Genomic DNA, 89,840 nt, shown 5'->3' on the forward strand with positions numbered 1-89,840 from the left:
CATCGAGGCCTTCAACCCGGAGAAGATCTTCTTCGTCCAGGTTGCCGATGCGCCCAAACTCTCCATGGATGTGCTGTCCTGGAGCCGGCATTACCGGGTGTTCCCGGGCGAGGGCCAGTTCGAGCTGGCCAAGTTCATGGGCCACGTGGTCCGGGCCGGCTACAGCGGCCCGGTGTCCCTTGAGATCTTCAACGACGTCTTCCGCCAGTCGGACGTGGAGCGCACGGCCGTTGATGCCATGCGCTCGCTCATCTGGCTGGAGGAGCAGAGCGCCAAGTGGCTGGACGCGAACGCCCCGGCTCTGGCAGCCGCCGGTGCCGCGGGCAACGGTGCCGCCGGCCCCAAGGCCTCCGCCCGCCGTCGTTATCCCATGGAACTGGCCACACTGCCGCAGGTTGCCGAGCCGGCGGGGTACAACTTCGCCGAGGTCAGGGCCGCTGATTCCAAGGTCCTGGAGACGGTCCTGGGACAGCTGGGTTTCGAGTTCAACGGCCGGCACCGCACCAAGGATGTGCAGCTCTGGACCATGGGGCACGCGCGGGTGATCATCAACGAGCAGGCTGCCACGCATGCCGAGCCGGCCATCGCCGCTTTGGGGTTCGACGTCGAGTCTCCCGTGATTGCCGCAGCCCGGGCCCAGCAGCTGAAGGCCCCGGCGGTCCCGCGGAAGAGCCAGGCCAACGAGGAGATTTTCCAGGGCTTCGCGGCCCCGGATTCCACGGAGATCTTCCTGTGCCAGGGCAGCCCCGACGGCACCGCGGCCTGGACAAGGGAGTTTGGCGAAGGCCTCGAGGTGCCGGCAGCCGGCGCCACCGCCGTGATTGACCACGTCAACCTGGCCCAGCCCTGGCAGCACTTTGACGAAGCCGTCCTGTTCTACACCAGCGCCCTGGCCCTCGAGCCGCAGCCCTTCGCCGAGGTGCCCAGCCCCACCGGCCTGGTCCGCTCGCAGGTGATGCTCACGGCGGACCGCTCGGTGCGGCTGGTGCTGAACCTCGCCCCGCTGATGCAGCAGGACGGCGCGTCCGGAGCGGGGTCAGCCACCGGGACGGGTGCGCGCAGGACGTACCAGGAACACATCGCCTTTGCCGTGGACGACCTGGTGGCCACCGCCTGGGACTGCAAGGCCCGCGGCCTGGAGTTCCTGCAGATTCCGGCCAACTACTACGAGGACCTGGACGCCCGCTTCGGACTGGCCCCGGACTTCCTGGCCACGCTGCAGGAGCTGAACCTCCTCTACGATCGCGACGCCGACGGCGAGTTCCTGCACTTCTACACCGCCACCGTGGGCAGCGTGTTCTTCGAGATGGTGGAACGCCGCGGGGCCTACGACGGCTACGGCGCCCCCAACGCGCCCGTGCGGCACGCGGTGCAGTACGACCACCTGCAGCAACGCAGCCCCATGCTCTTACCCTGACCCGTCCAAGAGCACTGCCCGCACCAACGAACCGAAACGAGAAAGGAGCCAGCCGTGTTGCCAGAAACCAATGGCGAGCTTGAGACGGACGAGTTTGTATCCGCTGCTGAACCGAAGGCCGGGCACGCCCCCCTTGACGCAGCCGTGAAGACCCAGCAGGATCTCAGCGCCGAGATCAACGCCATCGGGGAGGCTTACGCCCAGGCACTGAAGGGCGGCGCCCCGGCGGAAATCCAGCCGCGCCTGGACTACCCGCCGTACCGCAGCAGCATCCTGCGGCACCCCACCAAGGACCTGCACCACGCCGACCCCGAGACCATCGAGCTGTACTCGCCGGCGTTCGGCCACCAGGACGTGCACGCCCTGGAAGCGGACCTGACTATCCAGCACAACGGCGAGCCGCAGGGCGAGCGGATCATTGTTGCCGGGCGTGTGCTCGACGGCGACGGCCGGCCCGTCGCGGGCCAGTTGGTGGAGATCTGGCAGGCCAACGCTGCCGGCCGCTACATCCACAAGCGCGACCAGCACCCGGCCCCGCTGGACCCCAACTTCACCGGCGTCGGCCGCTGCATCACCGGCCCCGACGGCTCCTACCGGTTCACCACCATCAAGCCCGGCGCCTACCCCTGGAAGAACCACCTGAACGCGTGGCGCCCGGCGCACATCCACTTCTCCCTGTTCGGGACCGAATTCACCCAGCGCATCATCACCCAGATGTACTTCCCCGGTGACCAGCTCTTCCCGCTGGATCCGATCTACCAGACCATCGTGGACCAGGATGCCCGGGACCGGCTCGTAGCGGACTACAACCACGACCTCACCCAGCCGGAGTGGGCGCTCGGCTACAACTGGGACATCATCCTGACCGGTCCCAAACGGACCTGGACCGAGAACGAAGCCCTTGGTACTGCAGGCGACCAGAGCGAATAGGCAGAGGACAGGCACATGAGTAACCAGACCAAGCTCACCCCCACGCCCGGCCAGACCGTTGGCCCGTTCTTCGGCTACGCCCTGCCGTACGCAAAGGACCGTGAACTGCTGGCCCCGGGAACACCGGGCTCCATCCGCCTGCAGGGCACCGTCTACGACGGCTCCGGCGCCACGGTCCCGGACGCCATCCTGGAAATCTGGCAGGCGGATTCCGAAGGCAAAGTGGTGGACCGGACCGGCTCGCTGGTCCGTGACGGCTATACGTTCACCGGATTCGGCCGGAGCTCCGTAGGCAACAGCGGTGTCTTCACCTTCACCACCGTCGACCCCGGACCCACCGAGGAAGGCTCGGCACCGTTCATCGCCGTGGCCATCTTCGCCCGCGGCCTGACCAACCGGTTGTTCAGCCGGATCTACCTCCCGGAAAATGAGGAGGCGCTGGCCAAGGACCCGCTGCTTTCCTCGCTGGATCCGGAACGCCGCAAGACGCTGATCGCACGCCGCGACGCCGACGGCGGACTCACCTGGGACGTCCGGCTGCAGGGCGAGGGCGAAACAGTCTTCCTGGACTTCCAGTGACGGCTGCCGCCCTGGCCAGTTACGGAGGCACCGATGGCGACGCCGGCCTGCTGAGTCCCGTGTCGGCGTCGCCTTTGGTGCGGGCGCTGACAGGGGACCGTGCCGTGCTGGCGGCGATTCTCGCCGTCGAGTCGGGCTGGGCTGCGGTGCTCGAAGCGGCGGACCTGGCGCCGGCCGGTTCCGCCGCTATCGTGGCCTCCGCCGCCGAGGCGGGCCGTTACGACGTGGCGGACATCGCGCTCCGTGCCCAGGGCGGCGGCAATCCCGTGATCCCGCTCCTCGCCGATCTGCGGAAGCAGGTTTCGGCGCTGGATGCGGCGGGCATCGGCGCCGGTAAGGCTATCCACACGTCCCTGACCAGCCAGGATGTGCTGGACACTGCCCTCATGCTGCTCGCCCGCAACACCGTTGACGCGCTGCTCGCGGACCTGAAATGTACGACGGCGGCGCTCGCCGCCTTGGCGGAGAAGCATGCGGACACGTTGGGCGTGGGCAGGAGCTTGACCCAGCATTCCCTGCCCTTCACCTTCGGGCTTCGGGCCGCGCAGTGGTTCCACGGTGTGGCTGCGGCTGGACGGCAGCTGGAACGCACGGAATTCCCGGTGCAGTTCGGTGGCGCAGCCGGAACGCTGGCCGCCGGAACCGTGCTGACAGCGGGTGCGGACAAAACCCCCTTTGACCTCTCTGACGCGCTGGCCGCGCAGCTGGGGCTGGCCGCAGCGCCGGCGCCATGGCACACCAACCGCTTGGCCGTAACCTCCCTGGGCAATGCGCTGGCCGCAGTGCTCGATGCCGCGGGCAAGGTCGCCGCCGACGTCCTGTTCCTGAGCCGTCCCGAGGTGGCCGAACTTGCCGAACCGCGGGCCGCCGGGCGCGGGGTCTCTTCTGCCATGCCGCAGAAACAGAACCCGGTGCTGTCAGTCCTGCTCCGCAGCGCTGCCCTCCAGGGGCCGCAACTGGTGGCCCAGCTGCACCTGGCCGCGGCCAACTTCAACGACGAACGCCCCGACGGCGCCTGGCACACGGAATGGCCGGCCCTCCGCCAGCTCCTGCAACTGGCCCTCGGCGCAGCCGGGCACCTGAGGGAGCTCGCCGAAGGCCTGCAGGTCTTCCCGGACGCCATGCGCCGCAACCTGGACCTCGCCGGCCCGCTGCTGCTGGCCGAAGGCGTGGGCGCCGTCGTGGCCCCGCTGCTCGAGGCCAAGGACGGCCGCTCCGGCAAGGAGCAGCTCCAGGCGGTAGTGGACCGGACACTGCAGGCGCCTGCCGCCGAGCAGGCCGCCACCTACCGCCAACGGCTGCGCGAAGCCGTCCCGGCGGACCGGCTGTCCGATGCTCAGCTGGACGAACTGCTGGACCCGGCCAATTATCTCGGCCAGGCGGGCGGGATTGGCCGGCGCATCCTGGCCGCCTATCCGGACTATGCCGGGCCGGCCAAACCCTTTTCAGACTCCGGGTCACCTGCGCACCCCAACCCCAACCCCAACGCGAACGGAGCCAACCGTGGCTAATCCAACCCTGAAGGCAGTCCTGCTTTCGCCCCAGCGCCCCCTGGGCGAACGTCCCCTCCTGGTGGTGGGGCCCTCGCTGGGCACGTCCTCGATCCTGTGGACCGCAACGGCGTCCTTGCTGGGCACCGACTATGACGTCGTAGCCTGGGACCTGCCCGGCCACGGCGTTTCGCCGGCAGCCACCGAACCGTTCGACGTCGCCGCGCTGGCGGACTCCGTGGTGGACCTGGTGGATTCGATCGCTCCCGGCGAGGCCTTCCACTACGCCGGGGTTTCGCTTGGCGGGGCCACCGGCCTGCAGCTCGGCATCAAGCACGGCGAACGCCTCAAGAGCCTCTCGGTCCAGTGCAGCGGCGCGAAGATCGGCACTCCCGAGGGCTGGCTGGAACGCGCCGAGAAAGTGCGCAGCCAGGGCACCCCCGTGGTGATCCAGGGCTCGGCCGAGCGCTGGTTCGCTCCCGGCTTCATGGACCGCGAGCCCGAGTTGAGCAGCCGCCTCCTGCACTCGCTCCGCGATGCCGACCGTTTCAGCTACGCCTACTGCTGTGAAGCGCTGGCAGCCTTTGACGTCCGCGCGGAACTAGGCAGCATTTCCGTCCCCACGCAGGCCGTGGCGGGTGCGGCCGACACTGTTGTGCCGCCGTCGTTCGCTGAAGAAATCGTTGCCGGCATTACCGCCGGCGGCGGCACCGCGAATGCTGTGACGCTGGAGGGAGTGGCGCACCTGGCCCCGGCCGAGGCGCCCGCCCACGTGGCTGAACTGCTGCGGAACCTGATCTCCTGGAGCGAATCCCGGGGAGCCGGCAAATGACCGGGGCGGAAGTGTCAGGTACCGAATCGTCAGGCTCGGAACCCTCAGGCGCGGAGCGCCATGGCGTGGTCCAGCCCGGTGCCACCAGCAAGGAGATATACGACGGCGGCATGGTGGTCCGCCGCGAAGTGCTGGGTGACGCGCACGTGGACCGGGCCACCGCCAACATGGACGCCTTCACCGAGGACTTCCAGGACATGATCACGCGGATCGCGTGGGGCGGCATCTGGACCCGTCCAGGCATCTCCCGGCAGATGCGTTCCGCGGTGACCATCACCGCCATGGTGGCGCACGGGCACTGGGAAGAGCTGGCCATGCACATCCGTGCGGCCCTCACCAACGGCCTGAGCCGGGACGAAATCAAGGAGATCCTGCTGCAGACGGCCATCTACTGCGGCGTTCCGTCGGCGAATACGGCTTTCAAGACAGCGCAACAGGTATTCCATGAAATGGACAATGCCGTCATCGATACAGAAAGAAACGGGCAGTAACAATGAATCAGGCTTTTGTGTACGACGCCGTGCGCACCCCGTTCGGTAAGTTCGGTTCGGGTTTGGCGGGGGTCCGTCCGGATGACCTCGCCGCGCATGTGATCAGGGAGTCCGTGAAGCGGGCGCCGGGTTTGGATCCGGAGCGGATTGATGAGGTGGTGTTCGGGAACGCGAACGGTGCCGGTGAGGAGAACCGGAACATCGCCCGGATGGGCACCCTGCTCGCGGGCCTTCCGGTGTCGATTCCGGGCACGAGCGTTAACCGGTTGTGCGGTTCTTCTTTGGATGCGGCGATCATCGCCTCGCGGCAGATCAACGCCGGGGATGCCGAGCTGATGCTGGTGGGCGGGGCGGAGTCGATGTCCCGTGCCCCGTGGGTGCTGCCGAAGACGGAGAAGCCGTACCCGGCAGGGGATCTGACCCTGGCCTCCACCACTTTGGGTTGGCGGCTGGTGAACAAGGCGATGCCGGCGGAGTGGACCATCTCCCTGGGCGAGGCCACCGAGCGGCTCCGCGAGAAGTACGGGGTGACCCGGGAGCAGCAGGACGGGTTCGCCGCGAACTCCCACAACCTTGCCGCGGCCGCCTGGGATGAAGGCTTCTATGACAACCTCGTGACCCCGGTCCCGGGAACTGACCTGGTCCGGGATGAGGGCATCCGTGCCGGGTCCTCGGCGGAGAAACTCGGCGGGTTGAAGACGGTTTTCCGGGCCGAGAACGGCACCGTCACCGCGGGGAACGCCTCCCCGCTCTCCGACGGCGCGTCCGCGGCGTGGATCGGTTCCGAGAACGCGGCCGGGATCCTGGGCCTGGAGCCGCTGGCCCGGATCGCGGGCCGGGGCGCGCACGCCAATGATCCTCAGTTCTTCGGCTACGCCCCGGTGGAGGCCGCGAACAAGGCCCTCGCGAAGGCGGGCATCGGCTGGGACCAGGTGGGCGCCGTCGAACTTAATGAGGCGTTCGCCGCGCAGTCCCTGGCCTGCATCAACGCCTGGGGTATCGACCCGGCCATCGTGAACCGGCACGGCGGCGCGATCGCGATGGGCCACCCCCTCGGCGCGTCCGGCACCCGGATCCTGGGCACCCTCGCCCGGTCCCTGCAGGCCTCCGGGGAGCGCTGGGGCGTCGCCGCGATCTGCATCGGCGTCGGCCAGGGCCTCGCCGTCGTGCTTGAAAACGTCACCGCCGCCCCGGCGGCAGAACCAGTGAAGGGCTGAGCAATGCTGACATTTTTAGACTCCGTCAACGAGGCCGTCGCCGGCATCAAGGACGGCTCCACCGTGATGATCGGCGGGTTCGGCAACGCGGGCCAGCCGTTCGAACTGATTGACGCCCTGATGGACTGCGGCGCCAAGGACCTGACCGTGGTGAACAACAACGCAGGCCAGGGCGATCAGGGCCTCGCGCTCCTGATCAAGGAAGGCCGGGTGAAGAAGATGATCTGTTCCTTCCCGCGGCAGTCCGACTCCTGGCACTTCGACGCCAAGTACAAGGCCGGTGAGATTGAGCTGGAGCTCGTTCCGCAGGGCAACCTGGCCGAGCGGATCCGTGCCGCGGGCGCGGGCATCGGCGGGTTCTTTACCCCCACCGGGTATGGCACCATGCTGGCCGAGGGCAAGGAAACCCGGGTCATCGACGGCCGCGGCCAGGTGTTCGAGACGCCGATCCACGCCGACGTCGCGCTGATCAAGGCGCTGAAGGCTGACGGCGTGGGTAACCTCGTCTACCGCAAGACCGCCCGGAACTTCGGCCCCATCATGGCCGCCGCCGCGAAACACACGGTGGTCCAGGTGTCCGAGATCGTCCCCACCGGGGGACTGGACCCGGAAAACGTTGTTACCCCCGGAATCTACGTCAACAGCATCGTGAAGGTGGCCTGAGATGAGCGCACAAACCAACAGCCAAGCCAGCATCCAGACCTCCGACAAGCCCCTGGGCCGGGACGAACTCGCGGAACTGGTGGCGCGGGACATCGCCCCGGGTTCGTTCGTGAACCTCGGCATCGGCCAGCCCACCCTGGTGTCCAACTACCTGAAGCCGGAGCAGAACATCACGCTCCACACGGAGAACGGCATGCTGGGCATGGGCCCGGAAGCCAAGGGGGACCAGATTGACGGAGACCTCATCAACGCCGGCAAGATTCCCGTCACCGAACTCCCGGGTGCGTCCTACTTCCACCACGCCGACTCGTTCGCGATCATGCGCGGCGGCCACCTGGACATCTGCGTGCTCGGTGCGTTCCAGGTCTCGGCCACGGGCGACCTCGCCAACTGGCACACCGGCGCCCCGGATGCCATCCCCGCCGTGGGCGGCGCCATGGACCTGGCCACCGGCGCCAAGGACGTGTTCGTGATGATGACGCTCCTGACCCGCGAAGGAGCCTCCAAGATCGTGGAAACCTGCACCTATCCGCTCACCGGCGTGGGCTGCGTGACCCGTGTCTACACGGACAAGGCGGTGTTCCTGACGGGCCCGGACGGCGTGACCGTCCGTGAGACGTTCGGCTGCACTTTGGAGGAACTCCAGGAACTGGTCCCGGTGCCGCTCAAGGCAGCGGCTTAGGCCCGTTGTAGGACCGCTTTACGCTCGTCCGCAGTGCCGGGGGACGTAGAGCGGGCCCCGCAAGCGGCGTCTTCTTGCCCAACCCGCCCACTTTAGGATTGGTAACCATGACCAACTCTGGGATCAACGCCGGCCAGGACGTACTGCCCGCTCCGCAGGCGAGCGACCTGTACGTGCAGTCGCTGGCGCGCGGGCTGGCCGTGATCCGCGCGTTCGACACCGAACACCCGGTCATGACCCTCACCGAAGTGGCGGCCCGGACAGGCCTGACCAGGGCAACGGCGCGGCGTTTCCTGCACACGCTCGTTGAGCTCGGCTACGTGCGCACGGACGGCAAAACGTTCGCCCTCACGGCCATGGTCCTGCAGCTGGGGTATGCCTACCTCTCTGGGCTCTCCCTGCCGCAGCTGGCCATGCCGCACCTGGAGGAACTCTCCCTGAAGCTGGGGGAGTCGACATCCGCTGCTGTGCTGGACGGCACGGACATCGCCTACATCGCCCGGGTCACCACCCGCCGCATCATGAATGTGGGGATCACGGTGGGCACGCGCTTCCCGGCGTATGCCACGTCCATGGGCAGGGTCCTGCTCGCGGCCCTGCCGCCGGCCGGTCTCAAGGCCTACCTGGCGGCGGCCGAGATCAAACCGGTGACCCCGCGGGGGCTGGGCAGTGTGCCTGAGCTGTTGGCCGTGCTGGAGACCGTCAGGGCCCAGGGCTGGTGCCTGGTGGACCAGGAGCTGGAACTGGGGCTGATGTCCGTTGCCGCCCCCGTGTACGACGGGCCGACCGAAGTGGTGGCCGCCGTGAACGTTTCGCTGCAGGCCCAGTCCGTCGCCGCCCAGCCGGACCGGGACGCCTACCTCGCCTCCGTGGCGGAGGAGATTGTGGCGACGGCAAAGCTGATTTCCGCGGACCTGACCGCCCGGGGCTAGCAACCACGTCCCGCACGGGGCAATTCTCCGGGAACTGCTGCCACTTTGCGCGGGCTGGCCATAGACTCTAGCCAACTACGTCCGTGAGGGGAGTTGGCCGGTGAAACTGGGCATACCGCGGGAATGCCATGATGGTGAGCTGCGGGTGGCGGCCACACCGGAAACGGCCAGGCAGCTGGCGGGACTGGGCCTGGAGGTCATCATCGAGGCCACGGCCGGGGCGTCGGCCGACTACCCGGACCAGGACTACGTCGAGGCCGGTGCCCGGCTGGTCCGGGCCCTTGACCTTCCGGAACTGGACGTCCTCGCCCACGTCCGCCCGCTGGAACCTGCGACGGCGAAGGCCCTGAAAAGGGGCGCCGTCACCGTGGGCCTGGCCTCGCCGTCGTCCGAGCTGCCCACCGTCCAGGCCCTTGCCGAAGCAGGGGTCACGTCCTTCGCCCTTGAGCTTGTGCCCCGCATCTCCCGCGCGCAGTCCATGGATGCCCTCAGCTCCCAGGCCCTGGTGGCCGGCTACCGCTGCGTCCTGGAGGCGGCCATCCGGCTGCCAAGGTTCTTCCCGCTGTTCATGACCGCCGCCGGCACGGTTCCGCCGGCCCGTGTGCTGGTGCTCGGGGCGGGAGTCGCCGGGCTCCAGGCCATCGGCACCGCGAAACGGCTGGGTGCCCGCGTCTCCGCCAACGACATCCGGCCGGCGTCCGCGGATGAGGTCGCCTCGATGGGCGGTACCTTCATCAAGCTCGACCTCGAAACCGCCGAAGCGTCCGGCGGCTACGCCCGCGAGCTCAGTGCCGACCGTGGCGCCCTGCAGCGTGAGCTCCTCGCCCCGCACGTGGCCCAGTCCGACGTCCTGATCACGACGGCGGCCGTCCCCGGCAGGCGCGCCCCCCTCCTTGTCTCCCGCCAGATGGTGCAGGGCATGCGCCCCGGTTCGGTCGTCGTCGACCTCGCCGCGGAGTCCGGCGGCAACGTGGAAGGCTCCGTTCCCGGCGAGGACATCCTGGTCCCCACCGCCGACGGCCACGGCCACGTCACCCTCGTGGGGCTGAAGGACGCACCGTCCGCGCTGGCGTCGGACGCGTCCCGCCTCTATGCCAAGAACGTGGCCAACCTGCTGGCCCTGATGATCCGGGACGGGGTTGTTGCACCCGATTTCGACGACGACGTGGTGGCCGGTGCGTGCCTCACCCACGACGGTGCGGTGCGGCACCTGCCCACGGCGGAAGCACTCGCGGCGCTCATCCCGCCCCCGCCCGACCACGCACCCCATGTGCAGGACAGGGGGGAACACTGATGGACGGCATGAGCCTGCTGACGGTCACCGTGCTCGCGGTGTTTGTGGGTTTCGAAGTGGTCTCCAAAGTCTCCAGCACCCTGCACACTCCGCTGATGTCCGGGGCAAACGCCATTCACGGCATCATCCTGGTGGGTGCCATCATCGTGGCCGGCCAGGCGGCCGATCCCTGGGTCCTCGCGGTGGCGCTGCTCGCAGTTGTCCTGGCAACCGCGAACCTGGTGGGCGGCTTTGTGGTCACGGACCGGATGCTGCACATGTTCCATGCCCGCAAGGAGCTTGCAGGGTCCAGGGAGCTGCCCGCGAAAGGCGAGGGGAAATGACCCTCCTCGATCCCGTCTGGACCTCGCTGCTCTACCTCGCCGCCGCCGTGTTCTTCATCCTGGCACTGCGCGGTCTCAGTTCGCCGCGCACGGCCCGGCGAGGCAACCTGATCGGCGCTTTCGGTGCGCTCCTCGCTGTTGTCACCGTATTCCTCTCCGCGAGGCTGGACAACATCCCCTGGATCATTGGCGCCATCGCTGTGGGCACCGCCGTCGCCGCACCCGTGGCCCGGCGAGTCAAGATGACCCAGATGCCCCAGCTGGTGGCCCTCTTCAACGGTGTGGGCGGCGGCGCCGCCGCGCTGGTGGCGCTGCTGGAACTCAGCCACACCGGCGACCCCTGGGTGCGGCTGGCCATCGTCTTCACCCTCCTGGTGGGGGCAGTTTCATTCGCCGGCTCGGGCGTGACCTTCGCCAAACTCCAGGAACTGATGACCACCCGGCCGGTCGTTTTTCCCGGGCTCCCGGTGGCCATGGCGGCAGTGCTGCTTGCCGCCGTCGGCACCGGCGTCGCCGTCGTCCTCACCGGCTCCCTGCCGCTTGCCGTCCTGCTCATGGTGCTGGGACTCGCGGCCGGGGCACTGCTGGTGCTTCCCGTGGGCGGCGCGGACGTGCCCATCGTCATCTCGCTGCTGAACGCGTTCACCGGCCTTGCAGTCGCGGCGTCCGGCGTGGTGCTGGGCAACGTCCTCCTGGTGGTGGCCGGCACCCTGGTGGGTGCCTCCGGTACCATCCTGACCCGGGCGATGGCCGCGGCGATGGGCCGCAGCGTCGCCGGCATCCTGTTCGGCGCCTTCAAGGGAGGTTCGACGGCGGGATCCACCGCCGTGAGCGAACGCCCCGTCAGGTCCTCCAGCGCGGAGGACGTGGCCGTGCTCCTGGGGTATGCACAGCGGGTGATCATCGTGCCCGGCTACGGCCTGGCCGTGGCCCAGGGACAGCACACCGCGGCCGAACTGGCTTTGGCACTGGAAGCCCGCGGCATCGAGGTGGACTTCGCCATCCATCCCGTGGCCGGCCGCATGCCCGGCCACATGAACGTGCTCCTGGCAGAGGCCAACGTGCCATACGAATCGCTCAAGGAAATGGGCGAGATCAACTCCGAGTTCCGGACCGCGGACGTGGTTCTGGTGGTGGGAGCCAACGATGTGGTGAACCCGGCAGCCAAAACCTCCTCCGGCTCACCCATCTACGGCATGCCCATCCTCGAAGTGGCCGAGGCCCGCCAGGTGATCTTCCTGAAGCGCTCCATGCGGCCCGGGTTCGCCGGGATCGAGAACGACCTCCTGTATGAGCCGCAGACCTCCCTGCTCTTTGGCGACGCCAAGGATTCCCTGGCCAAGGTGCTCGGCGCGGTTAAGTCCCTCTAGCCAAGTACGCTTTCCTTTAGGCCCACCTCCACGTCAGCGAAGGACACCATGTCAGATACGAGCTCCACTACCCTCAAGCGCGCAGCCGTCATCATCAACCCCGCCAAGCCGGTGGAGATGGACGTGCGCGGCCTGATGACCAAGCACTCCGAGAACAACGGCTGGGGCGAGCCCATCTGGCTGGAGACCACCAAGGATGATCCCGGGGTCGGCCAGGCGAAGGAGGCACTCGAGCAGGGCGCCAGCATCGTCATTGCTGCCGGCGGGGACGGGACTGTGCGGTGCGTCGCTGAGGTGCTTGCCGGCACCGGCATCCCCATGGGGCTGCTGCCGCTGGGCACGGGAAACCTGCTGGCCCGCAACCTGGGCATGGACGTCACGGATATCGAAGGCGCCATGGTGGGTGCCCTGACCGGCTGGGAGCGCAAAATCGACGTCGTCCGCGCGGTCCGGAACGACCCTGACAAGGAACAGGTCTTCCTGGTCATGGCGGGCGTGGGATATGACGCCACCATCATGGCCGACACCAACGAGGACCTCAAGGACAAGGTGGGCTGGCTGGCCTACGTGGACGCCGGCATCAGGAACCTGCCCGGAAAGCCCGTGAAGGCAACCATCATTGTTGACGGCAAGGACGTGGTCCACCGCGGAGTCCGCAGCGTGATGGTGGGAAACTGCGGCAAGGTCCAGGGCAACCTGGAGATCTTCCCCGACGCCAAGGTGGACGACGGCCTCCTGGATGTGGTGGTCCTCGCCCCGAAGGGAAAGCTGGGCTGGTTCTCAGTGATCGCCGGCATGATCGGCAAGGGCAAGGGCCCGGACACCTCCGTTGAATACTTCCAGGGCAAATCCGTGGAGATCACGCTGGAGCACAACGACGATTACCAGCTCGACGGCGACCATGAGGGCGACGGCAAACACGTGGTCATGACCATGGATCCCGAGGCCCTGACCATCCGGATGGCGGCCAACTAGCTTCACTGAGCAGCGGCTGCCGGTCGGTGGGCGAGGATTTCGGCGAGCTCCGCCAGCCGGTGGGCGCGGGCTGATTCAGCGGGTGTGAATGGCTCGCCGGGGCGGGCGAAGGTGATGGGCCCGTGCCATGCGGTGGGGATCTTCAGGCGGGTGCCGGCGTCGTGCTTTTCCAGGACGGCCTCTGCCGGGGTGAGGATCCGCGCGCGGAGCAGTTCGGCCACCGCCAGCGGCAGTTCGTCCGGGGCGCCGGCGATCCGGGCCGCGAGGCTCAGCGCCTTGGTCTGCCCGTCGGCCATGGCAAGCGCCGTGGTGGGCCAGACCTGGGAACGCGAGCCGCCGCCGTCGCGCAGTGCCTCCAGCAGCTGGCGTTCACTGAGGCTCCCCGGAGCCGAGAGCACAAACTCGTCCAGGACCCCGCCGGGCACGGGATGGACGTGGATGCTCAGGATATTGGTGTCCAGGCGGGCCAAAGCCTGGGTGACTTTGTGCAGGGAGCCGGGCGTGTCCTGCATGACCGTGCGGGCCCGCCAGAGGGCAGGTGCGGTGCTCAGTTTCCTGCGGAGTTTAAGCGCGGGCGCATGCAGCCAGCCACGCAGGATCCGCGCGGCGGAGGGTTCCGCCACCCAGATCACCAGCGCGGTTGCCGTGAGCGTGAGGACCAGGACTTTCGCCACGTAGGGCAGGTGCGTTTCCACCACCAGGGCGTGGACCAGCAGCTCGATCGGCAGCATCACCGCAACATTGGCGAGGGTCAGGCGGGCCTTGGTGGGTTCGGGCATGAGGCCGCAGACTTCGCAGCTCAGGTCGGCGGCAGGGTTCATGGCAGCAGGCTTCTTATCCCCGGAGTCCTTCATGTCCTTAGAGTCACAGGGCGGTGTTTCGGGGGTGTTGCCCTGCCGTTCCGATTGTGCGAAAGGTCCGGGACATAGGATCAACAGGTGAAGTTCCTCGCTGAAATGTTCAGCATTGCCCCCGGCAACAAGGACCACCATCCCGCCCTGCGCTGTGCCGTGGGAGTGTTTGTGCCCCTGATCACCCTGGTGCTGCTGGGCCGGCTGGATCTGGCCATCTTCGCGTCGTTCGGCGCGTTCACCGGAATCTACGGGCGCGGCGAACCCCATGGCACCCGCTTTGTGCTGCAGCTCCGGGCCGGTCTGCTGATGCTCCTGGTCATGTTCCTGGCAGCCCTCGCGGCCCGGTTGGGCGGCGCCTGGGGGCTGGACCCGATGGCTGCCACCTGGTTCCTGGTCCTGACCACGACGCTGGTGGCCGGCGGCTGCTCCCTGGTGATTTCCCTGCTGCGTCTCCGGCCGGGCGGCTCGCTGTTCCATATCTTCGCGTTCGCAGCCATCGCCTCCATCCCCAACCAGCCACCCCTGGGGGAGGGATTGCTGGTTGCCGTGCTCACCACTGTCCTCTCCCTGGTGATTGGCTTCTCAGCACGGGTCCTGCCCGGCCACCGCACACCCTGGGTACGGCCGCCGCATATCCGGCGCACGCCTGGCGAAAGGCGCGCCGCCTGGCTGGAAGGCCTCGGCTACCTCGTCGCTGCGGGTGTGGCAGGCTCCCTGGCCACCCTCGCGGGCCAGTGGCTGGGATTCGGACACAACTACTGGGCCATGGTGGCCGCCGTGGTGCCGCTGGTGGGGCACACCACGCGACACCGTATCCGCCGCGGCGTCCAGAGGATCATCGGAACGGTGCTGGGCCTGGCGGTCCTCGCCGCTATCCTCCTGCTCGGCCTGGAACCGTGGCAGACGGTGCTGGTGATGGCGCTGTGCCAGTTCGGTGCAGAGATGTTTATCATCCGGCAGTACCTGCTGGCGCAGGTCTTCATCACGCCCCTGGCCCTCATCTCCACGCTGCTGGTGGTGCCGGCCTCGCCCGCCATCCTGCTCCGGGACCGGATCATTGAGACGGTGATCGGCGCCGCCGTGGGTGTTGGCGTCGTGCTGGCTCCTGCGGCCTGGCGGCGGCTGCGCGGGCTGTAGTCTGGAAACAGCTCCAACCATTGAACGGAAGAGGTTGCCATGGCCAATTCGACGTCCGGTGATTCAGTGGTGGACCGGGTGGTCCGGGTCATCTCCGCCTTCCCCGAGGGCGTGAGCAGCCTCCAGCTCTCCGAGCTCGCCGCACGCTCCGGGCTGCCGCTCACCAGCGCCCACCGCATAGTGCGGCAGCTCTCAGCCCATGGGCTGCTCGAAACGGGCGACGGCGGGAACGTCCGGCTCGGCCTCCGGCTCTGGGAGCTGGTGAACCGCAATTCGCCCACTCTCGCCCTGCGGCAGGCTGCCCTTCCCTTTATGGAGGACATCCAGCAGGTCCTCAACCAGAATGTGAACCTGGCGGTCCTTGATGGCTGGGAAGCGCTGTTTGTGGAGCGGCTGTCCCGCCGCGGGTCCGTTGCCAACCGGGCGAAAGTGGCCGGCCGGATGCCGGTCCACGTGTCCTCGGCAGGGCTGGCGCTGATGGCGTACCAGGAGAAACCGCTGCAGGCGGACTACCTCAAGCAGTTCACTGATCCGGCCGGAAAGCTCACCTCCGAAGAAGCCAGGCTGCTCCTGGCCGAGACCGCCCACCAGGGCTTCGCGCAGCTGGCCGGGGTCGTGGATCCGGACACCTGGGGCATTGCCGTCCCCGTTCTGGACGCAAGGCAGCGCGCAGTGGCGGCGCTCGGCGTCGTCGTTCCTTTACAGGAGATGCGCCTCCAGGCGCTGGTTCCCGCCCTCCAAACGGCCGCCCGCGGCATCGCCCGGCAGCTGACTGACTGAACAACCTTTCCTTCCATTCAACGGAAGAGCCCTATGGGGTGAGGGGGCTGGCGGCGGACACTGTTAGCAGACGCACCCACCGACTCCTGCCCGGCAGGAGTCCCGCAACGAAGCGAGACGAGTCATGGCACCACGCAAGGTCATCACCACCCAAGTCGCCATCATGGGCGCCGGCCCGGCAGGGCTGATGCTTTCCCACCTGCTGGCAAAGTCGGGCATCGAGTCCACCGTGATCGAGGTCCGCAGCCACAAGGCAATTTCTGAAACTGTCCGCGCGGGAATCCTTGAGCACGGCACCGTGAACATGCTGGTGGAAAGCGGCGCTTCCGAGCGGGTGCTCCGCGACGGCGACCGGCACGACGGCATCGAACTGCGCTTCAACGGCGAAAGCCACCGCATCGACTTCAAGGAACTCGTAGGGGAGTCCGTGTGGCTCTACCCCCAGACTGACGTCTTCCTGGACCTCGCCGCAAGGCGGAAGGCCGACGGCGGGGACGTCCGTTACAGCGTCACCGACACCACGGTGCACGATCTGGAGGGCAAGCCGAAGGTCTGGTTTACGGACGAGGACGGTGTGGAGTTCGAGATCCAGGCCGACTTCCTGGTTGGCGCCGACGGCTCCCGCAGCCACTGCCGCTTCCAGATCCCGGAGGCGCACCGCAAGTGGTACTTCCACGAGTACCCGTTCGCCTGGTTTGGGATCCTGGCCGAGGCTCCCCGCAGTTCGGACGAGTTGATCTACGCCAACTCGGACAACGGATTCGCACTCATCAGCCAGCGCACCGAAACCGTGCAGCGCATGTACTTCCAGTGCGACCCGAAGGAGAACGTGGCCGAATGGGATGATGACCGGATCTGGGCCGAATTCCGCAGCAGGGTCAACGGCAACGGGTTCGAGCTCAAGGAAGGCCCGGTCATCGACAAGATGGTCCTGCCCTTCCGCAGCTTTGTGCACACGCCCATGCGGTACGGGAACCTGTTCCTTGCCGGTGACGCTGCCCACACGGTGCCGCCCACGGGTGCGAAAGGCCTGAACCTGGCCATCCATGACGTCAAGGTCCTGTTCGAAGGACTGGATTCGTTCTACGGCAACGGTTCCACGGCACTGCTGGACTCCTTCAGTGACCGCGCCCTGGAGCGGGTCTGGAAGGCCCAGCAGTTCTCCTACTGGATGACCACCATGCTGCACACCCCCACCGACGCGGACGACTTCTCCCGCGCCCGCCAGCTCGGGGAACTGAACTCCGTGGTCTCATCGAAGCACGGCATGGCCTACCTGGCTGAGGCATACACGGGCTGGCCCGGAGCGCAGTAGCCGGTTGCTGCCCCAGATGCGCCAGGGCCACATGGGTTTTAAGGTCCCAAGAGCCGCCGGATCGCGTTGGCCACTGCCGCCTGGTCCGGCTGCTCGGCGCGTCTGGCAGTCAGCTGGTGGAGCAGCAGGCCGTCCCCGTAGTCGGACACATCGCGTGCCCGCGCGCCCGCGTCCGGGATGCCCAGTCCTGTGAGGGTCTGCTCCAGGCCGCCCACCAGCCGGTAGTGTCCCGCCGTCACGGCCTCGGGCCGGTCCAGTGAGAGGGCCAGGCGGGCTCGCGTGAGGGGAGCGTGCTGCTGGAGGAGCGCCATCACCAGGGCGGCAAGCTGTTCGGCGATTTCCCCGGTGTCCCGTGGTGGGCCGGTGGGGCCGACGCGCTGCAGCAGTTCGACATCCAGCTGCTCGAGCCGGTCCAGGACGGCCTCCACCAGGGATGCCCGGTTCCGGTAGTAATTCGACGTGGTCCCCTCGGGAAGCTCGGCCGCGGCGTCCACGGAGCGGTGGGTCAGGCCCTTCATTCCTTTGTCCGCCACGACGGATAATGCGGCATCAATGAGTTGCGTCCGGCGGTCAGGCATATGCCAAGTCTAGTTGGGATCTTCCATTTCACTACAAAAGTAGTAAACTTCCTCCCATGGAATCGATCTCGATTATCGGCGGCGGTATCGCCGGCCTGGCCCTCGCAGCCTGCCTGGATGCTAACCGCTTCGAAGTGACTGTCATCGAGAAGCGGCCGGAACTGCCGGTTGTTGGAACGGTGCTGGCCATGTGGCCCAGTGCGCAGCGGGCGCTGGAAACGGTGGGTATCCTCGAGGACGTCAGGCGGTGCAGCCCGGCTGTCCGGAGCGGGGCCCTCAGAAATTCCGCTGGAGCTCCCTGGATCAGTATCGACGGCGCGGACGCGGTGGCGGTCTCCCGCGTGGACCTTTTGCGCCTGCTTGACGCGGCGGTCCCGGACTCAGTCCGCCGGATCACCGGGCGGGTGGACACGGCTCCGTCCGGAGCAGATCTGGTGGTCGGTGCGGATGGCGTGCACAGCGCAGTCCGGCAAAGCGTTTGGGGCGCACAGACCGGCGCCAGGCTCACGCCCTATCTCGCAGTGCGCGGTGTCGTCCCGGTACCCGTCAACCCTGACCAAGTGGGAGAGTACTGGGGCCGCGGGGACCTGTTCGGCATCGGTCCCATCGCTACCGGGACCCTGTGGTTCGCAAGCTACCGTTCCGGCCTTGGGCCCACCGGCATCGACGTCGCGTCAACGCTTGAGGAGGTCAGGCGGCACTTCTCAGGGCACGGGCCGGTTATCCGCCAAGTCCTCGCCGGGGCCACTCCCGAACTCTCGCTGGCCCAGCGGATCTGGACAACTCCTCTGCTGCGGTCCTACGTCCGTGGCAACACCGTCCTGATCGGCGACGCCGCTCATGCCATGACGCCCAACCTCGGCCGCGGCGCCTGTGAATCGCTGGTGGACGCAGTCACGTTGGCCGGCCTGCTCAATACCCGGCCCCGCGCAGAGGCGTTCCGCACCTACGACCGCTCGCGCCGGCTCCGCACCCAGGGCATACGCCTGGCATCTTCGGCGATGGGGCGGGTGGCCCTCGCCGAGACTGCCCAGCCGCTGCGGGACCGGCTCCTCGACCTGGCCCGACGGCGGCAGGCGCGCACCGCCGTCGGAAGCGGCTCTGGCAGGTAGTCAGCGCGCCGGACTCAGCGTACCGGCGCCGCCGGCTCCTTGCCGCCCGGAACTTCCGCCAGTACCGTGCCCGGAGCGGGTGACGCCGCCACTGCCACGCCGGGCCGCTTTCCCGAGGTCCCGCGGCGGCTGGACCGGCCGTAGACCAGATACATGGTGACGCCGGTGATCACCATCAGCAGCACGGTGTACACAAAGGTGTTGGCTACGCCCTGGACCCCTTCAGCGCCGTCGGTATTGGCCTTGATCACCAGGCCCAGCGGCTGGACCAGGGGGTGCGCCAGGAAAATGGCGGTGTCGTAGTCATCCAGCATGCTGTTGAAGTTCAGCGCCGTGATGGCGGCGGCAGCCGGCAGGACCAGCGGCAGCAGGATGCGGCGGAAGACGTACAGGGTCTTGGCGCCCATGATGGCCGCAGCCTCCTCAAGGGAGGAGTTGACCGAGGCGAAAGACGCTTTGAGCATCCGCAGTGTGAAGGGAATTTTGACCGTCACGAAGGCAATCAGCAGAATCACCGTGGTCCCCGTGAGGACTGCCCCGCCCACCAGCGGATTCGGATGGTCGTAGCTGAGGATCAGGCCCAGTGCCAGCAGCGCTGACGGCAAAACCCAGGGGATATGCAGCAGGTACTCGAACACCGTGCTCACCCAGTTCTTGTACTTCTGCAGCAGGCGGGCCACAAAGAGGAGCCCGCCCACCGCGATGACCGCAGCCAGCGCGCTGTAGACGACGCTGACGATGAACGGCCGCAGGCCCGAGGGCTGGGTCAGGACGTGGACGTAGTTGTCCAGCGTCAGGCTGCCGAACGAGATCTGTCCGGTCTGGATGGCGGCGCCGTCGGCGAACGAATAGAGCACAATCAGGACCACAGGAAGGGTGTAGATCGCAAAGAGCAGGTAGGCCAGGATATGGACGGTGGCGTTCGCTGCCGGGTTGGTAATCTGCTGCTTCTGCAGTGCGGAGGAGACCTTGGACACGGAGAAGTAGGTGCCGCCTTTCTCCAGCCTGGACATCACGGCAAGCATCAGGATGGTGGCCACGCCCAGGATGACGGCCAGCAGGGCGGCCAGGTCCCGTGATGTGGGGCTGTTGGTGAACGTCAGGATCATCGGGGTGATGGTCTGGAACTCCCGCCCGCCCAGCACTTGGGGAGCACTCAGGGCGCCCAGGCCGGTCAGGAAGGACAGGATAGTGACGGCGAAGAGGGTGGGTTTGAGCATCGGCAGCACAATTCGGCGCAGGATGGTCCACGTTGAGGCGCCCAGGTTTTTGGCCGCCTCGATGGTCTGGTAGTCAACGCCCTTGAGCGCATTGGCCACGAACAGCATGTGGTTGGTGGTGGTGGCGAACGTCATCACCACCAGGACGGCAAAGAACCCCGAGAACCAGGCCGGATCCATCCCGGGAAAGACCTTCACCAGGAGCGAGGTGACGATTCCCTTGTCCCCGTAGATGAATTTGTAGCCGGCAGCCAGCACAATGCCGCCGTAGATGAAGGTCGAGGCATAGCCCAGGAACAGAATTCTCGATCCGCGGATTTTGAAGTAATGCGTGATCAGCACAATGAAGATGCCCACCACGTTGACGGTGATGGACAGTGCCACGGCGAGGAGGAAGCTGTTGCCCAGGGACTTCATGGCCCGGTCCGAGGACAGCAGTTTTTCCGCTGCGCGGCCGGAGAAATTGCCGTCCGGAAAGAACGTGACCATCAGGACGTTCAGGTTGGGCCACACCAAAAAGGCGGCGATGAACCACGTGAGGATCACGCCCACGATCAGTACGAACGGGGAGCGGAGCATGCCCTTGGTGGAGGAAGGCGCGCTCATGGCAGGGCCACTGGCTCGGCCTGCCTGTCCAGGGCCAGCCCGGTATCCCGGTCATACTGCAGGATGTGGTTGGGCTGGACATACACGGTGGTGTCCGCACCGGGCTCCGGCTGCACACCGCCATCCTCTTTGACGAGCAGCCGGATCTCCGCCCCGTGGCTGCGGACCACATAGCGGCTGTGGAGGCCGTGGTAGGTACGTGAGACAACCTGACCGGAGAGCCCGACGGCGGCGCCGCCTTCCGCGGGCGGGGTCAGGGAGGCTTTTTCCACACGGAGGTAAGAGTTGGCCCCCGTGCTGAGATCCTCACCGGAGGCCCTGTTCACCTCCGCCACAAACTCGGGGGTGAGCGCGGAACTGTCGCCGATGAAGTTGCAGACAAACTCCGTGGCCGCATTGTCGTAGATATCCTGCGGTGTCCCTATCTGCTCCACCACTCCCTTGTTGAAGACAGCCACCCGGTCACTCATGGCCAGGGCCTCATCCTGGTCGTGGGTGACATAGACCGTGGTGATTCCGAACTCGCTCTGCAGGTCCTTGAGCTGTTGCCGCAACTGGTGCCGGAGCTTCGCATCAAGGTTGGACAGCGGCTCATCCAGCAGCAGGATCTTCGGCTTGAGCACCAGGGCGCGGGCCACGGCCACGCGCTGCTGCTGGCCACCCGAAAGCTCAGCCACGTTCTTGCCCAGCTGTTCGTCGCTGAGTTCCACCCGGTGCGCTATATCGCGCACCAGGCGGTCGCTCTCGGCTGACTTTTCCTTCCGGACCCGCAGGCCGAACGCGATGTTTTCCCACACACTCATGCTGGGGAACAGGGCATAGTTCTGGAACACCATGCCCACCTGGCGTTTGTCGCTGGGCAGCTTCGTCACGTTTTTTCCGTCCACGTGGACTGTTCCCTTGGAGGGCTCAATGAACCCTGCCAAGGTTCGCAGTGCCGTGGTCTTGCCACACCCGCTCGGGCCGAGCAAGGTGAAGAACTCCCCGGGCTTGACGTGCAGGTCGAGGTTGGGAATGGCAATGAAATCACCAAAGGAAACTTCGATGTTGTCCAAGCGGATCATGGCGGAACCTGTCTGGGTGGGACTGAAAGAACGGGACGGGGGAGCAGCTACGGCATGTACTCGAGTTCGATTTTCTCCACCCATGAGCCCATGTTTTCCTGGACGAAGTCCCAATCGATGTCCTGCTGCTTGAGGTCGGCGAAGAAGTCCAGCACCTCAGGGTTGGCCTGTTCAGCCGCGACCTTGTTGACCGGCATCGAGTTGAACTTCTTGGCGAACGCGCCCTGGACCTCGGCGCTGCCGTACCAGTCGATGAACTTCTGGGCTTCTTCCTTCTTGTCGGTTCCCTTGACCAGGGCAATCTGTTCCACGGCGAGCGGAACTCCGACCGACGGCATGACGGTCTCCACATTGACCTTGAAGGTCTTCTCACGTTCGGTGATGATCGAGGACGGCATCTGGCCCATGTCCACCTCGCCGGAAGCGATGCGCGCAAAGAGGTCCGTCTTGGGTACGGCGGGGCTGCCGTGCTGGAAGTACTGCTCTACCTGCTTCCAGCCTTCATCAGAGATCCCCAGGTCACCGGAGTCATCCTTGTAGCGGGTAAGAATGCTGGCGAACACCAGCTGTGCGGTGGCGGTACCCATGCCGGTGACGCGCTCGTAGCGGTCCTTGAACCCATCCTTGGTCCAGAGGTCCGTCCAGTCCTTCGGAGCGGCATCGGTCTTGATCTTGTCCGAGTTGTAGCCGAGGAGAATAGCCTGTTTGACCAGCGGCCAGTAGGCCTCGCCGTCGCCAAGCTCCGGGTCCACGTCTCCCGCCCAGGCCGGCTTGTACGGCTCCAGCGCACCTTCGGCCTTGATCTGGGCGAAGTACATGTTGTTCAGTCCGAAAGCGATGTCGGCGATGGGGTTGTTCTTCTCGGCGATCAGCTTATTGGTGGCATCCGCCCCGCCTGCGCCCACCACCTCTACTTTGAAGCCCGCCTTCGTTGCCTCGGCAGTCAGCCATTCGCCACGGCCTTCGCCATTGGAGTTGGTGTAGATGACGAGGGTTTCCCCGGATGCACCGGCGGGCGCGGACGAAGCATCACCGGACGTGGCCGGGGTAGGGGATCCACCCCCGCAACCGGCAAGCAGGGTAGCGGCGACGACGGCGGCGGCCAAGGTGTGGAATTTTCGCACGATCAGGACTCATTTCTGGACTGGAGCGGACCGGAGCATTGTTCGGCAAGCCTATAGCTGGGCGCGTCGAATAGATGCGTCTATTGCTATCGATTTGATAAACAGCCGGGCTGATCAGTCTGGTGCGAGCACTGAAACGTTCAGCGTGCGGGAGGTGAACGGGCGGCAAACACGCGCCGACCGCCGTCGGGCCCTCAGTCCTGGTCGAGGGTTTCCGTCAGGTGGTGCGTCGGGATCCGGTCCCGGTCATAAGTAATCTCGGTATAGCCGTGGGGTTCCGGCTTGCCCGCCGGATTGAGGTTCACAAACACGATCTCCTCGATCGTCAGGATGCTCTGCCGGGTGATCATGTTGCGTACCTCGGCCCGCATGGTCAGTGACGTGCGGCCGAAGCGGGTGGCGGTCAGGCCCATTTCGATGAGGTCGCCCTGGACGGCTGAGCTCACGAAGTTGATTTCGGAGATGTACTTGGTGACAGCCCGGCCGTTTCCGAGCTGGAGAATCGCGTAGATCGCAGCCTCTTCATCGATCCACTTCAGCAGGCTTCCGCCAAACAGGGTGCCGTTGGCGTTGAGGTCCTCGGGGCGTACCCACTTGCGGGTGCGGAAGGTGATGTCAGCGGATTCCATAGGGCGAGGTTAGTCGACGGCGAGGCGGGGTGCGCAGTGGCGGGGGCAGTGTGACGGCGCAGCCTCCTCCGGCTCAGGCCATGGCGGTGTGCGCTGCGCTGTGGGAATCGATCGCCTTGGCATAGCAGTACGAGTGCGCCACCCCGATGTAGGCACCGAAGTTGGGGACGGGTTCGAAGCCGGAGTTCTGGTAGAAATTGCGGCCATCCGGCTGCGCCGAGCCGGCCTCCGCCTTGACCCGGGTGATGCCCTGTTTGTAGGCCTCGGCCTCGAGCGCCGCCAGGATGGAGCTCGCCACCCCCGAACCCCGGGTGTAGGGGAGCACGTAGAGCCGTTTGATCTCCGCAGTGACGCCGTCGAGGAGCCTGAGGCCGCCGCACCCGACCGGCTGGCCGGAGGCTTTGTCGTACGCCACCAGGAACACTGCGCAATCGGCGCCCGACGGCGGGGTCCCCGGTTCGTGGTCCGGCGTACCAAAGCGGGCATCAAGTTCGGCCTGCTGGGCCCTGCGCAGATCAGCACCCACTGGGTTGGACCACGTGACTGATCTGATGCTGAGACGGGGATTGGTCTGCATGACTGCCTCGATTCCGGGCGAACTCGATTGTGGCGAAGGGCTATGCCTATCAAGCCTAGGAGGACACCGTTAACGCTGTGTTTCCTTGGAGTAAGCAAACTGATAACCCCGCACTGCGCGCCTGCGGCGACTTTGCATGGAAGCCTAGATATAAGACGGGCTAGTGTTATGGCATGGCTTCCATCGACAATGAAGGTTCTGGGTACTGGTACGGGCCGGACGGCCAGTTGGACTACAGCGCAGCCGTGTTGAAGTCGCTGAGGGACTACCGCGCCGCCGAGACGGCGCTCCGGCGCTCTACCCGGGACTCCATGGGGATGGGTGAAACGGACATCCTTGCCCTCCGCTACCTCCTTCGCGTTCAGGCGTCCGGCAAAAGCGCGGCACCGAAGGACCTGAGCCGGTTTCTGGGCATCACCAGCGCCTCCACCACCTCCCTGATCGACCGCCTGGTGGAGAGCGGGCATGTGCGGCGGGAGCCCCACCCTACGGACCGCCGTTCTGTAGTGGTAGTTCCGACTGTCGAGTCGGACAACGAAGTCAGATTGACCCTGGGAGGGATGCATCGCCGAATGATGGCGGTGGCCGAGGGGCTTTCGGCGGAGGACGCCCGCGTGGTGGTGGACTTCCTGCGGCGGATGGCAGAGGCGCTGGAAGGGGAGCGGCGGAACCGGCTGGACGAAAGTATCTCGCCGGACTAGTTAGTCGGACTACATATATGTATGCTTACGATTGTTCAGTCCGTTGAGATGGAGTCGTGAGTCCTTTGGTCACTTTTGCACCGTGTTCTGAGATTGACATGCTGTTCGACGAACTACACGTTCCAGGGCACGGCAGCGCGCCGCTTCATTGCAGCGAACCGATGGAACTGGTTACCCCGGCCCTCGGCGATGAGGCTGCCGGCTACTCGTTCGATCCCGCCGAGGCTCCCGTCCAGCTGCCGCCGGTATGGCGCTGCGGTTGTGGGTTTCAACTTGACGCCTGGATCCCGCCTGCATCATCCGGCGGCGTTGATGCCGGCATGACCGGCGCCGTCATGCACCCGGGCCAGTGAGGGTTTCCGCCGGCACGGCCCCGGACACGGAGCGATTCCAGCTGCGGGAACGCCTGGGCCGGGGCTCCCTGGCCATTGTTTTTCGGGCCATTGACCTTGCGGAAAACCGTGAGGTGGCCGTGAAAGTCGCCGCAGAGCATGGCCGGAAGGCCCAGGAACGCATCCACAACGAAGCCCGGGTTCTTTCCGCCCTGACGCATCCCTCCGTCATCAGTTTCCTCGCCGAAGGCATTATGCCGGCCGGCGGACCCCTTGCCCACCGGCCGTTTCTGGTGGAAGAACTGGCCCTCGGTACCAGCCTCCTGGAGCTGACCCGGGCCGCTCCGCGCGGCTCATCGGAAGTGGCGCCCTGGGCACTGGGCATGTTCGAGGCGTTGAACCACATCCACACCAACTCCCTGGTGCACTGCGATATCAAGCCGGCAAACCTGATGCTCAGTGGCCTCCGGAGAAGCCCGGTACGCATCATCGACTTCGGCGTGGCCTCACGCGTCGGGACCGCCCCCGAAGCCGGCATTTCCTCGGGCACCGTTCACTACATGAGCCCGGAACAGGCTGCCGGCGGTGCTGCGCAGCCGGCGTGGGATATTTACGCCATGGGCCTGGTCCTTCTTGAACTGATGACAGGGGAGAAGGCATTTCCCGGCACGGCGGTTGAATCAATGGTGGCCCGGACGCTCCGCAGCCCGGAATTTCCGTCAACCCTGGCCCCGGGTTGGGAACCGCTCTTACGGGCCCTGACCGCCATGGATCCCCTGGAGCGGCCCTCGGCTGCCGAGGCTGCTGCATGGGTTGGACGGCTTCTTCCGGCGGTCCGGCGCCCCGACTTCGGTCACCGACGGCCGCGGAACGCGTGGTTTTCAAACCACAGGCAGCGGCTGTTGGCCTAAACCAGGCCCGCCCAGTGCGGTGACGCGAACATTTGCTACCCGGCCGCGCCGGTGGGGTCCTCAGCCGTGGGGTCCGCCAGGGCGAGGCCGCCTACCGGGCTTCCGTCCCAATGGATGAGCTTCCAGCCGGTGTCGGGGTTTCCCTCCAAAGCCACAATTCCCGTGTTGGACAGCACGTGTTTGGCGGCGAACTCGTGATCTGCGCCGTCTGCCCGAAGCCCTGCCCAAGTGCGGATGGCGGCGCCGTGGCTGACGACGGCTGCCACTCCGGTGTCGCCGTCGCGCAAAGCGCGTTCAGCAATCAGGGTGATGGCGGCGTCGAAGCGGCTGAAGAATTCGTGGCCGTCGGGACCGGCAGGCATTTTCCGGTCCAGGTCTCCGGCCGCCCACGCAAACACCGTTCCCATGTAGTGCTTGTGCGATTCCTTGTCGGTCAGCTTTTCCAGGGCCCCGGCTTCGATTTCGTGCAGTCCGTCCAGCACCTCGATCTCAAGGCCACGCAGCCGGGACAGCGGGGCAGCAGTGATCTGGGTGCGGAGGAGCGTTGAGGCGAAGAGGGCGCCGATCGGCTCGTTGACCAGCGACCTGGCCATCGCCTCAGCCTGCCGCTCGCCGAGTTCGGTCAGCCCCGGCCCGGGATGGGCTGTGTCCAACTGGCCCAGTACATTGCCGGGGGTCTGGCCGTGACGGATGAGGAGCAGTTTCATGGACCCAGTTTCGCACTTAAAGCGTAAGCGCCGGGCCCGCAGGAGCCCGGCGCTTACGTCGTAATTAATGTTGGCCGCTCGTTCAGACCCGGCCCTGGGCCGGGATGTGCCTGCTGTGCGTGCCCGCCCCTACTTGAGGTGGTCCACCAACTGCTCTGCAATGCCGGTGTACTTGCCCGGGGTCAGGGCGAGCAGACGCTCTTCGGCCTCGGCGGACAGGCCCAGGCTCTGGACGAATTCCTGCATTCGGGCGGCGTCGACGCGCTGGCCTCGGGTGAGGTCCTTGAGCCGTTCGTACGGGTTTTCCATGCCCTCGACGCCGGCAATGGCCTCGGCGCGCATGACCATCTGGATGGCCTCGCCCAGCACTTCCCAGTTGGTGTCCAGGTCCGCAGCGAGGACGTCCTCGGCCACATCGAGGCGGTCCAGGCCTTTGGCCACGTTGGAGATGGCCAGGAGGGAGTGGCCGAACGCCACGCCGATGTTGCGCTGGCTTGAGGAGTCGGTGAGGTCGCGCTGCCAGCGGGAAGTCACCAGGGTGGAGCCGAGGACGTCCAGCAGGCCGGAGGAAATCTCCAGGTTGGCTTCGGCGTTTTCGAAGCGGATCGGGTTGACCTTGTGCGGCATGGTGGAGGATCCGGTGGCACCGGCCACGGGGATCTGCGCGAAGTAGCCGATCGAGATGTAGCTCCAGATGTCCGTGCAGACATTGTGCAGGATCCGGTTGAACCGCGCGACGTCGGCGTACAGCTCTGCCTGCCAGTCATGGCTTTCGATCTGGGTGGTCAGCGGGTTCCAGGTCAGGCCCAGACCCTCGACGAACGCCTTGGAAACCTGCTGCCAGTCGGCGCCCGGAACCGACGCCACGTGGGCGGCATACGTGCCGGTGGCGCCGTTGATCTTGCCCAGGTATTCCGTCCTGGCGATCCGGTCCAGCTGGCGGGTAAGGCGGTGGGCGATGACGGCCAGTTCCTTGCCCAGCGTTGTGGGAGTGGCCGGCTGGCCGTGGGTGCGGGACAGCATGGGCACGGCGCGGTTATCCGCGGCCATGGTGCTGATCTGGGCCACGAGGGCGCGGGCGGCGGGCAGCCACACGTCCTCCACAGCACCCTTGACGCCGAGGGCGTAGGAGAGGTTGTTGATGTCCTCGGACGTGCAGCCGAAGTGCACCATCGCCGTGAGGTGTTCGATGCCGATGCCCGGGAGGCGGCGGCCGATGTAGTACTCCACGGCCTTGACGTCGTGGACCGTCACAGCCTCGATTTCGGCCAGTTCGGAGACTGATGAGGAGTCGAATTCGGTGACGATGGCCCGGAGCCGGTCCTGCTGTTCCTGGCTGAGGGGTCCGGCTCCCGGCAGGACATTGTTGCTGGTCAGGTGGATGAGCCACTCGACTTCGACAGCCACACGATCGCGGTTCAGTGCCGCCTCGGACAGGTAGTCAACGAGTGGCGCGACCGCGGACTGGTAACGGCCGTCCAGCGGCCCCAGTGCGATCTGGACCGGTGACGCGGCAAGGGCCAGGCGTCCGGAGGGCGTGCGGGTATCAGCTGTGGCGGCAGTTTCAGGCATGTGCTGATTCTTTCACGAACTCCCTGGGGCCGCTTAAGCGGAGGCTTGCTGTGACTTGTCCACATAGCCGACGCCGGTGCTTCCCGCGCGCGGTCGCGGTTCCGTAGCGTCGGAACGGACAACACAGATGCCGGCAGGTAATCACCACGTGACGGGCGAGAGGAACGGGCATGAGCGCAGACTTGGGGACAGCGGACATGGGGGCATGCATGTCGCGCGCCTATGAGGTTCTGCAGCTGGCAACGCGGGTAGCAAGGTGCATTGAGCGGGTGGAAGGTGTTTCCTGCAGCTTCCGGGAAATCCAGCTGCTCGATTGGCAGTCACCAGCCGGGCGGGCATACCGGAATTCCGTGGCACTCCAGGCGGTGGCGCTTGGCAGGGCACGGGTGCGGATGCAAGAGGCCTCCGCGGCGGTGCACCGCCATGCGCGGGAGGTTTCATCGCCGGACGGAGCAACGGCCGGGCGGTACTGATGGCCGAGGTAACGCCCTCCGGCAGCGGCGGCCCCATCCGGCTCAGCGGGCCTGCAGCTGACGGGGAACTCGAAATCAGGGGCGGTATCGGAGGCATCACTTTCCAGCTTGAGGAACTCATCCGCGGTGCCGGCAAGCTCGACGATCTTGCCGGCGAACTGGCCGCCGTGGAAGTGGAAGTGCACCGCATCCGGGAAGACCTGGGCATCTATCAAAACGATTCGAGGACCTCGGGAACCATGGCGCTGCTGTCCGTCGGCGAAGCCGAGTGGAGCGTCCGGGCGGTCCGCGACGAGCTGCAACGCATCAGCAGCCAGGTGCGTGCCAGTAAGCGTGACTACGAGACTGCAGAAGAGTTTGCCGCCTACTTCGCCGACAGGGGCATCCCGACTCTCAAGGACTTCGAGCATGTTCGCATGGACGTCCTGCCAATTCCGGACCTCCGTGGCACAGAGCTGTTTCTCCGCAGTATTCCCGGTGTCCGGAGGAGCATCCTTGAGGCGTCCGGGCACCTTGTACCTGCGCTCAGGCCGCGTCCCGTGACGGCGGACCGGAAGGAGAGCGTGCCCATCGAGTTCGACGGTTCTCCTGCGGCACTTCTGGAACGGGCGCGGATAGTCGATGAACGCGGCGACGGCTACATCGAAGTCATCGAGGTGGATGACGGGGGGAAGAAAGCGTATGTGGTGGTGATCCCCGGTACCCAGACCGGGGGTGAGATGGGAGGAAGCAACCCCTTTGATGAAGCAGGGATCAGCGAAGGACTTAACCATCGCTCAAAGGAAATCAATGCGGCCGTCGTGCAGGCCCTGCGCGCTGCAGGGGCCGAAACCGGGGCGCCGGTGGTGGCCGTGGGCTACAGCCAGGGTGGAATCCATGCCATGAACCTTGCAGCCGATGAGCTGATTCTCAAGGAGTTCGAGGTGAAGTACGTGCTCACCGCCGGCTCCCCGGTAGGCGGAATCGCACCGGCGGCAGGCATCAGCACCCTGCACCTGGAGCACAGGCAGGACTGGGTTCCGGGAACGGACGGAACACCCGGCCCTGACGCTCGGAACAGGGTCACCGTGACGCTCAATGGCCCTGCCCACACGCCAGAGGGGGAGGACCTGGGCCTTGGGCCGGGCCACAACCTCGGCAACTACGAGAACGGCGCCAGGCTCATCTCGGCCAGCGCCGATCCCTCGCTCGTGGCATCGACCGCTGTCCTTGGCGGTGTGCTGGGCGCGGGCGGCAAAGCGACGGCCACCCGTTTCGCACTGACCCGAAGCCGGACCGAAACGGCGGATGCCCCAGGTCCGAGGCTGCAGGGTCCATCGCAGCGGCCGGAGGCTGACCGCCAGGTGTCGACCGGAAAAATGCAGGGTTGACCGGACAGGCGTCCGAGGAGGCCGGGCCCAAGGGCCCGGCACCTAGGCCGGGCCCTTGGGCCGGACATAGGTCCCGGCGCTAACGCCGCCGGCCGCCGGGAACCCTGCCGGCCACGAGTGAGATGAGCGTGATGATGATGGCCGCGAGTACCGCTGTCCAGAAGAAGGAGTCGATAGTGAAATGCACCGGCGTGTAGCTGCTGATCCAGGACGTCAGGTACAGCATGGCGGCATTGATGACGATCGTGAAAAGGCCCAGCGTGAGGATGGTGATCGGCAGTGAGAGGAAGCTGACCAGGGGCCGGACGAATGCGTTGACTACTCCGAAGATCAGCCCGATGAAGAGGTAGGCCAGAATGATGCCGATGGTATCCGTGCCCTGGGTGACACCGGACTTGGCCACAGCCTCCGTGGTGGCGGACGTGGAGATATCGAGGCCCGGCAGGATCCAGCTGGCAATCCAGAGGGCCAGCCCGTTGATGAGGACCCGAACGATGAAGGAGCGCATACGTCCATGCTGTCACATTGCCCTGTGCGCCTCCTGAACGGACCCCGGGTGCACCCGCTTCATCAGAAGTAGGCTGGGTTGCATGACTTCTTCAGAGACGCCGCCCGGGGGAATCCGCCCCCGCCCGGTGGTGGCCCGGCTTCCACGCTATGCCGCAGGAAAGCCTCCCGCCGCCGTCGAGGGACTGGCCAGCTACAAACTCTCTTCCAACGAGAACCCGCTGCCGCCGATCCCGGCGGTACTTGAAGCCATTGCAGGGCAGCAGGACTTCAACCGGTACCCGGATCCGCTCAGCAGCAAACTGCGCGCGGCGCTCGCTGAATTCCTCGATGTCCCCGCCGAAGACATCGTCACGGGGGCGGGAAGCCTGGGCGCCCTCAACCAGCTGCTGACCACCTTCGCCGGCCAGAATGATGACGGAAAAGCCGACGAAGTCATCTATGCGTGGCGCTCCTTCGAGGCTTATCCCATCAGCGTGGGCCTGGCGGGTGCCGAAAGCATCCGGGTCCCGCTGACACCGGACGGACGCCACGACCTCGATGCCATGGCTGCGGCCGTTACGGTCCGCACCAGGGTTATCCTGCTCTGCACTCCGAACAACCCCACCGGACCCATTCTCACCACCGCCGAAACCGACCGGTTCCTGCAGATGGTGCCGTCCGACGTCGTGGTGGTTATCGACGAGGCATACCAGGAGTTCGTCCGGGCTGAAGACGCGGTGGATGGCATCGAGATGTACCGCAAATACCCGAACGTCATGGTTCTCCGGACGTTCTCCAAGGCCCACGGTCTGGCAGGTCTCCGGGTGGGTTACAGCATCTCCAACCCGGAACTTACCCAGTACCTCCGGGTGGCGGCCACACCCTTCGCGGTGTCGCAGATCGCCGAACAGGCTGCCATCGTTTCGTTGCAGAACTACGCCCAGGTTGTAGAAAGGGTACAAAGCCTTGTGGACGAACGCGTACGGGTCACCGCTGGACTGCGTGATCTCGGCTGGTTTGTCCCCGATGCCCAAGGAAATTTTGTGTGGCTGCGCCTCGGCGAAAACAGCGGGGAATTCGCCGAACTGGCGGGGAAACACGCACTTTCGGTCCGCGCTTTCGGGGATGAAGGCGTCCGGGTCAGCATCGGCGAGGTGGAAGCGAACACCCGGTTCCTCCAATTATGTGCGGACTATACAAAGCCGCCACGGCGTTCCTAGCGCTTAACATGTACAGGCAGCGGCACCTGCTGAAGATAAAGTAAGGACCGGAAAGCCAAAATATATGCCATGAACGGAATGCATTCCCTGACCGGCATATATCCCAGCGACATTGCAACGCATCCGGATGCGGCAGGCAAGGAGACGGTATGGGCGACACACATCTGCCCTCCACCGAGTTCGACGGAACAGCGCTAGACGACCAACTCGAGGCTGAGGCGGAGGCCAAACTGGGCGATCCGGCAGAGCCCATGGTCCAGCTCCTGGCCCCTGACGGGACCCTGGGCACCGACCCGGTGTTCTCGGCCTATGCGGACCGGCTGGATGCTGAGAAACTCCGTGGTTTCTATGCAGACATGGCCAGGATCCGCCGTTTCGACGTGGAATCAACAGCCCTCCAGCGTCAGGGCCAGCTATCGCTGTGGGTCCCGCTGACCGGTCAGGAAGCCGCCCAGATCGGTTCGGGCCGGGCGAGCCAACCACAGGACTACATCTTCCCCACCTACCGCGAGCACGGCGTGGCCCTGACCCGCAACGTGGACCTCGCCGAGCTCCTGAGGCAGTTCCGCGGCGTCTCCAACGGCGGCTGGAACCCCAAAGACACGAACTTCCACCTGTACACGCTGGTCCTAGCCGCACAGACGCCGCACGCCGTCGGCTATGCCATGGGAATACAACGGGACCAGAAACTCGCTGCCGCCGCCACCGAGGGAGCTTCCGGCCAGCCGGTGGAGCCGAAGGCCGCGGTGATGGTCTACTTCGGCGACGGCGCCAGTTCGGAGGGTGACGTCCATGAATCCATGGTGTTCGCCTCCTCCTACAAGGCACCTGTTGTGTTCTTCTGCCAGAACAACCACTGGGCCATCTCGGTACCCAGCTCCGTACAGACCCGCATTCCGCTGGCCAACCGCGCCAAGGGCTACGGCTTCCCGGGCATCCGGGTGGACGGCAATGACGTGATTGCCGTCCATGCGGTCACTGAGTGGGCCCTTGAGCAGGCCCGCGAGGGCAACGGGCCGGTGCTGATTGAGGCATTCACCTACCGCGTCGGTGCACACACCACCGCTGACGATCCCACCAAGTACCGCGGATCCGACGAAGAGGCCCGGTGGCGGGCCAAGGATCCCCTTGACCGCCTGGAGAAGTACCTGAGGGCCCAAGGTTTGGCTGACGATGCTTTCTTTGAGCAGGTCAGGGCGGACGGTGACGACCTTGCCACATATGTCCGCAAGACCATCCACGACTTCGAGGCTCCCGATATCCGGACAGCCTTCGCCAACACCTACGTTGAGGCCCACCCGCTGGTCGCCGAGGAACTCGCATGGTTTGAGCACTACAGCGCCGGCTTTGCTGACACAGCCGAATCCGGCACGAAGCCCGCTGACGCAGCGGAAAGGGCGGCCCGCTGATGACCACCATGACCATAGCCAAGGCTCTGAACGAGGGCCTGCGCGCAACCCTGGCCAACAATCCCCGGTCCCTGCTGATGGGCGAGGACATCGGTGCCCTCGGCGGCGTCTACCGTGTCACCGATGGTCTCCTCTCGGAGTTCGGCGCGGACCGCGTGGTGGACACCCCGCTCGCGGAGTCCGGCATCATCGGCACCGCCATCGGCCTGGCCCTGCGGGGGTACCTGCCCGTCTGCGAGATCCAGTTCGACGGTTTTGTGTTCCCTGGCTTCAACCAGATCACCACCCAGCTGGCCAAGATGCACGCCCGCAGCAACGGCAACCTGACCGTTCCCGTGGTGATCCGGATCCCCTACGGCGGCGGAATCGGCTCGATTGAGCATCACTCGGAATCACCGGAGGCACTGTTCGCCCACACTGCCGGCCTGCGGATCATCACGCCCTCCAACGCGCACGATGCCTACTGGATGATCCGGCAGGCCGTTGAGTGCCAGGATCCCGTGATTGTTTTCGAGCCCAAGCGCCGCTACTGGCTCAAGGGCGAGGTCGACACCGCATCACCCGGCGCATCAGCTGACCCCTTTAAGGCGCACGTGCTCCGCGAAGGCACGGACGCAACAGTGGTTGCCTATGGGCCGCTCGTGCCGGTGGCCCTCGCCGCGGCCGAGGCCGCAGCCGAAGACGGCCACAGCATCGAGGTCATCGACCTGCGCTCCATCTCGCCCATTGACTTCGACACCGTTACGGAGTCCGCGAAGAAGACAGGCCGGCTCGTGGTGGCCCACGAGGCACCGACGTTCGGCGGGATCGGCGGCGAGATCGCTGCCCGGATCAGCGAACGGGCCTTCCTTTCACTGGAGGCTCCCGTGATCCGCGTGGGCGGCTTCCACATGCCGTATCCGGTGGCCAAGGTGGAGGAAGACTACCTCCCGGACATCGACCGGATTCTCGAGGCACTGGACCGCGCCCTGGCCTACTAGCCGCCCGCACCTTCCCCGCTCGCGCCTGCCGCTGAAAGAGGACATCATGACCCTGAACAAGTTCAACCTGCCCGATGTGGGCGAAGGCCTTACCGAGGCGGAAATCGTCTCGTGGAAGGTCAAGCCGGGGGACGCTGTTGCCATCAACGATGTCCTCTGCGAGATCGAGACCGCGAAATCGCTCGTTGAGCTGCCGTCGCCCTTTGCCGGCACGGTCACCGAACTGCTGGTCCCCGAAGGCGTGACCATCGACGTCGGCACCGCCATCATCAGCGTCTCGGACGCCGTCTCGGGCGACCCGACTCCCGCCGATGTCCCGGCACCCGCCACTCCGGTCCAGCCCCTGTACGGCAAGCTTCCCGCGCACGACGCCGACACTTCAGGAGGTGCCCCGGCCGGCGGTCCGCTGGTGGGGTCCGGGCCGAAGGCAGACGCCGTCAAACGCCGTCCCCGGAAGGCGGTGCCCGCCGCCGCAGTGTCACGCAACTCCCCGGAGGTCGAGCCTGTGCAGCCGCACACGCTGGCTGAAGTCTCCGTACAGCCTCAAGAGACTACTCCGGGCCAGGCCGCCGTCGTCGACACCCGTCCCACGCTGGGCGGAACCATCACCGGGCTCGTAAACCGTGTCCTGGCCAAGCCGCCGGTCCGCAAGATCGCCCGCGACCTGGGAATCGACCTCGCCGACGTGGTGGCCACCGGCGCCCGCGGCGAGGTGACTCGCGAGGACCTGGTCAGCTACCAGGCCCAGCGCGACGCCGAGCTGGACAAGGCCGACGGCTTCTGGGGCAGGGCAGGGAAGCCGCAGGACCAGCGGATTGAAAAGATCCCGGTCAAGGGTGTCCGCAAGGCGACGGCCCGGGCCATGGTGGAGTCCGCATTTGCTGCCCCGCACGTGAGTATCTTTGTGGACGTGGATGCCAGCCGGACCATGGAGTTCGTCAAGCGCCTGAAGGCTTCCCGCGACTTCGAAGGGATCAGGGTTTCACCGCTGCTGATCCTTGCCAAGGCCGTCATCTGGGCCGCGGCCAGGAACCCCAGCGTCAACGCCACATGGGTGGACAACGTGGACGGAACCGACACCGCGGAGATCCACGTCAAGCACTACATGAACCTCGGCATCGCAGCAGCGACGCCGCGGGGCCTGATGGTCCCCAACATCAAGGACGCGCAGGACCTCTCGCTCAAGGAGCTGGCCGTTGCCCTGAACAACCTGGCAACCACAGCCAGGGCGGGCAAAACCCGGCCGGCGGAGATGCAGGGCGGAACGCTCACCATCACCAATATCGGAGCGCTCGGAATCGATACCGGTACGCCCATCATCAACCCCGGCGAGGTGGCGATTGTGGCGTTCGGAACCATCAAGCAAAAGCCCTGGGTCCTTGACGGCGAAGTCATCCCGCGCTGGATCACCACCCTGGGCGGCTCCTTCGACCACAGGGTAGTGGACGGTGACCTCTCTGCCCGCTTCATGGCCGACGTCGCAGCCATCCTCGAGGAGCCGGCCCTCCTGCTCGATTAGTCGGGGCACAGATCGTGACCAACGCAGCGCTTCGCACCCAAAACCGTATTGCCAGATGGCTGACCGAGGTTTTCCAACCTCCGGTGGTGGTCACGCTGGTGCTGCTCATCAGCCCCGCGGTCCAGCCCGGATTTCCCGGAACCCTTGGCTACGGGGCGCTGGCCGCGCTGTTCGTCTGCGTACTCCCGCTCATCCTGCTGCTGTTGCTGGTGCGGCTGGGCAAGGTCACCGACCACCACGTCAGCAACCGCAAACAGCGCGCTCCGGTGTTGCTCATGGCGCTGGCCTCCGTTGCCGCCGGGCTGGTGGTGCTGGCCGCCATTGATGCGCCGCGGAGCGTGGTGGTCATGGTACTGGCGATAGTGGCCGGAATCGTCGTGCTGGCAGCCGTCAGCCCGTTCTGGAAGATCAGCGGTCACGCGGCCGCAATATCGTCGTCGGCCATTATTGCGGTCCTGATGCTGGGGCCTGCGTGGCTGCCGCTGGTGCTCCTGGTTCCTGCCGTCGGCTGGTCACGGGTGGTGCTGCGTGCCCATACCCTTGCGCAGGTGGTGGCCGGATCGCTGTTCGGCGGGCTGGTGATGGCAGGCCTGTGGTGGCTGCTTCGCGGCTGGCTCCTCTAGGGGACGGGTACACCTCTCGCCGGCCGGGTGGCTTCTCAGTAGGCGTAGGAGTACGCCAGCAGCAGTTCTGCCATTTCAGGGTTCCCGGCCATGGAGGCTGCCATGCCCGCACAGGTGGCGAAGAACAGGCCGCCAAGGACCACGGTGACTGCCGAGACAACGCCGAAGAACTTCCGGTCTTCCCGCAGTACGCTGCGCAGGGTCTCAGGAAGGGGGAGATCCGGTGAGATGAGGTTGGGGGCGCTGTCTACGGATCCGTCGTCCAGGAGCGCGATGACGCGGCCGCTTCCGCGGTCAACCCGCATCGAGCATATGTGGTTGCCGTGACGTGCCAGGAGGATGTCGTGGCCAACAAGCTGGCGGCGCTGCAGAGAAATCATGGGGGACCCTTTGGACGGAGCGGAAGGTGGAGGCGTAGAGGCTGTCCGCTCCGTTGAGGGCACTTCCATTTTATCGTCCGCCGCGCGTCGAAACCGGTCCTGGCGGCGTGAGAACGGACACCCTGCACTCATGTGGCGAGTCCAGGGTGTCCGGCCGCCCGCTACTCAGTCGACGTCGTAGGTGTTGGCGATGTAAACGTCGCAGGGGGCATTGTGTGCCACGCTGTTCGCCACGCTTCCCAGGACACGTCCGATGCCGCGCATCCGCCGGTTTCCCACAACGATCATCTTGGCCTGCAGGCGCTCCGCTTCCTTGATGAGCGCCTCGGCCGGCTTGCCGCGGGCGGACGAATAGGTCACTTTGACGGGGCCGGCCAGGAAGTCGGCAACCGTCTTGGCCACGTGCTCGGCGCCGTCGGCGTCGGATACGATCCACTGGTCGCTGCCCGAGCCAAAGACCTCGGTGCGGTCGCTGTCGAAGGCGGAGACCACGTGCAGCGAGGCATCCAGGGCGGCTGCGAGATCACGGGCCGACTCGGCTGCCTTCTTGGCAGTTTCGCTGCCGTCAACCCCCACTACGATGATTCCGCTCATGCTTGCGCTCCTTTACTCGGTATGAAATTTACGGCCAGGCTCAGTCAGGCCTACGCTACAGCGCGCCGAGCGCATCGCGCAGTACCGGCGCCAATCGGCGGACGCCTTCCCGGATGGCGTCGGGCGGGACTGCGCTGAAAGCCAGCCTCAGCTTGTTGGACGGCTGGTCGGACGGAGTGAAGGCAGCACCGGGGATGAAGACCACGCCGGCATCGATGGCCTTCTGCAGCAGGGGGTAGGTGTCCATTCCCTCGGGCAGGGTGACCCAGACAAAGAACCCGCCTTCGGGCCTGGTCCAGCTGGTCCCGGCCGGCATGTTTTCTTCGAGGGCGGACAGCATGGCAGCGCAGCGCTCGGCGTAGAGGCCGCGGTAGGTTTCGATCTGCCCCTTCCAGTCGTAGTCCCGGAGGTAAGCGGAGACCAGCATCTGGTTCAGGGTGGGCGGGCACAGGCTGACCGCTTCAGAGGCAAGGTAGTAGCGCCGCTGCAGATGCTCGGGCACCAGGGCCCATCCGATTCGAAGACCGGGAGCAAAAATCTTGGAGAATGAGCCCAGGTAGATGACGTCGGCCGGATTTGCTGCCCGGAGTGGTTCCAGGGGCTTCCCATCGAACCTCAGCAGCCCATATGGGTTGTCCTCGAGAACCAAAATATTCGCGTTGCGGCATATATCCACGATCTGCTGCCGGCGCTCGAGTGCCAGCGTGATGCCGGAGGGGTTGTTGAAGCTGGGAATGGTGTACAGGAATTTGATGTTCTTCCCGGCTGTCTGGAGCGCGGCGATCTTGGCCTCCAGGAGCTCGGGCACCAGTCCGGCGTCGTCCATCTCCACCGTCGCCACCTCCACCTGGTATGCCTCGAAGGTGTTGAGCGCCCCCACGTACGTGGGGTTTTCGACCAGCACCACGTCTCCCGGGTTGCAGAAAACCTTGGTGGCCACATCCTGGGCCGACTGCGAGCCCGCAGTGATCACCACGTTCTGGGGAAGGGCGTCCGTAATGCCTTCGGCAGCCATGACCTCACAGACCTGGGCGCGCAGTTCCTCGGTGCCCTGGCCTGCACCGTATTGCAGGGCAACGAGCCCCTCGTCGGCGAGGATGCCGGCTGCGGTCGCGGCAAGGCGCGGGAGGGGAAGGGACTGCAGGTAGGGATTGCCGCCCGCGAGGGAGACCAGCCCCGGGCGCATGGAGATATCAAAAACATCCCGCACCGCGGATTGCTTGATGTGGGCGGCGCGCGCGGAGAACAGCGCTTCGTGCGGATGGACGGCGCGGTGGGCCGACGTGGCCGCGCGCTCGATGGCGTCGATGGCTTCGGGGGGCAACTGGGCTGCCGCGGCAGAAAGTGTTTCGTGGGTCACTTTCACAGGATACAGCTGCTAGTTGCCAAACAGGCAACACTTGTTGACAAAAAATTCCACACCGTTCGGAGCGGGACGGGTCCCTACTTCAGGCGCAGCGCTTCAGACAGCGGGGTCCCGTTGACGTATACCTCGGCGCGGATCGCGCCCACGGAGGCTACGGCTGTCTGCGTGAGCTGGGCCTCCACCCGCGGAATGTCGCAGGCGCCGCCGGGCCGGATGGTGCCCGAGATGTATACCGTCACGGTGGTGCCGTCAAAGCTCCCGGAGAGGAACGTCACCGTTGACGCGGAAAGGGCGTTGTACAGCCCGTCCGGTGCGGGCCGGTCCAGCAGCGCGCGCATGGCGGCGGCCAGGGGCTCTGCTGTTCCCGTCACGGACTGCCGGATGCCGGCCAGGCTGTCGTTGCAGCCGAAGCGCACACCGCTGGCGCCGCCGTCGTCCAGCAGCACGTAGTAGGCCGTGACAGTCTGGGTGACCCCCGCCTTGGCCCCCGATGTGCCAGCCGGGGTCTCCGCCGGCTGTGGCGGAGAAACCGGCGCCGGCGTTGGTGATGGCCGGACAGGCACGGCGGGATCTTCACCGGAGGTGGCTTCCGTTCCAGCGGCAACGGCAGCGCCGCCGTTGCCCCCTGGCCCCGTTGTCAGTCCTGATGGCGGGGGTGTGGGCGGCGTGACGGTTCCGGACCCCGGCTGAGTTTGCCCGGGTTGGGTCTGGGACTTCGCGGTTTGCGCCGGGTCACCTCCGGGGGGCACCGGGGTGGCGGGCGGCAGTGCCTGCGGCTGCGGCTCCGGGACCAGCAGCCCTTCGGCGGGCATAGTGCGCTCATAGGTCGTTCCGCCGGCAGGAAATGCCCGGCCGGCGGACTGATCGGCGCCGGGGGCGCAGCAGGCCAGCCACAGCGGAAGCGTCAGTACCGCCGCCGTCGCCGTCAGTTTTCCGGCACCCCGCCTGCCTGCCATGTCTGCACCGTGTTCCCGTCCCCGCGCATCCCAGTGCATTAACGTTACGGCTCTGCGACGTGCCTGAACATGCCGGCATGGTTCCGGTTGGAACAAGACTTGGTCACGCCGGCGGCCGGCAGGGCCGGCCGCGCTCACGGGGCGATAACAACTACAACAAAATGCCCCGGACACCGATGGGTGTCCGGGGCATTGATGCTGTGCAGGCTGTGCTGCAGCCCGCTGCGGCGGGGGGCCTTACGCTGCCGGCTGTGCTGCGGCTGTGCGTGCCTGGGCGAGTGCGTCGAAGACGCCCTTGATCTGCTCGACCACTTCGGCGTCGTCCTTCGGGTGGAGTTCTGCGAACCGGACCATGGAGCCGGGGACGGCGAGCTTGACGTCGTCGAGCACGGTGGCGCCGGCGATGCCGACGGCCTTGCGGGCTTCGTCCTGGGCCCAGACGCCGCCGAACTGGCCGAAGGCGGTGCCGACGACGGCGGTGGGCTTGCCGGAGAGGGCGCCGGCGCCGTAGGGGCGGGACAGCCAGTCGATGGCGTTCTTCAGGGAGGCGGGCACGGTGCCGTTGTGCTCAGGGGTCACCAGCAGCAGGGTGTCGGCGTCGTTGGCGGCGGCGCGCAGGGCTGCTGCGGCGGCGGGGACCTGGCCCTCGACGTCGATGTCCTCGTTGTAGAACGGGATGTTTCCGAGGGTCTCGTGGATGAGGACCTCAACGTTCTCGGGAGCGTTCAGCGCGATGGCTTCGGCCAGCTTCTGGTTGGTGGACTCGGCGCGAAGGCTGCCGACAAGGGTAAGAACAGTGCTCTTTGACATACGGACTCCTGGGTTCGGGCTGCGGCCTGGCCGCTAATCGATTGGAAGGTGGAGGCTTTTGCTGCCTTCACCGAATCTAAACGGACCGCGGTCCGATTTATATTCCCGGGGACTAGGATACGGACTGTGAGCTTCATCCCATTGCTGCCCGGATCCCTCTCGGGCCCTGTTCCCGAGCGCAGCGATGCCGCGCGGAACCGCCAGCGCCTGCTCGATGCCGCCCGTGATCTGATCGCCGAGTCCGGGGCGGACAGTCTGACCATGGACGCGCTGGCGGAGCGGGCCGGGGTGGGGAAGGGCACGGTCTTCCGCCGCTTCGGAAGCCGCACGGGCCTGATGATGACGTTGTTGAGCGATTCTGAGGCAGCCTTCCAGGCACGCTTTATGTTTGGCCCTGCACCGCTGGGGCCAGGCGCGCCGGGACTGGACCGGCTGATCGCGTTCGGCGCGGAAAGGATCGCGTTCGTGCTGGAGCACGGCGACCTGGCGAGCGCTGCTGAAGGTTCGCCGCACAGCCGTCACGAGGTGCCTGCAGCCGTGTTGGCGCAGCGCCACCTCGAGTTCCTCCTGCGTGAGGAGGGCATGCAGGCGGACCCGATGCTGATGGCGATGTCACTGAACGCGACCCTGGATCCGGACAGGCTGCTGCACGCCGTCCGCGTCCACGGCCTGCCCCCCGAGCGGCTCGCTGCGTCGTGGCGGGAACTCGTTACCCGCGTGATCCGCGGGGGCAAGGTAGTCCCGGACCCGTGAAAACGTCCAGTCAAATCTTTCGAACTGAATAATTCATAACGATCTGATACGGGCGCGCGGCTTTCCGGGCAGATGCCCGCGTCCGGGACTCATCGATGTGGTAGTTTCCTCTGGAATGTGACCCGCAACATAGTTCCTTACGGACGTGTCTGTCTGGTCGCGAAAGCCGGCGAATTGCGCCGGCGGAGACCTGGGGGCGGCGCGATCCGTGGCTGGCTGGGGAAATCGGAAGGATCTGGAACGTGGATGCAGTCGAGGTAAAACGGCCGTTACCAGCAGAGGGCGATCCCCTGATGTGTTTGTCCAGCGTCCCGGCGGCGACGATCCAGAAGTAGCTGCCGTATGCTCAGGTACCTTGCCAAGCGCGGCATCACGTACGTCTTTATGATCTTCCTGACCACCTCGGCCGGGTACTTTCTGGCGGTCAGTTCCCTCAAGCCGGCACTGCTGGAGCAGGAGCGGATTCCCCGCCCCACACCTGAACAGGTGGCCAACTCCATGCGCCTGAAGGGCCTGGACCCGGACCTTAGCCCGTGGGAGCGGTACGTTGAATGGCTCACGGCCATTGTGACGCGCTGGGACTGGGGACGCAGCCCCAACGGCGCCTTCATCAACGCCGAATTCGGTGACCGGGTGTGGATCTCCACCCGCCTGTTCCTGGCCTCAATCGTCCTGACCCTGGTCATCGGCGTTGCCCTCGGTGTGTATTCGGCGGCCCGCCAGTACAAGTTCCAGGACCGGGTGATCACCTCCTACAGCTACCTGGCGTACATCGTGCCGGCCCCCATCGCTTACTTCCTGGTGCAGCTGGGCGCCATCAACATCAACGAGACGGTCGGGAAGCGCATCTTCTTCGTCACCGGCATCTCCACACCGGGCATGGCGCCCGGGTGGGCCCAGTTCGTAGACATGCTTGCGCACTACGCAGTCCCCACGATCGCCATCACTCTGGTGGGCTGGGGTTCCTACCAGATTGCGCAGCGGCAGTACCTGCTGGACAACGTCAACGCCGACTTTGTCCGCACGGCTCGCGCCAAGGGGTTGACACGCAACCAGGCCATTTCCCGGCACGCACTCCGGGTGTCCTTCATTCCCGTGGCCCAGAGCATTGCCTTCACCATCCCCGCAATCTTCGCCGGCGGCTTCTTCGCGGAGAAGATTTTCGCCTGGCCCGGGGTGGGCTCGTGGAGCATTGATGCCATCTCGCTGCAGGACGTGAATGCCGCTACGGCCACCCTCGCCTACGGCTCCGTGATCTTCGCCCTGGGCGCCATCCTCGCAGACTTCGCCACCACGCTGGTCGACCCGAGAGTGAGGGTGCAGTAGCCATGACCAATCTCAACGCCATCGACCCGGCGGCAGTGGCCCAGGACGCCCACCTGGACAGCGCCGACGTCATCATCGGCAAATCCACCATCATCTTCCGGCGGTTTATGCGGAACAGGACCGCCGTGGCGGGCCTGGCCATCTTCGTTGCCCTGACCGTCTTCTCCTTTGTCGGCGGGTATCTCACCCAGTGGGACAAAGAGACCATCGACCCCTTCAATATCGGTATGCCGCCGTCGGCCGAGCACTTCCTGGGCACGTCCCAGGCCGGCATCGACCTCTTTGCCATGACCGTCGAAGGCACCCGGATCTCCATCCTCATCGGCCTTATTGTGGGCCTGGTATCCGTCCTGATTGCCGCGGTCTACGGCTGCACGATGGCCTATTTCGGCGGCAAGGTGGACAAGGTGATGCTCTTCTTCCTCGAAGCGCTCATCATGATGCCTGCCCTGCTGGTGGTGGCCGTGGCCACCAGCGGCGGAGGCGACGGGCTGAAGAAGAACCTCCCCAGCTGGCTCCTGCTGATCATCGTCCTGCTCGTGTTCAGCTGGATGGGCACTGCCCGGCTGATCCGCTCACTGTCCATGTCACTGATGCAGCGTGACTTCGTCAAGGCCGCCCAGTACATGGGCGTCCCGCCGCGCCGCATTGTGTGGCGGCACCTGGTCCCCAACATCGGATCGCTGCTGGTGCTGGACATCACCCGCGGCGTCACCGGTGCCATCCTGGCCGAAGTCGCGTTCTCCTTCATCGGCATCGGCATCAAGGTTCCGGACGTCAGCCTGGGCGTGCTGATCGGCGGCGCCACCTCGCAGGTGCAGACGTTCCCGTGGATGTTCTGGGTTCCTTTGGCTGTCATGTTCCTGCTCACCGGGTCCCTGGCCATGATGAATGACGGCCTGCGCGACGCGTTTGACCCCAGCTCCAGTTCGGTTGGCCGGGCAAAAAAGAACAGGGCACAGAAGAACAGTGCACAGAAGAGGGCCAAATGAGCAGCGGAACCTACCTCGAACCGGCTGACCCGGCCCCCTCGCCGGCAGAACGGCTCCACATCGCCGGCCTCCACTCGCCGTCGGACGCAGTCCTGTCCATCCGGGACCTGCACGTCCGCTTCAACTCCGAGAACGGCGTGGTGCACGCCGTCCGGGGCGTTGACTTCGACCTCATGCCCGGCCAGACCCTGGGCATTGTGGGCGAGTCCGGCTCGGGGAAGTCGGTCACCTCCCTGGCCATCATGGGACTGCTGCCGCCCACCGCGGAAATAGCAGGGTCAGTGCGGCTCAAGGGCAAGGAACTGCTCGGCCTCAGCGACAAAGCCATGTGCGCCTACCGCGGCAATGACATCGCCATGGTGTTCCAGGACCCGCTGTCCTCCCTCACCCCGGTGTACACAGTGGGCGCCCAGATCATCGAGGCCCTCACCATCCACAATCCCGGCATGAGCAACACGGCGAAGGAAGCCCGCGCCGTCGAACTCCTGGCCATGGTGGGGATTCCCAGCCCTAAGAACAGGGTCCGTGCCTTCCCGCACGAGTTCTCCGGCGGCATGCGCCAGCGGGTCATGATCGCGATCGCCATCGCCAACAACCCGCGCGTGCTGATCGCTGATGAGCCGACGACGGCCCTGGACGTCACCATCCAGGCCCAGGTGCTGGAGGTACTTCATGCGGCGCAGGAGGAAACGGGCGCCGCCGTCGTGATGATCACCCACGACCTTGGCGTGGTGGCAGGCATCGCCGACGACATCATGGTCATGTACGCGGGCAAGCCGGTGGAAACCGGGCGGGTGGATGACATCTACTACAACCCGCGCATGCCCTACACCATGGGTTTGCTGGGCGCCGTGCCGCGGGTGGACGTTGCCGAGAAGACCTCGCTGGTCCCCATCGAGGGCATCCCGCCCAACCTGATCCACACACCCACGGGCTGCTCCTTCGCGCCGCGTTGCCCCCTGGTGGCGGACGCGTGCCTGGCCGGCGAGCCCCCGCTCCTGCCGGCGGGCGAAAACCCCGGGCACAAAGCGGCCTGCATCAAGGCCGGCTCACTGGGCGGCGACGTCGATGTCCTCGAAATTTTCGCGGCCCCGCCCGTGCCGGTGTCCGGTTTTGACGCCATCCCCCGGGCCGAGCGCGGCACTGTCCTGGAGCTCAAGGACGTGCGCAAGCACTTCCCCCTGACCAAGGGTGCCCTGCTGAAACGGCGCATTGGCACCGTCAAGGCCGTGGACGGCCTGAGCTTCGACATCCGTGAAGGCGAGTGCTTCTCCATCGTGGGCGAGTCCGGCTCCGGCAAGACCACCACGCTCCTGGAAATCATGGAGTTCCACAACAACCAGGACGGCGAAGTGATAATCGGCGGCCTCAGCAACAAGGAAGCCACCGACGCCAAGACCAAGAGCGCCATGCGGCGGGAACTCCAGATGGTGTTCCAGGACCCCACCGGCGCCCTGGACCCGCGGTTCACCGTGTATGAGGTCCTGGCCGAGCCGCTGCAGAACGCCGGCATGGACAAGCAGGCAATCCGGAAACGGATCATGGAACTGATGAAGCTGGTGGGGCTGCAGCCGGACCACGTCAACAGGTTTCCCAACCAGTTCTCCGGCGGCCAGCGCCAGCGCGTGGGCATCGCCCGGGCCCTGGCCGTGAACCCGAAGCTGGTGGTCCTCGACGAGCCGGTTTCCGCCCTGGACGTCTCAGTCCAGGCCGGCGTCATCAACCTGCTGGACAAACTCCGCGCCGAGCTGGGCCTCAGCTACCTGATGGTGGCCCACGACCTCTCCGTGGTGCGGCACATCTCCAACCGCGTGGCGGTCATGTACCTGGGGAAGATCGTGGAGATCGGGGAAGTGGACAGGGTCTTCGACAACCCGCGCCACCCCTACACGCGCGCGCTGCTCTCCGCCATTCCCGTCCCTGACCCGCAGCTGGAACGCACACGGGAGCGCATCATCCTCAAGGGTGATCTGCCCTCGCCACTGGAGGCCCCCAAGGGCTGCAACTTCGCCACCCGCTGCCCTGTCTTCGCTGCCCTTCCTGCTGCCAAGCAGGAGAAATGCCTCACGCTCGAACCGCCGTTGGAGGCTGTCCGGCCCTCGGCAGCCGTCCAGGCCCTGGAAGCCGGGCCCGCGCCGGTCCTCGACCAGCAGTTTGCCTGCTTCTTCCCGGACGGCCAACTGGACGAGGACATGCTGGTGGTCCACGAAACCGCGGAACCCCATGCACCCTAGATTTTTTCGACCCACCACAAGCACCACCACTCGCACCAATGAAGGGAACACCATGAAGAATCTGACCAAGATCGGCGGAGCGGCGGCCATTGCGGCGGCCCTGACGCTGACCGCTTGCGGCGGTGGAGGCACGTCTACCGGACCGGAGACGGCCAAGGGGCAGGAGTCAGGAAGCGACCTGTCCAAGCTCATCAGCGTCAACGAGAAGCCGGCCGCTGATCTTGAACAGGGCGGCAAGGTCACCCTGCCGCTGGGCAACATCGGCCCGGACTTCAACGGGTTCTCCAACAACGGCAACAGCGCGGACAACTCCGCACTGCAGGTCCCCATGAACCCGGTGGCTGTGAACAGCGGCGGCATGGGGGGCTGCTGGAAGGTGGACTTCGTCGGCAAGGTAACGCCGAACAAGGACTTCTGTGAATCGGTGGAGAGCGAAGTCAAGGACGGCAAGCAGACCGTCACCATCAAGGTCAACCCGAAGGCCGCGTACAACGACGGCACCCCCATCGACATCAAGGCCTTCAAGAACACCTGGAACATCCTCAAAAGCCCGGATGCAGGCTATGACATCGTGAGCTCCGGAGCCTACGAATTTGTCGAGTCCGTCGAAGCGGGCAGCAGCGACAAGGAAATCATCGTCAAGACGAGCCAGCCGGTCTACCCGGTGGACTCGCTCTTCTTCGGCCTGATCCACCCGGCAGTCAACACGCCGGAGATCTTCAACGAAGGCTTCAACGGTCAGATGCACCCGGAATGGATGGCCGGCCCATTCAAGCTGGACCAGTACGACACCGCCGCCAAGACGGTAACCCTCGTTCCCAACGACAAGTGGTGGGGCACCAAGCCCGTCCTGGCAAACGTCGTGTTCCGGCAGCTGGAAACCAGCGCCCAGATCGCGGCCTTCAAGAACGGTGAGATCGACGGCATGTCCGCCAACACCATCTCCCTCTACAAGCAGCTGGAGGGCACCAAGGACTCCGAGGTCCGCCGCGGCCAGCGTCTCTTTGCCGGCGGCATGAACATCAACGCGCAGAAGGTCACCGACGTGGCAATCCGCAAGGCGATCTTCGCCGCCGTCGACCGTGAGGCCCTGCGCAAGGTCCGCTTCAACGGCCTGAACTGGGAAGAGCCCAGCTCCGGATCCATGATGCTGCTGCCGTTCTCCGAGTACTACCAGGACAACTACCCGGTCAAGGAAACCGGTGCCGACGCTGCCAAGAAGGTGCTCACCGACGCCGGCTACACCGCCAACGCCGCGGGCATCATGGAGAAGGACGGCAAGCCGGCCGCGTTCAAGATCAGCAACTTCGGTGACGATCCCACCACGCTCGCCTTCACCCAGACGCTCCAGAAGCAGCTCCAGGCCGGCGGCATGGACGTTGGCATCGACCAGCGCGCTTCGGCCGACTTCGGCAAGGTCATCGGCGGCCGCGACTTCGACATGAGCGTCTCCGGCTACACCGTTGGCCCGGACGCCACGGACGCCGTCAAGCAGTACTACGACTCCAAGACCAACGAGAACCAGCTCGGCGATGCCGAACTGGACAAGAAGATCGCCGATCTCGCCTCCATCGAGGACAACGCCGAGCGCAACAAGGCAGCCATGGACGTTGAGAAGGAGCACATGGCGAAGTACTTCTCCATGGGTGTCGTGATGAACGGCCCGCAGATCTCCTTCGTCCGCACCGGCCTTGCCAACTACGGTCCGTCACTGTTCCAGAGCCTTTCCCAGGTTCCGGACTGGACCACCATCGGTTGGGTGAAGAAGTAACCCACCCCGCCTGACCCTTCATTGCGAAGGCCGGCACTCCCCGATTCCCGGGAAGTGCCGGCCTTCGCCGTCTACCCGCCCCCGGCGACGCTGGCGCGGTACCGTTGGCCTATGACCGGCACCGAACCTGAACCCGCCACCCGCACCATCCGCACCGCCGTCGTCGGCTACGGACTCTCAGGGAGCGTCTTCCACGCCCCGCTGCTCGCAACGGACCCCCGGTATTCGCTCGACGTCATTGCGACGTCCGACGCCGGCCGGCAGGCCGCCGTCGCGGAGCGGTACCCGGGGACCAAAACAGTGCCCGACGGCGACGCTGTGCTTGCGCTGGCCGGCGACCTTGACCTGGTGGTCCTGGGGACTCCGCCCGCGACCCACTTTCCGCTGGCGAAGGCGGCCCTGGAGGCCGGGCTCGACGTCGTGGTGGATAAGCCCTTCGCTGTCAGCAGCGCCCAGGGACAGGAACTGATCGCCCTGGCGGAGCGGCTGGGACGGGTGCTCACGGTCTTCCAGAACCGGCGGTGGGACGGGGATTTCCTCACGGTCCGGAAGCTGCTGGCCGGGGAAGCGCTGGGCAGCGTGACCCGCTTCGAGTCCAGCTTCGAACGGTGGTCCCCGGACATATCAAAGGCGTGGAAGGCCGACGCCACGGCGGCGGACGGCGGCGGTGTGCTATTCGACCTTGGCACGCACCTCATCGATCAGGCGCTCCTGCTGTTCGGCCCCGCAACGGTGCAGCACGCGGAACTGGAGGCGCGGCGTCCGCACGAGAAGGTCGATGATGACGTCTTCCTGGTCCTGACGCACGGGTCCGGCGTAACCAGCCACCTGAGCATGAATATGCTCTGCGCCCAGCAGGGCCCGCGGTTCCGCATTCTCGGTTCCGCCGGTGCGTTCACCAAGCACGGGATCGACCCGCAGGAGCCGTACATCGTGGCCGGCGGCAGCCCGCTGGACCAGGAGTTCGGCGTGGAAGCGCCGCAATGGGCCGGAGCCCTGGGACGCGACGGACATCTGGACCGTCTGCCCACGGAGCGGGGAGCCTACCCGGAGTTCTACCGCCTGCTGGCGGACAAGATCCTCGACGGCGGAACGTCCTCCGCGCTGCCGCTCCCGGTGGACCCGGCAGGCCCGGTTGAGGTCCTGAAGATCATTGAAGCAGCGCGCGAACTTACGCCGCACTCTTGAAATCATGTGACATGAGTCACTAGGGTCTGATGGTGCGGGTGATGCTCCTGTTTGAGCGGCGACCCGGACGATCCCCGGCAACAGCCGTTTGGGATCGGGAACATCAGACCCTTGCCGGCGATGCACCTGCTACCGCGTGTGCCAGCCGGCAGAAACGGAGCAACAGCATGCAAAAATTCTCCAGGATTGTGGCACCGATCGGGGCGATGGCGCTCGCGATCGGGCTCTCGGCGGCCTCGGCTCCCGCGGCGGTGTCGGCCGGCGCCCAGGTCTCCAACCCCGCCGGCATACAGGCTGCTTCTGTAACCGGCGCCCAGACTTACATCGTTCTCTATAAGGCAAACGGGGTTTCCGGCGCATCGCTTTCGGCGGTGCAGGCTGCCGGCGGCACCGTCGTCCAGGCCTACCCGCAGATCGGCGTGGCCATCGTCAGGTCCGACCGCGCCGGCTTCGATGCTGCGCTGCGCTCAGCGGACTCTTCCGTTCAGGGGGCCGCGTCCACAGCGGGCTTCGCCGTTGCTGTCGAAGACGACAAGTCCGGCGCTTCCGCAGACGCTGCCTCGGAGCCCATGCTTCCCGTCGTGCCCGCGTCCGGTGACGATCCCCTTTCCGGCCTTCAGTGGGACATGGACCAGATCCAATCTCCCGCAGCCCGCGCCATTAACGGCGGAAGCCCCTCCGTGGTGGTGGGCGACATCGACACCGGCCTTGACTACACCCACCCGGACCTCGCCCAGAACGTGGACTTCACCAAGAGCGTTTCGTGCGTGGGCGGTGTCCCGGACCAGACCCCGGCCGCGTGGATGGACAAGAACGGCCACGGCACGCACACTGCCGGGACCATTGCTGCTGCGAAGAACGACATCGGCATGGTGGGGGTAGCCCCGAACGTGAAGATTGCCGGGATTAAAGCGGGCAACGACGAAGGGTTCTTCTACCCGGAGGCAGTGGTCTGCGCCTTCATGTGGGCTGGATCAAACGGTATCCAGGTCACCAACAACAGCTATTTCGCCGACCCCTGGCTCTTCAACTGCAAGAACGAACCGGGCCAGCGGGCCATCTGGGAAGCCGAGCGCCGGGCCATCAAGTTCGCCCAGCAAAGCGGCACCACCATTGTGGCGGCCGAGGGCAACCAGTCTGATGACCTCGCCCACCCCACGCAGGATTGGACCAGCCCGGATAACACCGACCCTGTTGTTCGCGACATCACCAACGCCTGCGCCGTGGTGCCCGTAGAGGTACCCGGAGTCATCGGTGTCACTGCCAACGGAAACAAGCTGTTCAAGTCGTACTACTCCAGTTACGGCATGGGCACCGCCGACGTTGTCGCACCCGGAGGGGACCGCCGCTTCCAGGTGACTCCTGCTGCAACAACCGGGCGGGTGCTCTCCACCTGGCCGTCAGCCGCTCCCTGCGCCCCCACGTTGACTGTGACGGACGGGGCGGCGCGCTACTGCTACCTGCAGGGCACGTCCATGGCGGCCCCCCACGTGGCCGGTGTCGCGGCGCTGATTGTCAGCACCGGAATCACCAACCCCGGTACCGTGGCCTCGCGGATCACCAACACCGCGGACCCGATCGCCTGCCCCGCGGACATGAGTGTCTACGCCAATTTCCCGGCACTGGACGGTGGAGCGCCCCAGATGTGCCAGGGCGGCGTGGGCTACAACAGCTTCAACGGCCACGGCCAGGTGAACGCCCTCCGCGCCGTCGGCGGTTAATACCTCCGCGCCGTCGGCGGTTAAAAACTGCTAAACGAAGGGTCTAATGAACGACGGCGGGTCCCCGGCTTGGAAGCTCAAGCCGGGGACCCGCTGCGTGCAGGGACTTAAGCGGAGACCAGTTCGTGCCAGTCCGCCACGAGGGGCAGACCGTGGGCTTCGGACACGGAGTGGTGTGCCACGTGGCCCGCAGCGATGTTGAGGCCGGCGGCGAGGGCGGGGTCGCGGTCGAATGCGGCTTTGACGCCCAGGTTGGCCAGTGCAACGGCGTAGCGGAGGGTGACGTTCGTCAGTGCGTAGGTGGACGTGTTGGGCACGGCGCCGGGCATGTTGGCCACGCAGTAGAAGATGGTGTTGTGCACCTTGTACGTCGGTTCCTGGTGCGTGGTGGGGCGGGTGTCCTCGAAGCAGCCGCCCTGGTCCACGGCGATGTCCACGAGCACGGAGCCGGGCTTCATGCGGGAGACGAGTTCGTTGCTGACCAGTTTGGGAGCCTTGGCGCCGGGGATCAGGACAGAGCCGATCACCAGGTCCGCGTCCACCACCGACTTCTCGATCTCGTACTTGTTCGAGGCCACCGTCTTCAGACGGCCCTGGTACTGGGCGTCGAGTTCGCGGAGTCGGTTGATGTTGATGTCCAGGATGGTGACGTCGGCGCCCAGGCCCAGGGCCATGGCAGCTGCGTTGGTTCCGGCAACACCGGCGCCGAGAACAACCACCTTGGCAGGACGGACGCCCGGGACGCCGCCAAGCAGCACACCCTTGCCTCCTGCTGGAGCCATCAGGGAAGTGGCGCCAACCTGGACGGAAAGGCGGCCGGCGACCTCGGACATCGGGGCCAGCAGCGGCAGGGAACGGCCTTCCTGGACGGTTTCGTAGGCAATGGCGGTAACTCCGGAGTTGATCAGCTCACGGGTCAGTTCCGGTTCGGCCGCGAGGTGCAGGTAGGTAAAGAGGATCAGGCCCTTGCGGAAGCGGTGGTATTCCGCGGCAATGGGTTCCTTAACCTTCATGACCATGTCGGCGCGGGCCCAGACGTCGTCCGCGTCGGCAACCATTTCGGCGCCGGCGATGGCGTATTCCTCGTCCGTGATCCCGGAACCAAGACCTGCGCCGCGTTCCACCAGGACGGTGTGCCCGTGGGTGCGGAACTCGTGGACGCCGGCGGCGGTGATGGCCACGCGGAATTCGTTGTTCTTGATCTCTTTGGGGACGCCGATGATCATTTTGGGCTCCATGTTCACCGGGCCTTTGGGCCCGGAATTGCGGGGAAAATGTGTACTTCCAGAATAAATCCGGTTGTGATCCAGCCGACACGAAACCGGGATGGGCCCCGGGTACGAATCCGCGCCATTCCGGGGTTTTTGGGCCGTATGAATCGACATTTGTTCAGCGTGGAAGCGTCAGGTGTCGCCTGCTGTCCGTTCGCCGCAGCGGCCCGCCAGGCAGTAGTGTTGCCCCATGCAGCAGCAGGATGTTGAACAGCTTGTGGAGCAGGTGGCCGGAAAGCTCGGGCGTGGCCTCTCGCTGGAAGATCTGGATGGCCTGCTGCTCGCCTACAGCTCCAACCAGGCCCACGCGGACAAGGTCCGGGTCAACTTCCTGCTCAGCAAAAGGGTGCCTGTCGACGTCAGCGCCTGGCAGCTCTCGCATGGCATTGCCACGGCGGTCCGTCCCTTGGCGATCCCCGCCAACCCGGACTTGGGAATGCTGGGCCGGGTCTGCGTTCCGCTGATGGTGCGGGGCTTCCGCGTGGGCTACCTGTGGGTCCAGCAGGATTCGGAGGACGAAAACCCGGCGGTGATCCTTGCCCAGCTGCCGGACGTCGGCCAGGAAATCGAGCAGCTCTCGGGCCTGTTGCTGGAATCCAACACCGCCGAATCTGAATTCAGACGCGGCCGGGAACGGGAGTTCCTGGCCGCCTGCTCCGGGGAAGCCAACGCCCTGGCAGCCGTAGCGGGCTGGAAGGAAATCCAGGGCAAGGGTCCGTGGCAGGTGGTGACGGTGCTCGACGCCGACGGCTGGGCCGGGGGCCCTGACCCCATCGCCTCCACGCTGATCCACCGGTCCGCAGCCCTGCAGGCTACCGTCGGCGTCGACGTCGTGCTGTTCAGCGCGGGAACCGAAACCCATTCGGTGGTGCTGTTCCGCGAGTCCGTGGGGCGGGCCAACCACGCCCAGGTGCTGGTGCACTACCAGCTGGAGTTGGCCAAGCGCTCCGGACGGCCGGTACACCGCATCATCCTGGGCATCAGCGAGGGCTTCGCCAAACCCCGCGAACTTGCCGAGGCGTACCGGCAGTCACGCCTGGCAGCGCAGGCGGCGGCGGTGGATCCCCAGCTGGGCGAACTGGTGGACTGCCGGGCCACCGGAATCTACCAGCTGCTGGGCTCGGCCGGGGGAGGGGCCAGTGCCTGGGCTGATTCGGGCTCGGTCTACGTCCGGATGCTGGAGGACCACGACCGCAACCTCGAGCTCCTCCCGGTGCTGGAACTTGTCTACGACAACGATGGCTCCATCCAGGACGTTGCCACCAAACTTCACCTGCACCGCAGCAGCATCTACAACAGGCTGGGGCGCATCCGCCAGCTGCTGGGCGTGGACCCGCTCAGGGGAATGCCGCGGCTGGAGCTCCACGCGGCCCTGAAGATGCGGCGATGGGCCATGAGGCCGCGGATTTAGCCGGTACTGCTGTCCTGCTGCTGGGTGTCCTGCTGTTCGCTCTTCTTCTGCTGGTCCAGCCAGGCCAGAATGGCAGCCAGCCTGATCCGGCGGTGCGTGCCGCGGTATTCCACCGGAATCTCGCCGCGGTCGGTCATGTTCCGCAGGTACGTATGGGAAATCCCGGCGAGTTCCGCTGCCTGGGATGTGGTGAGCATTTCCTCAACGCTGCTGACGGTGACCGCTTCGCCGCGGCTGAACCTGCTGAGGAGGTCGACGACGGCATCCCTCGCCTGGGGCGTCAGCCGGTGGACTGTGCCATCAACAAACACCGTGATGTCGTTGCCGCCTTCCAGTGCCCGCCGCAGTTTTCCTGCGTCCTCGGCCGGAAGGCCGGAGGTCATCCTGGGAGCTATCAGTGCCATCCCAACAGCCTAGCCCCGGATCCCCTGCGGACGGCGGTATGCTCACTGGATGAAACTCAGCGGTGGCAAAGCCATTGAATTCGGCGGATTGACCGGCCGGCTGTACGCCTCAGTTGCGGCTGCCGGGGGCTCCGCGCGCCCGGTGTACGTCCTCCTGCACGGAATCGGGGTCTCCCACCGCTACCTCGCCCGGCTGCACCACGAGCTGGCCCCACACGCCGACGTTTACACTTTTGACCTCCCGGGCTTCGGCGACTCGCCCAGGCCCGGCCGCCAGGTGCCGGTGGGTGAATATGCGGCCTTCGTCCACACGGCGCTTTCCGACGCCGGCGTGACATCCTGCGTGGTGATCGGCCATTCCATGGGAACCCAGCATGCTGTTGAACTGGCGTTGCAGCAGCCGGAGCTGGTGGCCGGCGTAGTGCTGATGGGCCCCGTGGTGGACGACCACCGCAAATCAGTGGCCCGGCAGGCGCTTGCGCTGACCCGCGATTCCATGTTCAGCGAAAGCCTGACCTCGAACGCCATAGTGTTCTCGGACTACTTCCGGGCCGGACTTCGCTGGTACCTGACCGAGCTGCCGGTGATGATGGAATACCCCATCGAAGCCAGGGTCCAGGGAATCGGCCAGCCTGTGCTCGTGATGCGTGGAAGCAAGGATCCAGTGGCCAGCCGTGGCTGGTGTGAACGGCTGGCTGGTCAGGCAGCCCAGGGCAGCCTGACCGAAATCCCGGGGCAGGGGCACGTTTTTCAGCACACTGCCCCGGGACCTGCCGCTGCCGCGATCACCGCCTGGGTGCGCGCCGTCGACGGGTTCGGCGTCACCGCCTGAGGCACTACACCGCGTCGAGGTCTGTTTCCAGGAGCCTGACCAGCGAGTCCAGTGCCGCGTCGGCGCCGTCGCCCTCGGCCCGGAGCACCACAACGTCTCCGTTTTCAGCCCCCAGCGTCATCAGCGACAGGATGCTCGATGCGTCCAGCGCCTCATCCGCAGGCTCTCCCGGCTTGGCAATGGTGACTTCCACTCCAACCTCTCCGGCAGCTTCTGCAAACAGCGCCGCTGGGCGTGCGTGCAGGCCGGAGCGGCTGGCGATGGTGGCGGTGCGTTCGGGCATGGTTCCTCCTGGTGTGGATGGGTGCGGTTGTAGAAAGGTGTAACTAGAGGCCGAGTTCCTGCAGGATGGGCAGCTTTTCCCGCACCCAGGCGCGGGCCTCGGTGGCACTCGGCGCGGACAGGGCAAGCTTGGCCAGCTCCTGCGCCTCGGCGAGCGTGACGGTCTTGAGGACGGCGGCCACAGCAGCGAGCGACCGTGCGGTCATGGACAGCGTGCTGACCCCCAGGCCGGTAAGTACGACGGCGAGGGCCGGGTCCGCGGCCGCCTCACCGCAGACGCCCACGGGTTTGTTGTGGCCCTCTGCCCGGGAGCCTTCCACCGTCAGGCCCACCAGGCGCAGCACGGCCGGCTGCCACGGGGTGTTCAGGTTGGCGAGCGGGCCGAGCTGGCGGTCGGCGGCCATGGCGTACTGCGTGAGGTCGTTGGTGCCCAGGCTCGCGAAACCCACCTCGCGGAGGATCGCTTCGGCCGTCAGCGCCGCGGATGGGACTTCCACCATTACCCCGGGCGTCCTGATCCCGGCGTCGGCGCACATGGAGGCAAAGCGGGCAGCCTCTTCGGCCGTGGAGATCATCGGGGCCATGACCCAGACATCAGCCTGGGAGGCCTTCTCTGCCAGCGCGATTGCTTCGAGCTGGCGGTCCAGGACGCCCGGGGTGGTGAAGTCCGTCCGGTAGCCGCGGACGCCCAGCGCAGGGTTGGGTTCGGTGGAGTCGGTCAGGAACGGCAGCGGCTTGTCGGCACCGGCGTCGAGGGTGCGCAGGACCACCTTCTTGCCGGGGAAGGCATCAAAAACGCTCTGGTAGGCCGCCGCCTGCTCTTCCACGGTGGGCTCGGTGTCCCGTTCCAGGAAGCAGAACTCCGTGCGGAACAGTCCAACGCCCTGGGCGCCAAGTTTCGCTGCTGCCTCGGCATCCTTCCCGCCGCCGACGTTGGCGAGGAGAGGCACCAGGTGGCCGTCCGCCGTCGTTCCCGTGCCGCTGAATTCGGCCAGCAGCGAAGCGGTGGCTGCCCATGCTTCCGCCGTGGCGCGCAGCGATTCGTCGGGCTCGGCGGTGATGGTGCCGGCGGCGCCGTCCACATAGACTTCCGTGCCGTCCTTCAGTTCGTCCACGCCTACGGCCGCCACCACGGCCGGCAGACCAAGGGAACGGGCGATGATGGCGGTATGGGACTGCGGACCGCCGCCGGCGGTCACCAGTGCGAGCACCTTGTTCGGATCCAGGGTGGCGGTGTCGGCCGGCGCCAGATCCTCGGCCACCAGGACGAACGGCGTGTTGGAGGCGGGAATACCGGGCGCGGGCACGCCGCGCAGCTCGGCGACGATCCGTGCCCGTACGTCCAGGACGTCGGTGGCGCGTTCGGCCATGTAGCCGCCTAGATTGTGGAGCATTTCCGAAACGGAGGAACCGGACTCCCAGATGGCGCGCTCGGCGGAGGTGCCGCGGGCCACGAGCTTGGCTGCACCCTTGATCAGCATGGTGTCCTTGGCCATCAGTGCTGTGGCCTCGAGGACTGCTTTGCCGTCACCGGTCGCGAGGGTGGCACGGTTCTTCAGTTCGTCGTGAACGGCCTGGGAGGCGGTTTTCAGGGCGGCTGTCGCATCCTCGGCGGTGACTCCGGCGGGCAGTTGTTCGCCTGCGGGGGGTTCGCTGATCGGTTTGGGCATTTGGCGGATGGTTCCGATGACGCGGCCGGGGCTGACGCCTACTCCTGGGAAGGTCTGCACTGAGTTCCTCGTTCTTTTCCGATAGCCAGGCCCGCCAAGGTTGTCCCGGCGCCATGCCGGGGCCGCCGCAACTACTCCGTGCAACAGCGGAAACGCGCCTGAAAAAATTGTATGTGATTCAGTTCATATAGCAATGTTATAGGTGATAGGGTAGCGGCTATGAGTTTGGATGGCCAGCTTCCCCCCAAAATGCGGCTGCTGCGGGCAGCCGCAGAATTGCTGGCAAATTCAGCGGGGGCATCCATTTCCACCCGCCAGATCACGCAGCTGGCGGGCGTCACGGCGCCTACGCTGTACCACCACTTCGGTGACAAAGAAGGCCTTTTCGACGCCGTCGTCGCCGCAGGTTTTGAGGAATATGTTGCGGGCGAGAGGGACTTCGCCCCGTCCGGGCATCCGCTGGTGGATATCCGGCGGATGTGGGACAACCACGTCCAGTTCGGGCTCAACCAGCCGGAGCTGTATCTGGTGATGTTCGGAAATATCCGCCCCGAAAGCCGCCCCGCCATCGTTGCAGATGCCGAGGCGCTGATGGAGGAGATGCTGAACAAAGCCGCAGTGGCTGGCCTGCTCAATGTCCAGCCGCGGGAAGCAGCCAGGTCCATCCTGGCCGCCAACGTGGGTGTGACACTGATGCTCATCGCGGAACCCGCCGCCGAACGGAACCTTGAACTGTCCACCATGACCAGAGACGCCATGATCTTTGCGGTGTCCTCCGAGCAGGCCGAAGGGGCCGTCGCGGAAGACTCCGGGAAATCCTCGGTGGTGGTGGCAGCGATCGCCCTGAACGCCGCACTTCAGGCGTCGCATTCAGACCAGCTCTCGAGCTCGGAACTCAAGCTTTTCCTCGAATGGCTTCACCGGATCTCCACCAGCTCGTCGTAAATATCGGACCCAGCCCTGCGCAGCCGCAGGAATGACGGTTAGGAAATCACATGGCAACAGAGACAGTTGCACAACCCCGCACCAGCCTGCGGGTGGGCGTCCAGAAATTCGGGACGTTCCTCTCGGGAATGATCATGCCCAATATGGGCGCTTTTATCGCCTGGGGCATCATCACGGCCTTCTTCATTCCGGCGGGCTTCACCCCCAATGAGCAATTGGCAAAGCTCGTCGGGCCGATGATCACCTACCTCCTCCCGCTCCTGATCGGTTTCACCGGCGGCCGGATGGTCCACGGCGTCCGCGGCGGCGTGGTCGGGGCGGTCGCAACCATGGGGGTGATTGTGGGAACCAACATCCCCATGTTCATCGGCGCCATGATCATGGGTCCGCTGACGGCCTGGATCATGAAGAAGCTGGATAAGGTCTGGGAAGGCCGGGTCAAGCCGGGCTTTGAGATGCTGATCGACAACTTCTCCGCAGGCATTGTTTCCGCCGCAATGGCCATCGTGGGCATGTTGGTGATGGGCCCGGTGGTGACGGCCTTCAGCGATGGCGCCAAGACCGTGGTCGAAGGGCTGGTCAATAACGGCCTGCTGCCTTTCACCAGCATCTTCATTGAACCGGCAAAAGTCCTGTTCCTGAACAACGCCGTGAATCACGGCATCCTGACTCCCCTCGGCACACAACAGGCACTGGAAAACGGCAAGTCCGTCCTGTTCCTGCTCGAAGCCAACCCGGGCCCCGGCGTGGGCATCCTGCTTGCGTACATGTTCTTCGGCAAGGGCCTGGCCAAGGCATCAGCCCCCGGCGCCGCTCTGATCCAGTTCGTCGGCGGCATCCACGAAATCTATTTCCCGTTCGTCCTGATGAAGCCCGTCATCATCCTCGCCGCAATCGGTGGCGGCATCACCGGTATCTTCACCCTCGTGATCACCGGCGCGGGCCTGCGTTCCCCGGCAGCCCCGGGCAGTATCATCGCCGTCTTTGCAGCTACCGCCAGCGACAGTTACTTCGGGGTGGCGCTCTCTGTGCTGCTCGCCGCGACGGTGTCCTTCCTGATTGCCTCGGTAATCCTGAAGGCCAGCAAAACGCCTGTGGGCAACACCGAGGAAGACAGCCTGGCCGCCGCCACCTCCCAGATGGAATCCCTCAAGGGCAAGAAGAGCTCCGTCTCCTCCACCCTGACCGGAGCTGCCGGTTCGGGCGTGGGTACGGCCGTGCTTGCAGGTCCCGTGAAGAACATCGTCTTCGCCTGCGACGCCGGCATGGGATCCAGTGCCATGGGAGCCTCCGTGCTGCGGAACAAGATCAAGGCTGCAGGTTTCACGGACGTCAAGGTCACCAACTCCGCCATCGCCAACCTCAGTGACACCTACGACATTGTGATCACGCACCAGGACCTCACCGAACGCGCCAAGCCGGCCACGGCCAGCGCCGCGCATTTCTCGGTGGACAACTTCATGAACAGCCCCCGTTACGACGAAATCGTTGAGCTGGTCAAGGAAAGCAACACCGAGGGAACCACGGGCCGGACGTCCGACGCCGGTGCTCCCGCCGGTGCCGGCGCTGCTGTTGCTGCTGCCGCCGCTGCCGGACACGGCGCCCACGTTGCCGATGCCCCGGTGGACGCGGCACCCGCCCCCGCGCCGTCGGACATCCTGGTGCCCGACAGTGTGATCCTCAACGGCAGGGCCACCACGCGCGACGCCGCCATCGACGAAGCCGGCCGGCTTCTGCTGGCACGCGGTGCCGTGGATGAGGCCTACATCGACGCCATGCACGAGCGCGAGGAATCCGTCTCCACCTACATGGGCAGCTTCCTGGCAATCCCGCACGGCACCAACGCGGCCAAGGACCACATCATGAAGTCCGCGGTGTCCGTGATCCGGTACCCGGAGGGAATTGACTGGAACGGCAAGCAGGTCAAGTTCGTGGTGGGTGTGGCCGGCGTGAACAACGAGCACCTCCACATCCTGTCCTCCATCGCCAAGGTGTTCACCAACAAGGCACAGGTAGCCCAGCTGGAAGCAGCAACCTCCGTGGATGAAGTCCTGGCGCTGTTCGGCAAGGTGAATGCATAGTGAAAGCCGTACATTTCGGAGCAGGCAACATCGGACGCGGCTTTGTGGGGCTGCTGCTGCATAACGCGGGCTATGAGGTGGTGTTCGCCGATGTGGCGGATGCCCTGATCGACCAGCTGGCCGCGGCTGAAAGCTACAAAGTCCACGAAATGGGGGAGCACCCCACCGTGCGGACGGTGGACAACTTCCGGGCGCTGAACTCCGGCAGCCAGGAGGCTGCACTGGTGCGGGAAATCGCGACGGCGGACATCGTCACCACTGCGGTGGGGCCGCACATCCTGAAGTTCGTGGCGCCCGCCATCACCAAGGGCATCGCCGCACGGGAAAAGTCCCTGCCGCCGCTGCAGGTCATGGCGTGCGAAAACGCCATTAACGCCACGGACATCCTCCGGGAGGAAGTGGCCGCGCTGTGGGACGACGCCGCCGGGTCCCTTGGCTCCGCGGCGGTGTTCGCTAATACCGCCGTGGACCGGATCGTACCCAACCAGGAGCCGGGCCAGGGCCTGGACGTCACGGTGGAGACGTTCTATGAGTGGGTCATCGACCGCACCCCGTTCGCCGGGGCCGAGCCGGTGATTCCGGGCGCAACCTTCGTGGACGACCTCTCGCCTTACATCGAACGGAAGCTGTTCACCGTGAACACGGGGCACGCATCCGCCGCCTACCTCGGCTTCGAGGCAGGCCTGGAGAAAATCTCCGAGGCCATGGCGGACCAGGATGTTGCCGAGGACGTCCGGGCGGTCCTCGAGGAGACCAAGCAGCTCCTGGTGGCCAAGCACGGCTTCAGCAACGACGAACAGGAAGCCTACGTCCAGAAGATCCTGCTCCGGTTCTCCAACCCGCACCTGCCTGACACTGTGAACCGGGTGGGCCGGGCCCCGCTGCGGAAGCTGAGCCGGCACGAACGGTTCATCGGCCCGGCTGCGGAGCTGGCTGAGCGCGGGATCGTGCCGGAGGCGCTCCTTGGTGCCATCGCCGCGGCCCTGCGTTTCAATGACCCGGCGGACGCCGAGGCCACTGAGCTTGCGCAGATCCTGGCGTCGTCATCCGCAGCGGAGGCCACCGAGCGGATCACCGGCCTGGCACCGGACCATCCGCTCTTCAGCGCCGTTTCCACCCTCGTGGAAGAGCGCCAGCAGGAAGGGGCAAAGGCCCCGGCCTGACTGACCCCGACCTCCCTCCCTCCCACACTGCCTCCCCACCCCCAGGACGCTCTCTCTCACCACCTGCAGCTTTTCGGGCGACCCTCTGGCAGTTCCTGTGGGTTTTTATGGAACCCTCTCGCAGTTCCTTGGGGTTCTGGGGAACCCTCTTGCACGACGCCGGCACTCACCGTGAGTGCCGGCGTCGTGCTGTCTCACTCGTTATCGGGCCGGAACTATCCCGTCCTGTGGAATGCTGGTCCGGTGATGCGGAACCAAGAGACCCCTCCTCCTTTGCTCGCTGCCGACGTCGACGGCCGGACGTTCCGGCTCCGGCGCGCCTTGCGCGCCGACCTCCCCGCCATCGTTGCGCTGCTCGCGGACGATTCGATGGGTGCCGGGCGGGAACTCGCCGGGGACATGGCGCCGTATGAACGGGCTTTTGCAGCGATCGACGCCGACCCGTCCCACTTGCTCGTTGTAGGGGAGTTGTTGCCGCCCGGGGCCGCCGCTGGTCCGGTGGTTGCGACGTTCCAGCTGAGTTTCCTGCCCGGCATTTCCCGGCAGGGATCGTGGCGCGCGCAGATCGAGGGCGTAAGGGTGGCGGCCAGCCTTCGGGGCCAGGGCATCGGTAACGTGATGGTGCAGTGGGCCATCGGCGAGTCCCGGCGCCGCGGCTGCACCCTCATGCAGCTGACCACCCACAAATCCCGAACCGCGGCCCACAGGTTCTACGAACGCCTTGGCTTTAACGCCGGCCACGAAGGCATGAAGCTGACGCTCTAGGTGCCAGAGCGTTGCCCGGAAAGGCGCAGGAGGTGCCAGAGCGTTGCCCGGAAAGCCGCAGGGAGTGCCAGAGCGTTGTCCGGAAAGCCGCAGGAGGTGCCAGAGCGTTGGGGTCAGGCGGCGGAGCCCTTGCGGACAAACAGCGTCTCGGCCTGCTCCAGCGACATGCCGTTGGTCTCCGGCACCTTGAACATCACGAAGAAGAAGGATGCGGCGGCGAACAGCGCGTACATGGCGTAAGTTAGCGGCAGCGAGGCGGCGGCCATGACAGGGAAGCTGAGCGTGATGGCAAAGTTGGCCACCCACTGCGCGGCCGCTGCCAGGCCCAGGGCACGTGCACGGATCCGCGACGGGAAGATCTCGCCGAGCAGGACCCACACCAGGGGTCCCCAGGACGCGCCGAAGCTGACCACAAAAACGTTGGCGGCCACCAAAGCCACCGGACCCCAGGCGCCCGGCAGGGAGATCTCGGAACCGGAGCCCACTGCGGAGGAGAATGCCAAGGCCATGGTGCCCAGGGAGACAGCCATGCCGATCGAGCCGGCCAAAAGGATGGGGCGGCGGCCGATCCGGTCCACCAGGGCGATGGCCACCAGGGTCACCAGGATGTTGGTGATGGAGGTGGCCACCGAGATGGTGAGGGAGTCTTTCTCCTGGAAACCGACGGCCTTCCACAGGGTGGTGGAGTAGTAGAAGATCACGTTGATGCCCACGAACTGCTGCAGGACCGAGAGGATGATGCCCACCCAGACCACGGCCTGCAGTCCGAAGGTCCTGCCCCGGAGCGAGCCCTTCTGGCCGGCCAGCTTGTCCTCTTCGATGGCGTCCTGGATCTCGCGGATGTGCCGGTCGGTCTCATCGGAGGGGGCGATGGAATCGAAGACCTTGCGGGCCTCGTCCTCCTTGCCCTGGAACACCAGGAAGCGCGGGGACTCGGGCAGCGTATACGCGATCCAGCCGTAGACCACGGCCGGAACCGCAGCGGCGAGGAACATCCAGCGCCAGGCTTCCATGCCCAGCCAGAACGCGTGGTCCGCACCGCCGGCGCTGGTGGCGAAGAGGGCATCGGACAGGAGCGCGGCGAAGATACCTGTGGTGATGGCGAGCTGCTGCAGCGAGGCCAGCCTGCCGCGGACCTGCCGCGGCGAAATCTCGGAAATGTAGGCCGGGGCGATCACCGACGCCAGGCCGATGCCCAGGCCGCCCACGAGGCGCCAGAAGATCAGGTCCCAGACGCCGAACGCGAAGCCGGTTCCGATGGCGCTGACCAGGAACAGCAGTGCGCCGATCTTCATGGCCGGTATGCGGCCGTAGCGGTCGGCAACCTTGCCGGCCAGGAAGGCGCCCGCGGCACAGCCCAGCAAAGCGACGGCGACGGCGAAGCCTGTGACCGCCTCGGAGAGCGCAAACTCATCCTTGATGGCATCCACGGCCCCGTTGACCACCGATGAGTCGAAGCCGAACAGGAAGCCGCCCACCGCCCCTGCAAGCGCCAGCCAGATCACCCGCTGCGGAACCTTGGCAGTTGTCTGCTCCTTGGCGGTGGACATGGCGCTCCCTGCGTTTGGGGTTGGGTGGATGCGGGTGGCGGACGTCGTCGGCTGCGGTACCGGCCCGGTGGCCGGCGCACACGCGCTAAACAGTGTGGCACGTCACCGCCCGCGGTTCCACTTGCACCCCTGCCCACCGGACCGGAAGCCGACGACGGCGGATGGGCCGCCGTCGGTCCGGCGCCTTAGCGGTGCGCCGGGGCCTTAGTGGGCCGCCACAGGCTCCCTGGCCGCCTTCGGATCCGTCAGCTTCTTCTTCGGCAGCGCCAGGCTGATGAGGAAGGCGACGCCGGTGAGGACGGCGGCGGTGAGCATGACGGCGTCGATGGCGTAGGCGAAGCCCTCCGTGATGGGGCGCGTCAGCACGCTGTTGGCGGAGTGCAGCCAGCTGGTGTCGTTGAGCGAATCATTCGACGCGCCGTTCCGGAAGAACTCGTAGAGCTTGGCGTTGGCGGGGTCCGCGGCCACGGCAGGGTCCTTCAGGACGGCCTGGTAGGCGGTGCTCTCCATGGCCGACTTCATGGTCTCCGCGATCCGGCTGGCGGCGAGGCTGAACAGCATGGAAATGAACACCGCGGTGCCCACCGCGCCGCCCATCGACCGGAAGAACGCGGCGGAAGAGGTGCCCACGCCCATGTCCTTGGGCGGCACGGAGGTCTGCATCGCCAGCGTGAGCGGCTGCATGCAGAAACCCAGCCCCATGCCGAAGAACACCGCAATCACGCCGGGGACCCACAGGCCCGTATCCACACCCAGGGACAGGCCCATCACGAGCGCGGCCGCGGTGAGGATGGCCGTGCCCAGGATAGGGAAGATCCGGTACGTCCCCGACGCCGATATGGTGCGCCCGGCGGTGATGGAACCGGTCAGGATGCCCACGGTGAAGGTGATCATCATCAGGCCGGCCTCGGTGGGCGTGAGCCCTTTCACCAACTGCAGGTACATGGGGAGCATTGCGATGGCCCCGAACATGCCGATGCCGATGATGAAGTTCAGGAGCGAGGACAGGCCGAAGGTCGTGTTCCGGAAAAGCCGGAGCGGGATCAGGGCGTAGTCACCGGCCCGTTTTTCCGCCAGTAGGAACCAGATGATGCCCACCACGCCCAGCCCGTAGCAGAGGAAGGAGTTCAGGGAGGCCCAGCCCCAGCTGCGGCCCTGTTCAGCCACCAGCAGCAGCGGGACGATGGCGAGCGTGATGGCGGCGGCGCCGAAGTAGTCGATCTTCTGCTTCACGTGCTTGGCCGGAAGGTGCAGGAAAAGGAACACCACGGTCAGCGCGGCCAGCCCGATGGGCAGGTTGATGAAGAACACCCAGCGCCAGCCGTCAAAGCCCAGGATGTTGGCTGATCCGGCAAACGCTCCGCCCACCACAGGTCCGAGCACTGAGGAGATGCCGAACACCGACATGAAGTAGCCCTGGTACTTGGCCCGGTCCTTCAGGGACACGATGTCGCCGATGATGGTCAGCGCCAGTGCCAGCAGGCCGCCGGCGCCCAGGCCCTGGACGCCGCGGGCGAGGGCCAGTTCAGTCATGGAGTGCACGGAACCGGCGTAGAGCGAGCCCACCAGGAAGATCGCGATGGCGATCAGGTACAGCGGCCGGCGGCCGAAGATGTCGCTCAGCTTCCCGTACAGCGGTGTGCTGACCGTGGAGGTGATGAGGTACGCAGTGGTGGCCCAGGCCTGGAGCGAGAGCCCGTCAAGGTCGTTGGCGATGGTGTAAATGGAGGTGGAAACGATGGTCTGGTCCAGGGATGCCAGGAACATGCCCAGCATGAGCCCCACCATCACGGTGACGATCTGACGCCGTGTCAGGGTTTCGCCGGCGGCTCGCACGGCAGTGGTTTTGGACATGACTGCTCCAGGGGAAGAAAAGGGATCAAGCTTATAGTTGCTTTCGGTAACTATGTTACTTGCCGTTTTGTTCCCGCGGCCGGGGTTTCCCCCGCACCCGGGGCAGGTCCCAGTCTCAGCGCTGGACCAGTATGCCGTCCGGATCGCACCAGACAGTGGCACCGGGACGGAAGGTCACGCCGTCGATCACCACGTCCACATCAACCTCGCCGGCGCCGTCCTTGGCGCTCTTGCGAGGGTTGCTGCCGAGCGCCTTGACGCCCAGGTCCAGCCGCGCGATCGCTTCGCGGTCCCGGATTGCCCCGTTGATCACGACGCCGGCCCAGCCGTTTGCCACTGCGCTCTCGGCAATCATGTCCCCCATCAGCGCAGTGCCCAGTGACCCGCCGCCGTCCACCACCAGCACGGCGCCGTCGCCGGGGGTGGCAAGGGTGGACTTCACCAGCGCGTTGTCCTGGAAGCAGCGGATGGTCCTCACCGGCCCGCTGAAGTGTGAGCGGCCGCCCAGGGCCTGGAACTGGAGGGAGACTGACGCCAGTTCCTCGCCGCGCTCATCGTAGAGATCGGCCGTGTTGACGGCGGGGCTGGACGTGTTTTCGGCTGGTGCGGCCATGTGGTTCTCCTTGGAGTCCGTAGAGCGGGCAAGTGCGCCTGGGAATGTCCCCGGCGTATGACACGCTGCGGGGTGATGCCCACGATAGTCTGATTTTCAGAATCGCCAACCGTTCCAGGGGGAACCAGCCATGAGCGTCTCCGACACACCCGCAGCAGCGGATCCCAGCCCTGCAGCAGAAAGTACGACGGCGGCGCTCGCCGAGCCGACGCAGAGGGTCACCGCGCGCTGGGTGACCGGGCTGGTGCTGGTTAACGTTGGCATCAACGCCGCGTTCTTCGGGCCCATCAACATCTTTATCGCCCAGCAGGCCATTGGCATCGACGAAGCCAACAAGGAAGCCATCGCCTCCCTCGTACTTGGGTGCGGCGCCGCCGTATCCCTGGTGGCCAATCCGCTGTTCGGGGCGCTGTCCGACCGGACGGTCTCGGGTTTCGGCCGTCGTTCCCCCTGGGTCCTGGCCGGTGCCGTGCTGGCCACGGCAGCGTTGCTGGCAATGTCCGGGGCCACAGCTGTTGCCCTGATGGTCCTGTTCTGGTGCCTGGTCCAGCTGGGCGCCAACGCGGCCTATGCGGCCATCACCGCCGCCATCCCGGACCGGGTGCCGGTGCTGCAGCGCGGCGGAGTGGGGGGACTGGCGGCCCTGGGCCAAACGGCGGGCATCCTCCTGGGCGCAGTCTTCGGGGCGGTGGTGTCGGGAAATTTCATGGTGGGCTACACCATGTGTGCGGCCGCCCTGCTGTTCTCCGTGGCGCCGTACCTGTTCCACCGCAATGACCCGCCGCTGCCCAGGGAGCTGCGGCCGCCGTTCTCGTGGGGCAGTTTCCTCCGCGGCTTCTGGATCAGCCCGGCCCGCCACCCTGACTTCGCCTGGGCGTGGCTCACCCGCTTCCTGGTCAACGTCTGCAACCAGCTGACCATTGTGTACCTGATCTTTTTCCTCGGGGACGTCCTCAAGCATGAGAACCCGGCGCTGGGAGTCCTGACCCTGACCGGGATCTATGCGGCGCTGGTAATGGTTACTGCGGTGCTTGCGGGCCCCTGGAGCGACCGGGTGGGCAAGCGCAAGCCCTTCGTGATCGCCTCCTCCGTCATGATCGCCATGGCAGGCCTCACCATGGCGTTCTTCCCCGTGTGGACCGGCGCCCTGGTGGGGGCCGCCATCCTGGGTATCGGCTACGGCGCCTACCAAGCCGTTGACTTTGCGCTGCTGACGCAGGTATTGCCGCAGGCCGCGGACCGCGGCAAGGATATGGGGGTCATTAACGTGGCCGCCTCGCTGCCGCAGGTGTTCGCGACGGGCCTCGCTTTCCTCGCGGTGACGCAGTTCGGCGGGTACGTCACCCTGTTCACTACAGCGGCAGTCATCGGCCTGCTGGGCGCCGTGTTCGTTGTGAAGATCAAGGGAGTTGACTGAAAACGCCATTCACGGGTGGCGTATAGTTGGGGCCGACTGCAGGCGGTATGGGATGGGGACGCTCCCGGCTGCTGCCCTGTAAAAACACAACACCGGAATGCTGATGCCTGAGACCCTTTCCGTTTATCCGCCCATGGCCGACCGGCCCGCCACTCCCCGCCAGCGGCTGCGCTATGCGCGCATCCTCGAGTCCGCGGCCGGGTTTGCCCGCCAGGGTCTCGACTCGGTGGAACTGTCCGTGATTGCGGAAAAGGCCGACTTGCCGCTGGGCACGCTGCACCGCTACTTTCCCTCCGCCACGCACCTGATGCTGTCGCTGTACCGCCAGCAGCTGGACGAGCTGCAGGCACGCACACGGACTTCAGCTTCCCGCTTCGGCGGCCGGGCGCTCACCGGTGTGGTGATGGAAATCTTCCACATGCGGGTCATGCAGCCCGCCGTCGAACAGTGCCTGCGCCGCGGTGTCTACCTCGAGGAGAAGGACACCACCGCCCTCCTGCGGGAAATCGACACCCTGAGTGAAAAGGCGGTCTCGGTAGCCTCCGACGACGCCGCGGCGGCTCGGGTCCTCCTGCTGACCGTCACTGGTCTGGTCCAGTCAGTCCGCAACCGCCGGTTATCGCTCTTCGAAGCCGAAGAAGACCTTAAAAAGGCGTGCACCCTGCTTGCCCCGGCCTCGCAAGCGGTCGATATGAGCCGCCGAACGGCGTAACCGGTCTAGACCAATACGCCCTTAAATGCGCTTTTTGACGTGAGTTGAGTCACAAAAGATGCCGATTTGGGCCATAAAGCGGCCCGTTGGACGCGTGAGCGCCGTTTCGCCCTGCGCGCCCTGATTATCATTGCAGGACCGGAGTGGCTGGCAACCAGCATCTGCAACAGCTTCACACCGGGCCCGCCACCACTGGGCCCAAGAAGCGCCAACGACCATCACCTTAAGCCTCCCTGCGCTTGAGCCTTTCTGCGCCGTGCGCCCACGGCTAGCCCCAGGAGACAACGAAGTGTCCATTGACGCAATCGCACCCACCGACAATTCCGCCGCTACCGCACTGACTGAGGCGGAGATCTTTGACGCCCACCAGGGTGGCAAGCTCTCGATCACCAGCACGGTCCCGCTGTCCAACAAGCGCGACCTGTCCATCGCCTACACCCCGGGGGTGGCCGAGGTCAGCCGCGCCATCCACCACAACCCGGAACTCGCCCGGACCCTCACCTGGGCGCAGCGCCTGGTGGTAGTGGTCAGCGACGGCACCGCGGTGCTGGGCCTGGGCAACATCGGCGCCAGCGCCTCGCTGCCCGTCATGGAGGGCAAGTCCGCCCTGTTCAAGACGTTCGGCGAGCTGGACTCCATTCCCCTGGTCCTGAACACCACCGACGTGGACGAGATTGTCGAAACCCTCGTCCGGCTCCGCCCCAGCTTCGGCGCCGTCAACCTTGAGGACATCTCGGCACCGCGCTGCTTCGAGCTGGAGGAGAAGCTCATTGAGGCACTGGACTGCCCGGTCATGCACGATGACCAGCACGGCACCGCCGTGGTTGCCCTCGCCGCCCTGACCAACGCCGCCAAGGTCACCGGCCGCGGACTGGAGGCCCTCAAAGTGGTGGTTTCCGGTGCCGGCGCGGCCGGCATCGCCGTCGCCGAAATCCTGCTTACCGCCGGCATCAGCGATGTTGTGCTGCTCGACTCCAAGGGAGTCATCACCAGTGAGCGCGCGGACATCGCCGCCGATCCGCAGAGCAAGAAGTCCCAGATGGCCAACCGCAGCAACCCGCGCGGAATCGCCGGCGGCCCCGGCGAGGCCCTGCTCGGGGCCGACGTGTTCATCGGGGTTTCCTCCTCGAAGCTCGCCGAGGACCACCTCAAGCTGATGAACGCCGACTCCATCGTGTTCGCACTGTCCAACCCGGACCCCGAAGTGCTGCCCGAGGTGGCGTCCAAGTACGCTGCCGTTGTGGCCACCGGCCGCAGCGATTTCCCCAACCAGATCAACAACGTGCTGGCCTTCCCCGGAATTTTCCGCGGTGCGCTGGACGCCGGCGCCCGCCGGATCACGCCCGCCATGAAGCTCGCCGCGGCACGGGCCATCGCGGAACTCGCGGAAGCTGACCCGTCAGCGGACTACATCGTGCCCAGCCCGCTTGATCCCCGCGTTGCCCCGGCAGTGACGGCAGCCGTCGCCGCAGCGGTGGTTGCGGAGTAGCCCCTGCTCGGACCAGCCGGCCACAACGCCCGACGGCGGTGCCTCCCTACCCGGGGCGCCGCCGTCGGGCGTTAACCCGTTCGCTAACCCCTTCGTTAACCCGGGCTGTGCCGGGAGCGGCCCCGCAGCCGCCCTAAGCTGGGGTGCATGAACTCCGAAACCGTTGTGACCATCCTGTGCGGCCTGGCGATCCTGGTCGGTGTGGCGGGCACCATCATCCCTGTCCTCCCCGGCAGCTTCCTGATTGGACTGAGCCTGCTGGCCTGGGCGATCTGGGGTGGCGCGGGAGCTGCCGGCTGGGTGGTCTTCGCGGTGGGAATGGTATTTGTGCTCGCCGGCATGGCGGCCAGTGCTGTGCTGACGGGACGGAAGCTGAAGCAGCACAGCATTCCGAACCGCAGCGTGGTGATCGGCCTGGTGGCGGGTGTCGCCGGCATGTTCGTCATCCCGGTGGTGGGGCTTTTTGTGGGTTTCGCCGCCGGTCTGCTGCTCAGCGAATTCCTTCGCACCCGGAACATTGGCACGGCGGCCTCAACCAGTTGGGCCGCCCTGAAGGCCACAGGCATGGGCATGCTGGCGGAGTTCGGGCTGGCGTGCCTGGCAGCGAGCACCTGGGTCATCGGGCTCTGGGTGGCCGCAGCCACGTAGCATGGAAGCATGACCGTGGGGGATGCAAGAGGGCCGATCTACCGGGATACGCGCGACCTGACGCCGTTCGGCCACACCCACCTGCAGACGCCGGTCCGTGAGCTCGCGGGGACTGTGGGCGGCCTGATTCACGGCGTGCTGGGCGGGCGGGATGCGGCGCTGATCTCAGTTGACGGCGAGGTCCCCAGGCTCAAGCGGATGCCGGCCCGGCCGGCCAAAGCGGTACACGACGCCATCTTCAACAGCAAGGAACCCGAGCGGCTCATCACCCTGGGCCGCACCTACCCCGGCTGGGCGGGGCTCTGCTCTGTCATGGCCGGACTCCTCGCCTACCAGCACGGCGGCTACCTGCGTGCTTCCGAACTGCTCCAGCGCGGCCTGTCCATCAGGAACGACGACGACGCCAACATCTATGCGGCCACCTACCTCACGCGCGTGGTCACCCGGGTCGAGGTCGCCGAACGCATCGTGGTTCCCGTTCTGTTCAGCCAGGAGTCCGTGTTCCTGGCGCTCTCGCATTCGCTGAGGGAAACGGGGCAGCTGGACGCCGCGTTGCAGACGGTGTCCGGCCTGCCGCCGTCGTTGCCGTCCGCGCTGGCGCGCTGTGCACTGGCATTCTCCCTGGGGCGGGACAAGGAAGTGGTGATCTGGACCGAGGGCCTGACGAACTCCGATGACCTGTCGGCGGCGCTTTTGCTGCTCCGGGGCCGGGCCCTGCGGCGGCTCGGGGCGCACGCCAAAGCACACGAGACGCTGAAGGAAGTGCTCCGGCGCCGCAAGACCGATTTGGTGCTCCGCAACGACGCACTGACAGACCGTGCGCTCCTGGTGCTGGACAACGGCCGCAAATCCCTTAATCCGCGCGACTGGCTCCGGGGAAGGCCCGCCGAGCTGGAAACCTTCGAGGTCATCCGCAAGGACATTGATGAGCGCCGGTTGTGGGAGCAGGAGTGGGAGCAGCTGGACGGGAAATGACCGGCCCGGCAGGCCTTTCCAGCTGGCCCCGTCAGCCGGCCATGTGAGCTGGCCCCGTCAGCCGGCCCTGTGAGCTGGCCCCTTCAGCCGGCCCTGTCAGCCGGCCCTGGGGAGCCAACCTTGTGGAGCCCACCGCCCCGGAGTACAACGGAGGCATGAGCGAGGCAGTGAATTCCTGGATGGCAAAATACATCGCGGCGTGGACCACCAATGAGCCGGAGGACATCCGCGCACTCTTCACCGAGGACGCCGTCTACGAAACCCGGCCGCATGACACGGATCCCTGGCGGGGGCGCGAACAGATCGTGGACCGGTGGCTGGAGGCCCGCGACGAGCCCGAGGATTGGATCTTCGACTGGAACCTGCTGGGGACGGACGGCGCCCTGGCCTTTGTGCAGGGGTTCACGGACTACCTGGGCGACCGGCCCAGCTACGACAACCTCTGGGTGGTCCGCCTGGAGCCGGACGGGCGGGCCTCCGAATTCACCGAGTGGTTCATGGAGCGCAAGGACTGAAACCGCCCTGCGCCCTTACCCTCAGGCCTGGCCCCTCAGGCCCGTACCCTCAGGGCTGGCCCTCAGGCTGGGCGCATGAGTCCGGCAACCAGCGGGACCAGCTGCTCGGAAAGCAGCACCACGCCAAGCAGCATCATAATGATCCCGCTTGCCAGCGTGACCGTTCTCGCCGCGCCGGGCCGTGACTGGAGGAGCTTGCGGGCCAGCAGCGCTACGCAGGTGTACACGGTCCCTGCCAGTGCCACAAAGGTCAGGCCCAGCAGCCCGGACTGGACCGGCACCGGGAGGGCGGCCTCCTGGCTGACGAACTGCGGCACCAGCGCCACGTAAAAGAGGAGCCCCTTGGGATTGATCCCGCTGGTGCCCATGCCCTGGAGGAAGGTGCGGAGCTGGTTTGCGGGCTTCCCGACGGCGTCTGCAGCGGTGAAGGAGGCGCCGCGCCAGGAGCGGAGTGTGCTGATGCCCAGCCACAGCAGATAACCGGCGCCGGCCACGGTGAGCCAGCCCAGGACCCCCGGCTGTCCCGACAGGAGGGCCGCCAGGCCCGCCACCAGCAGCACGGTATGCAGCACATAGCCGCCGCAGAGCCCTGCCACGGCGGGGACGAAGCTGCGCTGCCGCAGCCCTGCGGCGATGGAATACGCCCAGTCCACCCCCGGGGTGCAGGCAAGGGCAGCGGCCACCACTACGAAGGCAACAAACAACTGGGGATTCACGAGGGGCTCCTGTCCGACGGTTACAGGACAACCTTATTAATTCTGCCGCCATAAGTGCTTACCCTTTTCGCCGAGCAGGCGGCTTTATGTGTAAGATTCTTGCGTGATCGACCATATCGACAGGAATATCTTGCGCCATCTCAAGGAGGATGGCCGAATGACTGCCACGGCCTTGGCTGCGAAGGTGGGCCTGACCGTCGCGCCGTGCCATCGCCGGCTGCGCGATCTTGAGGCGTCGGGTGTGATCCGGGGATACAAGGCGGACATCGACCCTGCCGCCGTCGGCCTGGGCTTCGAGGCCATCGTGTTCGTCACCCTGCGCCAAGTGGACCGCTCCACTATGGAAATCTTCGAGAACCGGGTGGCGGACAATCCAAACATCGTCGAGGCGCAGCGGCTCTTCGGCTCGCCTGACTACCTCCTTAAGGTGATCGCCGAGGATTTGCCTGCCTACCAGCGTTTTTACGATGCCGAGCTCACGTCACTGCCCGGCGTCGAGCGGCTGACGTCCACACTCGTGATGAAGAACCTCAAATCCAACGCCGGCCCACCGGTCTAACGGCTCAGTCCTGCAGCAGGCCGGAGGTGCGGTAGGGGATGACCTCGCGCAGGAACATGCTGGTGGAGGTCCGCACGATGCCTGGGCAGAGCCTGATTTCCTCGGACACGCGGTAAAGATCGTCGGGGCTGGTGGCCACCACACGGATGAGCAGGTCGGTGTCGCCGGCGGGCGCGTGACATTCGAGGACTTCGGGGATTTCGCGGAGGGCAGCGATCGCTTCGTTGAGGTGGCTCTGGTCCAGTTCGGCGCTGACCGCCGCAGCCACCCCGCGGCCGAGCGCGGAAGGCAGCACCCGGCTGCTGTTGGGGCGGAGGAACCCCGACGCCGTCATCCGTTCGAGGCGCGCCTGCACCGTTCCGCGTGCCAGGCCCAGCCGCTGGGCCAGGACCATGACCGGAGCGCGTGGATCCTCGTCAAGGGCGAGAAGGATCCGGCGGTCCGTTGCGTCGAGGTGCTGCTGCAATCTGATCACTTCCTGTCGGTGGGGATGATGTTGGCTGGTCAAACTGACCAATCAATAGAACGCCTGTTGTGCCAACTGTAGGTTCTCTGGTCAAATTGTGGCAACAAGGCAACGGCTACCGCCAAAGCCCGCAGGCTACAGGAACCCCGGCACACCACCCGGCCCCTGGACCCAGCTTCCCGCAAGGAGGCCGCCGCTGATTGACGCTTGTTCACACCATGGTCACTCTGCAAGATCAAACAAGAGCCCCTGAGCCACGCCCGACTCCCGCAGCCGGCCGTAGCTGAGGGGCTCTTGTATTTGCACCACCCCGGAACACAACGCGGGGTCACTTGATGCCCCTCCGGACCTCCTTTTTGGGCCGTAAGTGACCCCGCGTTGCCCTGTTGCGTAGGGTTGGTTCCATGACCCCGGCAGGCCGTTTTGCCCCCAGCCCCTCAGGGGAGCTGCATGTGGGCAACCTGCGCACCGCGATGCTGGCCTGGCTGTTCGCCCGTTCCACCGGCCGGGACTTCCTGCTGCGCGTGGAGGACCTCGACCGCGCCCGCGCAGGCGCCGAGGCGGAGCAGCTCCGCGACCTGGAGGCCGTCGGCGTGACGTGGGACGGCGCCGTCGTGCGCCAGACTGAGCGTTCCGGGCTGTACAGGGAGGCGATCGGCAGGCTCAGCGCCGCGGGCCTGACATACGAGTGCTTCTGCACTCGCCGCGAAATCCAGGACGCGCCGTCTGCCCCGCACGCCCCGCAGGGTGCCTATCCGGGGACCTGCAGGAATTTGGGAAGTGCCGAACTGGAGATCAGGCGGTCCACCCGGCCTGCGGCGATCCGGCTTCGCTCCGAGGTCACGGAGTACACCGTGCGGGACGTTCTGCACGGCGAGTTCACCGGCATCGTGGATGACTTTGTCCTCCGCCGCAACGACGGCGTGACGGCCTACAACCTGGCGGTGGTGGTAGACGATGCCGATCAGGGTGTCGACCAGGTGGTGCGCGGGGATGACCTCTTGCCGTCGACGCCCCGGCAGGCGTATCTGGCCGGGCTCCTGAATATTCCCGTTCCGGAATATGCCCACGTGCCGTTGGTGGTAAATTCCGACGGCGCCCGGCTGGCCAAGCGCGACGGTGCCGTGACGCTTGCCGACCTTGGGCGTGCCGGGAGATCCGCGGCCGAAGTCCGGGACCTCATTCTCAATTCCTTGGGGCTGCCGGCCGGAACGCTGGAGCAGGCGCTCACAGCATTCCGGCCGGAGAGCCTTCCCCGGGAGCCTTGGGTGTGGACCGGGTTCTAGCCGGGCAGAGTTTCCAACCAGGGCAGCTTACGGCTGACCGGCGGACAGCTTCCGGAGATCCGCCTTCCGGATCTTGCCGCTGGCCGTCCGCGGCATCTCATCGACAAACACCACAGACTTGGGGATCTTGTAGCGCGCCAACCGCCCCTCCAGGTGCGCCCGCAATTCCGCCTCAGTGAGCCGGGCCCCCTCACGCAGCAGCACAACCGCCCGGGGCACTTCGCCCCATTTCTCATCGGGCACGCCGATCACAGCAACACTGCCCACTGCCTCAAGCTCGGTGATCGCCTGCTCCACTTCGGCCGGATAGATGTTCTCCCCGCCCGAAATGATCATGTCCTTGAGCCTGTCCGACACGAACACAAAGCCCTCGTCATCCTTGTAGCCCATGTCGCCGGACCTGAACCAGCCGCCGGGCGCGTAGGACTCCACACTCGCCTCGGGCCGGTTCCAGTATTCGCGGATTACGTTGGGGCCCTTGATCTGGATCTCGCCCACGGTCCCGGGCTCAACAACCCTGCCGTCGAAGTCGGCGATCCGCACGTCTGTGAAGAAGTGGGGAAGGCCCGATGAACCCGCTTTTTCCCGTGAGCGGGCAGCGGGCAGGGTGGTTGCCCCCGGGGCGGTCTCCGTCATGCCGTAGCCGTTGGAGAAGCGCAGGCCCCGCTTTTCGTAGGCGTCAATGACCCGCAGCGGCACTGCCGAACCGCCGCACGTCAGCTTGTTCAGCGAACTGAGGTCCGCGCTGTCCCACGAGGGGTGCTCGCACAGCATCTGGTAGGTCGTGGGCACGCCGCTGATGGTGGTGGCGCGGTGCTTTTCGATGAGTTCGAGCGTCCTGCGGGGATCGAACTTCGTTTCCAGGACCACGGTCCCGCCCTTGAGGATGGTGGGCAGGACCCCCATGTTCAGGGAGGCCACATGGAACATGGGGGAGATCATCAGGGCCACGTCAGTGGAGGCAAAATCGAAGTCCACGATCACGTTCAGGCAGTTCCATGCGACGTTCCCGTGCGTCAGCAGCGCCCCTTTGGGGTGCCCGGTGGTGCCGGAGGTGTAAAGGATCATGGCGCCGTCGTCCAGCCCCACCTCCTCATCGATGTACTGTTCCGCGCCGGAGGCGAGGACGGCCTCGAAGTCTTCCGCCGCCGTCGGGTCCTGTCCGTTGGCGTCTGCGGAGTCCGCGACGGCGATCCGCCGGGCCACTGGTGTGCCCGCCGCACCTGCCACGGCGAGGGCATCCAGGCTCAGGCCATGAACCAGGGTGGCTGCTCCGCAGTCCACAAGCTGGAACTGGATTTCGGGCGGGGCAAGCCGGGTATTCAGGGGGACGAAAATGGCGCCCAGCTGCCCGCACGCGAACAGGGTTTCGAGAAAGGACGGGTGGTTGTCGCCCAGGTAGGCCACCCTTTCTCCCTTGGCCACGCCGCCGTCCCTCAAAGCGTTGGCCAGCCGGGAGGACCGCTCGGCCAGCGCCTCATAGCTCAGTTCCTGCTCTCCGCTGATCAGTGCTGCCTTACTGCCGGACTTGGGGCGGCGGCGCTGCAGCCACGAGCCAATGCCAAAGTTTTCCACGGCGAACCCTTTCCGCTCAGGACTTGACTGTCAGGAGGTCGTTGTTCTTCGGCTCCCTGGTCAGGAGGATGAAGACGATGGAGACGACGGACATGATGGCCAGGTAGGTGACCACCGAGCCCGTATCCTGTCCGGAATCCTTGAAGATCTGGGCCACGATGCCGGGGGTGAAACCGGCGCCCAGCAGGGTGGCCAGCTGGTAGCCCAGTGATGCCCCGGTGTAGCGGGACGTGGTGCCAAACTGTTCGGACACAAAGGCCGCCAAGGGCCCGAACAGGGTGGAGTGGATCATCAGGCCGACGGCGAATGCCACGAAGATCAGGACGATGTTGTTCGAGGACAGCAGCGCAAACATCGGAACCAGGTAGATGATGAACAGCACCAGCCCGCCGATCATCACGGGGCGCCGCCCCAGCTTGTCCGAAAGCCGGCCGCCCAGGATGACAAAGACGATGGACAGGGCCGACGCTGCGGCGAAGGCGTATAGAACACCTTGCCTGTCCGCGCCCTTGGATACCGCGAAGGTCACCGAGAAAGTTGCAAGCACCACCTGGAGGGCGAAGCCGGCGGCCCCGGCGAGCATGGTGAAGATCAGGGTCTTGGGGCGACGCAGCACCTGCAGCAGCGGGATGTCACGTTTGCTGGTCAGCCCCTGTTCGCGCGCTTCCCGGTCGGCGCGTTCCCGCTCGACTTTTTCCTGCTCAAGTGCAGCTTTGAAGATGGGGCTTTCGGAGACCTTCAGGCGGACGAACATACCCACGCCAAGCAGTACGAAGGAGAGCAGGAACGGCACGCGCCAGCCCCAGGTGAGGAACTGGTCGTTGGGCAGGGCCGAGAACGCGCCCATCATGAGGGTGCCAAGGACGGCGCCGGTCGGTGCGCCGGCGTTGACGAATGATGCAGCGAAGCCGCGTTTTCCGGATTCGGAGTGCTCCAGGGCCATCAGCGCTGCGCCGCCCCACTCGCCGCCCACGGCGATGCCCTGGAAAACGCGCAGGATCACCAGGAGCACCGCACCCCACGGCCCGGCCACGGAGGCATCCGGGACCACCCCGATGAGTGTGGACGCAATGCCCATGACCAGCATGGAAATGATGAGCATGCTCTTACGGCCCATCCTGTCGCCGAAGTGGCCGAAGATGATGCCGCCCAGGGGGCGGGCGACGTAGCCGGCGGCGAAGGTGCCGTAGGCGGCCACCACTCCCACCCAGTCGTCCATCCCGCTGAAGAAGACCTTTGGGAAGACCACGGCGGCGGCGGTGGCGTAGAGGAGGAAGTCGTAGTACTCGATGGTGCTGCCGAGGTAGCTGGAGGCGATGACGGTGCGCGCTTCCTTGCGGCGCTCCGCGGTGCCCATGGCTTGAAGCTGGGTGATTCCGGACATGGCTGTTCCTTTTGGTACGGATGAGTACGGAAGAAGAAAACGATGGTTGGTGCGGAAGAAGGGAAAAGCGGAGGGTTACTTGTAGAAGCGCGCCAAGAATTCGGCGACGACGGCGGGCCGTTCCTGGCCTTCGATCTCGATGGTGTTGGCGACCTTGATCTGGGCGCCACCCTTGACCTCGGTGACCTCAACGATGGTGGCCTGCATGCGGATCCGCGAGCCGACCTTCACGGGGGAGGTGAACCGGACCTTGTCCAGCCCGTAGTTCACCTTGGTGGTGACGCCCTCGACGTCGAACAACTCGCCCCAGAAAGGGATGATGAGCGAAAGGGTGAGGAAGCCGTGGGCGATCGGTGCGCCGAACGGGCCGTCCTTGGCGCGTTCCGGGTCCACGTGGATCCACTGGTCGTCACCGGTGGCGTCAGCGAATTTGTTGATCTGTTCCTGCGTGATTTCACGGTATTCGGTGGCACCAAGGTCGGTGCCGGCGAGGGTGAGCAGTTTGTCGAAGTCGACGACGAGGTTGGGCATCTTTGCCTCCAGTTGGGGAGTGGATAGTGGTGGGGTTTGGTGAATGTACGACGACGGGCGCTTCAGCGGGTGAAGGCGCTTTCGCCGGTCAGTGCACGGCCGACGATGAGGGCGTTGATTTCGTGGGTGCCTTCGTAGGAATAGACAGCCTCGGCGTCGGCGTGGAACCGGGCCACGTCCGTTTCGAGGGTGATGCCGTTGCCGCCCACGACCTCGCGGGCCAAGGCGACCGTTTCCCGCATGAGCAGGGAAGTCTGCATCTTCGCCAGTGCTGAATCCTGGTCCCGGTAGATGCCTTTGGCCTGCTGTTCAGTCAGCCGGACCACCAGAGACAGTGCCGAGGTGACATTGCCGAGCATCCGGGCCAGTTTCTCCTGGACCAGCTGGAATGAGCCCAGCGAACGGCCGAACTGCTGGCGTTCGGTGACGTAGCGGAGGGCTGCTTCGAAGGCGCCGGCCTGGACACCGGTCGCGATCCAGGCGACGTCGGAGCGCATGGCACGCAGCATCGCCGCCACGTCGCGGAAGGAGTTGACGTTGTGCAGGCGCATGGACTCCGGAACCCGCACGCCGTCGAGGGTAATATGCGCGTTCTGCATCATCCGCAGGGAGGTCTTCCGGTGGATCTTTTCGAGCGTCACGCCTTCAGCCTGGCGGTCCACCAGGAAGGCTTTCACCTGCCCGTCGGCCACATCCCGGGCGAAGACGGCCAGGACATCTGCGCTGGCAGCGCCCCCGATCCAGCGCTTGGCGCCGTCGAGGATCCAGCCGTCACCGTCCCGCCGCGCGGTGGTGGCGAGCCCGCCCGCGATGTCGGAGCCTGAACCGGGCTCCGTCAGGGAAAAGACACCCTTGAGGGAGAAATCGATGACCTTGGGCATCCACTCCTGCTGCTGTTCAGCCGAGGCGCCCACCCGGATGGCCGTGCGGAACAATCCGGCCTGCGAGGTGTACCAGGTTGCCAGCGACGCGTCCGTGCGGGCAAGTTCGAAGATGCGGAAGCCCTGGTAGATGCCGCGGGCAGGGATTCGCCCTATACCCGGGGCGCCCCCGCCAGCCGCGCGGCCGGTCAGTTCGGCGGGTTCCATCAGGTCCAGGTCGATCAGCGGCTGGGCGAGTTCCGTGGGAAATTCCCCCCGCTCCCAGTGATCGGCCAGCAGCGGACGGGCCTTGGTGTCCAGGAAGCTGCGCAGCCGGCCCAGGACTTTGCGTTCGTCCCCGGTCAGGAGGGACTCGGCGTCGTAGTAATCGCAGACCCCGTAGAGACGGACCTGTTCTGTTGCCGGGTTGCCAGTGGCGCTAATAGCCATGCTTGCACTCATATCAGCCTCCGAGTCCGAGCAGGCGGACGGCGTTGTGCTTGAGGATCTTGGGCCGGATCTCGTCCTTGAGGGGAAGGTCCGCAAAGGCGCCGAGCCACTTCTCCGGTGTGATGAGCGGGAAGTCGGTGCCGAAAAGGACCTTGTCCTGCAGGTAGGAGTTGGACGCCTTCACCAGGGATTCCGGGAAGTACTTGGGGGACCATCCGGACAGGTCGATGAACACGTTCGCCTTGTGCGTGGCGATCGAGTTGGCCTCGTCCTGCCACGGCACGGATGGGTGGGCCATGATGATCTGGAGTTCCGGGAAGTCCGCGGCGACGGCGTCCAACAGGAGGGGGTTGGAGTAGCCGAGCTTGATGCCGTAGCCGCCGGGAAGCCCGGCTCCCATGCCGTTCTGTCCGGTGTGGAAGATGGCCGGGAGGCGGAGGTCCTGGAGGGTTTGCCAGAGGGGGTAGAACTGTTCGTTGGACGGGTCGAAGCCCTGCAGGCTCGGGTGGAACTTGAAGCCGCGGGCGCCGAGGTCCTCGGCCTGGTGCACGGCACCGCGGATCGCTTCCGGTCCGGTGCGCGGGTCCACGCTGCCGAAGGGGATCAGGACGTCATTGTTGCGCGCGGCTCCTGCGATCAGATCCGGGATGCTGTTCGGTTCGTGGTTGAGCTGGGTTCGGGCGTCCACGGTGAACACGACGGCGGCCATGTTCAGTTCGCGGTAGACCTCGGCGATGCGGTCAAGGGACGGGGTGCGGTCCTCGGACTTGAAGTACTTCGCGGACGCTTCGGTGAGGGTTGGCGGCAGGGACTGGTGGCCATGGCCGTCCACCTCGAGGTGGACGTGCATGTCGATCGCATCGACTTTCGCGACGTCGACGGCTGTTTCGTAGCGGGTGGACATGTCAGCGTGCCACGGGTGCTGCGGGCTGGGTCGGCTTGAGATCCTCCGGGAGCGGGAGGAACTCCTCGCCCACGCTCTGGAGTTTGTCACCGAAGAGGGAGTCGAAGTTTTCCACCAGATCGGCGTAGTGCCAGCCGCCTTCGCGGTACTCCGTGGCGGCGGCCTCAGGATGGGTCCAGACCTGGAGGCGGTCACCGCCGGCGCCGATCGCCTGGCCGGTAATGCCGGCTGCGGCGTCGGAGGCGAGGAACGCAATGAGGCCCGCGACGTCGTCGGCCGTTCCGAAACCGAGGTCATGACGGAAGAAGGCCGGCATGGCTTCGCCGCGCTCGTCCGCTTCGATGGCCTTCTGGAAGTACGGCACGGTTTTGGTCATGGCTGTTGCGGCGACGGGGATGACCGCGTTGGCCGTGACGCCGGCTTTTTTCATTTCCAGGGCCCAGGTGCGGACCATGCCGACGATGCCGGCCTTGGCGGCGGCGTAGTTGGTCTGGCCGAAGTTGCCGCGCTGGCCGGTGGGCGAGCCGATGGTGATGATGCGGCCGGCGATGCCGTTTTCCTTGAAATAGGCGAACGCCTCGCGGACACAGGTGAACGTGCCCTTCAGGTGGACGTTGATGACCAGGTCGAAGTCCTCATCGGTCATCTTCAGCAGGGACTTGTCGCGAAGGATGCCGGCGTTCGTGACCAGGATGTCGAGGCGGCCGAATTCCGCCACGGCCGTCTCGACCAGCTGCTTGGCCACCTCGGTGGTGCCCACGGGGGCGACGACGGAAACCGCGCGGCCGCCGTCGGACTCGATGAGTGCCACGGCTTCTGCGGCCACTGCCGCGTCCACGTCATTAATGACGACGGCGGCACCCTGGTGCGCCAGTTCCCGGGCGTAAGCGAGGCCGAGGCCCCGTCCGCTGCCGGTAACGATTGCTACTTTGCCTGACAGGCTCATGCTGCTCCTTTGCTAGCTGACCGTGCATCCTGCCGTCCGGCATGCGATGCTGTTCTGTATCCATGAGAATATGGATTGTTGTAAATGTCAACGATTAAATTCGGGAACTTTCTGGAGCGTAATGACGATCGATGTGCAGGGCGTGAAGCAGGACGGGGCCGGGGAAAAACTGGTGGCTGCCTCGATCACCAACGACATGGGATTCCTGCTGGCCAAACTCCATGCGTCGGGGTCGGTGCTGAATAACCGGGCGCTGGCTGATTTCAATCTCAAAGAGCGCTCGTATTCGGTGCTCATCCTTGCGGACAGCGGACTGGAGCCGACCCAGCGCGAGCTTGCGGATTTCCTGAGCCTGGATCCCAGCCAGATCGTGGCGCTGGTGGATGACCTCGAGAAACGGAAGCTCGTGGTCAGGGCTCCCGGAAAGCAGGACCGCCGGGCAAAGACCGTAACGGCCACGAAGGCCGGCTCGAAACTCCTGGATGAGGCCGGAAAGGCTGCCCGCAGTGCCGAAGCACAGGCACTGGAGCGGCTGTCGGCGGACGAGGTGGCCACCATGAAGGCATTGCTCCGGAAGGCGCTGTGGGGCGGTTTGGCGTAGAACCACGCGGACAAGCGGTGCCCGCGGACAGGCACGCGTTGCCCGGCGCGTAGGCTGGAACCATGTCCGAACCAGAGTTCCAAGAAGCAGCTTTCCCTCAGCCGGGATTCACTGTAGAGACCGCGAAGGTCCTGGCCGAAGTGGCGCACAACCGGCAGAAGGACAAGCTCAAACGGCCGTACCGTGACCACGTGGTTGCCGTGGGGGACGCGCTCGCGGACTTCGACGACGACATTCGGATTGCCGGCTACCTGCATGACATTGCCGAAGACACCCCCATCACCCGGCAGGCACTCCTGGAGATGGGTGTTTCCGAGCGTGCAGTGGACATCATCGAACGGGTCACCAACCGGCTCCACGACAATCCCGACGACTACGCCGACGGAATCCGCTACATCGCCGAAGACCACGACGCCGCTCTGGTCAAGATCGCGGATAACGCCCACAACTCCCTTCCCGAGCGCGTCAAAGCACTGGCCGAGAAGTGGCCGGACAAGCCGCCCGTCACCAAGTACAGCGACGCCCGCCCGGTGCTTTACGCTGCCGTGGACGTGGAGGAAGTCCGCAAGATCCTCGCCCGGATCAACCCCTGGCTGTTGGACGAGTTGAACGACCGGCTGGATGAGGAGGACGACACCGACTACGAAAACCTGTCCTATGGGGATGACCATGACGATGACGCCGGGACGGTCGATGATGCCGGGACGGTTGATGGTGCCCGGGTTGACGATGACGCTGGGACGGGCGACGGTGCCCGGGTTGACGATGACGCTACGACGCGCGGGGAGAAGTAGTCCCGGCCTCCAGTTTCGCCAGCGCCAGATGCAGCCGTTCGGACCCGCGGCGTTCGTCCACGACGATCGAGATGCCCAGCGCCAGCACAATAACCAGCAGGCTGATGGGCACCGACGCCCCAGCGGCAGCCAGGCCAACGGAGGCTGCCAATGCGGCCAGAACACAGACGGCCACGGCCATGACTGTGCGGTCCGCGCCCACCATCACGCTGTAAAGCCAGGTCAATGAGACCTTGAACAGTGCCACAGGCACGGCAATGCTGGCAACGGCCACCGCCGCACTGATGTGTGCTCCGTGGTCGATGTAGTAAGCCGCCACATGCAGCCCCGCACCCGTCGCTGCGATTGCCGCGAAAACGGGGATGTGACCGTACCCGAAGAGGTAGGAGTGCTGCCGGCGCAGGTGCAGCGCCCGGCCTGCAGGAAGCATGAAGTAGATCCACCACATTCCAAAGGCGAGTGCCGTTCCGCCGAAGCCCACGAGGGCTGCGTCAACGCTCCAGCCATGGCTGGCCACGATCGCGCGGAGGGTTTCGATGGCACCGATGAGGCATTCGCCAAGGGCGATGATGGCCAGCAACCCGTACCGCTCGGCGATATGGTGCGCGTGCCAGGGCGTCGTAGCTTTGCGCTCGGCCAGGTAGGGGGTGGCCATCTCCGCCACAATCAGGGGGCCGGTCATAAGGAAGGTGGTGAGCACGTCAGCCTCGATTACCAGCACAGCGATCCACCCGAGCTGCACCACCGCAAGGTACTTGGCGTAGCGCAGGCATGTCGCCCTGCGGGCGGGATCCTGCTTTGCCGCCCGCAGCCACTGGGTGACGAGCGCGAGCCGCATGACCACGTAGCCGCCAACAATCACCCTGTTGTCGACGTGTTCCCCTTCCACCAGTGAGTGGAACATGGGCTCTATTCCCATGGTGAGGATCAATACGCCGACAATCTGGATCATGGTCACGACGCGGAAGATCCAGTCGTCCGTGTCATAGGCGCTGGCGAACCAGGTGAAGTTGATCCACGCCCAGATCACGGCGAACATGGCGAAGGAAAACCCGAGCAGTCCAGCGCCGAAGTGGGCTTCGGCAATCTCGTGGGCGAACTGGCTTCCTGCCACGCCGAACGCAATGACGAACGTGAGGTCGAAGAAGAGCTCAAGCGGAGTTGCGGCGCGATGCCGTTCGTGAGGATCACGCCCGCCCATGCGCGCCATGGCGTGCCGGAGTGGATTTGAAGACATGGCCCAAAGACTACCGCTGCCCCGTTACCCGCTCCACAGTTACTGATTTCGTGAGACTGCGGCTTCCTTCGAAGCCGTGGTTTTTCCCGAATCTGCAGCCACTTCTATTGCCGGGCGCCTGGAAAGAGAAGGCCCTCGTAACTCGGAGTTGCTGTATAAGCCTTCTGGCAGTTGTGGGGGTTCCCAGTCGGGTTGTTCAGTGGCGTAGCGTCTGCCGGTGGGTGAGATCCAGCCCGGTGGTTCGTGGTGGGTGGCCGGGCCGGGTGTCCAGCCGCCGGTGTGCCGGAGCTTGTGGTGTTTGGGGCAGGGCTGGGCGAGGTTGGTGATGCCGGTGGTGCCGCCGTGTGCCCAGGCGAGGAGATGGTCGGCTTCGTTGTCCAGGGATTGGTTGTGACAGCCGGGGAACGGGCATTTCCCGTCCCGGATGCGCAGCCATTGGCGTTGGGCTTTGGTGACCGGGTAGCTGGTCCGGCCGATCTCCAACGGCGCACCATCCCGCGGGTCGATCAGGACCCGGTGGAAGGACGTGGCGCCGTCCGCGATGAGCCTGCGTGCCATGGTGACAGGGATCGGCCCGAACCCATCCAGCATCGCCGGTTCATCCGTGGCGCCGAGGAGCGACATGATGGGCACGGTGACCAGGACCAGCGCACGGGGTGACGGCACCCGCCCCGCGGCACTTCCCTCCGCGTCCCCACAGAGGAGCAGGGTGGCGGCGATGTCGGCACGCATCTGGGTCATGGTGCGGTCCTCGTCCGGGCCCTGCAAGGCGCGGGCGTCGGCGGTGGTCCGGTTCCAGATCCCGGCGGCCTGGTCCGCGGGCAGGTACGCCGAGAGCCAGGCCATGCCGTCCCGGTCCGGCCGGTATTCCAGCCGCCGGTCCGCAACACTTCTGGTGTGGCGTTTTTCGATGCTCACCGGGTGGTGGCGTTCGCGCCAGATCCGGGCCTTGTGCCGGAACCTGGACGGGACGAGTTCCCCGGCCGGGCAGCCCCGGTTGGGGTTCTCCGCCCCGGGGTCCAGGAAGTGCGCCTCCAGCGCCTGAGCAGCAGAAGCGTCCAGGTTGCCGGTTTCGTCCACCATGACCCGGGCGTGCTGCCAGGACAGCGACCCTGCCTGCAGAGCGGAGAGGGTCAACGGCAGGGCGGTGGTCAGGGCGTGGGATTCGGCCAGCAGGGCCCCGGCGGTCCGCTCACCGACGGTCAGGGCACACGCGACCTCGGCCACGACCGCCATCTCCTGCGCCCGATCAGGGATGTCAGGGGACGCCAACGCCTGGGCCGTGCCGGCATACCCGGCTGCCGCGTGGACCGCCACGGCGGCGACCTGCGCGTTGAGCCTGGCGGTAAGGGCCAGCGTGTCCAACCAGCCATCAGCTTCCCGGCGCAACGGATCATCAGCAGAACACCCACCCAGCCCGGCAGAGTCGGCGGACCCCGTGAACCCGGCAGGCCCGACAACCGCGGCGGAATCCGCGCCGGCCTTAACCGCAGCGAGCAGCGCCGCGGCGGAGACACAAACAGCCTCCGCCGCCTCAACCGCTGCCCTGTTTCCCATACATCAAGCATCCCGCGGGGCAGTGCCGAAGACCGCGAGGTTACTTGCCTATGTGGATAACCGACCGTTGTGGATAACTCTCGGAGGCCTGGACAGCTTTTCCCTGTGCTTCAACAGGGATGCGGGCGGATGTTCCGAGCCGGCGCCCTCATGGGTGTGCTTGTTGTCAGTCGTCAACTCGTCTGGCCGAGGAGGTAGGAGGCAACGTTAAGCACGACGAAGCCGATAGCGATGCCGGCCCCGATCATGGCCGGCACCCTTCCGTCCTTGCGCCCGAGCCTCATCGCTTTGCGCCCCTGGCTCACCGAGAGGATGCCTGGGATCGCGAACACGAGGAGAGCCGGGATGACAGCTACCAGCATTTGCCAGAATTCCGCGGTGACGGTGTCGTTCGTGAGAGCTGTGATGATGCCTTCACCGATGCCGAAGGCAGCACCGAACGACACCGGGTAAAGCGCCAGAGACCACCATGCGCGCCGGTAGGCGCTGTCGGCAGCTTCACTGGGTACTGCAGGGCCGCCCGGCGGGGCACCAGGGTCCTGGTGTGCGCTTTTCTTGATCGCCATCGAACCTCCTATGCGGCTCACCTCCATGTTGCCACGACGCGTTGGGCGGAGTAGGGGCGTTAGCCCTCACTGAGTGGGATGGTGGCGGGCTGCGGTGGGTACTCGCCGTGCCCCCTTGCCCTCGCCGAGTTCGGAACGTCGATGGGCCCCGGGCAAGGTGGGCAACGTGGCAACCAGGCCATGCCAACAACGTCCCTGGGCAGTACAGCTAAACCCGGCCCAGGGCGTCGATGTCCTCGAGGAACTGCTCGTGGACTTCCTGGCTGACGGTGGTCCGGGTCTCGCCGATGGCGTCCAGGTAGTCCTGCGTGCAGGGCCCCTTCCGGACCGCCTCGCGGACTGAAAGGCTACCACCGGAAGCCGCGCCGCCGTCGTCGTACACGGCCTTTTCCAGCGCCCGCTGGGAGGCGCTGCGGGCGGCGTACTCAATGTCCGCGGGGGAGAAACCTTCGGTCCGTCCCACCAGGAGTTCCACGTCCACGTCGTCCACCACGGTGGCGGGGATGAACCGCTGCCACATGGCCTCGCGGGCCTGGCGGTCGGGGAGGCCGATGGGAATGACGTAATCGAACCGGCCGTGCCGAAGGAATGCTGTGTCAAGGGCGCGGATGAAGTTCGTTGCGCAGACCAGCAGGCGGCCGGGCTGTTCGCGGAAGGCCGGGATGATCTTCAGGAGCTCGTTCGTGACGCCCTGCAGCGGCGACGGCGGTTCGCCGGATCGCTGGGAGGCAATCTCTTCCACCTCGTCGATGAACACCACAGCGTGCTCCAGTTCGGCGATCTCCAGGAACGTCTCGCGCAGCGCTCCCGCGAGTCCCTTGGGATCTGAAGCCAGCCGGGACGGGAAGACCTCCACGAACGGCCATTCCAGTCTTGACGCGATGGCCTTCGCGAACGTGGTTTTTCCGGTCCCCGGAGGACCAAACAGCACCACGGCGCGCGGCGGCACCACTCCGTATTCATCCGCAAGGTCCGCCTCGGCCAGCGGGAGGACCAGCCGCCGTTCCAGGAGTTCCTTCTCATTGCGCATGCCGGCCACGTTCTCCCAGAGGTCACGGGCGAGGATCCGGCCGCCCAGCTGGCCCAGCGCACCCAGCTCCTGGCGCTGCACCGGGATGGTCCGCTCGAAGTAGCGCAGGTTCTTCTTCAGCGCGAAGCCGCGGCTCAGGAACGCCTCCACACGGGTCTCGGACTCGGGCATCAGGGCGGAGAGTTTGTTCAGCCCGTGCGGTGCCATCCGGTTCTCGACGGCGGCGAGCAGCGAGGTGCCGATCCCGCGGCCGCGGTACTCCGGCAGGGTGGCGAGGAAGACAATCCAGCCCTGGTCGTGGGCGGCGCGTCCGACGGCGGCGCCCACCACCATGTCGCCCAGCACGGCCACCACGGCGTGGTCCTTTTCGCAGGAGGCCAGCACCTCAGAGAGCGCGTAAACGGGCTCCACGTTGTTCGCCTTGAGGGTCTCCCAGAGGTGCAGGATCCCGTCCAGGTCCGCCGAGTGGAAGTCCCTGATCCGCCAGTTGGTCATGCCGTTTCTCCCGGGTGGTTCGTCGTTGAACTGAGTCGCCCATGTGCTCACTGAATGCTTGGAGCAGCATGATGAGGCGCTCTGCTGAGCATAGGCGATCAGCCCGCCGCCAAGGGTTGCGGGAGCGTTGCATTACGGGACGGCAGGCTGTGGAGCTACGCCGTGCCCGTGTTCTCACCTTTGGCTTTGCGGCCCCTCCAGAGGTGGTGCGTGCCGTGGCTGCCGGCGTCCGCGTGGATCACCAGGACCGGGCAGTCAGCATGCGAAACGCAGGCTGAGCTGACGGAGCCCAGGTGCATGCCACGGATACCGCCGTGCCCGCGGCGGCCGACCACGAGCATTGCTGCGCCTGCCGCTGCTTCGACCAGTTTTGCCGGCGCCGGGCCGCGGATCAGCTCCTGACTGATGCCCTCAGGGGCGTCCGGTCCAAAAGCCTTGTCGAGGCTCTCCGCCAAGGTTTTGGTTGCGGCCGCCTGGAAAGCCTCGAAATCGGGCGGAACGTAGCCGGCATACATCTGCGGAAAGTCCCAGCAGGCTATGGCATGAATATTGGCGCCCAGGGCGGGCGCCAACTGGGCCGCGAAACGCAGCGCCTGTACTGAAGCGTCCGAGCCGTCCACACCGACGACAACTTTTGCTTCCTTGTCCATCACTGTTCTCCTTAGCGAATGGCACGAATTAAGGAATGGAAAGACGACGGCGGTGCCCGGTTCCGTGCGGAGGAACCGGGCGCTCCGCCGTCGGAGTCCCCTGCCTGGTCAGACCCTCAGCGGGACAGGGTGGACCTCGTCCGCGGGATGACCTGTGCGCTCATGGATGCGCCTGACGGCGTCCGCTGACGGAGCCTCGGACAGGCAGTAAACGTGACCTGATTCGGGATCGGCCCAGGCCGACTTGAAGTCAACGCTTTCGTCGCCTTGAATGGCGAGGTCGGCGTTATGAGCCTCTTGAAGGGCTTCCTTGGTGATTCCGACCATATTGCGGTGGACATCCATGAATTCCGGCATGATGCCAATGCTCCTTAAGCTGGGTTCTCCTTGAAACAGCAGGATGAGGCTGAGGCTAGACCCAGGCACGTAAGCCGTCAAGAGGATGCGTGGCGGCTAGATTCCCAACGTATCCATGGTGTTCCACAGCGTGTCAGCGGAATGCTGCAGTGCGGCCAGTTCGGCGTCGTCCATTGGTGTGTGAAGGACGCGGCGGACTCCACCGCGGCCCACAATGCTGGGCAGCGACAGCGCCACACCGGTGATTCCGTAGGGTCCGTCGAGCACGGTGGAGACTGGAAGCACGGCGTTCTCGTCCCGGAGCAGCGCCTCCACGATCCTCGCCCCGGACAGGCCGATGGCGTAGTTGGTTGCACCCTTGCCGGCGATGACCTTGTACGCCGCCTGGGTCACTTCACGGGCCGTTTCGGCGAGGTAGTCCTGGGTGAAGATCCTTTCACCGTTTTCTTCCCAGTCGCGGATAGGGACCGGCCCGATGGTGGCGCCGGACCACACCGGAAACTCGGTGTCGCCGTGCTCACCCACCATGCTGGCGTGGACGCTGGCCACGGAGACGCCGGCGCGGCGTGCCAGCAGCCAGCGCAGCCGCGACGTATCCAGCACGGTGCCGGAGGAAAAGACGTGTTCGGCCGGCAGTCCGGAGATCTTCTGCGCGGCCACGGTGAGCACGTCACAGGGGTTCGTGACCAGGACGTAGACCGCGTCCGGAGCATGCTCAAGCAGCTGCGGCATGAGCTGTTCGAGGATGCGGACGTTCGTCCCGGCAAGGTCCAGCCGCGTCTGGCCGGGCGCCTGCTTTGCCCCGGCAGTGATAACCACGACGTCGGCGCCTTCAGTCACGGCGATGTCCCCACCGCCTGTGACGGTCGCCGCAGCAGCGGCGAACTGGGTGCCGTGGGCGAGGTCCAGGACCTCCGCCTCGGCTTTGAGGGCGTTGACGTCAAACAGGGCCACATGGCTGGCCGAACCGCGGATCAGGGCGGCGTAGGCGAGGGAGGTGCCGACGCTTCCGGCTCCCACGATGGCGAGTTTGGATCCTGGCATGACCTACCTCTTCCCGGTGTTCCCGTAGTTCCCGGTGTTTTTCCGGTGTTCCCGTAGTTCCCGGTGTTCCCGGAGCTCGGGTGAGCTCCGGGAACACCGCCGATGGTACGGGCGTCCGCAATTGCTTCATGCTACCGATTCGGGAGCCGCTTCACACCAGCACGCGTTGGCCGGACGGGGAGCTACCTCTTGAACGTTGCCGCCGGCGGGTTGGCGATGACGGGTGCGCTGCCGGTGAAGCCTTCGCGGGCCTGGGCGATTTCGCGGATGCGGTGGCGGCAGGCGTACCAGCCGACCACCATCAGTGCTGAGGCGATGGCGGTGACGAGCATGGTGAGGGGGGATTCGATGAAGACCATCACGAGGACGCCGAGGAGGAAGAGCAGGGAGAGGTAGCCGGTGTAGGGGGCTCCGAACATGCGGAAGGAGGGGCGTTCGAGCCAGCCTTTGTCGGCCCAGCGTTTGAGCTGGATCTGGCAGAGGACGATGGTGGCCCAGGTCATGACGATGCCGACTGAGGCGACGTTCAGGACAATTTCGAACGCCTGGGCCGGGACCAGGTAGTTCAGCGGGACGCCGAGCAGGGACACTGCGGCGGTGATGGCGATCCCGCCGTAGGGCACGCCTGCCTTGTTCATGCGGGAGGC

At 65.8% G+C, this 89,840-nt stretch carries 88 protein-coding genes and 1 pseudogene (1 of these 89 running past the window's edge); 51 read left to right on the forward strand and 38 right to left on the reverse strand.

Annotated features, from left to right (window positions below; translation table 11 throughout):
- From ABIA70_RS18040 to ABIA70_RS18105, 14 genes are all read left to right on the forward strand, one after another.
- A protein-coding gene (locus ABIA70_RS18040; protein WP_354148947.1) for a bifunctional sugar phosphate isomerase/epimerase/4-hydroxyphenylpyruvate dioxygenase family protein crosses the window boundary here: on the forward strand, positions 1-1,417 show its 3' portion. Its footprint begins 533 nt before the window's first position; 1,417 of the gene's 1,950 nt are visible here — the last part of the coding sequence; the start codon falls outside the window, past its left edge; the stop codon is at positions 1,415-1,417.
- 57 nt (positions 1,418-1,474) lie between these two features.
- Entirely contained in the window at positions 1,475-2,347 is an 873-nt protein-coding gene (gene pcaH / locus ABIA70_RS18045) for a protocatechuate 3,4-dioxygenase subunit beta (RefSeq protein ID WP_354149039.1), read from the forward strand.
- Between the two features lie 15 nt (positions 2,348-2,362).
- Positions 2,363-2,926, forward strand: a complete 564-nt coding sequence (gene pcaG, locus ABIA70_RS18050) for a protocatechuate 3,4-dioxygenase subunit alpha (protein WP_354148948.1) — start codon at positions 2,363-2,365, stop codon at positions 2,924-2,926.
- A complete protein-coding gene (locus ABIA70_RS18055; RefSeq protein WP_354148949.1) occupies positions 2,923-4,437 on the forward strand; it encodes a lyase family protein in 1,515 nt (504 codons plus the stop codon). Before pcaG ends, ABIA70_RS18055 begins: the two co-directional genes overlap by 4 nt.
- Positions 4,430-5,248 (forward strand): alpha/beta fold hydrolase, encoded by an 819-nt coding sequence (locus ABIA70_RS18060; RefSeq protein ID WP_354148950.1) that lies wholly within the window; start codon positions 4,430-4,432, stop codon positions 5,246-5,248. Before ABIA70_RS18055 ends, ABIA70_RS18060 begins: the two co-directional genes overlap by 8 nt.
- Positions 5,245-5,739: a 4-carboxymuconolactone decarboxylase gene (gene pcaC / locus ABIA70_RS18065; protein ID WP_354148951.1), complete on the forward strand. Its 495-nt coding sequence runs from the start codon at positions 5,245-5,247 to the stop codon at positions 5,737-5,739. The genes ABIA70_RS18060 and pcaC overlap by 4 nt, the downstream gene beginning before the upstream one ends.
- A gap of 2 nt (positions 5,740-5,741) precedes the next feature.
- Positions 5,742-6,956 (forward strand): thiolase family protein, encoded by a 1,215-nt coding sequence (locus ABIA70_RS18070; RefSeq protein WP_354148952.1) that lies wholly within the window; start codon positions 5,742-5,744, stop codon positions 6,954-6,956.
- Between the two features lie 3 nt (positions 6,957-6,959).
- Positions 6,960-7,619 carry a 3-oxoacid CoA-transferase subunit A gene (locus ABIA70_RS18075; RefSeq protein WP_354148953.1) on the forward strand — a complete coding sequence of 220 codons (660 nt, stop codon included), beginning with the start codon at positions 6,960-6,962 and terminating at the stop codon, positions 7,617-7,619.
- 1 nt (position 7,620) lies between these two features.
- Entirely contained in the window at positions 7,621-8,301 is a 681-nt protein-coding gene (locus ABIA70_RS18080) for a 3-oxoacid CoA-transferase subunit B (protein ID WP_354148954.1), read from the forward strand.
- A 107-nt stretch (positions 8,302-8,408) separates the two neighbouring features.
- A complete protein-coding gene (locus ABIA70_RS18085) occupies positions 8,409-9,233 on the forward strand; it encodes an IclR family transcriptional regulator domain-containing protein (RefSeq protein ID WP_354148955.1) in 825 nt (274 codons plus the stop codon).
- Positions 9,234-9,333: 100 nt separating this feature from the next.
- Positions 9,334-10,527: a Re/Si-specific NAD(P)(+) transhydrogenase subunit alpha gene (locus ABIA70_RS18090; RefSeq protein ID WP_354148956.1), complete on the forward strand. Its 1,194-nt coding sequence runs from the start codon at positions 9,334-9,336 to the stop codon at positions 10,525-10,527.
- A complete protein-coding gene (locus ABIA70_RS18095) occupies positions 10,527-10,850 on the forward strand; it encodes an NAD(P) transhydrogenase subunit alpha part 2 (protein ID WP_354148957.1) in 324 nt (107 codons plus the stop codon). Before ABIA70_RS18090 ends, ABIA70_RS18095 begins: the two co-directional genes overlap by 1 nt.
- Positions 10,847-12,220: an NAD(P)(+) transhydrogenase (Re/Si-specific) subunit beta gene (locus tag ABIA70_RS18100; protein ID WP_354148958.1), complete on the forward strand. Its 1,374-nt coding sequence runs from the start codon at positions 10,847-10,849 to the stop codon at positions 12,218-12,220. Before ABIA70_RS18095 ends, ABIA70_RS18100 begins: the two co-directional genes overlap by 4 nt.
- A 48-nt stretch (positions 12,221-12,268) precedes the next feature.
- Positions 12,269-13,195 (forward strand): diacylglycerol/lipid kinase family protein, encoded by a 927-nt coding sequence (locus ABIA70_RS18105; RefSeq protein WP_354148959.1) that lies wholly within the window; start codon positions 12,269-12,271, stop codon positions 13,193-13,195.
- A gap of 2 nt (positions 13,196-13,197) precedes the next feature.
- Here the strand turns inward: ABIA70_RS18105 and ABIA70_RS18110 are convergent, their stop codons facing one another.
- Positions 13,198-14,049 (reverse strand): ACT domain-containing protein, encoded by an 852-nt coding sequence (locus ABIA70_RS18110; protein WP_354148960.1) that lies wholly within the window; start codon positions 14,047-14,049, stop codon positions 13,198-13,200.
- A gap of 84 nt (positions 14,050-14,133) precedes the next feature.
- On the opposite strand from ABIA70_RS18110, the gene ABIA70_RS18115 reads away from it, so the two are divergent.
- From ABIA70_RS18115 to ABIA70_RS18125, 3 genes are all read left to right on the forward strand, one after another.
- The gene (locus ABIA70_RS18115; RefSeq protein ID WP_354148961.1) at positions 14,134-15,186 is read left to right on the forward strand and encodes an FUSC family protein; all 1,053 of its coding nucleotides are present in this window, start codon (positions 14,134-14,136) and stop codon (positions 15,184-15,186) included.
- Positions 15,187-15,225: 39 nt separating this feature from the next.
- A complete protein-coding gene (locus ABIA70_RS18120; RefSeq protein ID WP_354148962.1) occupies positions 15,226-15,966 on the forward strand; it encodes an IclR family transcriptional regulator in 741 nt (246 codons plus the stop codon).
- 124 nt (positions 15,967-16,090) lie between these two features.
- A complete protein-coding gene (locus tag ABIA70_RS18125; protein ID WP_354148963.1) occupies positions 16,091-17,281 on the forward strand; it encodes a 4-hydroxybenzoate 3-monooxygenase in 1,191 nt (396 codons plus the stop codon).
- A gap of 38 nt (positions 17,282-17,319) precedes the next feature.
- On the opposite strand, the gene ABIA70_RS18130 is transcribed toward ABIA70_RS18125, so the two are convergent.
- On the reverse strand, positions 17,320-17,859 hold the full coding sequence (locus ABIA70_RS18130; RefSeq protein WP_354148964.1) for a TetR/AcrR family transcriptional regulator: 540 nt from the start codon (positions 17,857-17,859) through the stop codon (positions 17,320-17,322).
- Between the two features lie 56 nt (positions 17,860-17,915).
- Here ABIA70_RS18130 and ABIA70_RS18135 point away from each other — a divergent pair, with 56 nt between their 5' ends.
- Positions 17,916-18,971, forward strand: a complete 1,056-nt coding sequence (locus ABIA70_RS18135) for an FAD-dependent monooxygenase (RefSeq protein ID WP_354148965.1) — start codon at positions 17,916-17,918, stop codon at positions 18,969-18,971.
- A 14-nt stretch (positions 18,972-18,985) separates the two neighbouring features.
- Here ABIA70_RS18135 and ABIA70_RS18140 read toward each other — a convergent pair whose 3' ends face one another.
- From ABIA70_RS18140 to ABIA70_RS18160, 5 genes are all read right to left on the reverse strand, one after another.
- Positions 18,986-20,797 (reverse strand): ABC transporter permease, encoded by a 1,812-nt coding sequence (locus ABIA70_RS18140; RefSeq protein WP_354148966.1) that lies wholly within the window; start codon positions 20,795-20,797, stop codon positions 18,986-18,988.
- Complete coding sequence (locus ABIA70_RS18145; RefSeq protein WP_354148967.1) at positions 20,794-21,861, reverse strand: ABC transporter ATP-binding protein; 1,068 nt, start codon at positions 21,859-21,861, stop codon at positions 20,794-20,796. Before ABIA70_RS18145 ends, ABIA70_RS18140 begins: the two co-directional genes overlap by 4 nt.
- 47 nt (positions 21,862-21,908) lie before the next feature.
- Positions 21,909-22,985, reverse strand: coding sequence for an extracellular solute-binding protein (locus tag ABIA70_RS18150; RefSeq protein WP_354148968.1), 1,077 nt, complete (start codon positions 22,983-22,985; stop codon positions 21,909-21,911).
- A 194-nt stretch (positions 22,986-23,179) separates the two neighbouring features.
- Positions 23,180-23,614 (reverse strand): acyl-CoA thioesterase, encoded by a 435-nt coding sequence (locus tag ABIA70_RS18155; protein WP_354148969.1) that lies wholly within the window; start codon positions 23,612-23,614, stop codon positions 23,180-23,182.
- A 73-nt stretch (positions 23,615-23,687) separates the two neighbouring features.
- Entirely contained in the window at positions 23,688-24,191 is a 504-nt protein-coding gene (locus ABIA70_RS18160) for a GNAT family N-acetyltransferase (RefSeq protein ID WP_354148970.1), read from the reverse strand.
- A 173-nt stretch (positions 24,192-24,364) separates the two neighbouring features.
- Here ABIA70_RS18160 and ABIA70_RS18165 point away from each other — a divergent pair, with 173 nt between their 5' ends.
- The 3 genes from ABIA70_RS18165 (at position 24,365) to ABIA70_RS18175 (ending at position 26,135) form a co-directional block, all read left to right on the forward strand.
- Complete coding sequence (locus tag ABIA70_RS18165; protein WP_354148971.1) at positions 24,365-24,892, forward strand: MarR family winged helix-turn-helix transcriptional regulator; 528 nt, start codon at positions 24,365-24,367, stop codon at positions 24,890-24,892.
- A gap of 161 nt (positions 24,893-25,053) precedes the next feature.
- The gene (locus ABIA70_RS18170; RefSeq protein ID WP_354148972.1) at positions 25,054-25,245 is read left to right on the forward strand and encodes a hypothetical protein; all 192 of its coding nucleotides are present in this window, start codon (positions 25,054-25,056) and stop codon (positions 25,243-25,245) included.
- The gene (locus ABIA70_RS18175) at positions 25,242-26,135 is read left to right on the forward strand and encodes a serine/threonine-protein kinase (RefSeq protein ID WP_354148973.1); all 894 of its coding nucleotides are present in this window, start codon (positions 25,242-25,244) and stop codon (positions 26,133-26,135) included. The genes ABIA70_RS18170 and ABIA70_RS18175 overlap by 4 nt, the downstream gene beginning before the upstream one ends.
- Before the next feature lie 35 nt (positions 26,136-26,170).
- Here ABIA70_RS18175 and ABIA70_RS18180 read toward each other — a convergent pair whose 3' ends face one another.
- Together ABIA70_RS18180 and purB are read right to left on the reverse strand one after the other, a co-directional pair.
- Positions 26,171-26,842 carry a histidine phosphatase family protein gene (locus ABIA70_RS18180; protein WP_354148974.1) on the reverse strand — a complete coding sequence of 224 codons (672 nt, stop codon included), beginning with the start codon at positions 26,840-26,842 and terminating at the stop codon, positions 26,171-26,173.
- A gap of 129 nt (positions 26,843-26,971) precedes the next feature.
- On the reverse strand, positions 26,972-28,414 hold the full coding sequence (purB, locus tag ABIA70_RS18185) for an adenylosuccinate lyase (RefSeq protein WP_354148975.1): 1,443 nt from the start codon (positions 28,412-28,414) through the stop codon (positions 26,972-26,974).
- A gap of 170 nt (positions 28,415-28,584) precedes the next feature.
- Between purB and ABIA70_RS18190 the strand changes: the two genes are divergently transcribed.
- Both ABIA70_RS18190 and ABIA70_RS18195 read left to right on the forward strand, forming a co-directional pair.
- Positions 28,585-28,887 carry a hypothetical protein gene (locus tag ABIA70_RS18190; protein ID WP_354148976.1) on the forward strand — a complete coding sequence of 101 codons (303 nt, stop codon included), beginning with the start codon at positions 28,585-28,587 and terminating at the stop codon, positions 28,885-28,887.
- Positions 28,887-30,257, forward strand: a complete 1,371-nt coding sequence (locus ABIA70_RS18195; RefSeq protein ID WP_354148977.1) for an alpha/beta hydrolase family protein — start codon at positions 28,887-28,889, stop codon at positions 30,255-30,257. The genes ABIA70_RS18190 and ABIA70_RS18195 overlap by 1 nt, the downstream gene beginning before the upstream one ends.
- A 79-nt stretch (positions 30,258-30,336) precedes the next feature.
- Here ABIA70_RS18195 and ABIA70_RS18200 read toward each other — a convergent pair whose 3' ends face one another.
- Positions 30,337-30,765, reverse strand: a complete 429-nt coding sequence (locus ABIA70_RS18200) for a phage holin family protein (protein WP_354148978.1) — start codon at positions 30,763-30,765, stop codon at positions 30,337-30,339.
- Between the two features lie 82 nt (positions 30,766-30,847).
- Between ABIA70_RS18200 and ABIA70_RS18205 the strand changes: the two genes are divergently transcribed.
- The 5 genes from ABIA70_RS18205 (at position 30,848) to ABIA70_RS18225 (ending at position 36,497) form a co-directional block, all read left to right on the forward strand.
- Complete coding sequence (locus ABIA70_RS18205; RefSeq protein ID WP_354148979.1) at positions 30,848-31,966, forward strand: histidinol-phosphate transaminase; 1,119 nt, start codon at positions 30,848-30,850, stop codon at positions 31,964-31,966.
- A gap of 149 nt (positions 31,967-32,115) precedes the next feature.
- Positions 32,116-33,375: a pyruvate dehydrogenase (acetyl-transferring) E1 component subunit alpha gene (pdhA, locus tag ABIA70_RS18210; RefSeq protein WP_354148980.1), complete on the forward strand. Its 1,260-nt coding sequence runs from the start codon at positions 32,116-32,118 to the stop codon at positions 33,373-33,375.
- Entirely contained in the window at positions 33,375-34,355 is a 981-nt protein-coding gene (locus tag ABIA70_RS18215) for an alpha-ketoacid dehydrogenase subunit beta (RefSeq protein WP_354148981.1), read from the forward strand. Before pdhA ends, ABIA70_RS18215 begins: the two co-directional genes overlap by 1 nt.
- 46 nt (positions 34,356-34,401) lie before the next feature.
- Positions 34,402-35,874 (forward strand): dihydrolipoamide acetyltransferase family protein, encoded by a 1,473-nt coding sequence (locus tag ABIA70_RS18220; RefSeq protein WP_354148982.1) that lies wholly within the window; start codon positions 34,402-34,404, stop codon positions 35,872-35,874.
- Between the two features lie 14 nt (positions 35,875-35,888).
- A complete protein-coding gene (locus ABIA70_RS18225) occupies positions 35,889-36,497 on the forward strand; it encodes a phosphatase PAP2 family protein (RefSeq protein ID WP_502917229.1) in 609 nt (202 codons plus the stop codon).
- A 35-nt stretch (positions 36,498-36,532) separates the two neighbouring features.
- On the opposite strand, the gene ABIA70_RS18230 is transcribed toward ABIA70_RS18225, so the two are convergent.
- The 5 genes from ABIA70_RS18230 to ABIA70_RS18250 form a co-directional block, all read right to left on the reverse strand.
- Positions 36,533-36,877 (reverse strand): hypothetical protein, encoded by a 345-nt coding sequence (locus tag ABIA70_RS18230; RefSeq protein WP_354148983.1) that lies wholly within the window; start codon positions 36,875-36,877, stop codon positions 36,533-36,535.
- Positions 36,878-37,042: 165 nt separating this feature from the next.
- A complete protein-coding gene (locus ABIA70_RS18235; protein ID WP_354148984.1) occupies positions 37,043-37,471 on the reverse strand; it encodes a universal stress protein in 429 nt (142 codons plus the stop codon).
- A gap of 55 nt (positions 37,472-37,526) precedes the next feature.
- Positions 37,527-38,831, reverse strand: a complete 1,305-nt coding sequence (locus tag ABIA70_RS18240; protein ID WP_354148985.1) for an aminotransferase-like domain-containing protein — start codon at positions 38,829-38,831, stop codon at positions 37,527-37,529.
- 83 nt (positions 38,832-38,914) lie between these two features.
- Entirely contained in the window at positions 38,915-39,793 is an 879-nt protein-coding gene (locus ABIA70_RS18245) for a GerMN domain-containing protein (RefSeq protein WP_354148986.1), read from the reverse strand.
- Positions 39,794-40,030: 237 nt separating this feature from the next.
- Positions 40,031-40,603, reverse strand: coding sequence for an NAD(P)H-dependent oxidoreductase (locus ABIA70_RS18250; protein ID WP_354148987.1), 573 nt, complete (start codon positions 40,601-40,603; stop codon positions 40,031-40,033).
- A gap of 126 nt (positions 40,604-40,729) precedes the next feature.
- Between ABIA70_RS18250 and ABIA70_RS18255 the strand changes: the two genes are divergently transcribed.
- From ABIA70_RS18255 to ABIA70_RS18285, 7 genes are all read left to right on the forward strand, one after another.
- Positions 40,730-41,356, forward strand: a complete 627-nt coding sequence (locus ABIA70_RS18255) for a TetR/AcrR family transcriptional regulator (RefSeq protein WP_354148988.1) — start codon at positions 40,730-40,732, stop codon at positions 41,354-41,356.
- Between the two features lie 342 nt (positions 41,357-41,698).
- Positions 41,699-42,682, forward strand: a complete 984-nt coding sequence (locus tag ABIA70_RS18260; RefSeq protein ID WP_354148989.1) for an ABC transporter permease — start codon at positions 41,699-41,701, stop codon at positions 42,680-42,682.
- Positions 42,683-42,684: 2 nt separating this feature from the next.
- The gene (locus ABIA70_RS18265; protein WP_354148990.1) at positions 42,685-43,674 is read left to right on the forward strand and encodes an ABC transporter permease; all 990 of its coding nucleotides are present in this window, start codon (positions 42,685-42,687) and stop codon (positions 43,672-43,674) included.
- Positions 43,671-45,908, forward strand: coding sequence for an ABC transporter ATP-binding protein (locus ABIA70_RS18270; protein ID WP_354148991.1), 2,238 nt, complete (start codon positions 43,671-43,673; stop codon positions 45,906-45,908). Before ABIA70_RS18265 ends, ABIA70_RS18270 begins: the two co-directional genes overlap by 4 nt.
- Positions 45,909-45,960: 52 nt before the next feature.
- Positions 45,961-47,679 carry an ABC transporter family substrate-binding protein gene (locus ABIA70_RS18275; protein ID WP_354148992.1) on the forward strand — a complete coding sequence of 573 codons (1,719 nt, stop codon included), beginning with the start codon at positions 45,961-45,963 and terminating at the stop codon, positions 47,677-47,679.
- Positions 47,680-47,790: 111 nt separating this feature from the next.
- Positions 47,791-48,867, forward strand: coding sequence for a Gfo/Idh/MocA family protein (locus ABIA70_RS18280; RefSeq protein ID WP_354148993.1), 1,077 nt, complete (start codon positions 47,791-47,793; stop codon positions 48,865-48,867).
- A gap of 167 nt (positions 48,868-49,034) precedes the next feature.
- On the forward strand, positions 49,035-50,588 hold the full coding sequence (locus tag ABIA70_RS18285; RefSeq protein ID WP_354148994.1) for a S8 family serine peptidase: 1,554 nt from the start codon (positions 49,035-49,037) through the stop codon (positions 50,586-50,588).
- A gap of 107 nt (positions 50,589-50,695) precedes the next feature.
- Here ABIA70_RS18285 and ald read toward each other — a convergent pair whose 3' ends face one another.
- Positions 50,696-51,814 carry an alanine dehydrogenase gene (ald, locus tag ABIA70_RS18290; protein ID WP_354148995.1) on the reverse strand — a complete coding sequence of 373 codons (1,119 nt, stop codon included), beginning with the start codon at positions 51,812-51,814 and terminating at the stop codon, positions 50,696-50,698.
- Between the two features lie 235 nt (positions 51,815-52,049).
- On the opposite strand from ald, the gene ABIA70_RS18295 reads away from it, so the two are divergent.
- Positions 52,050-53,270 (forward strand): PucR family transcriptional regulator, encoded by a 1,221-nt coding sequence (locus ABIA70_RS18295; RefSeq protein ID WP_354148996.1) that lies wholly within the window; start codon positions 52,050-52,052, stop codon positions 53,268-53,270.
- On the opposite strand, the gene ABIA70_RS18300 is transcribed toward ABIA70_RS18295, so the two are convergent.
- The gene (locus tag ABIA70_RS18300) at positions 53,267-53,674 is read right to left on the reverse strand and encodes a helix-turn-helix domain-containing protein (protein ID WP_354148997.1); all 408 of its coding nucleotides are present in this window, start codon (positions 53,672-53,674) and stop codon (positions 53,267-53,269) included. The two genes, ABIA70_RS18295 and ABIA70_RS18300, sit on opposite strands and share 4 nt — an antisense overlap.
- Positions 53,675-53,723: 49 nt before the next feature.
- On the opposite strand from ABIA70_RS18300, the gene ABIA70_RS18305 reads away from it, so the two are divergent.
- Positions 53,724-54,506 carry an alpha/beta fold hydrolase gene (locus ABIA70_RS18305; protein WP_354148998.1) on the forward strand — a complete coding sequence of 261 codons (783 nt, stop codon included), beginning with the start codon at positions 53,724-53,726 and terminating at the stop codon, positions 54,504-54,506.
- Between the two features lie 4 nt (positions 54,507-54,510).
- Here the strand turns inward: ABIA70_RS18305 and ABIA70_RS18310 are convergent, their stop codons facing one another.
- Positions 54,511-54,789 (reverse strand): HPr family phosphocarrier protein, encoded by a 279-nt coding sequence (locus ABIA70_RS18310; protein ID WP_354148999.1) that lies wholly within the window; start codon positions 54,787-54,789, stop codon positions 54,511-54,513.
- A gap of 43 nt (positions 54,790-54,832) precedes the next feature.
- Positions 54,833-56,518: a phosphoenolpyruvate--protein phosphotransferase gene (gene ptsP / locus ABIA70_RS18315; protein ID WP_354149000.1), complete on the reverse strand. Its 1,686-nt coding sequence runs from the start codon at positions 56,516-56,518 to the stop codon at positions 54,833-54,835.
- Positions 56,519-56,677: 159 nt separating this feature from the next.
- On the opposite strand from ptsP, the gene ABIA70_RS18320 reads away from it, so the two are divergent.
- The 4 genes from ABIA70_RS18320 to ABIA70_RS18335 all read left to right on the forward strand — a co-directional run bounded on the left by ABIA70_RS18320 (position 56,678) and on the right by ABIA70_RS18335 (position 61,412).
- Complete coding sequence (locus ABIA70_RS18320) at positions 56,678-57,403, forward strand: TetR/AcrR family transcriptional regulator (RefSeq protein WP_354149001.1); 726 nt, start codon at positions 56,678-56,680, stop codon at positions 57,401-57,403.
- A gap of 50 nt (positions 57,404-57,453) precedes the next feature.
- Positions 57,454-59,484 (forward strand): PTS mannitol transporter subunit IICBA, encoded by a 2,031-nt coding sequence (locus ABIA70_RS18325; RefSeq protein ID WP_354149002.1) that lies wholly within the window; start codon positions 57,454-57,456, stop codon positions 59,482-59,484.
- On the forward strand, positions 59,484-60,647 hold the full coding sequence (locus tag ABIA70_RS18330; protein ID WP_354149003.1) for a mannitol-1-phosphate 5-dehydrogenase: 1,164 nt from the start codon (positions 59,484-59,486) through the stop codon (positions 60,645-60,647). The genes ABIA70_RS18325 and ABIA70_RS18330 overlap by 1 nt, the downstream gene beginning before the upstream one ends.
- 246 nt (positions 60,648-60,893) lie before the next feature.
- Complete coding sequence (locus tag ABIA70_RS18335) at positions 60,894-61,412, forward strand: GNAT family N-acetyltransferase (protein ID WP_354149041.1); 519 nt, start codon at positions 60,894-60,896, stop codon at positions 61,410-61,412.
- 113 nt (positions 61,413-61,525) lie between these two features.
- On the opposite strand, the gene ABIA70_RS18340 is transcribed toward ABIA70_RS18335, so the two are convergent.
- The 3 genes from ABIA70_RS18340 to rraA all read right to left on the reverse strand — a co-directional run bounded on the left by ABIA70_RS18340 (position 61,526) and on the right by rraA (position 65,429).
- Positions 61,526-62,962: a sugar porter family MFS transporter gene (locus ABIA70_RS18340; RefSeq protein ID WP_354149004.1), complete on the reverse strand. Its 1,437-nt coding sequence runs from the start codon at positions 62,960-62,962 to the stop codon at positions 61,526-61,528.
- A gap of 204 nt (positions 62,963-63,166) precedes the next feature.
- Positions 63,167-64,816, reverse strand: a complete 1,650-nt coding sequence (locus ABIA70_RS18345; RefSeq protein ID WP_354149005.1) for an MDR family MFS transporter — start codon at positions 64,814-64,816, stop codon at positions 63,167-63,169.
- Positions 64,817-64,931: 115 nt separating this feature from the next.
- Positions 64,932-65,429 (reverse strand): ribonuclease E activity regulator RraA, encoded by a 498-nt coding sequence (rraA, locus tag ABIA70_RS18350; protein WP_354149006.1) that lies wholly within the window; start codon positions 65,427-65,429, stop codon positions 64,932-64,934.
- Between the two features lie 130 nt (positions 65,430-65,559).
- Here rraA and ABIA70_RS18355 point away from each other — a divergent pair, with 130 nt between their 5' ends.
- The 6 genes from ABIA70_RS18355 to ABIA70_RS18380 all read left to right on the forward strand — a co-directional run bounded on the left by ABIA70_RS18355 (position 65,560) and on the right by ABIA70_RS18380 (position 71,185).
- Positions 65,560-66,846, forward strand: coding sequence for an MFS transporter (locus tag ABIA70_RS18355; protein ID WP_354149007.1), 1,287 nt, complete (start codon positions 65,560-65,562; stop codon positions 66,844-66,846).
- Positions 66,847-66,949: 103 nt separating this feature from the next.
- Positions 66,950-67,558, forward strand: a complete 609-nt coding sequence (locus ABIA70_RS18360; protein ID WP_354149008.1) for a TetR/AcrR family transcriptional regulator — start codon at positions 66,950-66,952, stop codon at positions 67,556-67,558.
- 289 nt (positions 67,559-67,847) lie between these two features.
- Positions 67,848-69,047, forward strand: coding sequence for an NAD(P)-dependent malic enzyme (locus ABIA70_RS18365; protein WP_354149009.1), 1,200 nt, complete (start codon positions 67,848-67,850; stop codon positions 69,045-69,047).
- Positions 69,048-69,194: 147 nt separating this feature from the next.
- The gene (locus ABIA70_RS18370) at positions 69,195-69,695 is read left to right on the forward strand and encodes a DUF456 domain-containing protein (RefSeq protein WP_354149010.1); all 501 of its coding nucleotides are present in this window, start codon (positions 69,195-69,197) and stop codon (positions 69,693-69,695) included.
- A gap of 9 nt (positions 69,696-69,704) precedes the next feature.
- Positions 69,705-70,670: a hypothetical protein gene (locus tag ABIA70_RS18375; RefSeq protein WP_354149011.1), complete on the forward strand. Its 966-nt coding sequence runs from the start codon at positions 69,705-69,707 to the stop codon at positions 70,668-70,670.
- A gap of 155 nt (positions 70,671-70,825) precedes the next feature.
- The gene (locus ABIA70_RS18380) at positions 70,826-71,185 is read left to right on the forward strand and encodes a nuclear transport factor 2 family protein (RefSeq protein ID WP_354149012.1); all 360 of its coding nucleotides are present in this window, start codon (positions 70,826-70,828) and stop codon (positions 71,183-71,185) included.
- Positions 71,186-71,247: 62 nt separating this feature from the next.
- On the opposite strand, the gene ABIA70_RS18385 is transcribed toward ABIA70_RS18380, so the two are convergent.
- Entirely contained in the window at positions 71,248-71,901 is a 654-nt protein-coding gene (locus tag ABIA70_RS18385) for a LysE family translocator (protein WP_354149013.1), read from the reverse strand.
- Positions 71,902-72,004: 103 nt separating this feature from the next.
- Here ABIA70_RS18385 and ABIA70_RS18390 point away from each other — a divergent pair, with 103 nt between their 5' ends.
- Complete coding sequence (locus ABIA70_RS18390; RefSeq protein ID WP_354149014.1) at positions 72,005-72,460, forward strand: Lrp/AsnC family transcriptional regulator; 456 nt, start codon at positions 72,005-72,007, stop codon at positions 72,458-72,460.
- 4 nt (positions 72,461-72,464) lie between these two features.
- Here the strand turns inward: ABIA70_RS18390 and ABIA70_RS18395 are convergent, their stop codons facing one another.
- A complete protein-coding gene (locus ABIA70_RS18395; protein ID WP_354149015.1) occupies positions 72,465-72,935 on the reverse strand; it encodes an Lrp/AsnC family transcriptional regulator in 471 nt (156 codons plus the stop codon).
- 395 nt (positions 72,936-73,330) lie between these two features.
- On the opposite strand from ABIA70_RS18395, the gene gluQRS reads away from it, so the two are divergent.
- Positions 73,331-74,212: a tRNA glutamyl-Q(34) synthetase GluQRS gene (gene gluQRS, locus ABIA70_RS18400; RefSeq protein WP_354149016.1), complete on the forward strand. Its 882-nt coding sequence runs from the start codon at positions 73,331-73,333 to the stop codon at positions 74,210-74,212.
- Positions 74,213-74,239: 27 nt separating this feature from the next.
- On the opposite strand, the gene ABIA70_RS18405 is transcribed toward gluQRS, so the two are convergent.
- The 6 genes from ABIA70_RS18405 to ABIA70_RS18430 form a co-directional block, all read right to left on the reverse strand.
- A complete protein-coding gene (locus tag ABIA70_RS18405) occupies positions 74,240-75,787 on the reverse strand; it encodes an acyl-CoA synthetase (RefSeq protein ID WP_354149017.1) in 1,548 nt (515 codons plus the stop codon).
- Positions 75,788-75,803: 16 nt separating this feature from the next.
- A complete protein-coding gene (locus ABIA70_RS18410; RefSeq protein ID WP_354149018.1) occupies positions 75,804-77,171 on the reverse strand; it encodes an MFS transporter in 1,368 nt (455 codons plus the stop codon).
- 75 nt (positions 77,172-77,246) lie between these two features.
- Complete coding sequence (locus tag ABIA70_RS18415) at positions 77,247-77,702, reverse strand: MaoC family dehydratase (protein WP_354149019.1); 456 nt, start codon at positions 77,700-77,702, stop codon at positions 77,247-77,249.
- 62 nt (positions 77,703-77,764) lie between these two features.
- A complete protein-coding gene (locus ABIA70_RS18420) occupies positions 77,765-79,012 on the reverse strand; it encodes an acyl-CoA dehydrogenase family protein (RefSeq protein ID WP_354149020.1) in 1,248 nt (415 codons plus the stop codon).
- 13 nt (positions 79,013-79,025) lie between these two features.
- A complete protein-coding gene (locus tag ABIA70_RS18425) occupies positions 79,026-79,916 on the reverse strand; it encodes an amidohydrolase family protein (RefSeq protein WP_354149021.1) in 891 nt (296 codons plus the stop codon).
- 1 nt (position 79,917) lies between these two features.
- On the reverse strand, positions 79,918-80,862 hold the full coding sequence (locus ABIA70_RS18430) for an SDR family NAD(P)-dependent oxidoreductase (protein ID WP_354149022.1): 945 nt from the start codon (positions 80,860-80,862) through the stop codon (positions 79,918-79,920).
- Positions 80,863-80,983: 121 nt separating this feature from the next.
- On the opposite strand from ABIA70_RS18430, the gene ABIA70_RS18435 reads away from it, so the two are divergent.
- Together ABIA70_RS18435 and ABIA70_RS18440 are read left to right on the forward strand one after the other, a co-directional pair.
- Complete coding sequence (locus ABIA70_RS18435; protein WP_354149023.1) at positions 80,984-81,463, forward strand: MarR family winged helix-turn-helix transcriptional regulator; 480 nt, start codon at positions 80,984-80,986, stop codon at positions 81,461-81,463.
- A 62-nt stretch (positions 81,464-81,525) separates the two neighbouring features.
- Positions 81,526-82,257 carry an HD domain-containing protein gene (locus ABIA70_RS18440; RefSeq protein ID WP_502917230.1) on the forward strand — a complete coding sequence of 244 codons (732 nt, stop codon included), beginning with the start codon at positions 81,526-81,528 and terminating at the stop codon, positions 82,255-82,257.
- Here ABIA70_RS18440 and ABIA70_RS18445 read toward each other — a convergent pair.
- The 8 genes and pseudogenes from ABIA70_RS18445 to ABIA70_RS18480 all read right to left on the reverse strand — a co-directional run.
- The gene (locus ABIA70_RS18445; RefSeq protein WP_354149024.1) at positions 82,235-83,494 is read right to left on the reverse strand and encodes a low temperature requirement protein A; all 1,260 of its coding nucleotides are present in this window, start codon (positions 83,492-83,494) and stop codon (positions 82,235-82,237) included. The genes ABIA70_RS18440 and ABIA70_RS18445 overlap by 23 nt on opposite strands.
- 39 nt (positions 83,495-83,533) lie before the next feature.
- Positions 83,534-85,051: an HNH endonuclease signature motif containing protein gene (locus ABIA70_RS18450; RefSeq protein WP_354149025.1), complete on the reverse strand. Its 1,518-nt coding sequence runs from the start codon at positions 85,049-85,051 to the stop codon at positions 83,534-83,536.
- 173 nt (positions 85,052-85,224) lie between these two features.
- Positions 85,225-85,617: a hypothetical protein gene (locus tag ABIA70_RS18455; protein ID WP_354149026.1), complete on the reverse strand. Its 393-nt coding sequence runs from the start codon at positions 85,615-85,617 to the stop codon at positions 85,225-85,227.
- Between the two features lie 208 nt (positions 85,618-85,825).
- Positions 85,826-87,142 carry an ATP-binding protein gene (locus ABIA70_RS18460; protein ID WP_354149027.1) on the reverse strand — a complete coding sequence of 439 codons (1,317 nt, stop codon included), beginning with the start codon at positions 87,140-87,142 and terminating at the stop codon, positions 85,826-85,828.
- Positions 87,143-87,297: 155 nt separating this feature from the next.
- Positions 87,298-87,792 carry a universal stress protein gene (locus ABIA70_RS18465; RefSeq protein WP_354149028.1) on the reverse strand — a complete coding sequence of 165 codons (495 nt, stop codon included), beginning with the start codon at positions 87,790-87,792 and terminating at the stop codon, positions 87,298-87,300.
- 108 nt (positions 87,793-87,900) lie between these two features.
- Positions 87,901-88,149 (reverse strand): SCO4226 family nickel-binding protein, encoded by a 249-nt coding sequence (locus tag ABIA70_RS18470; protein ID WP_354149029.1) that lies wholly within the window; start codon positions 88,147-88,149, stop codon positions 87,901-87,903.
- 96 nt (positions 88,150-88,245) lie between these two features.
- Positions 88,246-89,193, reverse strand: coding sequence for an L-lactate dehydrogenase (locus ABIA70_RS18475; protein ID WP_354149030.1), 948 nt, complete (start codon positions 89,191-89,193; stop codon positions 88,246-88,248).
- A 182-nt stretch (positions 89,194-89,375) separates the two neighbouring features.
- Positions 89,376-89,840: pseudogene (locus ABIA70_RS18480) on the reverse strand (amino acid permease); the annotation flags it as partial.

Origin of the sequence: Arthrobacter sp. 754 (genome assembly GCF_040548695.1) — a bacterium.
GTDB lineage: Bacteria > Actinomycetota > Actinomycetes > Actinomycetales > Micrococcaceae > Arthrobacter.

Excerpts from the sequence above, each read along its gene's own strand:
- ABIA70_RS18135 (WP_354148965.1), top strand. The coding sequence starts at position 17,916 with ATGGAATCGATCTCGATTATCGGCGGCGGTATCGCCGGCCTGGCCCTC.
- ABIA70_RS18075 (WP_354148953.1), top strand. The coding sequence starts at position 6,960 with ATGCTGACATTTTTAGACTCCGTCAACGAGGCCGTCGCCGGCATCAAG.
- pcaG (WP_354148948.1), top strand. The coding sequence starts at position 2,363 with ATGAGTAACCAGACCAAGCTCACCCCCACGCCCGGCCAGACCGTTGGC.
- ABIA70_RS18155 (WP_354148969.1), bottom strand. The coding sequence starts at position 23,614 with ATGGAATCCGCTGACATCACCTTCCGCACCCGCAAGTGGGTACGCCCC.
- ABIA70_RS18085 (WP_354148955.1), top strand. The coding sequence starts at position 8,409 with ATGACCAACTCTGGGATCAACGCCGGCCAGGACGTACTGCCCGCTCCG.
- ABIA70_RS18310 (WP_354148999.1), bottom strand. The coding sequence starts at position 54,789 with ATGCCCGAACGCACCGCCACCATCGCCAGCCGCTCCGGCCTGCACGCA.
- ABIA70_RS18165 (WP_354148971.1), top strand. The coding sequence starts at position 24,365 with ATGGCTTCCATCGACAATGAAGGTTCTGGGTACTGGTACGGGCCGGAC.
- ABIA70_RS18245 (WP_354148986.1), bottom strand. The coding sequence starts at position 39,793 with ATGGCAGGCAGGCGGGGTGCCGGAAAACTGACGGCGACGGCGGCGGTA.
- ald (WP_354148995.1), bottom strand. The coding sequence starts at position 51,814 with ATGATCATCGGCGTCCCCAAAGAGATCAAGAACAACGAATTCCGCGTG.
- ABIA70_RS18415 (WP_354149019.1), bottom strand. The coding sequence starts at position 77,702 with ATGCCCAACCTCGTCGTCGACTTCGACAAACTGCTCACCCTCGCCGGC.
- ABIA70_RS18305 (WP_354148998.1), top strand. The coding sequence starts at position 53,724 with ATGAAACTCAGCGGTGGCAAAGCCATTGAATTCGGCGGATTGACCGGC.
- ABIA70_RS18430 (WP_354149022.1), bottom strand. The coding sequence starts at position 80,862 with ATGAGCCTGTCAGGCAAAGTAGCAATCGTTACCGGCAGCGGACGGGGC.
- ABIA70_RS18220 (WP_354148982.1), top strand. The coding sequence starts at position 34,402 with ATGACCCTGAACAAGTTCAACCTGCCCGATGTGGGCGAAGGCCTTACC.
- ABIA70_RS18120 (WP_354148962.1), top strand. The coding sequence starts at position 15,226 with ATGGCCAATTCGACGTCCGGTGATTCAGTGGTGGACCGGGTGGTCCGG.
- ABIA70_RS18370 (WP_354149010.1), top strand. The coding sequence starts at position 69,195 with ATGAACTCCGAAACCGTTGTGACCATCCTGTGCGGCCTGGCGATCCTG.
- ABIA70_RS18180 (WP_354148974.1), bottom strand. The coding sequence starts at position 26,842 with ATGAAACTGCTCCTCATCCGTCACGGCCAGACCCCCGGCAATGTACTG.
- ABIA70_RS18200 (WP_354148978.1), bottom strand. The coding sequence starts at position 30,765 with ATGCGCTCCTTCATCGTTCGGGTCCTCATCAACGGGCTGGCCCTCTGG.
- ABIA70_RS18125 (WP_354148963.1), top strand. The coding sequence starts at position 16,091 with ATGGCACCACGCAAGGTCATCACCACCCAAGTCGCCATCATGGGCGCC.
- ABIA70_RS18170 (WP_354148972.1), top strand. The coding sequence starts at position 25,054 with ATGGAACTGGTTACCCCGGCCCTCGGCGATGAGGCTGCCGGCTACTCG.
- ABIA70_RS18475 (WP_354149030.1), bottom strand. The coding sequence starts at position 89,193 with ATGCCAGGATCCAAACTCGCCATCGTGGGAGCCGGAAGCGTCGGCACC.
- ABIA70_RS18440 (WP_502917230.1), top strand. The coding sequence starts at position 81,526 with ATGTCCGAACCAGAGTTCCAAGAAGCAGCTTTCCCTCAGCCGGGATTC.
- ABIA70_RS18230 (WP_354148983.1), bottom strand. The coding sequence starts at position 36,877 with ATGATTTCTCTGCAGCGCCGCCAGCTTGTTGGCCACGACATCCTCCTG.
- ABIA70_RS18300 (WP_354148997.1), bottom strand. The coding sequence starts at position 53,674 with ATGGCACTGATAGCTCCCAGGATGACCTCCGGCCTTCCGGCCGAGGAC.
- ABIA70_RS18470 (WP_354149029.1), bottom strand. The coding sequence starts at position 88,149 with ATGCCGGAATTCATGGATGTCCACCGCAATATGGTCGGAATCACCAAG.
- ABIA70_RS18345 (WP_354149005.1), bottom strand. The coding sequence starts at position 64,816 with ATGTCCAAAACCACTGCCGTGCGAGCCGCCGGCGAAACCCTGACACGG.
- ABIA70_RS18420 (WP_354149020.1), bottom strand. The coding sequence starts at position 79,012 with ATGGCTATTAGCGCCACTGGCAACCCGGCAACAGAACAGGTCCGTCTC.
- ABIA70_RS18270 (WP_354148991.1), top strand. The coding sequence starts at position 43,671 with ATGAGCAGCGGAACCTACCTCGAACCGGCTGACCCGGCCCCCTCGCCG.
- ABIA70_RS18295 (WP_354148996.1), top strand. The coding sequence starts at position 52,050 with ATGCAGCAGCAGGATGTTGAACAGCTTGTGGAGCAGGTGGCCGGAAAG.
- ABIA70_RS18215 (WP_354148981.1), top strand. The coding sequence starts at position 33,375 with ATGACCACCATGACCATAGCCAAGGCTCTGAACGAGGGCCTGCGCGCA.
- ABIA70_RS18340 (WP_354149004.1), bottom strand. The coding sequence starts at position 62,962 with ATGTCCACCGCCAAGGAGCAGACAACTGCCAAGGTTCCGCAGCGGGTG.
- ABIA70_RS18280 (WP_354148993.1), top strand. The coding sequence starts at position 47,791 with ATGACCGGCACCGAACCTGAACCCGCCACCCGCACCATCCGCACCGCC.
- ABIA70_RS18335 (WP_354149041.1), top strand. The coding sequence starts at position 60,894 with ATGCGGAACCAAGAGACCCCTCCTCCTTTGCTCGCTGCCGACGTCGAC.
- ABIA70_RS18070 (WP_354148952.1), top strand. The coding sequence starts at position 5,742 with ATGAATCAGGCTTTTGTGTACGACGCCGTGCGCACCCCGTTCGGTAAG.
- ABIA70_RS18080 (WP_354148954.1), top strand. The coding sequence starts at position 7,621 with ATGAGCGCACAAACCAACAGCCAAGCCAGCATCCAGACCTCCGACAAG.
- ABIA70_RS18140 (WP_354148966.1), bottom strand. The coding sequence starts at position 20,797 with ATGAGCGCGCCTTCCTCCACCAAGGGCATGCTCCGCTCCCCGTTCGTA.
- ABIA70_RS18435 (WP_354149023.1), top strand. The coding sequence starts at position 80,984 with ATGACGATCGATGTGCAGGGCGTGAAGCAGGACGGGGCCGGGGAAAAA.
- ABIA70_RS18360 (WP_354149008.1), top strand. The coding sequence starts at position 66,950 with ATGCCTGAGACCCTTTCCGTTTATCCGCCCATGGCCGACCGGCCCGCC.
- ABIA70_RS18425 (WP_354149021.1), bottom strand. The coding sequence starts at position 79,916 with ATGTCCACCCGCTACGAAACAGCCGTCGACGTCGCGAAAGTCGATGCG.
- ABIA70_RS18445 (WP_354149024.1), bottom strand. The coding sequence starts at position 83,494 with ATGTCTTCAAATCCACTCCGGCACGCCATGGCGCGCATGGGCGGGCGT.
- ABIA70_RS18105 (WP_354148959.1), top strand. The coding sequence starts at position 12,269 with ATGTCAGATACGAGCTCCACTACCCTCAAGCGCGCAGCCGTCATCATC.
- ABIA70_RS18130 (WP_354148964.1), bottom strand. The coding sequence starts at position 17,859 with ATGCCTGACCGCCGGACGCAACTCATTGATGCCGCATTATCCGTCGTG.
- ABIA70_RS18455 (WP_354149026.1), bottom strand. The coding sequence starts at position 85,617 with ATGGCGATCAAGAAAAGCGCACACCAGGACCCTGGTGCCCCGCCGGGC.
- ABIA70_RS18100 (WP_354148958.1), top strand. The coding sequence starts at position 10,847 with ATGACCCTCCTCGATCCCGTCTGGACCTCGCTGCTCTACCTCGCCGCC.
- ABIA70_RS18355 (WP_354149007.1), top strand. The coding sequence starts at position 65,560 with ATGAGCGTCTCCGACACACCCGCAGCAGCGGATCCCAGCCCTGCAGCA.
- ABIA70_RS18190 (WP_354148976.1), top strand. The coding sequence starts at position 28,585 with ATGAGCGCAGACTTGGGGACAGCGGACATGGGGGCATGCATGTCGCGC.
- ABIA70_RS18320 (WP_354149001.1), top strand. The coding sequence starts at position 56,678 with ATGAGTTTGGATGGCCAGCTTCCCCCCAAAATGCGGCTGCTGCGGGCA.
- ABIA70_RS18375 (WP_354149011.1), top strand. The coding sequence starts at position 69,705 with ATGACCGTGGGGGATGCAAGAGGGCCGATCTACCGGGATACGCGCGAC.
- pcaC (WP_354148951.1), top strand. The coding sequence starts at position 5,245 with ATGACCGGGGCGGAAGTGTCAGGTACCGAATCGTCAGGCTCGGAACCC.
- ABIA70_RS18325 (WP_354149002.1), top strand. The coding sequence starts at position 57,454 with ATGGCAACAGAGACAGTTGCACAACCCCGCACCAGCCTGCGGGTGGGC.
- ABIA70_RS18285 (WP_354148994.1), top strand. The coding sequence starts at position 49,035 with ATGCAAAAATTCTCCAGGATTGTGGCACCGATCGGGGCGATGGCGCTC.
- ABIA70_RS18110 (WP_354148960.1), bottom strand. The coding sequence starts at position 14,049 with ATGAAGGACTCCGGGGATAAGAAGCCTGCTGCCATGAACCCTGCCGCC.
- ABIA70_RS18145 (WP_354148967.1), bottom strand. The coding sequence starts at position 21,861 with ATGATCCGCTTGGACAACATCGAAGTTTCCTTTGGTGATTTCATTGCC.
- ABIA70_RS18095 (WP_354148957.1), top strand. The coding sequence starts at position 10,527 with ATGGACGGCATGAGCCTGCTGACGGTCACCGTGCTCGCGGTGTTTGTG.
- ABIA70_RS18265 (WP_354148990.1), top strand. The coding sequence starts at position 42,685 with ATGACCAATCTCAACGCCATCGACCCGGCGGCAGTGGCCCAGGACGCC.
- ABIA70_RS18205 (WP_354148979.1), top strand. The coding sequence starts at position 30,848 with ATGACTTCTTCAGAGACGCCGCCCGGGGGAATCCGCCCCCGCCCGGTG.
- ABIA70_RS18260 (WP_354148989.1), top strand. The coding sequence starts at position 41,699 with ATGCTCAGGTACCTTGCCAAGCGCGGCATCACGTACGTCTTTATGATC.
- pdhA (WP_354148980.1), top strand. The coding sequence starts at position 32,116 with ATGGGCGACACACATCTGCCCTCCACCGAGTTCGACGGAACAGCGCTA.
- ABIA70_RS18160 (WP_354148970.1), bottom strand. The coding sequence starts at position 24,191 with ATGCAGACCAATCCCCGTCTCAGCATCAGATCAGTCACGTGGTCCAAC.
- ABIA70_RS18460 (WP_354149027.1), bottom strand. The coding sequence starts at position 87,142 with ATGACCAACTGGCGGATCAGGGACTTCCACTCGGCGGACCTGGACGGG.
- gluQRS (WP_354149016.1), top strand. The coding sequence starts at position 73,331 with ATGACCCCGGCAGGCCGTTTTGCCCCCAGCCCCTCAGGGGAGCTGCAT.
- ABIA70_RS18410 (WP_354149018.1), bottom strand. The coding sequence starts at position 77,171 with ATGTCCGGAATCACCCAGCTTCAAGCCATGGGCACCGCGGAGCGCCGC.
- ABIA70_RS18465 (WP_354149028.1), bottom strand. The coding sequence starts at position 87,792 with ATGGACAAGGAAGCAAAAGTTGTCGTCGGTGTGGACGGCTCGGACGCT.
- ABIA70_RS18250 (WP_354148987.1), bottom strand. The coding sequence starts at position 40,603 with ATGTCAAAGAGCACTGTTCTTACCCTTGTCGGCAGCCTTCGCGCCGAG.
- purB (WP_354148975.1), bottom strand. The coding sequence starts at position 28,414 with ATGCCTGAAACTGCCGCCACAGCTGATACCCGCACGCCCTCCGGACGC.
- ABIA70_RS18235 (WP_354148984.1), bottom strand. The coding sequence starts at position 37,471 with ATGAGCGGAATCATCGTAGTGGGGGTTGACGGCAGCGAAACTGCCAAG.
- ABIA70_RS18275 (WP_354148992.1), top strand. The coding sequence starts at position 45,961 with ATGAAGAATCTGACCAAGATCGGCGGAGCGGCGGCCATTGCGGCGGCC.
- ABIA70_RS18380 (WP_354149012.1), top strand. The coding sequence starts at position 70,826 with ATGAGCGAGGCAGTGAATTCCTGGATGGCAAAATACATCGCGGCGTGG.
- rraA (WP_354149006.1), bottom strand. The coding sequence starts at position 65,429 with ATGGCCGCACCAGCCGAAAACACGTCCAGCCCCGCCGTCAACACGGCC.
- ABIA70_RS18450 (WP_354149025.1), bottom strand. The coding sequence starts at position 85,051 with ATGGGAAACAGGGCAGCGGTTGAGGCGGCGGAGGCTGTTTGTGTCTCC.
- ABIA70_RS18195 (WP_354148977.1), top strand. The coding sequence starts at position 28,887 with ATGGCCGAGGTAACGCCCTCCGGCAGCGGCGGCCCCATCCGGCTCAGC.